Consider the following 110,873-nt stretch of genomic DNA (forward strand, 5'->3'; position numbering starts at 1 on the left):
GAAGGCGAAGGCGAAGGCGAAGGCGAAGGCGAAGGCGAAGGCGAAGGCGAAGGCGAAGGCGAAGGCGAAGGCGAAGGCGAAGGCGAAGGCGAAGGCGAAGGCCGGCGCGAACGCGAAGACGGCCGCCGAGGGCGCTGCGGCGCCGGCCGGTTCGTGGTTCTCCCGGCTGTTCGGCCGGAGCTGAGCGACCCGCGCGGCGGTCAGCCCAGCAGCGGGGCGAGTTCGGCGAGCGAGTGGATCCGGGGGACGGACGCCCGCTCGCCGCTCGGCTCGCGGTCCAGCCAGATGCCCAGCAGTCCGGCGGCGGTGGCGGCCTCGGCGTCCACGTCGAGGCGGTCGCCGACGTACGCGGTGCGTTCGGGGGCGACGCCGAGGGTGCGGCAGGCCAGGTGGAAGATCGCCGGGTCGGGCTTGGCGCAGCCCGCCTCGGCGGAGGCGGTGGTGTGCGGGGCGAGTTCGGCCAGGCCGACGGCGCGCAGTTTGCGGCGCTGGATGTCGCCCTCGCCGTTGGTGATCACGCCGAGCCGCCGCCCGGCGCCCGCCGCCCGGACGGCCTGCGGCGCGTCGGGGTAGGCCCGCCAGGAGCGCTCGTAGCGGCGCAGGAAGCCGGCGAACCAGGCGTCGGCCCGTTCGGCCGACCACTCCCCCAGGCCGAGGTGCACGGCGAGACCGGTCGCCCGGATCCGGCGCTGCTGCTGGACGGTCGACTCGCCCGCCAGGTAGCGGTCGTACTCGCGGCGCTCCAGGCGGCGCCAGACCCGCAGCACCTCGTCCCGGTCGAAGTCGCGGCCGGGCAGTTCCGCCGCAACCCCGGCGAGGACGGCGGCTTCGGCCGCGCCGTCGTGGTCCAGCAGGGTGCCGTCGAGGTCGAACAGCACTGCTTCGATCACTGCCCGCCCCCTCGCCGTTCCCCGCGCCTTCTCCGCGTCGCCCCCGTGTCTTCCCCGGTCACCCTACCGGCCGCCGACTGTCCGTCACCACCCGGCCACCGCGCGCTCGTCCGGCGGTGCGCTGTTCAGGAACCCGCTTCGAGGGCGAGCAGGGCGTCGGTCAGTCGGGCGGGGCCGGCGAAGTGGGCGGGGTGGGCTTCGACGTGGGCGGCGACCGGGCGCCAGCCGTCCTTCCCGGCGGCGAAGGCGAGTGACCAGGTCTCGGCGCCGGTGTCGGCGCGGTGCAGGCGCAGCACGCCCTCGGTGGTGCGGGTCAGCCAGTGCGGGGTGCGCAGGCCGGTGCGGTAACGGTGCCAGTGGTGGTCGGACCAGCGCAGGTCGGGCACCGGGTGCGGGCGGGGCAGCCGCATCGGGGTGAGCGGGCGCGGGGCGGGGCGCAGTGGCGGCGGGAACGCCCAGGCGGGGAGGGGTTCGCGGGCGGCCAGCCAGCGGGCGGGGATGCCGGCGGTGCCGGTGCGGGCGGCGACCACGCCGCCGGTGATCGCGGCGACGGTGTCGACGTCGCCGCCCGCGCCGATCGCGGCCCGTACGGCGCCCGGGTAGTCGTCGAGCCAGTGGGCGGCGCACCACAGGGCGTACGGGACGGTGTCGGTGGCGCTGGTGCGGCTGCCGTTGCCGAGGACGGCGGCGGCCGCGCCGGGGTCGGTGCGGTCGGTGATCCGGGCCGCCTCGGTCAGGCCCCGGCGGACGGCGCCGTGCGGGGTGAGGGCGGCGACGGCCCGCAAGTGGCTTGCGGGCGTGGTGGGTTCGGTGCGGGCGCGGACGGCGAGGGCGGCGGCGACGGCCACCGCGATCGCGCCGTCCACGGCCTGCGGGTGGGTGTGGGTGATCACGGCGGTGTCGGCGGCCGGGCGGACGGCGGCGGCCGGGTCGGCGGCGAGGGCGGCGCCGAGCGGGGCCACCCGCATGGCCGCGCCGTTGCCGAACGAGCCCTGGCCGTCGAAGAGTTCGGCGGCCAGGCGGCGGGCGTCGCCGCCCTCGCGGATCAGGCCCTCTCTTTCGGATCTTGTCGGATCAGCGCGCGGCGTCGGGCGCCCGGCTGGGAGTGCCGGCCCCACGCCCTCGTACTGGACGTACTTGGGTGTGGGGCCGGTGCTTCCAGGCGGGATGCCCGGCGTCGGGCGCCCGGCAAGATCCGAAAGAGAGGGCCTGGACGTAGCAGGCGGTTGGCGGCCGGGCCGTAGCCCCGGTCGAAGTCGTGCCGGCGGGCGAAGGCGTGGGTGAGGTCGAAGGTGTCGACGGCGCCGCGTTCGCGCCAGGCGGCGTGCACCGAGCAGGCCATCTCGGTGTCGTCGGTCCACGGCCAGGGGCCGGGCGGGTCGGTGCGGGCGGCGAGGTGGCGGCGGGCGGTGTCGGGGACGAAGAACTGGGCGCCGAGCGCGTCGCCGACGGACAGGCCCTGGAGGGCGTCGGAGGCGGGGTCGTCAGCGGTGGAGGAGTCGGTCATGTGCGGGCCATCGGAGCGTGTCGGCGGGGTGGTTGTCAACCCCCGTCCGGCGGTGCCGGTCCGCGGCGGCGGGCTGCGATGATCGGGCGGTCCGGTCGTGATGCGCGAGAGGTGGTTCCCCGTGGTCGGTGCGGTGTTGGTCGTCGTCCTGGTGCTGGTGCTGGGCGGCTGCGGCTGCGTGGTGTGGGCCGAGCGCGGCGGGCCGGGCTGGGTGCGGGGCGTCGCCCGGGTGACGCTCGCCGCGGGCGGGATGGCCCGCCGGGTGCACCGCGGCCGGAACCGGCAGTTGCTGCCCGGGGGGAGGAACTCGGTTGACACCGACGGGGACTGACCTCCGTCCGGCGGCTCAGTCGGACAGGCCGAGCGGGTCGGGGGCGTCGGCGAGCAGGTCCGGCCCGTTGGTGGCGACCCGGTTGACGGCGGTCGGGACGGCCCGGACCCGCAGGTCGCCGTCGGCGGGGCGTTCCAGCAGGTGGCGCAGGTCGTCCCGGTCGGTGTGGGCGGGGTCGAGCCAGTCGTCCAGTTCGGCGCGGGGGACGATCAGCGGCATCCGGTCGTGCACCCGGCCGGCCCGGTCGGTGGCGTCGGTGGTCAGGATGGTGGCGGTCGCCAGCCAGGCCGCCGGGTCGTCCTCTGGCAGGTCGGCGTCCCGCCAGAACTCGTACAGCCCGGCCATCAGCATGACGGCGCCGGTGGAGAGGAAGTACGGCTGCTTGTAGGCCTTGCGGCCGTCGGCGGCGGGCACCGGGCGCCACTCGTAGTAGCCGTCGGCGGGGATGACGCAGCGGCGCTTGGCGAACGCCCGGCGGAACGAGGGCTTCTGGTCGACGGTCTCCGAGCGGGCGTTGATCAGCCGGGCCGCGCCGGACCGGTCCTTGGCCCAGGAGGGCACCAACCCCCAGCGCAGCACCCGCAGTTGGCGCCGGACCTCGCCGGTGTCGGCGTCCACCCGGTCCAGCACCGCGGTGATCGGGGCGGTCGGGGCGACGTTCCAGTTCGGTGCCAGGGCCTCGGCCGGGTCCCAGTCGGTGACGCCGAGCAGCGGGACCAGGTCCGCGGGAGGGGTGGTGGAGACGAAACGACCGCACATGCGTCCCACCCTGCCACCCCGTCCCGACAACCGCACCCGCCGACACCCGGCGGCCGGAGGATCAGGAGTAGAAGTTGCGCTCCCAGCGGTGGTCGGCCAGCACCTTCAGCTGCTCCTCGCCCAGCGGGACGCCGTCACCGACCGCCGCGTTGCGTTCGACGTTGCGGACCGTGCGCATGCCGGGAATGACCGTCGACACGGCGGGCGAGCTGAGCACGAACCGCAGGGCGGTCTCGGCGAGCCGGTCGTCGGTGATGCCGAGGTCGGCGGTGAGCGCGGCGACCCGGCGGGCCACCTGGGCGGGCCGGTCGTCGCGGAAGTAGCGGCGCCGGAAGTCGCCCTCCGGGAAGGTGGTGCCGGGGGTGATCCGGCCGGTCAGACCGCCCTCGTCGAGCGCGACCCGGACGATCACCCCGACGCCGTGCTCCTGGCAGGCCGGGAACAGCTCGTCCAGCGGCGACTGGTCGAACACGTTGAAGATCACCTGCACCGCGTCGACCTCGCCGCTGCGCACCAACTCGACGGCGCTGTGCGGCTCGTGGTCGTTGATCGAGACGCCGAACAGGCCGATCAGGCCCTCCCGCCTGAGCTCCCGGACGGTCTCCAGCCAGTCGCCGCGCCCCAGCCACTCGTCGCTCCACACGTGGAACTGCACCAGGTCGAAGCGCTCCAGGCCGCTGGCGGCCAGCGAGGTCTCCAGGCTCCGCCGGATGTGCGCGCCGGGGAAGGTCTCGGCCGGGTTGACCCCGCGCCGGGCCGGCCACTGGCCGTTCAGCGGCGGCACCTTGGTCGCCACCAGCACCCGCTCGCCGTTGGCCGCCCGTTCCCGCACCACCTGCCCGACCAGGCGTTCGCTCTCCCCGTAGCCGCGGGCGGTGTCGACGAAGTTCACCCCGAGGTCGATCGCCCGGTGCAGCGCCGCCAGCGAGTCCTCCTCGCGCGCGCCCACCCAGCTGGACGCCCCGATCCCCCACGCCCCGTAACCGACCTCCGACACCTCGACGCCGCTGCGCCCGAGTTCGCGGTACCGCATCCGTGGTCCTCCCCGCTCCGAGTCGACCGTTCCGGGACGGGACCCTAGGCGGCGCGGCGGCCGGACGCCAGGGGGTTACGGGGGGTGTGACACGTTGCCCGCCGGGTGCGGCCCCGACGGGCCGCCGCTCGGGCTGCAGCGCGTCGGGGCGGCGGGGTCAGCCCGGGAGCTGCCGGGTGCCGTCCCCGGGGGTCGGGGGCAGGGTCTGCTGATGGGTGGTCATGCCGCCGATCCTGCCGACCTGGATGACCATGTTGTTGTACGTGCCGTCGTGGATCTCGTTGTGGACGATGGTGGCGCCCTCCAGTGCCCGCTGGGCCTGGCCGTGCCAGTCCGCCAGCTCGGGGCCGAACTCCGGCTCCAGGGCGGTCCGGACGGCGAGCGCGGTGTTCAGGCGGCCGGCCAGTTCGGTGTTCTGCGGGTCGCGTTCCAGGGCGACGAGTTCGGCCTCCCCGCTGCTGGCCGCCGCCGCGTGCCGGAAGGGCCGCCGGACGAGGGCGGTCAGCGCGTTCCAGCTCTGCTTGCCGAGTTCGCCTCCCGCGCCGCCGGCCAGTGCCGCCAGCAGCGCCAACGAGATCGGTTCCATCCGTCCGCCCCTTCCCCTCCGACCGCCGCCCGGTCCGGGCGGATCGCCACATTACACTCCGTGCTGTGCTCCTCACCCGTGTTTCCCCGGTCCCGGTCCGCCCGTGACGGCCGCCGATCCGTCGGCCGCGCTCGGGCCGTACTTCGCCGTCCGCACCGACCCGTCGCCGCCGCCGGGCTTCCGGCCGCTGGCCGAGCTGTACGGTGCGGGCGGCCCGTTGGCGGGGCGGGTCGCCGAGGTGGCGCGGGTGCTGGGGACGGGCGAGGCGCGGGTGGCGGCGTCGACGGCGCACCTGGGGCTGGCGGCGCGGCTGTGGTCGGTGGCGCTGGGGGCGGCGCTGGTGACCGGGCGGGTGCCGGAGCTGGGCGGGGCGTGGTTCGCGCTGCCGCCGCAGGGGCCGTTCGACCTGTGGGTGCCGGCGGGCGGTGCCGCGGCCGGCCCGGAGGAGCTGGAACGGGTGGTGTGGGAGGGGCAGTTGGTGCCGCTGGCGGCGGCGGTGCGGGCCGTCGTGCCGCTCGCGCCGGGGCTGCTGGCGGGCAACGCGGCGTCGGCGCTGGTGGGCGCGGCCCGGCAGGCGGGGTCCGTGCCGCACCTGCGCGCCCCGGCGGCCGCGCTGGCGCGCGGGCTGCTGGCCCGTCCGGCGCTGGCGGGCACGGGTGCGGTGTCGGCGCCCGGCGGTCCGTTGGCGTTCCGCCGGGCGTCGTGCTGCCTGTACTACCGGGTGCCGTCCGGCGGCCTGTGCGGTGACTGCGTGTTCACCCGGCCGCCGGGCCGGTGACGGGCGGTCAGGCACGGGCGGCCAGGCACGGGCAGCCAGGCGCGGACGGTCAGGCGCGGACGGTCAGGCGCGGGCGGTCAGGTCGAGCGCGATGTCGATGATCATGTCCTCCTGGCCGCCGACCAGGCGCCGGCGGCCGCACTCCATCAGGATGTCGCGGACGTCGACGCCGTACTGCCCGGCGGCCCGTTCGGCGTGCCGCAGGAAGGACGAGTAGACGCCCGCGTAGCCGAGGGTGAGGGTCTCCCGGTCGACCCGGACCGGGCGGTCCTGGAGCGGGCGGACCAGGTCGTCGGCGGCGTCCTGGAGCTTGAACAGGTCGCAGCGGTGCTCCAGCCCGGAGAGGTCGGCGACCGCGACGAACGCCTCCAGCGGGCAGTTGCCCGCGCCCGCGCCGTGGCCGGCCAGCGAGGCGTCGACCCGGACGGCGCCGTGCTCGACGGCGGTGAGCGAGTTGGCGACCGAGAGCGAGAGGTTCTCGTGGGCGTGGATGCCGATCTCGGTGCCGGGGTCGAGGACGTCCCGGTAGGCGCGGACCCGGGCGGCGACGTCGTTCATGGTGAGCCGGCCGCCGGAGTCGGTGACGTAGACGCAGTGCGCGCCGTAGCCCTCCATCAGCTTGGCCTGCCGGGCGAGTTCCTCCGGCGGGGCCAGGTGGGAGAGCATCAGGAAGCCGGAGACGTCCATGCCGATCTCGCGGGCGGCGGCGATGTGCTGCGCGGAGATGTCGGCCTCGGTGCAGTGGGTGGCGACCCGGACCGAGCGCACGCCGAGGTCGTGGGCGCGCCGCAGCTCGTGGATGGTGCCGACGCCGGGCAGCAGCAGGGTGGTCAGCCGGGCCCGCTCCAGGACCGAGGCGGCAGCCTCGATCCACTCCCAGTCGCTGTGCGAGCCGGGCCCGTAGTTGAGCGAGCCGCCGGCCAGGCCGTCACCATGGGCGACCTCGATGGCGTCGACGCCCGCCGCGTCGAGCGCGGCGACGATCCGCCGCACGTCGGCGGGGGTGATCCGGTGGCGGACGGCGTGCATGCCGTCGCGCAGGGTGACGTCCTGGACGAAGATCGGGGTGCTCACGGCTGGGCCGCCTTCCGGGCTGCGATGCGCTCGGCCACCCGCAGGGCGGCGGAGGTCATGATGTCGAGGTTGCCCGCGTACGCCGGCAGGTAGTGGGCGGCGCCCTCGACCTCCAGGAACACCGACACCTGGTGGGTGGGGCGCGGGGCGCCGTCGGCCAGCAGGGTGCGCACGGGCTGTTCGGCGTCGACCGGGGTGATCTGCACCCGCTGCTTGAGCCGGTAGCCGGGCACGTAGCCGGCCACCTCGGCGACCATCCGCTCGACGCTGCGCCGGATCTCCTCGTGCCGTGCCTCGTCGGGGGCGTCGACCAGGGCGAAGACGGTGTCGCGCATGATCAGCGGCGGTTCGGCCGGGTTGAGCACGATGATCGCCTTGCCGCGCTCGGCGCCGCCGACCGTCACGATCGCGGCGGAGGTGGTCTCGGTGAACTCGTCGATGTTGGCGCGGGTGCCGGGCCCGGCGGAGCGGCTGGCGATCGAGGCGACGATCTCGGCGTAGCGCACCGGGGCGACCCGGGCGACGGCGGCGACCACCGGGATGGTGGCCTGGCCGCCGCAGGTGACCATGTTGACGTCGGGCGCGTCGAGGTGGTCGTCCAGGTTGACGGCGGGGACGACGTACGGGCCGGTGGCGGCCGGGGTGAGGTCGACCAGCCGCTTGCCGAGCGGCAGCAGCCGGGCCGCGTGGTGCCGGTGGGCCTTGGCGGAGGTGGCGTCGAAGACGATGCCGATCTCGTCGAACTCCGGGAGGGCGACGAGCCCTTCGACGCCCTCGGCGGTGGTGGCGAAGCCGAGTCGGCGGGCCCGGGCCAGGCCGTCGGAGGCGGGGTCGATGCCGACCACGGCGGCCATCTCCAGGTGCCGCGAGGTCCGCATCACCTTGATCATGAGGTCGGTGCCGATGTTGCCCGAACCGATGATCGCGACCTTCGTCCTGGTCATCGTGCTGCTCCTTGGTCGTCGGGGCCGAGGGTGAACCGGACGGTGCCGAGCGGGGCGACGACCGCCTCCACGGTGCTGCCGGGTTCGACGGCGCGCATCGGGCCGAGCGCGCCGGAGAGCACGACCTGCCCGGCGCGCAGCGGGTCGCCGAGTGCGCGGGCCTGCCGGGCCAGCCAGCGCAGGGCGAGCAGCGGGTCGCCCAGGCAGGCGGCGCCGTCGCCGGTGGAGACCGGCTGCCCGTCGACGCTCATCGTCATCACGGCCTCGCGCGGCTCGAACGCGTCCGGGCCGTCCAGCCGGCGGCGTTCGGTGCCGAGCACGTAGGCGCCGGCCGAGGCGTTGTCGGCGACGGTGTCGGCGAAGCTGATGTCCCAGTCGGCGATCCGGCTGCCGCAGACCTCGATGGCGGCGACGGCGTGGTCGACGGCGGCGCGGACCTGTTCGAGCGAGAGGTCGCCCTCGGCGAGGTCGGTGCCGAGGACGAAGGCGATCTCCGCCTCGGCCCGCGGCTGGAGGACCGAGCCGGCCGGGACGACGTCCCCGTCGGCGTACTGCATGTCGGCGAACAGGACGCCGAAGTCGGGCCGGTCGACGCCCAGTTGGGCCTGGACGGCGGGCGAGGTGAGGCCGATCTTGCGGCCCGCCACCCGGCCGCCGGCGGCGGTGCGGGCCCGGACGAGGCGCTGCTGCACGGCGTAGGCGGCGTGCACGTCGGTGCGGCCGATCAGGTCCCGGACGGGCGGGCACGGGACGCCGGTGGCCCGGGCGTCCAGCAGGCGGTCGGCGGCGGCGCCGACGGCGTCCGGCGGGACCGGGGTGGGGTTGCTCATCTGGTGCTCCGGTGGCCTCAGTGGTGGGTGACGAAGTCGGTCACCAGGCGGTTGAACTCGTCGGCGTGCTCCAGCTGGGCCCAGTGGCCGCAGCGGTTGATCAGGTGCGCGCGGGAGTCCGGGATGTTCGCGGCCAGGAAGAGCGTCGACTCGAAGGAGACCACCCGGTCGTCGCGGCCGTGGATCAGCAGCGCGGGCGCGGTGATGCCGGAGACCTTCGCCAGGTCGAGCCAGATCGGGATCGGCGCCTTCGGGGCGGCGGCGGCGACGATGGCCAGGTGCTCGGGGCGGCGCAGCGCGGCCTCGGAGCGCAGGGCGCACAGTTCGGGGGTGGCGAACCGGGCCTTGTCGTAGACCATGATCTCGACCAGGCGGCGCATGCCCTCCGGGGAGGCGTCCGCGTACGTCTGGTACATGGTCTTCAGGCCCTCGGTGGGGCCGCCGCCCGCGCCGAACAGGAACGGCTTCATCTGGATCGGCGGGCCCATGGTGACCAGGTGCGAGACCCGTTCGGGGCGTTCGACGGCGAGCCGCAGCGCGGTGTGGCCGCCCATCGAGTTGCCGACGAACGCGGCCCGCTCGACGCCCATCGCGTCGAGCAGCTGGCAGACCGCGTCGACGTGGTCGTAGTCGGCGAAGTCGACCGGGTCGGACTCGCCCCAGCCGGGCAGGTCGGGGGCGATCACCCGGAAGTGCCGGGACAGCGCCTCGATGTTGGGCGCGTAGTTGCTCCAGCCGGTGGCGCCGGGTCCGCCGCCGTGCAGCAGCACCAGGGGGTGGCCCTGGCCGGCCTCGTGGACGCGGATGTTCCAGTCCTCGGTGCGGACGAAGGTGGCGATGTCGTGGGGCTCCAGTGCCATCAGTGCTCACTCCCGGGGAGGTGGTTGGTGCGGGGGGCGCGGCCGAGCAGCTCGTGGACGAGCTCGGGCGGGCGGTGGCCCCAGCTGTGCAGGCGGTCGAGGGTGGTGACCTGCCAGGTGGCGTCGTCGACCAGCAGGCCGCCCCAGCCGTACTCGACCGAGAAGCCGGACGGGGTGCGGACGTAGAAGCTGAACATGTGGTCGTTGGGGTGCATGCCGAGCGTCATCTCGAACGGCTGCCCGGCGTCCATGCACCGGTCGTGGGCGAGGCCCACGTCGCGGATGTCGGTGACCTCGACCATGAAGTGGTGGGTGCGCTTCGGGTGCGGCATGTCGCCGAACGCGACGCTGTGGTGGCGCGGGTTGCAGCGCAGGAAGATCAGGTCGGCGAGGACGCCGGGGGCCAGCTCCTCGACGATCCGGTCGCTGATCCGGAACCCGAGCAGGCCCTCGTAGAAGGCCAGGTAGTCGTCGCGCTCGACGCCCCCGGCCAGCAGCACGTGGTGGCCGGCGCCGCCGGTGCCGGTGACGAAGGAGCCGAGCAGGGCGTCCGAGCGGAACGGGGTGGCGGCGTCGGCGAGGCCGGTGACCAGTTCGACCGGGTTGCCCATCGGGTCGGTGACCCGCAGCAGGCGCTCGACCCGGCGGGCCGCGGCCTCGGCGGCGCTGCCCTCGGTGACCGGGACGCCCGCCCCGGCGAGCCGGGCGGCCAGCGCGTCCAGCGCCTCGGCGGACTCGACCTGGTAGCCGCTGGCGACCAGGTCGTCGGCGGGGCCCTCGGTGACGATCCAGCGGTGCGCCTTCTCGTCGGTGCGCAGCGTGAAGCCGTCGGCGGTGCGCTCGCCGAGCTGCATGCCGAGCAGCGTCACGCCGAAGTGCTCCCAGGCGGCGGGGTCGCCGACCTCGTAGACGACGTACGCGAGTTCCTGCACTCCTGTCACGGGTGTCTCCTTGTCCGGTGGCCGCGTCACAGCGCGGGGACGGTCAGGTCGGTGCGGTCGGTGGCGGCGACGAACTTGTCGGGGCGGACGGCGACCGCGCGGGCGCCGTAGCGGGCCAGCCACGGCAGCAGGGCGTCCTCCAGGTCGACCAGTTCGTCGGGGCCCCGGGTGTGGGCGGTGCGGGGGCGGACGGCGAGGTAGCGGGTGCCGAGGGCGTCCCACTGGGCGCGCTGTCCGGGGGTGAGCAGGGTGGCGGGGTCGAGGTCGGCGCCGAGCAGCACGAAGCCGTCGGGCAGCAGGTCGTCCAGGCGGGCCATCCGGCCGACGGGGTCGCAGCAGACGGGCTGCGGGAGCATCCGGCCGACGGCGCTGGCGTCGCCCCGTTCGCCGCGCAGCCAGCCGGCGGCGAGGACGGGCGGGGCGGTCAGCGGGGGCTCCCAGGGGGTGACGGTGTGCTCGGGCACGGTGTTCATCGCCGCGAGTTCCCGCTCTGTGGCCTCCTGCTTGATGACCCGGCCGAGGCCGACGGCGAGGCCGGTGTAGAAGTCGGCGCTGGGGCGGCGCTCGGCCTCGTAGGTGTCGAGCCAGCGCTCGTCGAGGGTGCCGTCGAGGACCCGGGCGAGCTTCCAGCCCAGGTTGTGGGCGTCGCGCATGCCGGTCTGCATGCCGGCGCCGGCCCACGGCGGCATCAGGTGGCAGGCGTCGCCGGCCAGGAAGACCCGGCCCCGGCGCCAGGTCTCGGCGGCGCGCACGTGGTGCCGGTAGAACGCGTACTGGTGGACGTCGACGTCCTCGGTGGTGACGCCGAGCGCTTCGAGCAGCGGCCAGACCTGCGCGGCGGTGGCGAAGTCGGCCTCGGTCTCGTCGGGTTTGAGCGGGATCTCCCAGCGGTGGTTGCCCGCGGAGAGCGCGATGTCGACGACGGGGCGCTCGCGGTCGGTCCAGAAGGTGAGGAAGTCGCGGTCCGGCCACCAGCGCTTGACCTTGCAGTCGATGACGATCCACAGCGTCTCGGCGGTGTCCCCGAGCATCGGGACGCCGAGCAGTTTGCGGGTGGTGCTGGAGCCGCCGTCGGCGGCGATCGCGTACCGGGCGCGGGTGCTGGTCTCGGCGCCGGTGGCCCGGTCGCGGGTGGTGACGGTGACGCCGCGGGCGTCCTGTTCGACGGCGGTGACCTCGGCGCCGTAGCGGACCTCCAGGCCGGGCAGTTCCTCGCCGCAGCGGCGGAGCTCGGCCTCCATGGCGGGCTGGTAGATGTTGTAGAAGCGCGGCCTGGTGTTGCGGGTGCCGAGGGTGGACGGCGGGTGCTCGACCCGCATGACCTCCCGGCCGGCGTAGGTGACCCAGCGCAGGGCGCGCTGCGGCTCGATCACCTTCTCGATCCGCTCGTCGATGCCGAGCTCCTGGAAGATCCGCATCGTCCAGTCGTTGACGGTCACCGCGCGGGCCCGGGCGTGGACGTCCCGGTCCCGTTCGAAGGCGGTGACGCGGGCGCCCTTGGCGGCCAGGGTGAGCGCCCCGACGAGGCCGGTGGGGCCGTAGCCGATGACCGCCACGTCCGTGTCGTAGTCGCACGGTTCGTCCACGTCGCATCTGGCTGGTCTGTCGTTGGTCATGCCGATCTCCAGTGATCGCTGCCGAACTTTTGGACCGATCGTTCCGTCCAGAACTGGAGGCTGACACGCCCCGGGGCGGGCGTCAATAGGTCGGCCACCCGCCGTTCGCCCCGGCGGGGACGCCCGGACACCCCGGCGGGCCCTAAGATCACCGGGTGACGAGTGGGACGAAGGCAGGCGGCGGGGAGACCGGCGGCAACCGGCGCGGACGGCGCTCCAAGGAGGAGATCCTCGACGCGGCCGCCCGCGTGATGGCCCTGCGCGGCTACGCGGGCACCACCATCTCCACCATCACCGCCGAGACCGGACTCCCCCGCAGCGCGATCTACCACCACTTCCGCTCCAAGGGCGGCCTGCTCTCCGCCGTGATGGCGCGCGGCGCCCGCGCGTTCTTCGCCGCCATGCGCACCGCCCACAGCGACCCGCCGGCCGGCGGCACGCACCGCGAACGGATGGCCTGGTACCTGGGCCGGACCGCCGAAGTCTTCACCGCCAACCCGGAGTTCATGCGGCTGCACTTCCTGCTGATGCTCAGCGACGAGGCCGCCGAGGCCGAAGTCGCCGAGATGAACCGGCAGGTGCGCGACGAGGGCCGCGCCTACATGCGGGTGATGATCGCCTCCGCCTACGCCGACCAGGGCCCCGAGGTCGCCGGAGCCGTCGCCGCCGAACTCGACTACTTCACCATCGCCGGCTTCGACGGCGCCTTCATCGCCGCCCAGGCCGACCCCGGACGCACCATCGCCGCCCAGATGGACCTGCTCACCGACGCCATGGTCGCCCTCGGCGAAGCCGCCGTCGCCCGCCACACGTCGCCTGCCGCCCAAGGAAGTTGACCCGGCGTCGACCCCTGGAACCGCCCCGCGCCCGGCGATCCTCCCACCGGAGCGCCCCCGCCTCTGGAAGACCGGACCGCACCCGGCGAACTGACGGCCCGTCAGGCGCCGGGAGTCGACGTCCGGCGGGCGGCCAGTCCGGCCGCGAGGACGGCCGGGGCCTCGGCCAGTGACGGCCCGTACCAGGTGAGGTGGCGGCCGCTCAGCAGGGCGTGCGGGAGGGCGGGGAAGGCGTCCGGGCCGTCGGTGGCGGTGAAGCGGTAGGGCTCGTCCGGAAGGAGGAGCAACTCGGGTTCCAGGGCGTGGAGTTCGGGGAGGGTGAGGCGGGGGTAGCGGTCGGGGCGGGCGGCCGGGAGGAGCGCGACGCCGAGGCGGCGCAGCAGGTCGGCGGCGAAGGTGTCCTGGCCGAGGACCATCCAGGGGCGGCGCCAGATCGGGGCGACCGCGCGGACGGTGCGGGTCGGCGGCGGGAAGTCCCAGGCCGCCCGGGCGGCCACCAGCCAGTCGGGGCACGGGAGTCGGAGGGCCTCGACGAGCAGGCGGCGGAGCGAGACGAGGGCCTGGTCGAGGTCGCGGATCCGGGTGGTCCAGACCGGGACGCCGGCCGCGCGGAGGGCGGCCAGGTCGGGGGCGCGGTTCTCCTCCTCGTTGGCGACGACCAGGTCGGGCCGGAGGGCGCGGACCGCCTCCACCGCCGGGTTCTTGGTGCCGCCGATCCGGGTGACGGCCAGCCCGGCGGGGTGGGTGCACCAGTCGGTGGCGCCGACCAGCAGGCCGGGCGCGGTGACGGCGACGGCCTCGGTCAGGGAGGGCACGAGGGAGACGACGCGCCGCACGGCGGGCGGCAGTCGTACGGGGTTGCCCTCGTCGTCGGTCAGCTGTCGGGCGGCGTCCATGCCCGGAACGCTAACAGCGGTCGACGGCCCGGGGCCGTCGACCGCTGCCGACCCGCGCCGGTGGCGCGGGCCGGTGTCGCCGTTACTTCAGGTACGGGCCGTCGGTGCCGACCTTGCCCGGGGCGGCGTTCTTGCCGCCCAGGTCGAGGACGTAGACCCGCAGGTTGCCCTTGCCGGGGGCGGCGACGGACAGCGTGCCGTTGGTGACGGTGCGGACGTCGCCGGAGACGGCGTCCTTGTAGGTGCCGTTCGGGACGCCGGCGAAGGTGGCCGCGTCCGTGACGGTGACCAGCGCGAAGGAGTCGACGCCGGTGGCGGCGTCGGTGTAGCGGCGCTTGAAGGACATGCCGCCGCTGACGCCCTCGGTGGAGTACTGGCCCATCTGCAGGGCGGGGACCGCCCGGCGGATCTGGTTGAGCCGCTGCACCTGCTTGACCAGCGGCTGCTGCAGCGTGGTGGCGACGGCGCCGTCGGCCGCGGAGACCACCGAGAAGTCACTGGCCGTCACGTTGCCGGCGACCTTGTCGCCGTAGTAGGCGCGGCCGGTGGTGGCGAGCGGGCAGGACGGGCCGCAGTCGATCTGCTTCCCGGCCTGGAACTCGATCTCGGAGCCGTAGTACAGCGTCGGGATGCCGCGGAAGGTCCACATCAGCGCCATGTTCTCGGCCCAGGCGTCCGTCCCGCCGGTGTAGCGCACGCTGGACTTGTTCGGTCCGTAGTCGTGGCTGTCGACGTACACCACGTTGTAGGTGGCGTCGTTGGTGGAGTCGTCGGAGTCCTTGCCGTTGCCGAACGCGTTGTGCGCGTCGCCGAAGTTCATGTGCATCCGCATGTCGATGATGTTCATGCCGGAGAACTTCGAGTGGTCGGGCGCGTGGTAGGTGTTGCCGTCCAGGAAGGCGTTGGTGGACGTCGGCTGGCTGCCGGTGCCCAGCTGTTCCTCGTAGGCGTACTGGTCGAGCGCGGCCTGCACGTCGTCGGCGGTGTAGTCCTTGCGCTCCTTCCAGGTGTAGAACTGCGCGGAGTGGTTGACCGAGCCGCGGTTCCACTTGTCGTTGACGAACGCGGCGACCTCGCCGAAGACGAAGAAGTTCTGCGCCTTGGCCGCGCCCCAGTCCCGGGTGACCCGCTGCTGGATGGCCGGCAGGAAGCGCCGGTTCCAGGTGACCCGCGGGATGTGCACGGCGGTGTCGACCCGGAAGCCGTCCACGCCCATGTCGATGTACTTGTCGTACGCGCCGATCAGGTAGTTCTGGACGTCGGCGTTCTCGGTGTTGAAGTCGGCCAGGTCGTCGGCCAGCCAGCAGGAGCGCGAGTCCTCGCCCTCCCAGTTGCCGATCCAGCAGGCGTGGAAGTACTTCGACGGGAACATGCCGGAAGTCGGGCTCGGCCACTGGCAGTTGTAGATCGTGTAGCCCTCGGGGCTCTTGTACTGGGTCGGGTTGCCCCAGCCGACGCAGGTCTGCCCGGTGGGCTGGGTGGTCGACCACAGGTCGCCGTTGTAGTACGACTTGCCGCTCTTCGGCTCGACGGTCAGGCCGTCGTACTCGAAGCCGGCCTGCTTCTCGTCGTAGTACCAGGACCACTGCGCGTCCCGGACGCCGTACACGGTCGGCACGTACAGGCCCTTGGCGCCCCAGCGGGAGCTGTGGTTGTAGACCACGTCCTGGTAGATCTTGATGCCCTTGGCGTGGGCCGCGTTGATCAGGTCCTGGTACGAGGCGCCGGCCGACTCCAGCCGCGGGTCGACCCGGTAGAAGTCGTAGCCGTGGTAGCCGTGGTAGTCGTAGTCGGAGCGGTTCAGCACCACCGGGGTGATCCAGATCGCCGAGAAGCCGAGGCCCTTGACGTAGTCGAGCTTCTGCACCAGGCCCTTGAAGTCGCCGCGGAACATCGGGTCGCCGTTGGCCGCGTTGCCGGACTTCACGTCCTGGTTGCCGCCCCGGTCGTTGGACGTGTCGCCGTCGTAGAACCGGGCGGTGAGCACGAAGTAGATCGGGTCCTTGCGCGGGTCGGTGCCGATCATCTCCCCGGCCTTGGCGGTCGGCGGCGCGTCCCCGGTGGTGGCGACCGCGGCGGCCGAGGCGGCGGAGACGTTCCCGGCCGCGTCCAGCGCCTTCACGGTGTACGTGTAGACGGTGCGCGGTTCGAGGCCGGTGTCCGCGTACACGGTCGAGCCGACGTTGATCACCGAGCTACCCCTGGTGCCGCCGCTGCGGGTCACCTGGTAGCCCGTCACCCGGGTGTCGTCGGTGGACGGCTCCCAGGTCAGCACGATCGACGTGTCGGTGGCGGAGGCGTTCACCCCGCCCGGCACGCTCGGCGCGGTGGTGTCCGGCACGACCGCCGCGCACGGGTCGGTGGCACCGCCGGTGACCTTGCCGTTCTGCACGGTGCTGACACCGGACGGGACGACGTAGTTGGCGCCGTTGTTGTTGTCCCAGGTGCCGTTGCCGTTGTTGAACGTCGCCGCCATGGTGGCCGCGCCGCCGAGCGACACGGTGCGCTTGTACCAGCCCGGGCAGGCGAGCTCCATCCCGACGCCGGGCACCGCCGTCCACGCCCCGCCCGCCGGGGCGTAGTGCAGGTTGACGATGCTCCATCCGACCACGGCGGTCGAGTAGAACAGGGTGGCGCTGTTCCCGGCCGGCGGCGGCGTGCTGCTGCTGCTCGCGGACGGGCTCGGGTTCGGGCTCGGACTGGCGGAAGCGGACGCGGACGCGCCGGCACTGGCGCTCGGGCTCGAACTCGGGGTGCCGGTGGTGCACGGCGCGGCGCTGCCGACGACGCCGTCCTTGACCGTCACCACGCCCGTCCCGAGGGCGTAGTTCCGGCCGCCGTTGTTGTCCCAGCTGCCGGAGCCGTTGGTGAACGTCGCCTGCAGGCCGGTGGCGCTGCCGAGCGGGACGGTCTTCTTCACCCAGTCCGTGCAGGCGGCCTCCATCGCCACGCCGGGCGACGTCGTCCAGGTGCCGCCGTTGGGGGCGTAGTGCAGGTCGTAGGCCGACCAGTTGCGGGTCTTGGTGTAGTAGTAGACGGTCGCGCTCGCCCCGGCCGACGACGGGCTCGGGCTCGGGGTGGGGCTCGAACTCGGGGTGTCGGTACCGCCGTTGTCCGTGCCGCAGGGGTCGCTGTGGGCGACCACGCCGTCCTTGACCACCACGGTGCCGGTGCCCAGGGCGTAGTTCTTGCCGCCGTTGTTGTCCCAGGTGCCGGAGCCGTTGGTGAACGTCGCCTGCAGGCCGGTGGCGCTGCCCAGGTCGACGGTCTTCTTCACCCAGTCCGTGCAGGCGGCCTGCATGGCGGTGCCCGGCGCGGTGGTCCAACTGCCGCCGTCCGGGGCCCAGTGCAGGTCGTACGCCGACCAGTTCCGGGTCTTGGTGTAGTAGAAGACGGTGGCGGTGTTGCCGCCGGTCGCCGTGGTGTCGGCCGCCGCGCTCGCGGTGACGCCGAATTGAGCCGTGGACAGCAGGCTCGCGGTGAGTGCCGCCGCCGCTGTCAGTACGGCGGCGATGGGGCGCCGCCGGTGCCGTGCTCGTCTGGTCAAGGGAGTGTCCCTCGGTGCTGGGGCCGCGGGCGGTGGGGAACTGCCTCGCGGCAGGGGAATGGGTGGGGGAGCTTGCGCAAATACATGCAAGAACTTCCAGGAGGTTACTGAGGCATGACCGGGCTGTAAAGACTCCTTGACCTCACCCATCAGCGGGCACAGCGGGGCAATTCCCCCCATCTGCCAGAAAGATCTTTCCGCAAGAACCACTGCTGCCGGAGCGGGAGTTGACGTCCCCTCGGCCCGTCACGCGCGCACGTCCCGGCCGTCCCCCGGCCCCGCCCCGGCCGTGATCCGCGGCGGTCAGTCAGTCCAGCGCGGGACGCAGGCCGGCGAGCAGGGTGTCGAGGTAGCGCCGGGCGGTCGCGGCCCGGTCGGCGGCCGTGCCGCCGTGGACGTTCACGGCGTGGGCGATGCCGCACACGAGCGGGACCAGGTCGCGGGCGGCGAGGTCGGGGCGGACGGTTCCGGCGGCGTGGGCCCGGTCGAGGAGCGTGCTGCCCGCCGAGGCGAGCGACTCCTTCAGCTCGGTGGTGCGCGGCAGGGCGTCCGCGGCGGCGGCGAACACCGGGGGCAGGGCGGCGTCGGTGAGCTGCGCCCGCAGGACGCGGGACAGGAAGCCCTCCAGCGCCCGCCGGGGCTCGGCGTCGGCCAGGGCCCGGGCGCCGTGGGCGGCGAGGTCTTCGAGGCAGGGGGCGGCGACGGTCTCCAGCAGCGCCTCGGGGGTGGGGAAGTGCCGGTAGACGGTGGCGACCCCGAGGCCGGCCCGGCGGGCGATGTCGTTGAGCTGCAGGGGGGTGCCCCGGTCGACCAGGTCGCGGGCGACGGCGACGATCCGCCCCCAGTTGCGGGCGGCGTCCTTGCGCAGCGGTGCGGTCGTCATGGGGAGGTGTCCAGGGGGCTCGTCTTGGTTCGCGGTCCGGCCAGGCGATCATATGCGGGTGCCCCCGGGCGGGCGGTGGCCGCGACCCGCACCCCGCACCCCGCACCCCGCGGCAGGGCGGCGCGACCGCCCGTGAGACGGTTTCCGCCATGACGGATGGAACGGTTCCGGAACACGAGGTCGTCCTGGAGACGAGCCGCCTGCTGCTCAGGCCCTGGCGGGTGGCGGAGGCCGTCGTCCAGCGCGAGCTGTGGACCGAACGTGATCCGCGGGTGCCGCCGCACCGCCGGATCGACGCGGACGGCCGCCCGACGCTCGCGGAGCTGGCGGAGTCGATCCGCGCCGACCGGCTGTGGTCGACCGGGTTGCTGGCGGTCGAGCGGAAGGCCTCCGGTGACGTCATCGGCTACTGCGGGCTGGTGGACAGCGGGCGGGGAGCGGCCGGGGAGCCGGAGTTGGCGTTCGAGCTGCTGCGCCGGGTCTGGGGCCAGGGGTACGCGACCGAGGCCTCGTCGGCGGTGCTGGAGTGGGCCAGGTCGTCCGGGCACGAGCGCCTGTGGGCCACGGTCTGGGACTGGAACACCGCCTCCCGCCGGGTCCTGGCCAAGGTCGGGTTCACCGAGACCGGCCGGACCGAGGTGGACCCGGTGCGCGGGACCACCCTGTTCACCGCGGTGCGGCTCTGACCCCGCCGACGACGTCCGGGACGCCGGGAGCGGGGCGTCACGGCGACCGCCGGACCGGCCCCCGGCTCACCCGGGCAGACCCGTCACGGGTGCGTGGGCCCGGCTGAGCCGGCGCACGGCGGCGGCGACCCGGGGGTCGGTCGCGGCCCGGAACGGGGTGACGGGCTCGGCCGAGGGGCCGAGGACGAGACCGGTCCGGCCGGTCAGCGCGGGGTCGGTGGCGGCGGCGATCGAGGAGCGGGCGGCCGAGGCCGCGGAACCGGACGTGGAGCGTTCGAACCGGCGGCGCACCAGCGGCCACAGCAGCCGCAGCGGCGGGGAGACGATCCTCGGGTCGGTCAGGGTGCCGTCGGTCATGCCGGTCGCGGCGCCACCGGGATCGGCGGCGAAGACCGACACGCCCGTCCCCTCCAACCGCGCCGCCAGGTCGAGCGTGTGGGCGAGGTGGGCCAGCTTGGCGCGCCCGTACCAGTGGAAGCCGTAGTAGCCGCCCGGCGGCTCGACGGCGTCGAACACCCGCCTGGCGACGCCGACCGCGGCCGAGGTCACGTTCACGATCCGGCTGGGCGCCCCGGCCGCGAGCGTGGGCAGCAGCAGCTCGGTCAGCAGGTACGGCGACAGGTGGTTGACCACGAACGACGCCTCGACGCCGTCGACGTGCCGCCGGTCGGCGAACATCGCCCCCACGTTGTTGACCAGCACCGTCAGCGGCTCCCCGGAGGCCGCGTGCTCGGCGGCGATCGCCCCGGCCAGCGCGCGGACCCGGTCGAGCGAGGCCAGGTCGGCGGAGCGGAACCGGGCGGGGTGCGCGGGGCGCTGCGCGTTGATCCGCTCGACCGCCCCGGCTCCCCGGTCGGCGTCGCGGCCGACCACGGTGACGGCGAATCCCGCGGCGGCCAGCCCCAGCGCCGTCTCCAGGCCGATGCCGCCCGTACCGGCCGTGACCACGGCTGTCTTCGTCATGACGTCCTCCACCCAGGCGATCGGATAAGTCATCCGCTTCAGCCGGACGATAGCACGAACGGATGACCTATCCGTTTACTGCTCCGGAGCGACGCCGCCCCGCCGGCGCCCGGTGCCGGTCAGGGCCGCCGAAGCGGCGGCGAGGGCGGTCAGCAGGGCGCAGCCGAGCAGGGCGGGCCGGGCGCCGAAGGCGGCGGCGAGCCCGCCCCAGAGCGGGTTGGCCAGGGCCAGGGCGGCACTCTGGGCGAAGGTCAGCAGGGCCTGGACCCGGGCGAGGTGGGAGAGCGGGGCGGCGGCCAGGACGGCCGGGCCCAGGCGGGCGGCGAAGAGGCTCGACCCGGCGCCCACCGCGGCCGCGGCCCCGGCCGCCCAGGACGGGGTGGCGGCAAGGGTGAGGGCGGCGCCACCGAGGGCGGCGGCGAGCAGGCCGAGGGCGGCGCCGGGGCCGGGGCGGGGCGGGGTCCTCCGGCGGGCGACGGCCAGGGCCGCCGCCAGCGTGCCGACGGCCTGGCCAGCGACGACCGCTCCGACCGCCGCCGCGCCCCAGCCGCGCTCGCGGACCAGCAGCGGGGCGAGCAGCGCGACCACCGGCAGCACCCCGGCGGCGGCGACGGCGGCCAGGGCGACCGCGGCGCGCAGTGCCCCGTCCCGGCGCACCACCCGTACGCCGTCGGCCACGGCGGCGAACAGCCCGCCGGGGGCGGAGGCCGGGGCGAGAGCGGGAAGGGGGACGGTGGCGGCCGGACGGGTCCGCAGGGTCACGGCGAGGACGGCCGCGAAGGTCGCCGCGTCGGCCAGCGCGGTGCCGGCCAGGCCGGCGGTGCCGACCAGCAGGGCGCCCAGCGGTGCGCCGAGCAGGACGGCCGCCTGGCCGCCGGCCTGCCGCAGCGCCAGGGCGCGGGGCAGCTGGGCGGGGGTGACCAGGAGGCGCGGCAGGGCGCCGCTCGCCGGGAGCTGGAAGGCGTCGACGGTGCCGATGAGCAGCGCGAAGCCGAGCAGCGTCCAGGGGGTGCCGCCCGCCGTCCGGTCGACGACGGCGAGGGCGAGGACGACCAGCTCCATCGCGGCGTCCCCGGCCAGTGCCGTCCGCCGGGGGCCGATCCGGTCCGCGACCGCTCCGCCCAGCGGCAGCAGGACGGTGCGCGGCAGGGCGATCCCGGTCAGGACCAGCCCGGCCGCCGTCCCGCCGTGGCCGGCGGCGGCCCAGCCGAGGGCGCAGGCGAGCGCGGCGTCGCCGACGGCCGAGAGGCGGGTGCCCGCGAGCCACCACAGGTACGTCGGGGGCAGTCGGCCCGGGGCGGCGGCGGGTGCGGGGGGCGCGGGGGCGGCGGTTCTCATGGCGGCCGACGCTAGGGGCCTCGACCCGGTCGAGGGCAAGGCCGGGGCGGGCGCCCGGTGGCGGGCCGGGCCCGGTGAAGGTGCGGGGTCGGCGTGCCGTCCGGTACGGGGTGGGCGGGGCGTCCAGACTGGCGGGATGTGTCACTACTGCGGGTGCCGCGAGATCCCGCTGATCAAGGACTTCATCCGGGAGCACGAGGCGGCGACCGACCTGACCGGGGAGATCGCCCGGCTGCTGGAGGCGGGCGAGGTCGCGGCGGCGGGGGCGCTGCTGCCGCCGCTGGTGGCGGAGTTGACGTCGCACTGGCGGGGCGAGGAGGGCGGGCTGTTCCGGGTGATGCGCGGGGACCCGGAGTTCGGGGAGTACGTCGCGGGGCTGGAGGCCGAGCACCGCGGGCTGGCCCGGCTGCTGGCCGCCACCGACCTGACCGTCGAGGCCGACCGGGCGGCCCTGCTGGCGGCCTTCGACGAGCTGCGCGCGCACATCGCGAAGGAGGAGGACGGCCTGTTCCCGGCGTCCCTGATCGCCCTGACCGCCGCCGACTGGAACGCCTCGATGGCGGCCTGGCAGGCCGCCCACCCGGGACGGCACCCCTCCGCACCGGGCTGACCGGCGGGAGCGGGGCCGGTTGCGTCGCCGGTCTCCCGCTTCGGCGGCGCGTGGGCGTCCGACGAACCCGCCGACGCCTACCCGGGCGGCTTCTCCTCCCCCGGGGGCGGGCCCCGCCGTTGACGGAAAGCGCGTGCTCGCCGCTTCTATGGTTACTGCCATGCCATTGGATTTGAATCTGCTCAGCGCCCTGGACGCGCTGCTGGAAGAGGGCAGCGTGGCCGGGGCCGCGGAGCGGCTCCACGTCACGGCGCCGGCGATGAGCCGTTCGCTGGGCCGCATCCGCAAGGCCACCGGTGACCAGATCCTGGTGCGCACCGGACGCCACATGACGCCCACGCCCCGCGCGCTGGCCATGCGCACCGAGGTCCACGTCCTGGTGCAGCAGGCCCACCGGCTGCTCTCCTCCCACCAGGACCTCGACCTGGCGGGCCTGGAGCGGGTGTTCACCGTCCGCCTGCACGACGCCCTCACCACCGCCTGCGGGAGCGCCCTCGTCGCCGCGGTGCACCGCCAGGCCCCGAAGGCGAGGATCCGTCTCACGGTCGAGCCCGGCCACGACACCCCCGAGCTGCGCCGCGGCGAGGTCGACGTGGCCTCCAGTGCCGGACCGCCGTCGCAGCCCGACATCCGCCACCGCCTGATCGGCCGGGACAGGATCATCCTCGCGGTCCGGGCGGGTCATCCGCTCACCGAGGGGCCGGTGACCGTGGAGCGGTACGCGGCGGCCGATCACGTGATCGTCTCCCGGCGCGGAAGCCTGCGCGACCGGGTCGACGACGTCGTGGCCGCCCTCGGCCACGAGCGCCGGGTCACCGTCTCCGCCCCCGCGACGGACACCGCCCTGCAACTCGCCCGGGACGCCGACGTGGTGGTCACCCTCCCCGACGCGGTCACCCGCTCCGCCCGCGAGCAGCTGGGGCTGACCACGCTGCCGCTGCCGTTCGAGCTGCCGCCCGTGCCCCTCCACCTGCTCTGGCACCAGCGCTACGACGACGACCCCGCCCACACCTGGCTGCTCGACCTGGCAACCCGGACCCTCCAGGGCCTGTTCACCGCTCCCGACGCCTCCGACCGGTAGCGCTTCGCCAGGACGAGGGGCCCGGCTGCGCGGAACGCCGAACGGTCCACCCCGGCGCGGTCGGGACGCCGCCCGCGGGCGGGACGCCGATCCGTCCGCCGGTGCCCGGCCGCCGCCGGGCACCGGCGAGGAGGCGGCGCATTCACTTGCACGGGAGTCATTCCACTCGTGCGTGACATGCACTTGAGGTTAATCGTCGGCCCCCTTACCTTCGATTCGCAGGCACGAACGGAACGCGGTTCCGCCCGGTCCGCTCGACCACCTCCTCCTCAGACGGGAGCACCACCATGTCCGCATCGACCCGGACCGCCCGAATCGCCGCGCCCCTCGACCCCGCGGCCGACGCCGACCTGCTCGCGCGGACCGCCGACGCCGTACGCGCGGCGGGTTCCGTGCTGCGGGAGCGCTTCGGAGGCGTGGTCCCCCACCGGACCCGCGAAGAGCTGATGGGCGCGCTCGCCGCCAACGACGACGCGGCCCTCGCCGTCCTGCGCCCCCGCCTGGCGGGCCTGCGCCCGGACGCCGGCTGGGTGGAGGACGAACTGGACGGCGGGGCGCTGCCGCCCGGCGAGTGGTGGGTCGTGGATCCGGCCGAGGGCAACGTCAACCACCTGCACGACCTGCCCGAGTGGGCGGTGACCGCCACCCTCGTCCGCGACAACCGGCCCGTGCTCACCGCGGTCCACCTGCCGCTGACCGGCGAGACCTACACCGCGCTCGCCGGCGCCGGCGCCCACCTCGACGGCCGTCCGCTGCACGTGTCCCCGACCGCGGACCTCGGCCTGGGCCTGGTCGCCACCAGCCAGGCCCGGCCCGACGAGGACGAGGAGGTCGTGCGGCGCATCGGCTCCTCGATCACCGCGATGCTCCTCGACGCGCTCGTGGTCCGGGTCGCCGTCCCCGCGACCCTGCACCTGCTGAACGTGGCCGCCGGCCGGCTCGACGCCTTCTGGCAGTTCTCCGGCGCCCGCGCGGACCTGCTGCCCGGCGCGCTCCTCGTCACCGAGGCCGGCGGACGGATCACCGACGCCGAGGGCCGCCCCTGGACCCCGCGGAGCGACAGCTTCCTGGCCGCCGCGCCCGGCGTCCACGCCCGGGCCGTCACCACCCTCTCTCGCTGACCGCCCACCACGACCCGCACCCACCGGAGGAACAGCACCCCATGACCACCATCGCAGTCCTCGGAAACGGCCGCGTCGGCGGCAACCTCGCCCAGGCCCTCACCCGCGCGGGCCACCAGGTGACGGCGGTGGACCGCACGCCGGGCGCCGCCGCCGACGCCGCCGCCGCGGCACGGGTCGTCGTCAACGCCACCCCCGGCGCCGGCTCGCTGGAGCGGCTCGCCGCCCTGCGCGACGAACTGCGGGGCAAGATCCTCGTCGACGTCTCCAACGCCACCCTCGACGGACCGGACGGACTGCCCGCCGACCTGCTCTACCCCGGCTCCAGCCTGGCCGAGCGGCTCCAGGAAGCCCTCCCCGGGACGCACGTCGTCAAGACCCTCAACACGATGCTCTTCTCCGTGATGACCGCGCCCGCCGACCTCGCCCAGCCGCCGACCGCGTTCCTCTCCGGCGACGACCCGCACGCCAAGCGGACCGTCCGCGAACTCCTCGCCGACCTCGGCTGGAAGCAGGAGTGGATCGCCGACCTCGGCGGGATCGAGACCGCCCGCGCCACGGAGGCCGCGGTCCTGTTCGTCCCGCACGTCATCCGAACCGGCGGGTTCGCGCCCTTCGCCGTCTCGATCAGCCGCTGAGCGCCCGGGCGACGCCGCCCGCGCGGCGCGGCCGCGGCACGAGCTCGCCGCCGCAGTTGGGGCACACGTGCCCCATGGCGTCGCCGCAGGCCGGGCAGAAGGTGCACTCGTACGAGCAGATCCGGGCCGGCGCGTCCGGAGGCAGGGCCTCGGTCCCGCACCTCTCGCAGCGGTCGCGCATCTCCAAAGCCATCGTTGCCTCCTGGGGGTCGGGCGTCCGCCGGCGGCCGGACACGCGCCCATCCTGCGCAAGGGGATCCGGCCCGGCAAGCGTCACCGTGGACGGATCCCCGCGAGATCCTGCCAGGGCCCCCTCCACCGGCGGGAGTTCCGGGAGGCGGGGTGCGGCGCCGGGCCGGGCGGGGCCGGTCAGCGGATGTCGTGGCCGGGGTGGGCGAGGTCGTAGGCGTGGCGGGCGTCGGCGATGGCGGTGCGGTGGGCGAGCGACCAGTCGGCGAGTGCCTTGACCAGGTGGGTGAGGCCGGTGCCGGTCTCGGTGAGGCGGTAGTCGACCTGGGCCGGGACGGTCGGGTAGACGGTGCGCCGGACCAGGCCGTCGCGTTCGAGCCGGCGGACGGTGAGGGTGAGCATGCGCTGCGAGATGCCGTCGACCGCGCGCTGGATCTCGCGGAACCGCCGTGGCCCGCCCGCGAGTTCGACGATGACCAGGACGGACCACTTGTCGCCGAGCCGGTCCTGGACGTCGCGGATGCCGCAGTCGGGATGGCCCTGGTGCCCGCAGGGGTCGAGCTCCGCGGGGGTGGTTACCGCGGTGTGCGTGGGTGACATCGAACTGCCTCCTTGTGGGCGGTGCGGGCGCGATCGAGGATCAAGCGTAGTCAGCCCACGGGGACCGCGACGGAGGACGGCGAGCGACATGATCTTGGTGACGGGTGCGAACGGGAACCTCGGCGCGGCGGTGCTGGCCGCCCTGCGGGCGGAGGGCGCGCCGGTGGTCGGCGGCAGCCGGACGCCGGGCGAGGGCGTGCGGCGCCTCGACTTCGACGACCCGGCGGGCCTCGACCTCGCCGGGGTGTCCACCCTGGTGCTGGTCTCGGCCGGCTACGCCGAGGACGACCTGGTGGTCGCCCGGCACGCGGCGGTGCTCGCGGCGGCGGCCCGCGACGGCGTCCGGCACGTGGTCTACACCAGCCTGACCACGGCGGGCGACCACCTCGCCTTCGCCCTGGCGCACCGCGCCACCGAGCGCCTGCTGCGGGAGGGCGGCCCGTCCTGGACGGTCCTGCGCAACGGCCTGTACGCCGAGCTGTTCGGCGGGCTGCTGGCCTGGGAGGACGGCGGCGCGGGCCTGGTCTCCCCGTTCGGCGGCGGCGCGTTGGCGGCGGTCGCCCGGGCCGACCTGGCCGAGGCGGCGGCGCGGGTCGCGGCGGATCCGGCGCGGCACGCCGGGCGGGTGTACGACCTGGTCGGGGCGCCGGTCACGGCGGGCCTGGTGGCCGAGCGGCTCGGGGTGGCGCACCGCACCGTCGGCCTGGGCGAGCACCGGGAGCTGGTCCGCGCGGCGATGCCGGGGCTGCTGCCGTTCCAGCCGGCCATGCTCGCCTCGATCGCCAGCACCGTCCGGCACGGCTTCCTGGCCGGCACCTCCCCCGACCTCGCGGAGCTGCTGGGCCGCCCGCCGCGCGACCCGCTGCCGGTGGCCGCCGCCGCGGCCGCCGCGAACCGGCCGGCGGCGGCGTCCGCCGGGGCCGGCCGGCCGAGGTAGCGGGGTCCCGGGGCCGGGGAAGGCCGCGGGCCCCGGCGGGGGCGCGCTCACTCCAGCGGGTCGCGCACCACCCCGGGCAGGTGCAGGACGGCCTGCAGCGCGATGTACAACTCGGCGGAGTCCAGGCGCCGTTCGAAGGTACGGCCGGAGAGCTGCTCGATCCGGCGCAGCCGGTAGCGGATGGTGTTGGGGTGGCAGTGGAGCAGTTTGGCGGCCTTGTCGGCGGAGCCGTCGACGGCGAACCAGGTGGACATCGTGGTGAGCAGCTGTTCGCGCTGGCCGTCGGGGAGCTCCATCACCGGGCCGAGCACCTGGTTGCCGATCCGGGAGGCGGTGGAGGGGGCGCTGGCCACCAACATCGGCAGCGGGTTGGCGTCGAACAGGGTGACCGTCTCGTCGGGCCGGGCGGAGCTGGCGAGCGCGACCTGGGCCAGGTGCAGGGCCTGCGGGGTCTGGTCGAGCCGGGTGTAGCAGGGGCTGACGCCGGCCCGGCGGACGGTCTGGCTGCGCAGGGTGTCGACCAGTTGGTCGATCGCGGCGGCGGCGCGCATCGAGACGATGCCGATGTGGGCGTCCGGGGTGAGCCGCCAGGCGGAGCCCATGTCGTGTTCGCGCAGGGTGGGTTCGATGTCGGGCAGCGCCTGCCGGGCGAGCCCGGGGGCGTGCGCGACGACCACGGCGAAGGTGCCGTCGTACGGGAGGGTGAGCATGTCGGCGGCCTCCAGGACCGAGCCGGGGTTGCCCATGCCGCCGCGCAGCACCACGTCGACCAGGGCGGAGCGCTCCTGGTCGCGGCGGACCATCAGCAGGGCGGTGGTCCGGTTGAAGGCGTTCATCATGGCGGTGGTCGACTCCTCGTTGAACCGCCAGACGTCGGTGGCCATCTGCACCAGTTCCCCGCTGGTGGCGAGGCCGTGGCGGAGCGACTCGGCGGCCATGGTCTCCCAGAGGTGGGCGAAGCCGATCCGGAACGCGGACTGCACGGTGGCCAGCGGGACGCCCTGTTCGGCGCGCAGCCGCCCGGTGCGGCGGGGGGCCTCCAGGCAGGGGCCCTCCTCGTGGGCGAGCCGGCGCAGGGTGAACTCGATGTTGCTGCGGACGGATTCGGTGAGGTCCCCGGCGGGCAGCGGTCCGGCGCTGCGGTAGACGGTCATGTTGTCGCGGATCCGGCGGACCGTCTCCTCGGTGAGCGCGGTGAGCCGGTCCAGCAGGTGGCCGGCCAGTCGCGCGGCCGAGTCCACCGGCGCCTCGGGGAGTCGGGTGCCCATGCGGTGAGCCTAGGCGGCACGGGACGGCGCGGAGCGGCGCGCGCGGTCGGCGCGGGGGCGCGGGCCGGGGCGGGCACGCCGTGGGGGTGCCGGGACGGGGCGGCGGCCGCACGGGCGTTCCACGGGTGAGGGCGGGGGCGGGTGTTGACGGCGCGTCGGGCCGTTGGAGGGAGGGTTTTGTCGCCGCCCACAGGCCGGGACGGGGTGGCGCTGTTCGTTCGGACAGCGTTGGCGTCCAGGGCGCCCGTGGGTGCGCCGGGCGGCTCTAGTCTCCTGCTCAGACCAGCCCGGACCCGCCGGGCCGGACCGCCTGGAGAAGACACCCGTGATGGAGAGCCCCGCCGAGCTGCGCCTCGACCTGGTGATGGACCTGCTGCTGTCGCCGGAGGAGGCCTTCGCCGTTCCGGCGCGGCTGGTGTACTGCCCCGACGACCCGTACGCGGTGCACGTGGCCTTCCACGTCGACTCGGCGCAGCCGATCGGCTGGTTCTTCGCCCGGGACCTGCTGGTGCAGGGGCTGCTGCGGCCCACCGGCCTCGGGGACGTCCGGGTGTGGCCGGCCTCGGTGGACGGCCGCCGGATGGTGACGCTGATGCTCTGCTCGCCGGAGGGGGACGCCTTCCTGCAGGCCCCGGCGGCGCCGGTGGCGGCCTGGGTGCGGCGAACGCTGTACCTGGTGCCGCCGGGCGGCGCGGCCGAGCGCGCGCGGGTGGACGAGGCGCTGGACGCGCTGTTCGCGGCCACCGGCCCGACGGGGGCGGCCGGGGCGGCGGGCGCGACGGAGCCGGGTTGCTGAGCGGCCCCACCGCCGCGATGGGCAATGTGATATTTTACTGAGCGCGTCCACGGGGGACGCCCCCGGGAGCGCGGGAGCCCGTGCCCCGCTCCCGGAGGTGCCGCGGTCGTTCTCGGGGTACCGCGGCACCTGGTGGACCGCTGGCGGCCGGGCCGTCGACCTTCGGGTCGGCCACCGCCGCCGGCCCCGTCCGGAGGTCGCCCTCCCGCCCGCGCAGGCCGGCCGCGACGGCGCGCAGCGCGGGCAGGGCGGCGACCAGCGCGGCCCGGTCGGGCGCCGGCAGCTCCGCGGCCACCTCGCCGATCAGTTCGGCCCGGCGCGCCCGCCAGGCGGCCAGGCGCTCGACGGCCTCGTCGGTGGCGTACAGCAGCACCGCCCGCCCGTCCGCGGGGTCGCCCTCCCGGCGCAGCAGGCCCTTGCCGACCAGCTGGTTGACCAGGGTGGAGACCGAGTTGCCGGCCAGGAACAGCTCCTCGGCCGCCTCGGAGACCCGCACGCCCGGGCTGTCCAGCACCAGGCTCAGCAGCTCGACCTGGGCGCCGCGCAGCCTGGGGCCGTCCGGCCAGGCCGACAGCAGGCGGCGGCGGATCAGCCGCTGGATGCCGACGAGCAGCCCGGAGAGCTCCTCGGCGGATTGGTACTCCTCCGGCGTTTCGCTCACCCCCCGATTTTAGCTCTGCGTGAGAGGTACCGGTCGAGGGGGATGCGGCGAGGAGTGTGTAACGGTTCCGGGGACGGCCCCGGCGGCGCCGCGCGCGGGAGGATGCGGGAGGGGCGCGGACGGCGGCGGGCCGGCCCGCGCGGCGCGCGGACCGGCCCGGTGGGGCGAGCGGGGGTTCAGCAGTCGGCGAAGGCGCGGCAGAGCGGCTTGGCCAGGGCGTCCAGCGGACCGGCCGCGGCGGGCGCGGACCAGGCGGTCCTCGGGTGGGCGCCCTCGGACAGCTGGGCGTGCAGGGTCAGCTCGGCGACCGAGCCGTCCGGTGCGGCCAGGTACTCGTGCACCTCGGCGGTGCCGCCACCCGCCAGCGGGACGCTCAGGGTGGCGGCCAGCGTCATGCCGTCCTCGGAGTCCACCTTCACCACCGCGCCGGGCACGGTGGCGGCGCAGCCCTTCACCCCCTCCTTCAGGGCGTTGAACACGGCGTACGCGCTCTGGGCGCGGCCGCTGTCCTTCTGCGAGGAGCCGAAGCTCGCGACGGTCTCGTCCGCCGCCCAGTCGTCGGCCGTGCCGCCCAGCGAGGCCGTCTCCACCATCGGCACCTCGGCGAAGGAGTCCTCGCGGGGGATCCGGCAGAGCGTCTCGATCCGGAAGGCGCCCTTCTCGCCGAGGACCTTGACGGCGGAGCCGGGCGCCTTCCAGTGCAGCGCGGAGTTCAGCGACACCGCCTTCGGGTCGATCCACACCCCGCCGGGCAGCCGTCCCGCCTTCCCGGGCGCAGCCTCCCCCGCCGCCGGGCCGCTCGCCGCCGGGCTGCTCGCCGTACCGGGCGAGGCGGTGCCGCCGGCCGGGGCGGAGGCCGCCGGGGTGGCGGTGCCGGGGGCGGGGGTGGTGGCGGCGGTGGTGACGGCGTCACCGCCGCCGGTGCCGTCGGGGTCGCAGGCCGACAGGAGCGCGACGGCGGAGAGGCAGGCCGCCGCGGTGGCGGCGAGGCGGAGCGAACGCACGGGTATCCCTGGGGGGTTCGGTGACGGGGTGACGGGGCGGCGGCAGCGGGCGACCGGCCGCCCCCGCACGGGTGCGGGGGCGGCCGTCGCGGGCCGGCGGCGGACCGGGCGGGTCAGTAGCCCTGCGGCCGGTGGTTCGGGTTGGCCTGCGGCACCTTGGCCGCCAGGTCGTGCCCGTCCGGCGAGACGTGGTACCTGCCGCGGATGTACGTCATGGACGCCGCGACGTTGGCCACCGGGTCGTAGATGTCGGTGGAGGTGCCCTTGACGTGGTTGGCCGCGAAGGTGGTCGGGATGCACTGCCAGCCGCCGCGCGAGCAGTTCGCGGGGTGGCCGTCGCCGACCGTGGCGCCGTGCGCGTTGACGTCCGACAGGTTGATCTGCGAGGTGGGCGCGTTGTAGGTGGACTCGCGCTTGGCGATGGTCAGCATGCCCTCGGTCCACGCCTCGCGGGCCTTCGGGTCGGTGACGCCCATCGCGTCCAGCGCCTGGGCGATGTACTCCCGGCAGGCCGCCTCGCCGCTCTTGTACTTGCCCTTGCCGCCGTAGGTGACCTCGCCGACCTTGATCGCGCCCTCGTGCGACACGGTGGGCGCGGGGTCGTTGCCGTGGTCGCCGCCGTGACCGGGCTTGTTCGGGTGGGACGGCTGCCCGGGGTGGCCCGGCCGGTGGCCGGGCTGACCGGGCTTGCCCGGCCGGTGGCCCGGCTTGTTCGGGTGGGACGGCTGCCCGGGGTGGCGGCCCTGGCCGGGCTTCTCGACGGCCTCGTGGGCGCGCCGCTCGGCCTCCGCGTACCGCTTGGCGACGGTGGCGAGCTTGGCGACGTCGTCGCCGAGGTTCCTGGTGAGCTCGTTCTTGGTCCGCTCCAGGGCGGCCATCTGCTTCTGGATCGCCTCGACCCGGTCGCGGACCTGGGCGACCACCGCGCCGAAGCCGATGACGCCGCCGAGGGCGCCCGCGGCCAGGTCGGTGGTGACGGCCTTGGTCATCACCGCCTTGATGTGACCGGTCTGCTTGGACAGTTCACCCATTCGCTGCTGGATCGTCTGGAACTCCCGCTGGATCTTCGCCAGCTCGCCCAGTTCGTAGCCGAAACCCGCTGCCATCCCGTGTCCCCCCGTAGGACTTGACGTGCGCTCAGGTCGTTTATCCCACCACACCGCGTCGCGGCGCAATCACCGGGCCCCCCGGTCCGGGGCGTCCCGTTACCCTTTGCCGAGGCTTTGCAAACCCGCAGGTCCGGGTGGTTGCCGAGATGCCCGGACGGCCGGGGCGCGCGATCATGGCAGGTGCGGACCCGCCCGTCGGCGGGCCCGTGCACGGTTCACCGCCGTCCGGTCACCGCTGTCCCACCGGCCGGCACCCGACCGGTCGGCACCGACCGGAAAGGCCCCGACCGGAAAGGCTGGGTTTCGATGTTCCAACTCCTCTGGATTCTGCTGATCGGTTTCATCCTGGGCGTGCTCGCCAAGCTGATCCTGCGCGGCCCACAGTCCATCCCGTGGTGGCTGACCATGCTGCTCGGCGCGGCCGGCGCGCTGCTCGGGAACCTGGTGGCCGGCTGGATCGGCGTCCGGCACACCGGGGGCATCGACTGGATCCGGCACCTGTTGCAGATCGGCTTCGCGGTCGCCCTGGTCGCCCTCGTCGCCCCGGCCTGGAGCAGGTCCCGCCCCGGCAGGTAGCCCCACCCGCAGCACGCACCCGCCCGCGCCCGCCGGACCCCCTCGGTCCAGCGGGCGCGGGCGGGTCCGCGACCGCCCGGGTCAGTCGAAGCGGGAGCTGCGGACCGGGCCGGCCGAGCGGATCCGGTCCCGGGGGCCGGTCGCCCAGGTGGCGGCGGCCCGGGCGGCGAACCGCTCCAGCTCCTCCTGCGGGTCCGGCGGGGCGCTGCCGTCGCCCGGGTCGGGCTCGGCGGAGGCGGCCAGGATCTCCCGGGCCAGTTCCTCGGCGGGGCGGCCGTCGGCCGGGACCTCGGAGACCCGGCCCTCCTCGCCCACCTCCATCCGGGGCTCCCAGGGCGCGACGATCCGCTGCACCAGCAGGCCGCAGACGTCGGCCGACACCGCCGGGGTGTCCGTCCAGCAGGTGGCGTGCTCGTACAGCACCTCGCCGGGGGCCCGCTCGTGCAGCTGCTCCAGCAGCTCCGGGTCGACCTCGTTCAGGTCGTACGCCACCACCAGCGCGTCGGGCGTGCCGGGCCGGTAGGGGGCGGCGGGCAGGCCGAGCAGTTCGGCGGCGGCCAGGCCGAGCACCCGGCTGCCCCGGTCGGGCAGCAGGGCGACGGCGGTGGGGTGGCGGTCGGTGGCGGCCAGGACGGCGCCCAGCCGCTCCAGGCCGAGCCGGCAGTCGTCCCAGCCGCCCTGCAGGTAGGCCCAGCGGCCGGTCATCCCGGCGTCGTAACCGAACGGGGAGCGGGTGGCGAGCAGGCCGCCGGTGAGGACGTGGTGCCAGCCGCGCAGGTCGGTCGGGCCGGCGGGCGGGGTGGCGGCGGCCCGGGCCAGCGTGCGGCGGATCCGGTCGGCGGCGGGCTGCCAGGTCTCGTCGGGGGCGGCGAGCCCGTCGAAGACCTCCCGGGCCCGGTCGAGCCGGCCGGCCATCAGCGCGTTGTGCACCAGCAGGTAGCGGTCGGGCCAGTCGTCGGTGATCGCGTGGTGCTCGTCGAGCAGCTCGACGGCCTCGGCGTGCCGCTCGCCGTCCTCCAGCGCGACGGCCAGCTCCAGCAGCACCTGGCGCGGGACGACCTCGGCCCCGGCCCGGCGGGAACGGCCGAACAGCCGCCGCCTGCCCTCGGGCGCGCCCTCGCCGCGCAGCGCGCCGGCCAGCGCCTGGCGCAGCGCGGGGACCGCGAACTCGGACAGGCCGTGCTCGATGCAGGCGTACCCGTACGCGTAGAGCGGGCCGGGGGCGGTGGGCCCGTCGGCCAGTGCGGCGGCGGCCCGGGCCAGGTCGTCGATCCCGGCCAGTTCGGCCAACCTGGCGACCGCCGGGGCAAGTTCGGCTGCCGTCAGGTCTCCCGCGACGCTGCGCAGCTCCCGGACGGCACCCTGCGGGTCGTCGGCGTCGAGCAGTTCGCTGGCCTTGGCGAGGTCGGGATGCACGCGGTGTCCTCCTGGCGTGGTGCGGGTGGTCGGCGCGCCCGGTCCGTGCGGGCACACCCGTCCGCATCATCGCGGTGCCGGGGCGCCGCGCCAAAACGGTTTTCCCGTCCGCGGACCGGACCGTCCCCGCCCGGCGCGGGACGGGAGGGAGACGGGAGGGGACGGGAGGGGGTGACGTGTCACCGTCCGGTCCCGATGCGGTCCGGAAACGGCGTCTTCGGCTCCGGGCCGGGGCCGGCACCGATAGCGTCCTGCCTCGTCACGCACCCCGGGTCCGGCAGCCCGGGCGCAGCACCTCACCACGCACCCTGGGGGAACCCGCCATGACCGCACGTCAACCGCTCGCCGCCCGCGCCCTGTTCGCCGCCGCGGCGCTGGCCGCGACGCTCACCCTCGCCGCCTGCGACCCCGAGGGGACGGACGGCGACGCGGCCGCCCCGGCCGCGAGCAGCCCGGCGGCGGCCGCGTCGGGCACCGCGCAGCCCGCGACCGGCTCGGCGCGCCCGACGCCGGTCGCGACGCCGCCCGCCTCCTCCGCCGCGCCCGCCGCGCCCGACGGCAAGCGGAAGCTGACCGAGGCGCAGACGGCCGGCGGGCTGCTCCGGGGCACCGGCGAGTCCCAGCTGAGCGACGTGCCGGTGGACCCGGGCGAGATGCGCGCGGGGATGACCCTGGTGGAGACCAACTACCAGCGGCAGAAGGGCCGTCCGGTGCTGTTCGCGGGCGTCGACAACGTGCCCGAGGAGCCCAGCAAGCGCCGCGAGCACCTGTGGCGCGGCCTGGTCGACTACGCGGTCGGCCAGGGCACCGCCGGCAGCCCGGGCACCTCGGTGGCGTACCCGGCCGGCCCGCTCGGCGGCAACCTGGAGTGCTTCCCGCTCGGCAACGACGCGCTGTGCGGCTGGGTCGACGCGTCGACGGCCGCGGTGGCGCTGTTCCCCGCGACCGCGCCGGCCGACGCCGCCAAGCTGTTCGCGGCGATGCGCGCCGACCTGGAGCACTGACGCCCCGTCGGTGACTGACGGTATTTCAGTTCCCTTTCCCGTCAGTAGGGTTGACGCGCCATCGACTGTTCGGAAAGCTTCCTGACCGTTCCCGCGGCGGCCTGGCCGCGGCCGGCCGCGAAGGACCGCGATGCGCTTCTCGGGAGTTGCCTGGACCGCCGTCGGCTTCGAGGTCGCCGTCCTGGACGCGGCGGGCCGCCCGGTCGCGCCCACGGTCCGCTTCGCGGCCGGGGAGGTCGGCGCGGTCACCGCGCACCTGCTCGGCCTGCGGCGCGCGTGCGCGGCGGCGGGCGAGGAGTTGGCGACGGTCATCGACTCCACCAACGGGATGCTGGACGGCGGCCTGCTGGCCGCCGGTCTGGACGTCTACCGGGCCGACCCGTGGCTGCTGCCGCCGCGCCGCGGGTTCGGCTCCGTCCCGGCGGAGGAGCTGGCGGGGGCGGCCGCCCGCGACCCGGCGGCGGTCGTCCGGCTGGGCCCGGGCACCGGGACGCTGGGCGGGCGCTCCGCCGAGATGGTCGCCGACATCGGGACCAGCGCCGCCGAGCTGGAGCGGATGGTCCGCGCCGGACACTGCCTGTGGGGCAACACCGGCGGCCGGCCGGTGGTCGCGCTCACCTTCGACGACGGCCCCAACCCCCCGTACACCGGCCGGATCCTGGACGTGCTGGACCGGTACGCGGTGCCCGCCACCTTCTTCTGCGTCGGCCTGCACGCGCTCGCCCACCGCGCCGAGCTGCGCCGGATGGCCGCCGCCGGGGCACCAGCTCGCCAACCACACCTGGTCCCACCCGTACCTGCCCGAGCTGTCCCGGCCCGAGCTGCTCGCCCAACTCGCCCGCACCGACCGGGCGATCGCGGCGGCCGTCGGCGGCGACGGCGCACCGCTGATGTTCCGGCCGCCCTACGGCGGGCGGACGCCCGACGTGCTGCGCTGGATCGGCGAGTCGGGCGCCACCGTGGTGCTCTGGGACGTCGAGCCGTCCGACTGGTCGATGCCGGGCCCGGACGCCATCGCCCGCGCCGTCCTCGACCAGGCCCGTCCCGGCGCGCTGATCCTGCTGCACGACGGCGGCGGCGACCGCTCGCAGACCGTCGAGGCGCTGCCCGCCGTCATCGAGGGCCTGGCCGAACGCGGCTACGGCTTCGTCCGGGTCGACGGGCTGCCGGTGGTGCCGGTCGACGGCCGGGCCTGAGGGCGGGAGGGAACGGGAGGAGGGGGGACCGGCGCGCTGCCGGTCCCCCCTCCTCCGCGTCGTGCGCCGTACGGCGTGCGGCATGCGGCATGCGGCGTGCGGCGTATGACGTGCGGTCAGGAGCCGGACTGGCTGCTCTTCACCAGTTCGGCGAAGTCCACCGTGTCGAGCGCGCTCGGCTCGGTGGCCGTGACCTTGGCGCCGTAGTCGGAGTAGGAGGCGGTGGAGACGGCATCGCCGGCCGTGGTCGAGAACTTCTCGACCTTCTTGACCAGCAGGTTGTCGCTGCTGATCCACAGCTCGATGTGGTCGGTGGTGATGCCGGCGTCGGTGAACTGCTTCTGCAGCGCCTCGGCCTGGTCGGCGGTGAGGCCCTGCGAGGTGGCCTTGGCGATGTCCGCCGCGGCGAGGTCACCGGTGTACTTGGTGGCCTTGACGCCGTTCACGGTCTCCTGGCCAGCCTTGGTGACCTGGCCGGAGGCGATCATCGCGCGCACCGAGGAGATCGGGTCGGCGTTCTTCAGCTGGTTCTTCATGCTGTCGCCGGCCGCGCCCATCAGCTTGGCCAGGTCGGTGTAGCCGTACTTGATCCAGTGCTTGCCGCCGAGCTGGGAGGCCATGCCGTCGCCCATGTTGACGTACATCGCCTCGCTCAGGTAGCGGACGGTGAAGGTGCCGTCGCCGCCCGCCTTGGTGAGGGCCTCGGCCATCGCGCCGCCCATGGTGCCGGTGGTCTCGCCCTGGAGGCCGTGCTCCCAGGAGATGGCGCCCTTCATGGTGCTCTTGGAGGCGGTGCCGATCTCGTTGCTGATCTCGACCTTGGCGGACTTGGCGGCGCTGGTCTTCTCGCCGACCAGCTTGAGCAGCGCGGCCGGGTCGAGGTCCGAGACGGAGGCCGCGGAGTTCGTGCCGCTCGGGGCGGGCTGGGCGGCGCCGCCGTTGCCGCCGGTGCCGCCGTCGCCCTTGCTGCCGCAGGCCGTCGCGGTCAGGGCGAGCACCACCGCGGTGGCGGCGAGGTACGTGCGTCCGGTCTTGAACATCTGGAGTCTCTCCCCCTGAGACGGCCCGGGCGCGGTGTCTCCGTGCCCGGCGGTAGCCGTCTCGCTCGTTTCCGTAGCGGACTCTAGTCGACGGGCACGACAACCCGGCAACGGCTTTGTGCCTGTTCGGCACCAAAGCTCCGACCCCCGGGAACGCCCCCTCGGGCCCCGCCGCGCGGCGCCGGAGCGGCCGGGGGCGGGCGCCGGGGGCGGGTGACTCGTCCGGCCACTCGTCCGGTCATTCGTCCGGTCGCTCGTCCGGCGGGGTCCAGGCGGCGACGAGGGCGAGCAGGCCGGGGAAGCGGGCTTCGAGGTCGGCGACCCGGACCTGACTGCGGCGCTCCAGGCCGTACTGGCGCTGGCGGGTGACCCCGGCCTCGCGCAGGGCCTTGAAGTGGTGGGTGAGGGAGGACTTCGGGCGGTCGAGGCCGAACCAGTGGCAGGAGTGGTCGAAGTCCTCGGACTCCAGCAGGAGCCTGCGGACGATGGACAGCCGCAGCGGCGAGCTGAGCGCGGCCAGCACGTCCTCCAGGCGCAGCTCCCCGACGGCGGGTTCGGGCAGCGGCTCGGGCAGGTCGGGCGGCTCCGGCAGCACCTTGAAGGCGGGGGCGGGGCTGGCGGTCGCGGTCATAGGCGGTTCCTCCGTTCGTCCATAACTCGGCTCCTATGCAGTACGACTCGAATCGTACTGCATGCTAAGTTCGACTTGACTCGTACTGATGGAGAGCCCACAGTCGGATCGGGAGGAGTCGCCATGCCCAAGACCGGAACCGCAGCCGACCAGGCCGTCGAGGAGGTGCCGAACCACTCCGCCGGGGCCGCTGCCGCCGCAGGCCGGGTCGCCCCGCTGGCGTGGGTGTGGCTGGCCGCCTGGCCGATCACCGCCGTGTTCGTGCTGTCGAACGCGGCCACGCCGCTGTACGTGCTGTGGCAGCACGACATCGGCTTCTCCAAGGGCACCCTGACCGTGGTGTTCGCGTTCTACATCGTGGGCCTGATCGGCTCCCTGCTGGTGTCCGGCGTGGTCTCCGACCGGATCGGGCGCAAGCAGGTGCTGCTCCCGGCGCTGGCGCTCGCCCTGGCCGCCTGCCTGATCTTCGGGACGGCGGGCAGCGTGTTCGCGCTGCTGGTGGCCCGGCTGTTCACCGGCATCGCGGTCGGCGCGGTCGTCTCGGCCGGCATGGCCGCGGTCACCGACGTGGCCGGCCCGGACCGCAAGCGGATCGCCGCCCTGCTCGCCTCCTGCGCGATGGTCTTCGGCGCGGGCCTCGGCCCGCTGCTCGCGGGCGCGCTCTCCGAACTGGCCCCCGGGCCGACGGTGACGGTGTTCGTGGTCGAGGCCGTGGTCCTGGCGAGCGCCGTGCTGGTGGTGCTGCGGATGCCGGTGCGCCGCCCCGAGCGGCGCGGCAAGGGCGCCTGGATCCGGGTGCCCGGCGTCCCGGCCGGACGGGGCCGCCAACTCGCCCTCGGCATCGCGGTGTTCGCGCCCGGCATCACCGCGACCTCGTTCGTGCTCTCGCTCGGCCCGTCGCTGCTCTCCGGGCTGCTCGGCACCACCAACCGGATCGTGGCCGGCGCGATGGCCTTCGCGATGTTCCTCACCGCGACGGGCGTGCAGTTCGCCGTCCAGCGGCTGCGCCGCCGCACCATCCTGCTCACCGGCGCGGTGAGCACCGTCCTGAGCATGGTGGTGCTGATCGTCGCGGTGCACGCCGGAACGGTCGCCGCCCTGATCGCCGCCGCCCTGCTGGCCGGCGCCGGCCAGGGCCTCGGCCAGCTCGGCGGCCTGTCCCTGCTCAACTCGACCATCGCCCCGCAGCGCCTCGCCGAGGCCAACGCCGCCCTGAACGTGGGCGGCTACATCCCCGCCGGCGTCCTCCCGGTCTCGGCCGGCTACCTCAGCGACGCGGTCGGCCTGACCAGCGGCGCCACCGTCTTCGCCGCCGCCCTGACCGCCCTCGCGGTGATCGGCGGCCTGGTGGTCCTCGGCACCGGGCGCCAGATCACCGACCCGTCCTGAGCTCACCCGCCCTGAGAGCACCCGTCCGGGAGCCGGCCTCCCCCGACCGACTCCCGGACGGGCCCGGGCCGAGCCGGACCTCCCCGGACGGCGCGCCCGGGTCCGGCGCCGCCCCGCCCGTCCGGGGGCGGCGCCGGTCTCATCCCGTGCGCATCGCGCGGAACAGCAGCTCGCTCAGGTCGCGCCAGCGCTCCACCACGTCGGCCCGCCCGCTGAGGACGTCGGAGACGTGCTGCGAGCCGAAGAACGCGGACACCAGGGCGCGCGCCGCCCGACCCGGCACGACGTCGGCCCGCAGCTCGCCGTCGACCTGTGCGGAGACCAGCAGGGACTCCAGCAGGGCGATCCAGTCGACGTACGGGGTGGGCAGCTCGGCGTCGATCTGCGGCCGTTCGATCTGCAGCCGGGCGCCGGCCTGGACCACCACGTCCTCCTGGAAGGCGGCGGCGGCCCGTTCCAGCATCCGGGCGGCGGTGGCCAGCGGGCCGAGGCCCTCCCGGACCACCTCGTCGAGCAGGCGCGGCCAGCGCGCGTAGTGCTCCTCGACGATCGCGACGGCCAGCGCCTCCTTGGTCGGGTAGTGGAAGTAGACGGCGCCCTTGGTCATCTCGACCCGGTCGGCGACGTCCTTGACCGAGGTTTGCAGGAAGCCGCGCTCGGTGAAGAGTTCGGCGGCGCCCACCAGGACCCGCTGCCGGGTCCGGGCGGATCGCTCCTGCTTGGGGTCGGCCGCCTTCCGGGCCGGGGGTCGGGACTGGCGGAGGGTGGTCTGCGGCTCTGACATGGGTCTCTCCGTGCTCGTACGGCTTCGCTCTGGGTGGCAGGTGCCGGCTCCGGGGCGGCTCTCCGGTGCCGGCTGGTGCGGTCGGTGCTGTTCGGTGCCGTTCGGCGACTGTTGGCGGGAACGCCCCCCACAGATTCCTCCCCGAAGGTATATTTTTCGAGTCGCCACGTGCCGTGCCGGGACCATACCGGCGCATGGGCTGCCGTGGCGAGGGAGGAGGGGATCTTGTTCATGCACAACATTCCTGGACCCGAGACGACGACCGGCCCCACCGGGCCGCGCGAACACCGCCCGAACGCCGAACCGCACCGCCCGGAGAACGGGCCGCACCGCCCGAACGCCGAACCGCTCGGATCGAACGCCGAGCCGCACCGCCCGGAGAACGGGCCGCCCCGACCGGAGGGCGAACGGCACCGGCCCGCCCTGGAGTTCGGCGGACGCGTCCCCCGGGCCTCCGTCCACAAGACGGCCGACGCGGAGGTGCTGCTCACCGACTCGCGGCAGCTGGCCGCCGACCGGTTCGCGGTCGCCGCCCGCTGGGAACGCGACCACTACCTCGCCCACCTCGGCGCGCCCGCCGCCGACCCGGTCCTGGTGCTGGAGACCACCCGCCAGACCGCCATCCACCTGTCCCACCGCTTCCTGGACGTCCCGTACGACATGCCGTTCATCCTGAACGAGGCCGCGGTCGACCTGTCCGAACCGCTGCCCCCGGTGCCGCCGGGCGGTCTCGCCGTCACGCTCGACGTGCGCTGCCACCGGGCGCCCGCCCGCGGCCGGAACATCCCGCTCGCGCTGGAGGCCGACGTCCTGCTGGGCGGCCGCGCCGTCGGCCGGACCAGGCTGGCCTGGATGCCGATGGCACCCGACAGCTACGCCGCGGTGCGCCGGCGCGGCGGCGGCCCCGCCGCGGCGGACCAGCCCGAACCGCCCCGGATCCCGCTCTCGCCCGGCGCCGTCGGCCAACTCGCCGAACAGGACGTGCTGGTGGCCGCCGACCCGATGCGGACGAACGCCTGGTGGCTGCAGCTCGACCCGGCCCACCCCGTGCTGTTCGACCACGACTCCGACCACATACCGGGCATGGCGCTGGTCGAGGCGTTCCGCCAGGCCGGCCGGGCCGCGACCGGCTGCCGGGGCGCGGCGGTCGGCCGGGCCGCGGCGGGACGGGTCGCGACCGGCTGCCGGGGCGCGGCGGGCGGACACCGGCCGGGCACGGACGCCGTGACGCTGCTCTCGGTCGGGTTCACCGCCTTCGGCGAGCTGAACGCACCGGTGGCCATCACCGCCGAACCGACCGCCCCCGACGGCGTCCTGACCCTCCGCGCCCACCAGGGCGGACGGGAGCTGGCTCGCGCCGCCCTGCGCGGCGGCGACAGTGTGACGGCGGTCGAACCGTTCCGGATACTGCCGGGGGTGACGTGCTGAACCCCGGAGCGCTCGCCGCCGCCCCCCTGACGGCCCGCCGCTCGGTCCCCGGACCCGCCGAACCCGCCACCGAACCCACCGCCGAGCCGACCGGCCTCACCGATCTGGCCGAACTGGCCGAACTGGCCCGGCGGGACGCGCCGCTCGCCGAGGAGCGCCGCCGGCTCACCGGGCGGGTCGCCGACGCCCTGGCCGGGGCCGGTTTCGCCCGCCGCTTCGTCCCCGCCCGTTGGGGCGGCACCGCCGGGAGCTTCGCCCGCTTGGTCGCCGACGCCGCCGACCTGGCGCAGGCCTGCGCCGCCGCCGGCTGGTGCGCCACCCTGTTCGCGGCGCACGGCCGACTCGCCGCCTACCTGCCCGAACGGGGACAGCGCGACCTGTGGGAGCACGGCCCGGACGCCCGGATCGCCGCCTCCGTCGTCCCGCCGCAGGGCCGCGCCGCCGAGGCGCCCGGCGGGTGGCGGCTGGACGGCGAGTGGCGCACGGCCAGCGGTGTCGACCACGCCGAGTGGGTGCTGCTGGCCTCCTGGACACCGGGGCCGGACGGCCGTCCCCAGCACCGGATCTTCGCGGTGCCGCGCGCCGAACTGACCGTGTGCGACGACTGGGACCCGGTCGGCCTGCGCGGCACCGGCAGCAACGGCGTGACGGGTGAGCGGATCCTCGTCCCCGCGCACCGCTCGTTCACCCTGGACGCGCTGCTCCGGCCGCTGCCCGACGCGGCCCGCTGCCACCGGGTCCCGTACCCGATGGTGGCCGGGCTGCTCTTCGCGGCCCCGCTGCTGGGCACGGCCCGGGCCGCCCTGCGCGCCTGCGGCGCGCCGGCCGGGGACGAGTCCGCGAACGGAGGACGGGCGGCGGGCGAGGGCCGGGCGGCGGGTGGGGACGTCCCCGCCGGGGACGCGGTGGACGGTTGGGCGGAGCCCGGCCGGAGTGCCGTCCTCGCCTCGGCCGCGGCCCGGATCCACGCGGCGGGCCTGCTGCTGGCGCACGCCGCCGACCGCGCGGACCGTGCGGAGCCCACCGCGCTCGCGGTCGCCGAGAACCGGCGCGACGCCGCCTTCGCCGCCGCGGGCTGCCGGGAGGCGGTCGACGACCTCTTCCGCGCGGCCGGCCTGCGCGGACAGCACCCCGGCAGCCCGCTGCAACGCGCCTGGCGCGACGTCACCACCGGCACCGGACACGGCGCCCTCCGCTTCGAACCCGCCGCGGCGGCCTACGCCGCCGCGGCCCTGCCGGACGGGGGCGCCCGGTGACCCGCCACTCCCCGGTCCCGCCCCGGCGACTCCCCTGCGACGCACCGCCGCCACCCCCGTCACCGTGGCCACCCCTGTCACCACGGCCACCGCGCTGCCGCCCCGGGGGCGCCCGGTGACCGCGCTCCCCCGGGCGCGGCCCGGGCTGGCATTCTTCGACGTCGACGAAACCGTGCTCGCGGGCAAGAGCCTGGTGCTGTTCTGGCGCTACTGGCAGGAGCGCCACCCGGACCGGGCGCCGGCGGGGCTTCCGGACCCGGCGGCCGAGGCCTCGGCGGCGCCCGACCGCGAGGCGTTGAACCGGCGGTACTTCCGGCGCTACGCGGGGGTGCCGCTGGCGGAGCTGGAGGCGGCGGGGCGGGAGTGGTACCGGGCGTACCGGCGGAGCGGGAGGGCGTTCGTCCCGGCCGCGCTGGCCGCCGCCGTCCGGCACCGGGCCGAGGGGCGGGGGCTGGTGCTGGTCTCGGGTTCGATGCGTCCGCTCCTGGCCGCGCTGGCCGGGGAGTTGGGCGCGACCCTGGTCTGCACCGAGCTGCTGGTGGACCGGGCGGGGACGGTGACCGGCGAGGTGCGGGAGTCGATGATCGGGGCGGCCAAGGCCCGGGCCGCGGTCCGGCTGATGCGCGAGCACGGCGCGGACCCGGCGGACTGCTTCGGGTACGGCGACCACGAGAGCGACCTCGCGCTGCTCGACGCGGTGGGCCGCCCGACGGTGGTGGGCGGCACCCCGGTGCTGCTGGAGCGGGCCCGGCGGTCCGGCTGGCCGGTGCTCCCGGCCGAACCGGGCGACTGGAACGACCTGAGCGGCATGAGCGACCCGAGCGGCCGGGACGACCGGAACGACCCGAGCGGCCGGGACGACTTGGACGGCCGGGACGACCGGAGCAACTGGGAAGGCGGACAGGGCCGTTAGGACCGGAAGGTCCGGGATGGTTCGCACCGGGTGGTATGTATGTGCTCTCGCTCACAAGGAGGGTATCGAGAACATGGCGAAGCAGGAACGGGCCCAACGGACGCTGGAGAAGGTGCTGACGGCGGCGGCCGAGCTGTTCGCGGCGCAGGGCTACCGCAGCACCACGCTGAACGCGGTGGCCGAGCGGACGGGGATGACCAAGGGCGCGCTGTACGGTCACTTCCCGTCGAAGCGGTCGCTGGCGTGGGCGTTGATCGAGGAGTCCCGGCGCACCTGGGCGGTCCTGCGGGCCGAGCACGACGTGCCGGACGCCGAGCCGGCCGTGGTGCTGGAGCACGTGGTGGTCGGTTTCGTCGGCCGGATGCGGTCGGACGTGCGGCTGCGGGCGGCGCTCCGGCTGGCGTCGGACTGTCCGGTGCTGGCGCAGTCGGTCTCCGGCGTGCTGGTCGAGGTGCACGGCTCGCTGACCGAGCTGGTCCGCCGCACCCAGGGCGAGGCCGGCTCCGCCCGGCACTCGCCGCCGCTGGTCGCCGCCGCCCTGCTGATCGCCGTGTACGGGCTGTTGAACGCCCCCGCCTGGTGCGTCGAGATCGTGGGCGCACCGGGCGGGGAGCCGCTGTGGCGGCTGCTGTTCGCGGCGCTGGCCGAGGGCGGAGCGGCCGTCGACGGGACGCCGGGCGTCGGCGCGGTGCTCTCCGGCGGCTCCGGGGCGGGCTGCTCGACAGGTCTGTCGGCGGGCTGCTCGACGGGTCTGTCGGCGGGCTGCGCTGTCGGTCCTGTTCCAGGCGTGTAAAAAATACCTTCTGGAACGAATTTTGTGCCATGCTGCAACAGGACCCCCGCGACAGCGGGGTGCCAGTGAGCGCACCAGCCCTGCCGACACCTGCTTGGTACGACGCTTTGGAGGAAGCGGATGAGCGTGCTGGACGAGTGGACGGGCCGACGCACCCCCGTCCACCCGGGCTTCGACGAACCCCGGCCGGATCCGGCCGACGAACTCCTGCTCCGGGCGATGGCGGACGCCCGGGAGGTCGACGACTTCGACATGCGGCACCTCCGGTACTTCCTGACCGTGGTCCGGGCCGGCACGGTTTCCGCCGCCGCACAGGAACTCCGCATTTCCCAGCCGAGTCTCAGCCAGCAAATCCGCCGACTGGAGCAGCGGATCGGTTCCGAACTTTTCACCCGGAGTTCCCGTGGCGTTGAACTGACCGCCGGCGGCCGGGCATTCCTGCGCGAGATCCAGGGAATTCCCGGGCAGCTCAGATCGGCCATCGCGGCGGTCGCCCCCGCCCCCCAGCTGTGGTCCGTCGGCGTGTGCGGCGGGGTCTCGGCCGAGGTGCTGATCGAGGTCCAGAACGGACTGCAGAACGGGTTGCAGCACGGCCCCCAGAAGGGCGCGGCCAAGGGCCCCCGCGCGCACGGCGGCCACGGCGGCCACCAGAACCACCACGGCCACCAGGCCGGCGCGCGGCTGCGGATGCGCGCGGTGGACGCGGCCGACCAGGGCGAGCTGCTGCGCTCCGGCCGGATCGCCTTCGGCATCGTCCGGCTGCCCCTCCCCGTCCCGTACGTGGTGCACGCGGTGGTGCGGGACGAGCCGCTGGGCGTCGTGATGGCCCGCGAGCACCCGCTGGCCGCCCACGACGGGCTGACCCTGCGGGACCTCTCCCGGCAGCGGCTGCTCTGGTACGACGAGGGCTGCGCGCCCGGGTTCGCCCAGTCGGTGCCCGCCCACCTCGCCAGTCTCGGCTGGCACTCGGTGCTGCACCCGGCCGACCAGGACCAGCCCGCGCTGTTCCTGCACGCGCTGCGGACCACGCCGGACCTGGTCGCGCTGCGCCCCCGGCGGTCGGTGGAGCGCGAGCCGCACCTGACCTGGCGGCCGCTGCCGACCACCCGTCCGCCGCGCGAGCAGCTCGCCGTCACCGCGGTGCGCGACGGCCACCCCGCCCGCGTCCTGCAGGAGGTGGCCGCCGCCCACGGCTGGGCGCTGCCCGCCGACTGACGCACCGTCGACTGACACCCCGTCGATCCGACGGCACCCCCAAGACCGCCCGACACCCCCAAGCCGGCGTGCGACCCGGGAACTCCCCCTCCCCGGGTCGCACGCCTTTCGCATGCCCGGACCGCCCCGGCACCCCGGCCGCCCCGGCGTCCAGTCGGTATAACACCGCCCAATAGGGGTCACGCGGTTTACGTCTTGGACGCTGTTCGAATCCGCTCGCTAATGTCTTCCCCAGGGCCGGCGCCGGAAAGCGCGGGAACGCTCCGCGCGGAATCTGATCCGCAGCGCCGCCCGTCCCGCGGAATTCCCCGTCGGATTCCACCGCGCCACCCCCTTCCCGCCCCGGGCCCCGTCCTGCCCGGGCCCCGTCCTGCCCGCGCACCGGAACACCCGTGCACATCGATCCAAGGGAGCATCATGATCTCGACCCAGCTGACCGACCTGCTCGGCATCGAGCACCCGGTCGTCTGCGCCCCGATGGGCGGCGTGACCGGCGGCCGGCTCGCCGGGGCGGTGACGGCGGCGGGCGGTCTCGGCCTCGTCGGCGTCAGCTACGGCGACCCGGCGTTCATCGACGAGCACCTGCCGCAGGCCGCCGAGGCCGGCGGGGTGTGGGGCGTCGGGTGCGTCATGTTCACCTTCGACGAGCGGCCGGGGCTGTGGGAGAAGGTCCTCGGCTACGCGCCGCCGGTGGTCGCGCTGTCCTTCGGCAGCGCCGCCCAGGTCCGCACGTACGTGGCGTCGGCGGCCGAGGCCGGTTCCCGGGTAGTCGTGCAGGTGCACGACCCGGACCAGGCCGGGGTGGCGCTGCGCGCCGGGGCGGACGTGATCGTCGCCCAGGGTGCCGAGGCCGGCGGCCACCACGCCTCCCGGGCCACCCTGCCGCTGGTCCCGGCCGTGCTGGACGTGGTGCGGGGCCGGGTGCCGGTGGTCGCGGCCGGCGGGTTCGCGGACGGCCGCGGCCTGGCGGCGGCGCTCGCGCTCGGCGCGGACGGCGTGATGATGGGCACCCGCTTCGCGGCCACCGCGGAGTCGACCGCCTCCGCCGGGTTCAAGGCCCACCTGGTGTCGGCGGGCACCGCCGACACCGTCAACACCCGCTCCTTCGACGTGCTCCGCGGCATCCCGTGGGACGAGGTCTACACCGCCCGCTCGGTGGGCAACGACTTCACCCGCACCTGGACCGGCCGGGACGCCGAACTGGCTTCCCGTCGGGGCGAGTTGGAGCCCGCCTGGAACGCCGCCGTGGCCCGCGACGACACCACCCAGCGCGCCATGTTCGCGGGCGAGAACCTCGACCTGGTCCAGGACGTCCGGTCCGCCGCCGAGGTCGTCCGCGGCGTGGTCGCCGACGCCGAGCGGATCCTCACCGGCCTCTCCCGCCGCCTGGGCGTCCCCGCCGCCTGAGCCCCGCCCGACCCCCGCTCCCCCACGCACTCCCCCACGCACTCCCCGTCCGTCCCGCCCGACCCGGAGGTTCCGTTGATCCACGTCCTGACCCTCACCTACCTCGTCCCGCGCGAGACCGTCCTGGCCCACATGGCCGAGCACAAGGCCTGGCTGCGCGAGCACTCCGACCTGGGGCGGGTGCTGCTCAGCGGGCCCCGTCCGGAGGGGGGCGCGGTCGTCGTCACCGCCGACCTCGACGAGGACGGGGTGCGCGAGCTGGTCGAGAGCGACCCCTGGCACAAGCTGGGCATCGCCGCCTACGAGCGGCTCTCCTTCGAGGGCCGCAACGCGAGCCCCGGTGTGGTCACCTCGCCCGTGCCGGACGGGGGTGTGCTGCTGATCAACGTGGCCACCACCGAGGACGCGGCGGCCAGCGTGGACGCGCTCGCCTCGGCCGTCGACCACGTCGCCGCCACCGCCGCCGGGTTCCGCGGCTCGCGCCTGCTGACCAGCGTCGACGGCGACGCGATGGTGAACTTCGCGGCCTGGTCCAGCCAGGACGAGTTCGACGCGATCTTCCAGGACGAGGAGTTCATGCGCCGCTACCGGGCCTTCGCCGAGACCACCACCGGCGCCAAGTTCCGGCTCTACCGCACCAGTCGGGTCATCACCCCCAACCGCTGACCCCGCACCCGTACCCCCACCACCCCGTACCGAGGAGAAGCACATGTCCGACGCGCACACCCAGACCCCGTACGACCTGGTCGTGGTCGGCTTCGGCGCCGCCGGCCTGTCCGCCGCGCTGTCCTACGCCGAGGCCACCGAGGGCCGGGCCGAACCGGTCCGGATCGCGGTCCTGGAGCGTTCCGCCGAGGAGGACCGGGGCGGGGCGACCCGCTGGACCGGCGCGTTCCTGCGGATCGACCGGGAGCGGCAGCTGGACACCGACTGGGCCGACCACGTCGGCCGGGTCTCCGGCGGCCTGGCCGACCTGGAGTACTGCCGCACGGTCGAACGGGAGACCGAACCGGTGCTGGAGTTCATCGAGAAGCACGGCGTCGAGATCGCCTTCGAGCCGTTCCCGCTGCCGCACAGCTTCGCGGCCGGCCAGCCCTCGATGGCGCACCCGGCCAGCCCGCGCGGCGGCGGCGCCTCGATCGTCGAGCACCTGGGCGCCGCCCTGGACGACGACCCGCGGGTGGACGTCCTCTACCGCACCGAGGCGCTGCGGCTGACCACCGCCGAGGACGGCACCGTCGACGGCGTGCTGGTGCGCGGCGCGGACGGCCGCACCCGGCGGATCGCCGGCCGGGCCGTGGTGCTGGCCAGCGGCGGGTTCCAGGGCAACCCCGAGATGCTCACCCGCTACCTGGGCGAGCGGGCCTGCGACCTGCCGCTGATCGCCCCCGGCATCGCCAACAACCGCGGCGACGCCCTGCGGATGGCCCTGGAGCTGGGGGCCGACACGGCCGGCCAGTTCGACGGCATCCACGCCGAGCCGGTCGACACCCGCACCGGCAAGGCCGACTCGGTGCTGTACGGCTTCGCCACCGGCATCTTCGTCAACGGCGAGGTGCGGCGGTTCTTCGACGAGGGCCGCGACACCTGGGACAACACCTTCGAGCACGCGGGCCACGAGATCTGGAAGAACCAGCGGCAGGAGGCGTACTGGATCGCCGACGCCAAGACCCTCGCCATCCCGGGCTTCCGCGACTCGCTGCTCAGCGACGTCGACCCGGAGCAGGCCGACTCGCTGGAGGAGCTGGCGGCCAAGCTCGGCATCGACGGCGCGGCGCTGGCGGCGACCGTCGCCGAGTTCAACGCGGCGGTCGGCCCCGGCGAGTTCGACCCGACCCGGCTGGACGGCAAGTCGACGGTCGGCCTCACCCCGGAGAAGTCCAACTGGGCGACCCCGCTGGACACAGCCCCGTTCGTCGGCGTCCCGCTGACCGCCGCGATCTGCTTCACCTACGGCGGTGTCCGCACCGACCTGGACGGCCGGGTGGTCACCCCGTCCGGCGCGGCGATACCGGGCCTGTACGCAGCGGGCGAGGCCACCGGCCTCTTCTACCACGCGTACCCGCCGGCCACCTCGGTGCTGCGCTCGCTGGTCTTCGGCCGGCTGGCCGGACGCCACGCCGCGGCCACCACCGCCACCACCGCCACCGCCACCGCCACCACCGCACAGCACGCCTGACCCCCTTTCACCCCTCGTACCACTGCACCTGGAGGAACCGTGAGTATCGTCAACATCGACGTCACCCTCCGTGACGGCGGTTACCGGAACGGCTTCAACTTCCCGCTGGAGTACGCGCTGCGGCACGCCCGGCTGAGCGTCGACGCGGGCTTCGACTGGGTCGAGATCGCCTACCGCAAGGGCTCGCTGCTGCCGATCCCGAACCTCGGTCTGACCGGGCGCGGCGACGACGAGTTCATCTCGGCCGTCGCCCAGGAGGTCGGGCCGCAGCGGGTCGCGATGATCCTGCACCCGAAGAACATCACCGAGCACGACCTGCCCGCGATGTACGCGGCCGGTGCCCGGCTGGTGCGGATCATCCTGCCCTCGGAGGGCTACCAGCGGGGCCTGGAGTTCATCGCCCAGGCCCGTGAGATCGGCTACGCGGTGGGCGTCAACTTCGCCCGGATCAGCCAGTGGTCGGGCCGCAGCATCGTCGAGGTGGCGACCGCCGCGACCGACGCGGGCGCGCAGTTCGTCTACCTGGCGGACTCCAACGGCAGCCTCTCGCCGGTGGACACCACCGACCTGACCACCCTGACCAAGTCGGTCACCGGCGGGCCGGTCGGCCTGCACGCGCACAACAACCTGGGGCTGGCGCTGTCCAACGCGATCAGCGCGGTCGCCGCCGGGGCGACCTGGATGGACTCCTCGATCCAGGGCATGGGCAAGGGCCCGGGCAACCTGATCGCCGAGCAGTGGCTGGCCCACCTCGACCGCACCGACGCCGGGGCCTCCGCCCACCTGCACCTGGGCCACGCCCTGGAGCTGGCCGAACTGCTGCTCGCCACCGTCCCCGAGGGCACCCCCTCGCTGCCGCTGCCCGACCTGGTGCTGGGCCGCTACGACCTGCCGGTCGAGCACCGCAAGGTGGTGGCGGGCGGCAGCCACCACGAGGGGATCGCCACCGCGCGCACCCTCGCCACCGTCCGGTGACCACCCTCGGACGGACCGTGCCGGCGGCGGTCTTCGGACCCGGGGCCGCCGCCGGCCCGGCCCACCCCACGACCTCGGGCCGCGCCCGCGCCTCGGCCCCGGCCGGCGCCCCGGCGCACGCCCTGGTCCTCGCCCCGGTCACCCCGCGCTGGGACGGCGGCGCCTTCTTCACCCCCGTCACCCGGGTGCTGGCCGCCGCCGGCCTGCGGGTGACCGTCGTCGACACCCTGGCCCTGCTCGACCCGGGCACCGGCACCCTGGCCGACCTGGCCGAACGCTGGCACGAGCTGCTGCCCCGCTACGGCCGGACCGACCTGATCTGCGGGAACGCCCTCGGCGGGGCGGTGGCCCAGGCGCTGCTGCCCGGCCTCGGTCCGGACACCGCCGCGCTGCTGGTCTCCGGCCCGGCCCGCGCCGACGGCGTCCTGGCGGCCCGGCTCGCCGAGATCGCCGACCTGGCCGCCGCCGGACGCTCCGGCGAGGCGCTGGCCCTGCTCGACCGGCGGATCCGCCCGGAGGGCCCCGGCGCCCCGGGGGCCGTCCCGGCGCCGCGCGACCCGGCGGACGACGCGCGGCGACCGTCGCTGCGGCTGCTGCCGCACGACCCGGAGGCCGGGCGCCGACTGGCCGACGGGCTGCGGCTGCTGCTCGACCTCGACCTGTCGGACGCGGTGCGCGCCCACCCGGGCCCGCTGCTGCAGGTCGTCGGCGGCCGCTCCCAACTGGTCGGCCACCAGCACACGGCGGCGGCCCCGCACCACCGCGTGCACACCGTCCCCGGCGCCGGCATGCGCCCCCACTACGAACGCGCCGCGGAGGTCGCCGCCCTGGTCGGCGGCTTCCTGCGGGAGAAGGGACTCACCCGATGAGCGACCAGCCGCCGCACGACCGGCCGACGAACGACCGGCTGCCGCACGACCATCCGACGAACGACCGGCCGACGCACGACCGGCCGAAGAGCGTCGCGGTCCTGCCCGGCGACGGGATCGGGCCGGAGGTCACCTCCGCCGCCCTGGACGTCGTGGACCTGCTCGGCCTCCCGCTCGACCTGCGCTTCGGCGAGATCGGCTGGGAGTGCTGGCGCCAGGAGGGCGACCCCGTCCCCGCCCGCACCTGGAAGCTGCTGGAGGAGACCGACACCTGCCTGCTCGGCGCGATCACCAGCAAGCCGCTGCGCGAGGCCGAGGCCGAGCTCCCGGACGGGCTGCGCGGCACCGGCCGGACCTTCGTCTCCCCGGTCATCCAGCTGCGCCAGCGGCTCAACCTGTACGCCAACGTCCGCCCGGTGACCGACCTGTTCGACGAGCGCTTCGACTTCGCGGTGATCCGCGAGAACACCGAGGGCCTGTACGCGGGGTACGACTTCCACGGCCTGGACGGCGCCCTGTGGGACCTGGTCGGCGACCACCCGAACGCGCTGGCGTCCGGGCCGGAGGGCAGCAGCGTCACCCTGCGGCTGCAGACCCGGGCCGGCATCGACCGGCTGCTGCGGCACGGCTTCGAGTACGCCCGGGCGCACGGCCACGAGCGGCTCACCCTGGTCGACAAGCCCAACGTGCTGCGGCACAGCGGCAACCACCTGCGCGAGCGGCTGGAGCTGATGGCCGGGCAGTACCCGGAGATCGGGACGGAGATCCTGAACGTCGACGCGGTCGCCCTGTGGCTGGTGCGCCGGCCCGAGCGCTTCGGCGTGCTGGTCGCCGAGAACATGTTCGGCGACATCCTGTCCGACCTGGGCGCGGGCGTGATGGGCGGTCTCGGCCTCGCGCCCAGCGGCAACATCGGCGACCACGGCAGCTACTTCGAGCCGGTGCACGGCAGCGCGCCCGGCATGGCCGGCCAGGACCGGGCCAACCCGATGGCGATGGTGCTGACGGTCGCCCAGATGCTCGACCACCTGGGCCTGCCGCTGCCCGGCGCCGAGCTGCGGGAGGCCGTCCGCGCGGTGGCCCGCCGCCGCACCACCGTCACGTACGACCTGGGCGGCACCAGCGGCACCGGCGAGGTGGCCCGGGCGGTGGGCGAGCGGCTGCACGCGGCCCGCGGCCCGGAGGACGTGGTGGACCGGCTCGCCCGGCTGGACACCGCCTCGGTCTCCGACGCGCTGGACAGCCTCGGCGCCGACGCGGGCGGCGGCATGCTGGCGGGCGTCGCGGCCCGGGTGCCCGGCGCCCGCGCCGCCGGGCGCGCCTTCACCGTCACCTACCGGCCGGTCGACCCGGACGCGGCGGGCTTCCGCAACGCCGCGAACTACCTGGACGACGTGCCCGCCGGGTCCTTCGTGGTGGTCGACAACGCGGGCAGCACCGCCTGCACCAACTGGGGCTCGCTGCTGACCGGGCTGGCCCGGCGGCGCGGGGTGCGCGGCACCGCGCTGCACGGTTCGGCCCGCGACCTCGCCGAGATCCGCGCCGACGGCTACCCGCTGTTCAGCACCGGCGTCGCCATGGTCAGCGGCAAGAACCGGGTGGAGCTGGCCGCCACCGGCCGGGACGTCACCGTCGGCGGGGTCACCGTCCGGCCCGGCGACGTGCTGGTCGCCGACGACAACGGCGTGCTGGTGGTCCCCGCCGAGCACGCCGCCGAGGTCGCCGACCGGGCCGAACGGGTCGAGCGCACCGAGGCCGCGATCGCCGACGCCGTCCGCTCCGGCCTGCGGCTGGACGAGGCCCGCCGACGGCACGGGTACGCCCGGCCCTGGGACGGCGGCGCCCCGCACGACCGTGCCTGACCTGGCGGGGAGCGTGGTGGTGGACCTCCACCACCACGCCGGCCCCGACCTCTACCGGCGCCGCCGCACCTCGTTCGGCGCGGGCCGCGCCTACCGGGACGTCGACGGCTGGGTGGTCCTCAAGAGCCACCTCTCCTCGACCGCCGCCCGCGCCTGGGAGGCCCGCCAGGAGGGCCTGCCGGTCTCCGGCACGCTGGTCCTGAACGAGCTCTCCGGCGGCGTCCGCCCGCCCGCCGTCGAACAGGCGGTGTACGCGCACGGCCCGGACAGCCCGGCCCGGCTGGTCGTCCACCTGCCGACCCTGGTCGGCCACGCCCACCCCACGGCGCTGCGCCGCACCCCGTTCCACCCCCGCCTCGACCCGGACCGCTGGGGCGCCCGCCCCGTCCTCGGCCCGGACGGCCGGCTCCGCCGGGAGGTCCGCGAGGTGCTCCGGGCGGCCCGCGACCTGCCGGTGGCCGTCGCCACCGGCCACAGCGACCGGGAGGCGTCGCTGCGGGTCGTGGACGAGGCCGTCCGGCTCGGCCTGCCCCGGGTGCTGCTCACCCACGCGACCCACCCGATGTCCGGCTTCACCCCCGACGGCCTGCGCGACCTCGCCGGCGTCCCCGGCCTGTACGTGGAACTCACCGCGCTGACCCTGCTGCTCGGCCACCGCGACGCCGCCCACCTGGGCGAGCTGGTCCGCGCCCACCCCCGGGTGCTGTTCAGCTCCGACCTGGGCCAGCCCGACCAGCCGGACGTCCGGGAGTGGCTGGAGCTGAGCGCCCGCTGGTTCGAGACCGCCGGGCTGACGGACCGGCAGGTCGCCGCCGTCACCCGGACCAACCCCGTCGCCCTGCTGACGCCGTGAACGGACCTTCACCACTCCCCCGGTTCTCCCCCGATCAGGAGCAGTCATGAACGCCCGTACCGAGCACCTCATCCGCACCGAGACCGCCCGCACCCCCATCGCCCACGCCCCCGCTCCCCCCGCGCACGCCGCGCACGCCGCCCCCGCGCACGCCGACGACGCCCTGCACGCGGACCTGCGCCGGCTGACCGACCTGCTCGACGAGACGCTGCGCCGCCAGGAGGGCCCCGAGCTGTTCGCCCTGGTCGAGCGGGTGCGGCTGCTCAGCCGGACCGACCCGGAGGCCGGCGCCGAGCTGCTGCGCGGCATCGAGCCGGCCACCGCGGCGACCCTGGTGCGCGCCCTGGCCACCTACTTCCACCTGGCCAACGTCGCCGAGCAGGTGCACCGCGGCCGCGAGCTGCGGGCCGCCCGGGAGCGGGCCAGCACCACCCTGGGGCACGTGGTGCGGCAGGCCGCCGGGGAGGCCCCGGAGGCGCTGGCCCGGGCGGTCGGGCAGTTGAACGTCCGCCCGGTGTTCACCGCGCACCCCACCGAGGCGGCCCGCCGCTCGGTCCTCACCAAGCTGCGCCGGATCGCCGAACTGCTGGAGGCCCCGGCCGGCGGCCGGGACGGCGAGCGCCGCAGCGCGCGACTGGCCGAGACCGTCGACCTGCTGTGGCAGACCGACGAGCTGCGGGTGGTCCGCCCGGAGCCCACCGACGAGGCCCGCAACGCCGTCTACTACCTGGACGGGCTGTACGGCGACGCCGTGCCCGAGGTGCTGGAGGAGCTGCACGAGGAGCTGGCCCGGGTCGGCCTGGCGGTACCCGGGGGCGTCCGCCCGCTGACCTTCGGCACCTGGATCGGCGGCGACCGCGACGGCAACCCGAACGTCACCCCGGAGGTCACCCGGGAGGTGCTGCTGCTCCAGCACGAGCACGGCATCGACGACGCCCTCGCGCTGGTCGAGGAGCTGCGCCGGCTGCTCTCCCAGTCGCTGCGCTACACCGGCGCCTCCGAGGAACTGCTCGCCTCGCTGGACGCCGACCTGGCCCGGCTGCCCGAGCTCAGCCCGCGCTACAAGCGGCTCAACTCGGAGGAGCCGTACCGGCTGAAGGTGTCCGCGATCGGCCAGAAGCTCGTCAACACCCGCCGCCGCCTCGCCGAGGGCGGCCCGCACCAGGAGGGCCGCGACTACCTCGGCACCGCCGGGCTGCTGGCCGACCTGCGGCTGGTCCAGGACTCGCTGCGGGCGCACCGGGGCGGCCTGGTCGCCGACGGCCGCCTGGCCCGGACGATCCGCACCATCGAGGCGTTCGGCCTCCAGCTGGCCACCATGGACGTCCGCGAGCACGCCGAGGCCCACCACCACGCGCTCGGCCAGCTCTTCGACCGGCTCGGCGAGGAGTCCTGGCGCTACGCGGACATGCCGCGCGACTACCGGCAGCGCCTGCTCGCCAAGGAGCTCACCTCCCGCCGCCTGCTCGGCCCCGCCCCGCTGGACCCCGCCGGGGAGAAGACCCTCGGCGTCTTCCACGCCGTCCGCGAGGGCTTCGAGCGCTTCGGCGACGAGATCGTCGAGTCGTACGTCATCTCGATGTGCCAGGGCGCGGACGACGTGTTCGCGGTCGCCGTGCTGGCCCGCGAGGCCGGGCTGGTCGACCTGCACGCGGGCGTCGCCAGGATCGGCATCGTGCCGCTGCTGGAGACCACCGACGAGTTGCAGCAGGCCGACCGGATCCTGGAGGACCTGCTCTCCGACCCGTCCTACCGGCTGCTGGTGTCGCTGCGCGGCGACGTCCAGGAGGTGATGCTCGGCTACTCGGACTCCTCCAAGTTCGGCGGCATCACCACCTCGCAGTGGGAGATCTACCGGGCGCAGCGCCGGCTGCGCGACGTGGCGCACCGGTACGGGGTGCGGCTGCGGCTGTTCCACGGGCGCGGCGGCACCGTCGGCCGCGGCGGCGGGCCCTCGCACGAGGCGATCCTGGCGCAGCCGTGGGGGACGCTGGAGGGCGAGATCAAGGTCACCGAGCAGGGCGAGGTGATCAGCGACAAGTACCTGGTGCCGTCGCTGGCCCGGGAGAACCTGGAGCTGACCATCGCGGCCACCCTGCGGGCCTCGGCGCTGCACACCGCGCCCCGCCAGTCGGACGCGGAACGGCTGCGCTGGGACGCCGCGATGGACCGGGTCTCGGACGCCGCGCACGCCGCCTACCGGGCGCTGGTCGAGGATCCGGACCTGCCCGCGTACTTCCTGGCGTCCACCCCGGTCGACCAGCTGGCCTCGCTGCACCTGGGCTCGCGCCCGTCCCGCCGCCCCGACAGCGGTGCCGGACTGGACGGCCTGCGGGCCATCCCGTGGGTGTTCGGCTGGACCCAGTCCCGGCAGATCGTCCCCGGCTGGTACGGCGTCGGCTCCGGCCTGGCCGCCGCCCGCGAGGCCGGCCTGGGCGACGTCCTCGACGAGATGCACGGCAACTGGCACTTCTTCCGCAACTTCCTGTCCAACGTCGCCATGACGCTGGCCAAGACCGACCTGCGGATCGCCCGCCACTACGTCGAGCAGCTCGCCCCGGCCGGACTGCACCACGTCTTCGACCGGATCGTCGCCGAGCACGACCTCACCCTGCGCGAGGTGCTGCGCCTCACCGGCGAGCACGAACTGCTGGACGCCCAGCCGGGGTTGAAGCAGACCTTCGCCGTCCGCGACGCCTACCTCGACCCGATCTCGCACCTGCAGGCCGCGCTACTCAAGCGCCAGCGGGACGCGGTCTCGGCGGGCGAGACCCCGGACCGGGCGCTCTGCCGGGCGCTGCTGCTCACGGTGAACGGCATCGCGGCCGGTCTGCGCAACACCGGCTGAACCCGGCGCACCGCTTCCGTCCACTCGGCCCCTCGTCCACCGTCTCGAACGCCTCGAACGCCTCGAAAGGGAAGTCCCGTCATGACAGAGCAGCCCGAGCAGCGCGACGCACCCTCCCGGCGCGGCGTCCTGCGCACCGCCGCCGTCGCCACCGGCGCGGCGCTGGCCGTGCCGCTGGCCGGCGGCCCGGCCCGGGCGGCGACGCCCGACGCCGCGCCCCGGACCGGCTCGCTCGGCGAGCAGTCGGCCGTCCGCACCTTCGTGCTGGGCGACGTCCGGCTGACGTACGTGGTCGACGCGGGCATGGAGCTGGACCGGGCCGGTTTCCTGCCCGCCGTGCCCGCGTCCTACTGGGCCGAGCACCCCGAACAGCTCGCCCCGTCCGGGCGGATCGCCGCCTCGGCCGGCGGGGTGCTGGTCGAGCGGGGCGGCCGCCGGCTGCTGATCGACGTCGGCCTGGGCGCGAACGTGCTGCCGCCCGCGCTCGGTGTCTCGCACGGCGGGGCGCTGCTGCACACCCTGCGGCGGCTCGGTGTGGGGCCGGAGAGCGTCGACACCGTCGCCTTCACCCACCTGCACACCGACCACACCGGCCTGGGGTTCGTCAGCAACGTGCCCGCCGATCCCGGCTCGGCCGCCCGGCCGCCCCGCAAGGCGTTCCCGCGCGCCGACTACCTGGTCGCCTCGGCGGAGTGGGAGCCGTTCTGGGAGCGGCGGGTCGAGGTCGGCGCGCCGTCCTGGGAGAACTTCATGCTGCCGATGTCGAAGGTGCTGCACCGCTTCGACGACGGTGCCGAGGTGTGGCCCGGCGTCACCGCGCTGATCACGCCCGGCCACAGCCCCGGCCACACCACCTACGTCGTCTCGGCCGGCGGCGGACGGCGGATCCTGGTCTTCGGCGACGCCTTCCACACCCCCGCCCAGGTCGCCCACCCCGAGTGGCCCTCCGGTCCGGACACCGCCGTCGGCCAGGTCCTCGCGGCCCGCCGCACCCTGCTCGCCGAACTGCGCCGCCCGCGCACCTACGGCTTCGCCTTCCACTTCGGCGACCAGGCCTTCGGACGCGTCACCGAGGACGGCCGCTGGCACCCCGTCCCCGCCCGGGCCCTCCTCCCGGCCCCGATCCACCTCTCCTGACCGCGCCCGCCATCGCCGCGCCCGCCCGTACCCCGCCGTCCCGGGTGGCCCCGCGGGTGCTAGAAATCCCTGGTGGACGAACCCCCCGTGCCCGACGCGCTGCGCGTCTTCGTCGCCTTGGCCCCGCCCGACGAGGCGAAGGACGAGCTCGCCCGGGCCCTGCGGCCCGCGTACGAGGCGCATCCCCGGCTGCGCTGGAACCGGATCGAGGACTGGCACCTCACGCTGGCCTTCCTGGGCGAGGTCCGCTCCGACGCCGTCCCGCCGTTGCGGGCCGCGCTGGCCGGGGTCGCCGCCGGGCAGCCCGCGTTGCGGCTGGCGCTGCGCGGCGGGGGGCACTTCGACGGGCGGCTGCTGTGGAGCGGGGTCACCGGCGACCTGGACGGCCTGCACCGGCTCGCCGCCGAGGTGCGCGCCCTGGTCCGCGCGCAGGGCCTCGACCACCGCGACCGTCCGCTGCACCCGCACCTCACGCTGGCCCGGGCCCGCCGCGACGACCCCGCCGGCGTCCCGGCGGGCGCCGCCGTGCTCGCCGGTTTCACCGGCCGCCCCTGGTGGACGCCCCGGCTGCACCTGGTCGGCAGCAACCCCGTCCACGACCCGGCCCCGCGCCGCTACCGCGACCTGGTCTCCTGGCCGCTGACCGCCCCGCCGGATCCCGAGTGACCGTTTCGACCGTAACGGCGCGGGTCAGGCCTTCGTTCCGGCGGCGTCGATCTCGGCGACGAGTTCCTCGACCCGGGCGCGGACGGCGTCGCGGATCGGGCGGACGGCGTCGACGCCCTGGCCGGCCGGGTCGTCGAGGGGCCAGTCGCGGTAGTGCCTGCCGGGGTAGTAGGGGCAGGCGTCGCCGCAGCCCATGGTGATCACGTAGTCGGAGGCCCGGACGGCGTCGGCGGTGAGGATCTTCGGCTGCTGGTCGGAGATGTCGACGCCGACCTCGGCCATCGCGGCGACGGCCGCCGGGTTGACCTCGTTGCCGGGGGCGGAGCCGGCCGAGCGGACCTCGACCCGGTCGCCGGCCAGGTGGGTCAGGAAACCGGCGGCCATCTGGGAGCGGCCGGCGTTGTGGACGCAGACGAACAGCACGGAGGCGAGCGGCGCGGCGGTCATCGGTGGGCGGGTCCTTCGTCCGGGTCGGGCGCGTGGGCGGGTGCGGCGGGGCACCTCGGCCGCCGCTGACATCAGTCTCGACCGATGTGAAAGTATCAGCCCATGGTGATGTCAGTCGACGCTGAACTGTTGCGGGTGCTGTCCGATCCGCTCAGGCTGCGGATCGTGACCCTGCTGGCCCGCGAGACCCTGTGCACCACGCACCTGGTGGCGGAGACCGGCGCCCGCCAGACCAACCTCTCCAACCACCTGAAGGTGCTGCGGGACGCGGGCGTGGTGGACACCGAGCCGTGCGGCCGCTTCACCTACTACCGGCTGCGGCCCGAGGTGCTGGAGTCGCTGTCCGGCGGGTTCGCCGACCTCGCCGCGACCGCCCGCGCCCACGCCGGCACGAAGAGGTCCTGCTGATGCCCCGCACCGCACCCGCCCCCGAGGCCGGACCCGCCGAGGCGGCAGCGGCGTCGGTCGCCGGGAAGCTGTCGTTCGTCGACCGCTACCTCGCGGTGTGGATCCTCGTCGCGATGGCCCTCGGCCTCGGACTGGGCCGCCTGGTCCCCGGCCTGAACGACGCCCTCGCCGGGGTCGAGGTCGGCGGGATCTCGCTGCCGATCGCGCTCGGCCTGCTGGTCATGATGTACCCGGTGCTGGCGAAGGTCCGCTACGACCGGCTCGACACCGTCACCGGCGACCGCCGGCTCATGGCCTCCTCCCTGGTGGTCAACTGGCTCGTCGGACCGGCGGTGATGTTCGCCCTCGCCTGGATCTTCCTGGCCGACCTCCCGGAGTACCGCACCGGGCTGATCGTCGTCGGGCTGGCCCGCTGCATCGCCATGGTGATCATCTGGAACGACCTCGCCTGCGGCGACCGCGAGGCCGCCGCCGTCCTGGTCGCGCTCAACAGCGTCTTCCAGGTCGTCATGTTCGGCGTCCTCGGCTGGTTCTACCTCGACCTGCTCCCGCACTGGCTCGGCCTGGGCGAGGGCGAGCACCTCGACGTGTCGATGGGGAAGATCGCCCTCAACGTCGTCGTCTTCCTCGGCATCCCCCTGGTCGCCGGCTTCCTCACCCGCCGCCTCGGCGAGAAGAGGCTCGGCCGCGAACGCTACGAGGCGAAGGTGCTGCCGAGGATCGGCCCGTGGGCGCTGCACGGACTGCTGTTCACCATCGTGGTCCTGTTCGCCCTCCAAGGGCGGACGATCACCTCGCAGCCCCTGGACGTCGCCCGGATCGCCCTGCCCCTGCTCGTCTACTTCGCGCTGATGTGGTTCGGCGCCTTCGCCCTCGGCAAGGGCCTGGGCCTGACCTACGACCGCACCGCCACCCTCGCCTTCACCGCCGCGGGCAACAACTTCGAGCTCGCCATCGCGGTGGCCATCGGCACCTTCGGCGTCACCTCCGGCCAGGCCCTGGCGGGCGTGGTCGGCCCGCTGATCGAGGTGCCGGTGCTGATCGCCCTGGTGTACGTCTCGCTCGCCCGGCGCGGGACGTTCCGCGCCGTCGGGCCGCGCCGGTGACCGGACCGGGCCCGGTTCAGTCGACCCGGGGGCTGCGGCGTTCGATCAGGACGGTGTCGCGCCAGATGCCGTGCCGGCGGGCGACGCGTTCGCGGGTGCCGACGGTGCGGAAACCGGCGTGGGCGTGCAGGGCGAGGCTGGCGGTGTTCTCCGGGAAGACGGCGGACTGGATCGTCCAGATCCCGGCCGCCTCGGTGGAGTCGATCAGTTCCGCGAGCAGCACGCTCGCGACGCCCCGGCCCCGGTGGTCGGGGTGGACGTAGACGGAGTGCTCGACCACCCCGGCGTAGGCGGGGCGGGCGGAGACCGGACTCACCGCGATCCAGCCCGTCACCTCCCCGTCCACGCCGAGCGCGACGTACCGGTGCCCGGCCAGCCGGGCCGCGTCGAAGGCCGCCCACCCGGGAGCCTCGGTCTCGAAGGTGGCGTTGCCCTCCTCGATGCCCGCCCGGTAGATCGCCAGCACCTGCCCGGCGTGCTCGGGCAGCATCGGAACGGGCCGGGGAACCACGACGGGCACGGGGACTCCTTGGCGATGGCGGGGCCGCGGGGGCTGCGGAGCGGGTCCGTCGGCGCGCCGCCCCACGGAGAACGTACTCACCCGGACAGGGCCCAGTCCACCAGGAGCGGGGCGAGGAGCGGGAGGGCCAGGACCCCGAGCGGGAACAGCAGCAGGCCGCAGCCGGCCGCGCAGCCCTTGCCCGCCCGCTTGAGCGGGGAGCCGGAGGCGAGGAGGGCGAGGGCCGCCGAGAGCAGCAGGCCGGCCAGCAGGACGGCGCCGGCCAGGACGATCACTCCGGCCGCCATGCGCCGCACCCCCCTGCCCGTCGATCGTCCGTTCGTGTGCCGACAGATCATAGCCGCCCCGGCGGGCTCGAACGTTTCAGCGGACGGATGGGGCGTCCGACCGCTCCGACCTCGGTGTTCCCGGGGCGTCACGGGGTGGGGCGATTGACACCTCCGGGGCTCCTTCCCACCATGGGAGCGCTCCCAAGAGCTGTCGGGCGCACCCGGTGCGCCCCACCCGCGCAGTTCCCCGTCCACCGTCCGGCCCGAGGCGCACCACCCGGCCCGGGTCGGCCGCCCCACCCGGGAGGAACGACCCCCATGCTGTTCCGCTTCCGCGCCCGCCCGCGCAGGAGGACGGCCGTGACCGCCTCGGCCCTGCTCGCCCTGGCAGCCGCCGCGCTACCGCTGACCGCCGCACCCGCCGCCGTCGCCGACACCGCGCCCACCGGGCCCGCCGCACCCGACACCACCGTCACGGTCAACGCCGCCGCGGGCCTGGGCACCGTCGACCCGGCCGCGCTCGGCGTCAACACCGCGATCTGGGACGCGTACATGAACGACCCGCAGGTGGTGTCGCTGTACAAGGCCGCCGGGGTCGGCGCGCTGCGCTACCCGGGCGGCTCGTACGCGGACATCTACCACTGGGCCGACCACACCGCGCCGGGCGGCTACGTCGCCCCGGGCACCGGCTTCGACGCGTTCATGGGGACGGTGAAGGCGTCCGGCGCGACGCCGATCCTGATCGCCAACTACGGTTCCGGGACGCCCCAGGAGGCCGCGGACTGGGTCCGGTACGCCAACGTCACCAAGGGCTACGGGGCGAAGTACTGGGAGATCGGCAACGAGATCTACGGCAACGGCGTGTACGGCAACGGCTGGGAGAACGACGTCCACGCCGACAAGTCGCCCGGCCAGTACGCCCGGGAGGTCAAGGCGTACGCGGCGGCGATGAAGGCCGTCGACCCGACCGTGAAGATCGGCGCGGTGCTGACCATGCCCGGCAACTGGCCGGACGGCATCGTCGCGGCCGGCGACAGCGGCGACTGGAACCACACCGTGCTGGCGGCCGTCGCGCACGACGTCGACTTCGTCAGCGTGCACTGGTACCCGAACGCGGGCGGCGGCGACCGGTCGCTCGCCGCGGTACGCCAACTGCCCGGCGAACTGCGCGAGGTGCGCAACCTGCTGGACCGGTACGCGGGCGCCGACTCGGCCCGGATCGGCATCGCGATGACCGAGGTCAACTCCGAGTCCGGCAACGGCGCGCTGACCAGCCGTCCGAACGGCCTGTTCGCGGCCGAAGCGATGAGCACCGCGCTGGAGAACGGCGTCTTCACCGTCGACTGGTGGGACACCCACAACGGCGCCGGACCGATCACCACCGTGAACGGCGAGACCGACTACGGCGACATGGGCCTGCTGTCGAACGGCTCCTGCACCGGCGACGTGTGCGAGCCGGCCGTGAACACCCCGTTCGCGCCCTACTACGGCATCGAGGCGCTCGGCGCGCTCGGCGACCCGGGCGACACCATGCTCGCCTCCGCCTCCTCCACCCCGGACGTCTCCTCGCACGCGGTGCTGCGCGCCGACGGCGGACTCAACGTCCTGCTGTTGAACCAGAGTTCCACCACCGCGCGCACCGTCGGCCTGACCTACCGGGGCTTCACGGCGGACGGCGCCGCCCCGGCCGTGCGGCGCTGGGCGCCCGGTGACGACGGCCTGGTCGACGCGACCGGCACCGCGAGCGCCTCGTCGGTGACCCTGCCCCCGTACTCGATCACCGTGCTGACCGTGCGTCCCAAGTCCGGCACCGGTCCGTCCGCCGCCACCGTCGGCGCCCCCGGCGCCCCGCGCAGCACCGCCGTGGGCGCCGGCACCGCGGCCCTGAGCTGGCCGGCCGCGAGCGGCGCGGTGGACCGCTACGAGGTGTACGAGCAGCTCGGCACCACCGTGCAGTTGCTCGGCTCCTCCACCGGCACCTCCGCCACCCTGTACAACCTGCCGCCCGGCTCCCGGCACACCGTCAACGTGCTGGCCCGCGACCAGGCCGGGCACCTGTCCCGCCCGTCCGTCCCGCTGACCTTCACCGTCGGCACCCCGGACGACAGCACCTGCACCGTCTCGTACCAGCTCACCGCCGGCTGGGGCAACGGCTTCGTCGCCGCCGTCACCGTCACCAACCTCGGCCCCGCCGACCTCGACGGCTGGACCCTGGACTTCGACTGGCCCTCCGCCGGGCAGTCCGTCGGCTCGTGGTGGAACGCGGACGTCCACGCCACCGGGCAGCACGTCCGGGTCACCAACGGCACCTACAACGCGCACCTCGCCCCGCACGGCGGCACCACCGCGGACTTCGGCTTCGTCGGCGCCAACAACGGCGCCAACCCGAACCCGACGGTCTTCCGCCTCAACGGGACGGTCTGCCGCACCATCGGCTGAGCCCGCACCGGTACGCGGGCCCGGCCGGGGGGACGCCCTCCGGCCGGGCCCGCGTACCGGGCCCGCGTTCCGCGCGGTCGCGGTCAGGCGGTACCGTCTGCCCCGAACGACACCGTTCGCATGCGTCGGGCCATCGGGGCCCGGCCACCGGGGAGGGGACCCACCGTGAAGCGCGCCAACCTCGTCTGGATCGGCACCGCCGCCGCGACCGCCGTCATCGCCGGCACCGTCGCGGCCGTCACCGCCGGCGCCGACTCCGCCGACACCGCGTACTCCACCGCTCCCGGCTCGGCCGGCAGCGGCGAGGTCCTCCCCCACCCCGGCCCCGACGGCCTGCTCTGGATCCCCGACTGGATCGGCAACGGCGGCGCGGTCAGTGGCGGCGCCACCCCCTCCGGCCGCCCCGTCACCATCACCCTCGCCTGCCAGGGCGCCACCGGCCCCGCCAAGGCCCTGGTCACCTTCACCACCGCCTCCGGCGAGTCGGCCTCCCCCACCGAGTTCACCGTCCCCTGCCCCGCCGGCACCACCGGCACCGGCACCGCCACCGTCCCCGCCGCGCTGGCCGCCTCCTTCCAGGTCGGCGTCAGGACCACCGACCCGGACGTCCACTGGGGCCTCGCCCTCACCCAGCCCGACTCCTGAGCCCGGCTCCCGGGCCCCGGGCTCGGGACCCGGCCTCGGCTCCCGGCCTCGGGACCCGGCCTGCCGGAGGGGAGTTCAGGCCTGCGGCAGGCGGTCGAGCAGGGCGGTGAGGTCGGTGGCGGGGGCGAGGGTGCCGAAGGCGAGGCCGTGGTCGCCGGCCAGGCGGGAGGCGCAGAAGGCGTCGGCGACGGGGGCGGGGGCGTGCCGGACGAGGAGGGCGGCCTGCAGGACCAGGGCGGTGCGTTCGATGACGCGGCGGGCGCGGAGCGGGGCGTCCTCGGTGGGGCGCAGTTCGGCGCGCAGGGCGTGCCAGGCGGCGTCGAGGCGGCGGTCGGTGCCCGCGGCGAGGTCGATTTCGGCGGCGAGGGCGTCGAGGGTCCCGGGTTCCCGGGCGAGGGCGCGCTGCAGGTCGAGGGCGGTGACGTTGCCGGAGCCCTCCCAGATGCTGTTGAGGGGGGCTTCCCGGTAGAGCCGGGGCAGGCCGGAGGCCTCGTCGTAGCCGTTGCCGCCCAGGCACTCCAACGCCTCGGCGACGGCGGCGGGTTGGCGCTTGCAGACCCAGTACTTGGCGACCGCGGTGGCGATCCGCAGGAAGGCCTTCTCGCCGGTGTCGCCGCGCTGGGCGCGGTCGGCGGCGCCGGCCAGCCGGAGGGCGAGGGTGGTGGCGGCCTCGGATTCGAGCGCGAGGTCGGCGAGGACGTTGCGCATCAGCGGCTGGTCGATCAGCAGCGCGCCGAACGCGGCGCGGTGGCGGGCGTGGTGGGCGGCCTGGGCGAGGGCGGCGCGGGTGCCGGCGGCGGAGCCGAGGACGCAGTCGAGCCGGGTCATGGTGACCATCTCGATGATGGTGCGCACGCCCTTGCCCTCGGGGCCGACCAGCCAGGCGACGGTGTCGTCGAACTCGGGTTCGCTGCTGGCGTTGGAGCGGTTGCCGAGCTTGTCCTTGAGGCGCTGGATCCGGAAGGTGTTGCGGGCGCCGTCGGGCAGTACGCGCGGCACCAGGAAGCAGGACAGGCCGCCGGGGGCCTGGGCGAGGACCAGGAACAGGTCGTTCATCGGCGCGCTGGTGAACCACTTGTGGCCGCGCAACCGCCAGCTCCCGTCGGCCTGTTCGACGGCGGTGGTGGTGTTGGCGCGGACGTCGCTGCCGCCCTGCTTCTCGGTCATCCCCATGCCGGCCAGCAGTCCGCGCTTGCCGGCGGGGGCGCGCAGCCCGGGGTCGTACGTCCGGCTGGTGAGCAACGGCTCGTAGACGGCGGCGAGTTCGGGCGCGTGGCGGAGCGCCGGGACGACGGCGTACGTCATGGAGACCGGGCAGAGGTGGCCGGGTTCGAGGGTGGTGGCGACCATGAAGCCGGCCGCGCGGGCGACGTGCGCGCCGGGGCGGGGGTCGGCCCAGGCGGCGCCGGCCAGGCCGGCGCCGACCGAGAGGTCCATCAGGTGGTGGTAGGCGGGGTGGAACTCGACCTCGTCGACGCGGTTGCCGTAGCGGTCGTGGGTGCGCAGCTCGGGTTCGTGCCGGTTGGCCTGGTCGGCCCACCGCTGGGCCTGCTCGCCGCCGGCCAGCCGGCCGAGGCGGTGGAGTTCCACGCGGTGCCAGCCGGCGCCCTCGCGGTCCAGCCCCTCCAGCAGGACGGGGTCGGCGGCGACGTCGTGTCCGGTCAACGGCGGTGCCTGGTTGGTGACGTGGTGGGTGGTGGCGGTGGGCCGGCTGGCGGTCACGGGGGCTCCGGAGGGTGTGGGGGCGCGGGCGGGGCGGTGGGTTCAGGCGGGTGGAGCACCGGCGCAGCGCAGGGCGAGGGCGGTGAGGTCGGCGAGCAGGGCGTCGACGTCGGCGGCGGCGGGGGTGCCGAGCGGGTCGACCAGGACTTCGCCGATCGCGCCGGTGAGCGCGGCGGCGGTGACCTCGCCGTTCTGGGCGGGGAGTCGACCGGTGGCGACGCCTTCGCGGACGACTTCGGCGAACAGGGCGCGGTAGCGGCGGCGGAAGGCGAGGCGTTCGGCGCCGACGGCGGGTTCGGCGGGGGCGGCGAGCAGGGCGTAGGCGAGGCCGCGGTTCTCCAGCGCGCGGCGGGCGAACACCCGGACGCCGCGGGCGAGCCGTTCGAGCGGGTCGCCGGGGCCGCGCAGCACCTCGCCGAGCACCTCGACCTCGCGTCCGGCGGCGCGCCGGAAGACCTCGACGGCGAGCGCCGCCTTGGAGGGGAAGTGCTGGTAGACGGAGCCGGCGGCGATCCCGGCGGCGTCGGCGACGGCCGTGACGGAGGCCTGCGCCCAGCCCACTTCGGCGACGACCTCGGTGGCCCGGGCGACCAGGCGTTCCTTCGCGGTGTCGAGCCGGCGGATCTCGGCCGGGGTCTTGCGGTAGGCCATGGAAGAAGTGAAGCACCATTCACACCTTCCCGCCAGGGACCGTCCCGGATCCACCGGCCTCCCCTCCCGGTGCGGTCGGCGGCAGTCCCGATCGCGCCACCGCCGCGCCGACGCCGGGCCCGGCCCGCCCTCCCGGGCCCGCCGCCCCGACGAGCGGATACGCCGGCCGCGCGGGACCGGCAGACGTGATCACTGTGACGAGCGGGGAAGAACGGAACCTAACCATCCATTTGTGCAGGCCCTTCACATCGGCTTGATCCACCGCTGTGGCCGCCCCGCCCAGGTCGTTAGCGTCAGTGCTCCAACCCGCTTGAGAGGACGAGGACTTGACCAACGACCCGACCCGGCGTCCGCAGCTCGCCGAGGCCACCGACGCCTACGTCTTCGGCTACGCGCCGGTCATGATGGAGCTGACCCGTCGGCTGCAGACCAACACCGAGCAGCCCAACGCGACCCAGGCCCCGGTCAACCAGTTCTGCCAGCACACCACGCTGCCCACGCCCGAGACGAAGGACGTGGTCCGACCCAACCTGGACACCCTCTACACCCAGGCCTGGATCGACCTCTCCGCCGGGCCGCTCGTGCTGGAGGTCCCGGTCATGGACGAGGGCCGCTACTGGCTGATGCAGCTGATGGACGCCTGGTCCAACACCAGCGAGCAGTCCCCCAGCAGCATCGCCCCGCTCACCGCCCCGGCCATCGACTCCACCCAGGACGTCCAGGTCTACTCGTACGCGCTGACCGGCCCCGACTGGCAGGGCGAACTCCCGGACGGCCTGCTGCGGGTGGCGTTCCCGACGGACACCGTCTGGCTGATCGGCCGCATCGAACTGCACGACACCAGCGACGCCGAGGTGCAGACCGTCACCGGCTATCAGGACCAGATGCGCCTGCTCCCGCTGGACGTCTGGACCGACGGCGGCGCCTACACGCCCCCCGGCGGCAGCTACGACCCCAACCTGCCCACCACCCCGCCGTCCGAGGAGATCACCCGGCTCACCGGCCCCGAGTTCTTCGAGGAGCTCGCCGCCCTGCTGGAGCACACCCCCCTCGACCCGCCGGACGAGCGCACCTCCGCGCTGCTCGCCGAACTCGGCCTCCACCCGTACGACGCCGACCGGCTCCCCGACGCCGAGACCCTCGACCTCGCCAAGGCCGCCGGCCTCGACGCCATCGCGCACCACCAGGGCCCAGCCCCGGTCAACGGCTGGACCTTCATGACCACCGGCATCGGCACCTACGGCACCGACTACCTGCAGCGCGCCTACGTCGCCGACATCGGCCTCGGCGCCAACCTCCCGCAGGACGCCCTCTACCCGATGGCCGGCAACGCCGCCACCGACGCCGACGGCGCCCCCCTCGCCTACACCCTCACCTTCCCGGCCGGGCAGCTTCCCCCGGTGAACGCCTTCTGGTCACTCACCGCCTACGACTCCGCCAGCTTCCTGGTCGACAACCCCGAGGACATCTACGCCATCGGCCACTTCGCCACCCCCCTCACCGACCCCGACGGCGCCACCACCCTCCACGTCCAGGCCGATCCCCCCGCCGACCCCTCCACGCGGACCGCCAACTGGCTCCCCATCCCCACCTCCGGCACCTTCACCGTCACCCTCCGCCTCTACGCCCCGCAGACGGCGGACCTCCTCCCCGACTGGCCCCCGGCCCTCACCCCCGTCACCCCGGGCACTCCGGGCGCTCCGCAGGACTGATCCCCCGGTCCCGCTGCCGAGCCATCGACCCGGCCGTCCGAGGCTTCGGCCAGGGTCGATGGCTCACGGGGCGGGCGCGGAGGAACGATTGACCGAGCTGACGGGCGATGACCAGTACGAACGACTCGGCGAGAAGCCCTTCCAACGACTCTGCGGCGCGCTCCTCGCCCATGACCTGCCCGAAATCCGCTGCCTCCCCGTCGGCCACGGCGACGGCGGCCGCGACGCCGTGCTCCCCGGCCCGGGCGGCACGTTCACGGTCTACCGGGTGAAGTGGACCGGCAAGCCGATCCAGGCCCCGGTGCGCCGGCTGACCGCGGCCGTCCACGAGGAACACGCGAACATCACCCGCCTGATCACGGAGGGTGCGACCGCCTACCACCTCCTCACCTCGGTCTCCGGCACCGCCGTCCCGGGCCGCGGCACGATCGACCGCCTCGACCGCCCTGATCACCGTCCCGGGTCCGCCCCTGCCGGACGAGCTGGTCGACCCACTCGATCGAATCATCACCCCCCTCCCCACCCCCGAGCTCCAAACCCTGCTCACGACGTCATCCGCCGTGACCATCGCCCTGGGTGGGCAACGATCGCCGTCCCGGAAGACGTCGGCGATGCTCGACAGGACGAGCCCGACCACGGCCCTGCCGCTCGAACGGTTGACCGCGCTGGAGCAGTTCGGCGTCCTGGGCGATTCGGCTCTCGGCACGCTGTTCACCCGGATCAGCCACCTGGCACCGGACCGAGTGCGCGCCGCGATCCGCCCTCTCGTCGAAAGGAGCCGGCGCTGGCGGCCAGGTGGCCTTCCCCCGGAGTACATCCATCGGCTTGATGGCCGGCAACCTGCTTCTCGTGTATCACCCCCGCCCCTGCACCTCGCCCAAGTCGCGGATGCCGAGCAGCGGTTCGACTTCGACTGAGCGTTCCGTGGGGCACGATCCCGTTACACCGTCACAGTCCGGGAACGGCCCGGCGCGTTCCCCTGTCGCGGCCCGGGCCGGGCCTGCCAGAGTGGGCCGGACGCCGGCCGCGGGGGCCGGGCGGGAACGGGGTAGGGCTGATGAGGACACGTCTGGCGGGGGCGCTGCTGGCGCTGGCGCTGGTGGGTGGCGGCGCGACGCTGGCCACCGGTACGGCGGCGGCCGCGCCGCGGGCGGCTGTCGCGGCGGCCGCGGTCGCGGGCGGGCCGCAGGCGCCGGCGGTCGGCGGGCCGGCGCAGGGGCAGGTGCGGGCGTCGGTCGGGCTGCGGGCGGAGCAGCACGCACAGTTGGCGAAGAGCAAGGCGAAGAAGAAGAAGAAGTCGAAGGGCGGCCTGATCGGCTTCCTGATCGTGCTGGTGCTGGTGGTCGTGGTGGTGGGCGTGGTGGTGTGGCTGGTCGTCCGGAAGCTCCGGCGTTCCTGACCGTCGACGCACGGCCGCGCGCGGTGGGCGGCGGGCCGCTCCGGCGCGGCCGTGCCGGGGCGGCCGTGTCGGAGCGGTCCGCCGGGCGGATCGGCTGGTGGACTGTCCGGCGTGTCCGCTCGTGGCGGCAGGGCCGCAGGAGAACCAGGGAGTACGCCCGTCGACGACCGCCCCGGGGGCGGTGCCGGGGATCCGGCGCCGGTGACCCGCGCGGTGGCGCTGCTGGGTGCCGTCGCGCTGTACGCGCTGGTGGTGGGCCTGCAGTACGGGACGGAGCGCTGGCACCTGCCGTCGGTGCTGGTGGCGGTGCCGGCGATGGTGGCACTGGCGTTCGGGCCGCTCGCGATCGTCGCGGCGGCGCTGGTCGCGGCGGCCACCCGCTGGGTGTTCGTGCTCTCCGATCCGGGGCCCGCCGGGGCGGCGGTCGGGACCACCCTGGTGATCGCCGGGATCGCGGCGCTGGCCTGCTTCGTGGTGCGGCGCGGCGAGCGCGCGGCGGCCCGGCTGGTGAGCGTGGCGACGGTGGCGGAGGCGGCGCAGCGGGCGGTGCTGCGTCCGGTGCCGGCGGCGGTCGGACCGTACGCGATCGCCGCGGCCTACCGGGCGGCGGCCCGGCACGCCCGGATCGGCGGGGACCTGTACGCGGTGGCAGATACCCCCTCGGGGTTGCGGACGCTGATCGGTGACGTGCGCGGCAAGGGCCTGGACGCGGTGGCGACGGCGGCGGTCGTGCTCGGGGCCTTCCACGAGGCGGTGCTGGACGCGCCCTCGCTGGAGGCGCTCGCCGAGCGGCTGGACACCAGTCTGCGCCGGTACCTCACCGACCCGGAGTCCTTCGTCACGGCGCTGCTGCTGGAGGCGGGGGCGGACGGGCGGGTCCGCGGCCTGTCCTGCGGGCATCCGGCACCGCTGCTGCTGCGCGGGGCGGACGTCTCCGAGCTGCCGGTCCGGCCGGGGCTCCCGCTGGGACTGCACGCCCCCGGCGCGCGGCAGCGGGAGGTCGTCCGCCTGGAGCCGGGCGACACGCTGCTGCTGTACACCGACGGCCTGTCCGAGGCCCGCGACGGCTCCGGCGCCTTCTACCCGCTGTCGGCCCGCCTGGCCGCCTGCGCGGGCCTGCCGCCGCAGGAGCTGGTGGACCGCCTCCAGCGGGACGCCCGCGCCTTCGCGGGCGGCACCGACGACGACGCGGCGGTGCTCGCCCTGGCCTGGCACCTGGCCGCGGACCCGGCCGACTGAACCCGCGGACAGCACCGGGCCGCCCGCCCCGGGCCGGTGAGCGGGCCGGTGCCCGGGCACGGCGGCGCTTGACCTTACCCTCAGGGGCAAGGTTTAGGGTTCTTCGAGGTGAGCGGCGTGCGGATCGGTGAGGTGGCCCGGCGAGCGGGTGTGACGACCAAGGCGGTGCGCTACTACGAGTCGCTGGGACTGCTCGCACCGGCCCGGCTGGCCAACGGCTACCGGGACTACGACGAGCAGGACGTACGGCTCGCGCGGGAGATCCGGACGCTGGGTCGCCTCGGCATCCCCGCCGAGGCGACCCGGCCGTTCCTGGAGTGCCTGGCCCTGGGCCACCCGCACGCGGACGACTGCCCGGCCGCGCTGGCCGGGTACCGGGGCGCCATCGACGAGCTGACGCAGCGGATCGAGGGCCTCACCGCCCGCCGGGCGGTGCTGGTGGCGCACCTGCGCGAGGCCGCCCACCGCACCAGCCGCTTCGCACCGGCCCACGGAGGGGAACCGATGACCGACCGCATCACCGACCGCACGCCCGACCGACCGCACGACCGCACGACCGACCCCGGCACCGGCCCCGGCCCAGGCACCGACCGGACGAACGGCCTGATCGCCGACCACGCGGTCCTGCCCGCCGGGCTGCCCGTCCCCGCGGACGACGGCGCCGCCGACCACCTGCCCGGGGCGCGGATGCCGCGGCTGGAGCTCCCCGCCACCGACGGCACCACCGTCGACCTCGCCGCGCTGGGCCCCGGACGCACGGTGCTCTACGTCTACCCGCTGACCGGCCGCCCGGACACCGACCTGCCCGAGGGCTGGAACTCGATCCCCGGCGCCCGGGGCTGCACCGCCGAGTCGTGCGGCTTCCGCGACCACCACCAGGACCTCCTCGCGGCCGGCGCGGCCCGGGTGTACGGCCTCTCCGGCCAGGACGGCGACTACCAGCGCGAGGTGGCCGAACGGCTCCGCCTCCCGTTCCGGATGCTGTCCGACCCCGCCCGCCGCCTGGCCGGGGCGCTGGACCTCCCCACCTTCACCACCGGCGGGCTGACGCTCTACCGGCGGCTGACCCTGGTCGTCCTGGACGGCGTGGTCGAGCACGTCTTCCACCCGGTCTTCCCGCCGGACCGGCACGCCGGCCAGGTCCTGGCCTGGCTCCGCGACCACGCCCGCCGGTCCTGAAGCGCGGTCCCCGCAGCGGCCCGCCCCCGGGGCCCGCGCCGGTCCCGGGCCGTCACCCGGCGGACGGCGGGCGCGGTGCGGCGCGGGCCGGGCGCGGTGAGGGTGGGGGCATGCGAATCACCGTGTGCACCAAGCGCGACCTGCCGGGCTGCGTGGCGTTGAACCACCTGCTGCCCGGGCTGGCCGGGCACCGGGTGCAGGTGCTGATGTCCGAGGTGGCGCGCGCCGACGAGCACGGCGTGCCGGAGCTGGCCCGGCTGCGGCGCTTCGAGCGCGACCTGCCCAACCGGCTGCTGTTCCCGGCCCTGGACGGGCTGGAGCGCCCGCCGGGCCGGCTGCTGAGCTTCGGCCACCTGGCCCGCCGCCACGGCCTGGAGTGCCGCCCGGTGCGGGAGGTCAACGGCGGGGACGGGCTGCGCGCGCTGTCCGCGTTCGCCCCGGACCTGGTGGTCTCGGTCCGGTTCAGCCTGATCTTCCACGAGGAGTCGCTGGCCGTGCCCCGGCTCGGCGTCCTCAACGTGCACCCGGGTGAACTCCCGCGCTACGCGGGCCTGTTCTCGCCGTTCTGGACGATGCTGGAGGGCCGGGACTCGATCGGCTGCACGGTCCACTGGATCGACCGGGGCGTGGACACCGGCCCGGTCCTCGGCATCGGCCGGCTCCCGGTCGACCCGGCGCGCTCGCTCGCCTGGCACGTCGCGCACGCCTACCCGGAGGGCGTCCGGGTGCTGCTGGACGTGCTGCCCCGGGTGCTGGCCGGGCGGCCGGTGCCCGCGCTGCGGCAGGACCGGTCGCTGCGCCGCTACCGTTCGCTGCCCGGCCCGGCGGAGTTCGCCGCGTTCCGGGACCGCGGCCTGCGCCTGGTCGACCCGGGCGACCACCGGGCGCTGCTCGGCCCGTTCACCTCCGGCGCGGACCCGGCGACGGCGGCGGGGGCACCGTCCGCTGCGGTGGAGGCGGCCGTCACCCGCCAGTGACCGGGTCGTCGGCGGCGGCCGCCACCGTCACCGCGCCGTCCAGTGCCGCGTACGCGGGCGGCGCCCCGGCGACGGACCAGGCGACGGAGGGGCGGCCGCGCTGCCGGGGGTCGGCGGCCTGCACGACCGCGTGGAACGGCCGGGCGGGCCCGTCGCCGTACGTCCCGAGACCGGTCAGCACGGCCCAGTCGCGGCCGGCCCGCAGGCTGCCCGCGCCGGTGGCGGTGAAGGTCCGCCCGTCCGGGTCGCGCAGCCGTACCGGGCCGGTCGCCGGGCCGCCGCGCGCGCCGCCGGTCAGGTCGAGTGCGCAGCCGGGTCCGCGGGCCGTGACCCGGACGCCGGTGCCGGTCCGGCCGGCGTCCGGGTCGCTGACCGCGTACGGGGGCCGGCGCAGCACCCGGCCGGCCCGCAGGCCGGTGGGGCGGCCGTCGCGCAGCGCGAAGGCCCCGGCGAGCAGGACGTGCCGGACGCCCTCGGCGTACTGCCGGGGCCGCTCGTAGGTGGCCAGGTCGCGGACGGCGTCGGGGTCGAACAGGACCAGGTCGGCGACGGCGCCGGGGGCGAGCACGCCGCGGTCGGGCAGGCCGAGGATCGCGGCGGGCAGCGCGGTCATCCGGCGGACGGCCTGCGGGAGGGTGAGCAGGTGCCGGTCGCGGACGTAGCGGGCCAGCACCCGGGGCTGGGTGCCGTAGTGGCGGGGGTGGGTGCGTTCGTCGCGGCAGGCGCCGCCGTCGGAAGCGATCGCGACGTAGGGCTGGCGGAGGATCCGTTCCAGGTCGCTCTCGTGGCCGAAGTCGTAGACCGCCATCGCCTGCGGGTCCCGTTCGAGCAGCCGGATGACGGCCTCGCCCGCGCCGACGGCGTGTTCCGCGCAGTACGCGCCGAGGGTGCCGCCGGTGCCCTCCAGGTGGACGCCGCGCGCGTCGGCGACCCGCTCGCCGAGCATCCGCCGGATCCCGGCGGCGACCTGCCGCCGCTTCGCCGGGTCGGCGAAGCCCGCGAGCATCGCGGCCTCGCCGCCGGAGCGGTGCTCGGGCGGGACGAGGACGGCCAGGCCGGTGCGGCTGGACAGGTACGGGTAGACCTCCCCGGCGGCGGGCACGCCCCGGGCGCGGGCGGCGGCGAGCGCGGCGAGGGTGTCGGTGGTGGCGCCCCAGTTGTCGGGGCCCATCGCCTTGAGGTGGGCGATGACCGGGACGAGTCCGGCCCGTTCGGCGATCAGCAGGCTCTCCGCGGTGGCCTCCCGGACCCGCGGGCCCTCGTTGCGGATGTGGTTGGCGAACGCCATCCGCCAGGGCGCGGCGGCCGACACCACCGCGACGGCCTCGTCGGTGGTGGCGTACGCGCTGGGCGGGTAGTAGAGGCCGGCCGAGACGCCCCAGGCGCCGGCCCCGGCGGCCCGCCGCACCAGGGCGCGCATCCGCTCCAGCGCGTCCGGCGCGGGGCGGCGGTCCTCCCAGCCGGCGCCGGCCGCCCAGACCGCGCCGAGGCCGACGTACGCGCCGACGTTGATCGCCGGGCCGGGGGGTTCGGCGGCGAAGGCCAGGGTCCGTTCGATGTCGGGGGTGGCCATGGTGTCGGTCCAGGGGGCGCCCTCGGTGCCGAAGCCGTCCGGGTTGAGGATCTCGGTGGTGACGCCCTGGCGCAGCGAACTCTCGGCGTCGCGCAGCGCCACCGGGTCGCCGTGGCTGTGCAGTTCGACGAAGCCGGGGGCGAGCACCAGGCCGCGGGCGTCCAGCGTCCCGGCGGCGGGCCGGTCGAGCCGCGGGCCGACGGCGACCACGTGGCCGTCGCGGATGCCGACCTCGACGGCGCGCAGGTCGCGTCCGGTGCCGTCGGCGACGTCCGCGCCGGTGATCAGCAGGTCCAGCGGGCGGTCGGTCGGTTCGTTCACGCGGCGGCTCCGGAGCGGGTGCGGGCGGGCTCCCCGACGCTAGGAGACCGTCCGGACCGGGCCGTCGCCGACCCGCTGGCCGCCACCCGGACGGCGCAGCGGCCCGGCGTGTTCCGCGCCCGGGCCCGGGTGCGGGGCCTAGCTTGGCCCGGGCACGGTGACCGGCACGGTGGCCAGGCGGCGGAGGTGGCGATGACCGGGACGGCCGGGGAGAACCGGGTGCTGGAGCGGAAGATCGACGTGTGCTTCGGCTTCGCCGACCAGAACCGCGACGGGGTGGTCGACGCGGCGGACGTGCTGACCCTGACGGCCCGGCTGATCGCCGCCGCCGGGGTGCCGTTCGACTCGCCGAAGTCGGTCGCGATGCTCCGGGTCGGCGCCGCCTGGTGGGAGGCGCTGCGCACCGAGCTGGACGTCGACGGCGACGGCCGGATCGACCCGGACGAGTACCGGGCCGGGCTGCTCCGCCTCTCCGGTGCCCAGGCCGGTCCGCCCGGCCCCGGCGCGCTGGCCGCCGCCGGGGCGATCTGGGCGCTGTGCGACCGCGACGACGACGGGCGGGTCACCGCCGAGGAGTTCACCCGTTTCCACCGCGCCCTCGGCCTGCCGCCGGGCACCGCCGACCAGGCCTTCGAACGGCTCGACCTGGACGGCGACGGCACCCTGTCGGTCGGTGAACTGGCCGCCGCGCTCTGGGAGTTCTGGACCAGCGACGACGCCGGGGCGCTCGGCAACTGGCTGTTCGGCGACGCGTTCCTGACCGCCGCCGACTAGGTGTACTGATCACGAGCGCCGGCCACGAGCGCCGGCCACGGGCGCTGCCGGCGGCCGCCGCCGGGCCCGGCCGGGGCGGGGGCTGCGGCGGCGCCGTGGGGCCGTGGCGGTGGCGGTGGCGGCGGCGGGGTGTCAGGCGGGTGCGAGGAGACGGCGGACGGCGCGGCGGGCGCGGGTGGCGGCCTGCGGGTCCTGCCAGAGCTGGATGCCCTGGTCGGCGGCCAGCGCGATGCCGCGCAGTTCGAAGAGCAGCTGTGCCGTGTCGGTGCCGGGGGGCAGCTCGCCGGCGGCGAGGCCCGCGTCCAGTTCGCCGAGGACGAAGGCGTCCCAGCGCGCGAGCGCCGCGCGGACCCGGTCGCGGACCGGGCCGGGGCGGGCGTCGAACTCGGCGGCGACGGCGGTGAGGAGGCAGCCCGCGTGCCCGTCGGCGGTCATGTAGGCGAACCAGGCGTCGTGGGCCCGGACCAGCCGTCCGGCGCCGGGGTCGGCGCCGGACAGCGGGGCGAGGACCGTCTCCCGGAAGCGGGCCACCGCCTCGTCCACGGCCGCGAGGTGGAGTTCCTCCTTGGTGCCGAACGGGCCGATCACCCCGGCCTTGCTCATGTCCAGGTCGTCGGCGAGCGCTCCGATGGTGACGCCCTCCAGTCCGGTGACGACGGCCAGGGCGAGGGTGCGGTCGAGGATCCGGGCGCGGGTGGCGGTGGCTTCGGCGGCGGACTTGCGCGGGCTCATGGAGCGAGCATAACCTGACGACCGTTCGCTATTAACGATCGGTCGTTCGCTATTCTCCGTGGCGGACGACCCCTGCCCCCAGGGGGGGACATGCGGATCCACCACCTCAACTGCGGTTCACTGCGCACCGTCGAGCACCGGGGCGAGCGCCGTCCGGCGGTCTGCCACTGCCTGCTGCTGGAGACCGACCGGGACGGCCTCGTCCTGGTCGACACCGGACTCGGCACCGCCGACGTCGCCGACCCCGACCGGACCCTGGGGCCGGAGTTCCGCGGGCGCGCCCAACCCGTGCTCGACCTCGCGGAGACGGCCCTGCACCGGGTCCGCGCGCTCGGCCACGACCCGCGCGACGTCCGGCACGTCCTGCTCACCCACCTCGACCTCGACCACGCCGGGGGCCTGCCGGACTTCCCCGACGCCGAGGTCCACCTGCTGGAGGCCGAACGGCGCGCCGCCCTCGGCGCCCCCGGACCGCACCCCGAGGACCGGATCCGCTACCGCCCCGCCCACTGGGCGCACCGCCCCAGGTGGGCGGCCCACCGATCCACCGCCACGGAGCCGTGGTTCGGGTTCGACGCCGTCCGCCCGCTCCCCCGCCTCGCCGAAGACCTGGCGCTCGTCCCGCTCGGCGGACACACCGCCGGCCACGCCGCCGTCGCGGTCCGGGACCGCGACGCCGGACACTGGCTGCTCCACTGCGGGGACGCCTACTACTTCCACCGCGAGATCGACCCGGACCGGCCCGAAGGCCACCCCGGCACGGACGTCCTGCAGCAGCTCACCGAGGTCGACCGGCCGCTACGGCTGGGCAACCGGGCCCGGCTGCGCGAGCTGGTCCGCGAACAGGCCGGACGGGTCGTGCCCTTCAGCGCCCACGACCCCTGGGAGTACGCCCGGCTGGCGGGCGAGTAGTCCCCCGGCCCGGGCCCGGGCCGTCAGTGGGTGTGCGGCTCCTCGCGGTGGACGGCGCCGTGCGGTTCGGCGCAGTGGCCGTCGGGGCGGGGCGGGGCGCCGACGGTGAGGAGTTCGGCGGCCGCGTGGTCGACCTGCAGGGTGGTGTGGGTGATGCCGTCGCGGTGGGCGAGTTCGCGCTCCAGGTCCTCGCGCACCGCGTGGCAGTCCCGGTCGGGGTCGACCAGGACGTGCGCGGACAGCGCGGTCTGGCCGGAGGTGATCTGCCACACGTGCAGGTCGTGCACCTCGACGACGCCGGGCCGGGCCACCATCGCGTCGCCGATCGCGTCCGGGTCGACCCCGGCCGGCGCGGCCTCCAGGAAGACCCGGCCGGACTCCTTCAGCAGCCCGTACCCGGCCTTCACCATCAGCACCACCACGACCAGCGAGACGATCGCGTCGGCCCGGGCGAACCCGGTGGTCATCACCACCAGGCCGGCCGCCGCGGTCGCGACGAACCCGAACAGGTCGTTCAGGACGTGCTGGTAGGCGCCCTCGACGTTCAGCGAGGTGCGGTTCGCCCTCGACAGGCACCAGGCGGCGACCACGTTCACCGCGATGCCCGCCAGCGCCGTCCACAGCACCAGCGAACCGGTCACCTCCGGCGGGCTGACCAGCCGCTCCACCGCCTCGTACGTCAGCCAGGCGGCCAGCAGGATCAGCGACAGGCCGTTCGCCTGGGCGGACAGGATCTCGGCCCGCTTCAGCCCGAAGGTGAACCCGCCCCGGGCCGGCCGGGCCGCCAGCCGCATCGCCACCAGCGCCAGCACGATCGACGCGGCGTCGGTCAGCATGTGCGCCGCGTCCGACAGCAGCGCGAGCGAGCCGGCGGCCAGGCCGACGACGACCTCGACCGCCATGAAGCCGCAGATCAGCGCGAGCGCGATGGCCAGCCAGCGCCGGTCCGCGTCGGCCGACACGCCGTGCGCGTGCCCGTCGGGACCGTGCCCGTGGCCGTGCTCGTGGTCGTGCCCGTGGCCGTGTCCCGCACCCATCCGCGCCCCCGTCTCGTTGCACCCGGCCGTTCGGCCGTTCGACGCGGGGAAGTGAAGCGCACCGTCCCGCACCTTGGCAAAGGCTGCACCGATGACGGTTTTCAAAGGCGATAAGACCGCGCTGACCTGCGCGAACGCCCACCGCCCGGGCCCGCCCGGGCCGCCGGTCGGCCGACCCGCCCCCGGACGGGCGAATGCGGGGGCGGTCGCGCGGCCCGGCCCCGATCGGACCAGCGGCGGCCGGGAACCTCGCCGGGGCGCGGCGGCCCGCCGGCGCGGGGTGGCGGGCGCCGTTCGACGGGCCGACCGGTCCGGGTTCCGGTGGCGGGCGCGGCGGCGGTGGACACGATGGGTGGCAGTCCCCTTACCCGTTGTGAAGGAACGTGATGGTCATGCGTGTTCACTCCGTCCTCGCCGCCGCCACCCTGGGCGCGGCCGTGCTCGTCCCGGTCGCCTCGGCCACCTCCGCGCAGGCGCTGGCGCCCGCCGCGGACGTGAAGAACTGCTCCGACTTCCAGACCCAGCCGGAGGCACAGGCGGTGCTGGAGGCGGACCGCTCCGACCCGAACAACCTCGACGCCGACAACGACGGGATCGCCTGCGAGGACCTGCCCGCGGGCGTCGCGGCCTCCGCGAGCGCCTCGCCCTCCGCCGCGGCCGCGGCCTCGGCTTCGGCTTCGACCTCCGCCTCGGCCGCCGCTTCCGCTTCGGCCTCCGCTTCGGCCTCGGCAGGCGCCTCCGTCGCCGCGTCCGCCTCCGCCTCGACCTCGGCCTCGGCCTCGACGGCCGCGGTGCCGCGCGGTGCGGTCGCGGCCGGCTACGGGCCGTCCGACCACGGCCGGGCCGTGGCGGTGCTGGGCGCGCTGGCGGTGGCGGCGGGCGGGTCCGCGCTGGTGGTCCGGCGTCGCACCCGCGCCGGCGGGCGCTGAGCCCGGGCCCGCGGAGGGGCGGCGTGGGCAGCACGGCGGTCGGCACGCCCGACAGCGGTCGGGGCCGGGCGGACCGGAACGGGAACGGCCTGGTCGCGGCGCTGGTCGCGGCGGCGGTCGCGCTCGCCGGGGCCGCCACCGCGTTCGCCACCGCCGGCGCTCCCGCCCCTCCCCCGCCCGCGCCCGTACCGGCGCGGGCGAGCGCCGTCCCGGCCGCCGCCGACGCCCCGGCGCTGGCGCGGTCGGTGCCGACCCGGCTGCGGATCCCCTCGCTGGGAGTCGACGCCGGGCTGCTGCCGCTCACGCTCGGGCCGGACGGGGCGCTGCGGCCCCCGCCGATGGATCGGGGCGGCAGCGCGGGCTGGTACGCGGCGGGGACCAGTCCGGGCGAGCGGGGCACCGCGGTGCTGGCCGGGCACGTGGACACTCCGGCCGGTCCGGGTGTCTTCTACCTGCTCTCCCGGCTCGGGCCCGGCGCGACCGTGACCGTCGACCGGGCGGACGGCGCCGCCGCCGTCTTCACCGTGGACCGGGTCGTCGCCTATCCGAAGAGCGGCGTCCCGGACGAGGTGTACGCGCCCGCGTCCCGGGCCGAGGTGCGGCTGATCACCTGTGGCGGCGCGTTCGACCGCGCCCGTGGCGGCTACCAGGACAACACCGTGGTCTACGCCCACCTGACCGCGGGTTGAGGCGGATCAGCCCCGGCGCGGGCAGGTGGCGCAGGGGCTGGCCGGGTCGACGGCGTAGTAGAGGCAGCAGCCCTGCCGGGTGCGGGTCCAGGCGCCGTTCTCGTGGCGGAAGTCGGCGGTGCCGGTCCAGGGGGCGGCGCCCGCGGGGAGCAGGGCGGCGGCGGTGGCGACGGCGTGGTCCTCCCGGTCGAGCATCCGGCCGAGGTACCAGATGCCGGAGACCAGGTCGTCGGTGGCCATGCCCCACAGGGCGCGGGGGCCCCGGCGGACGTGGGGCTGGAAGGCGGCGAGGACCGGTCCGAGGTGGGCGGCGACGGTGTCGCGCAGGGCGGTCTCGTCGCCGGGGACCCAGTCGCCGGGGCGGAGGGCGAAGTCGCCGGTGGCGGCGTCGGTCCAGAGCCGGTCGGCGGGGAGCCGCGGGATCCGCCCTTCGAGGTACCAGATGCCGGTGATCAGCAGCGAGGTGGTCCACAGGTGGTGGTGCAGCAGCCGGGAGGCGGCGACGTGCGGGCGCGGGGTGGTGCCGTGGCGGTCGCGGATCCGGGCGGCCTCGGCCTCGACGAGGCGTTCGGCGGCGGAGGCGAGCCGGTCGGCGGGGACCCAGTCCCGCCCGGGTGCTGACGCTCCGTCGTCCCCCGGCGCGGTGTCGACCAGAGTGAGCGTCAGGGCCGGGCAGGCGGCGGCGAGTTGACGGTAGGTCCGGGCGAGGTGTCCGGCGGTCGGCGCGGGCCGGGCGGGCAGGTCGAGCATGGCGGCTTCCTTCCGCAGTGAGGCGCGGGTCACGTCCCGTGCCCCCACCGGGCACTTGACTTATTTAGGTTAGCCTAACCAAAATCTCTTTCTGTGCTCAGAACAGAACCATCCGTGTCCACGGCTCCGGCGCCCCGGCCCGCGGTCCTGCGGCAGTCCCTGCTGCTCGCCGCCGGCCTCGGGGCGCTCGCGCTGTGCGCGGCCCTCAGCCTGGTCCTCGGTTCGCGGTCGATCCCGCTCCCGACCGTGCTCGACGCCCTGTCAGGCCGGTTGCACGGACCGGACGCCGACGTGGTGGTCGGCCTGCGGGTGCCGCGCACCGTCATCGGGATCGCGGTGGGCGCGGCGCTCGGCGCGGCCGGGGCGGTCGCCCAGGGCGTGACGCGCAACCCGCTGGCGTCGCCGACCACGCTGGGCATCAACGCGGGGGCCGGGTTCGCCGTGGTGACCGCGATCTTCGCGCTGGGCCTGTCGCACCCCCTGCAGTACGTCTGGTTCGCGGTGGCGGGCGCGACCGGCGCCGCGCTGCTGGCCTACGGGATGGCGCGCCGCTCGGGCGACCTGGACCCGGTGCGCCTGGCGCTCGGCGGGACCGTGCTGTCGGCGGTGCTGGTGTCCTGGACGTCGGCGCTGATGCTGGCGAGCCGGCGGACGCTGGACGAGGCCCGGTTCTGGCTGGCCGGTTCGATCGGCGGGCGGAGCCTGGACGGGCTGTACCAGGTGCTGCCGCTGCTCGCGGTCGGCGTCGTGCTGGCGCTGCTGATCGCCCCCGCGCTGAACGCGCTGGCGCTCGGCGACGAGACCGCGCAGGCGCTGGGCGTGCCGGTGGCGCGGATCCGGGTGGCGGGCGGCCTGGCGGTGGTGCTGCTGGCGGCCGGTTCGGTCGCGGTGGCCGGACCGGTGGCGTTCGTCGGACTGGCGGCGCCGCACCTGGTGCGTCCGCTGCTGGGCAACGACCACCGGGCGCTGGTGCCGGGCTGCCTGATCGCCGGTCCGGTGCTGCTGCTGCTCGCGGACGTGCTGGGCCGGCTGGTGGTGCGGCCGTCCGAGATCGAGGTCGGGATCGTCACCGCGTTCCTCGGCGCGCCGCTGCTCGCGGTGCTGGCCCGGAAGGCGGCGGCGGCCCGATGAGCCCGGACACCCTGACCCCTGCCCGCACCGCCCCCGCCCCGGTCGGGACGAAGCCCGGCGCGCTGGCCCGGGCCCGGCGGCGGACCCTGCTGCTGATCGCGGCCGCCGCCGTGCTGCTGGTGCTGATGACCGGGGTGGCGCTGTCCACCGGCCAGGTGTCGATCCCGCTGCCGGACGCGCTGCGCGCGCTGTTCGGTTCCGGCGCGGCCGGCGACGTCCTGGTGGTGCGGGAGTTCCGGGCGCCCCGGGTGCTGTCCGCGCTGGTCGCGGGCGCCGGCCTGGCGGTGGCGGGCGCGCTGCTGCAGCGGCTGTTCCGCAACCCGCTGGCCTCGCCGGACGTGATCGGCGTGACCGGCGGCGCCTCGTTCGGCGCGGTGCTGCTGCTGGCCACCGGCGCCTCGCAGACGCTGACCCCGCTGGCGGCGCTCGGCGGCGGCCTGCTGGCGGCCGCGCTGCTCGGCGCGTTCGCCTGGGGCTCGCGGATGGCGGTGACCCGGCTGGTGCTGGTCGGCCTGGCCGTGCAGGCGGGCCTGGCCGCGGCCGTCAACCTGATGATCGTCCGGTTCCCGGCCGAGTTGGCCGGGCAGGCGCTGCAGTGGACCACCGGTTCGCTGTACGGGCGGACCTGGCCCGAACTGTGGGGCGCCGGCGGGGCGATCGCCGCCGTGACCGCCGCGGTGTTCCTGCTGGACCGCCGGGTCGCGGTGCTCGACCTGGGCGACGACTCGGCCGGCGGCCTGGGCCTCGACCCGCACCGCACCCGCCTCGGCCTGCTGCTGCTCGCCGTGGTGCTGGCCTCGCTGGCCGCCGCGCTGGCCGGACCGGTCGGGTTCGTGGCGCTCGCCGTCCCGCACCTGGTGCGGCTGCTGGCCGGCCCGCCGACCCCGCTCACCCTGGCGCTGACCGCGCTGACCGGCGCGCTGCTGCTGACCGCCGCCGACCACCTCGTCCTGCACGTGCTGCCGGTGCACGGCCTGCCGGTCGGCGCCGTCACCGCGACGCTCGGTGCCCCCTGGCTGCTGGCGCTGATGATCCGCCAGGGCCGACCGCCGCAGAGGAGCTCCCGATGACCACGACCGCCCCCTCCCCCGACCGGCTGGCCGCGCGGGCCCTGCACCTGCGCTACGGCGACCGCGCGGTCGTCCGGGGCCTGGACCTGGAACTGCCCGGCGGGGCGGTCACCGCGATCGTCGGACCGAACGCCTGCGGCAAGTCCACCCTGCTGCGCGGCCTGGTGCGGCTGCTCGCCCCGGCGGCCGGCACCGTCACCCTGGACGGCGCCGACATCCACCGGATGCCCGCCCGGGCGCTGGCCCGCCGGATGGGCCTGCTGCCGCAGCAGCCGGTCACCCCGGAGGCGGTCACCGTCGAGGCGCTGGTCCGGCTCGGCCGCTACCCGCACCAGCGGATGCTCACCCCCTGGTCGGCCGCCGACCAGGCCGCCGTCGAGGAGGCGCTGCGCCGCACCGGCACCGACGCGCTGCGCGACCGCCCGGTCGACCAGCTCTCCGGCGGCCAGCGGCAGCGCGCCTGGATCGCGCTCGCCCTCGCCCAGGACACCGACCTGCTGCTGCTCGACGAACCCACCACCTTCCTCGACCTGCGCCACCAGCTGGACGTCCTCGACCTGGTCACCGACCTGCACCGGGACGCCGGCCGGACCGTCGTCATGGTGCTGCACGACCTCGGCCAGGCCGCCCGCTACGCCGACCACCTGGTCGTCCTGCACGACGGCGAGCTGGCCGCGGCCGGCCCGCCCGGCGAGGTGCTGACCGCCGAACTGGTCGAACGGGTCTTCCAGGTGCCCTGCCGGATCGTCCCCGACCCCGAGACCGGCACCCCGCTGGTGGTCCCGCTGGCCCGCCGCTGACCCACCCCCCGAACTTCCGGTGGCGCCCGCGCGCCCACCGGCGATCCCCCCTGCCCGCGCGCCGACTCCCCGGCCTCCGAACCGCCCCGCACTCCCCCGAACTCCCCCGCGAGGAACCGAAGATGACCAACCGCAAGCTCTCCGCCGCCGTGCTGGCCGCCCTGCTCTCCACCGCCCTGCTGACCGCCTGCGGCAGCGAGGACTCCGCCGACGCCAAGCCCGCCGCGAGCCAGGCCGCCGGGGACAGCGCCGCCGCGTTCCCGCGCAGCGTCAAGCACGCGCTGGGCACCGCCGAGATCAAGTCCCAGCCCAAGCGCGTCGTGGTGCTGGACTCCGGCGAGCTGGACGACGTCACCCTGCTCGGCATCACCCCGGTCGGCGCGGTCGCCCCGCACCTGAAGACCGAGGGCGGGTTCCCCGCCTACCTCAAGGGCAAGATCGACGGCACCAAGGACGTCGGCCCGATGAACGAGCCGAACCTCGAACTGATCGCCTCGCTCAAGCCGGACCTGATCCTCACCTCCAAGGTCCGCCACGAGAAGGTGTACGACAAGCTCAACGCGATCGCCCCGACCGTGATGGCCGAGACCACCGGCGAGCCGTGGAAGGCCAACCTCAAGCTGTACGCGCAGGCCCTCGGCAAGGAGACCGAGGCCGCGAAGGCGCTCGGCGACTACGAGGCCCGCGCCGCCAAGCTCGGCGAGGCGGTCAAGACCAAGTACAACGGCACCGCCCCGACCGTCTCGGTGGTCCGCTTCGTGGCCGGCCCGACCCGCCTCTACCAGAACGCCTCGTTCAGCGGCGTGGTGCTCAAGGACGTCGGCATGGCCCGCGCGATCAAGGCCCCCGACGTCGACAAGTCGATGCTGGAGGTCAGCCCCGAGCTGATCAACCAGGCCGACGCCGACCTGGTGTTCGTCACCACCTCCGACGACCCGTCCAAGACCAAGCAGGCCGAGGTCCAGCAGACCGCCGTCTGGCAGGGCCTGAACGCGGTCAAGAACGGCAAGGTCTTCACCGTCCCGGACGAGACCTGGATGTCCGGCATCGGCGTCCAGGCCGCCGACCAGATGCTCGGCGACATCGCCCGGGCCGCCGGCGTCGACGCCCCCAAGTAGCCCCTCCCCGCCCGCCGTTCCGGGCGCCCCCGATTCCCCGGGGCGCCCGGGGCACCCGCTGCCTCCCCTCTCGAACGGAGACCGATCGCCTTGCGGCTCTACCTGCTCGCCCTGAACCCCACCGACTCGGTGACCGACGGCTTCCTGCCCGCCGCGGCCGGACTCGGGCTCGACGTCACCGTCCTGACGGACCACGCCGAACCCCACCACCGGGCCTACGCGGAACGCGAGTTCAGACCGCGACTGGTCGAGTGCGACGTCCGTGACTTCCGCGCGGTGATCAGCACCATCTCGCAACTCGACGCCCCCGACGCGGTGTTCAGCAACAGCGACCACCTGCAGACCCAGACCGCGCTGGCCGCCGAGTACTTCGGCCTGCCCGCCAAGGACTGGAAGGCCGCGCTGCGCGCCAAGGACAAGGGCCAGCTGCGCCGCCACCTGGCGCTGGCCGGCCTGGACGCCGTCCGCTCCGTCGAACTGCCGCCCGGCGCCGACCCGGCCGAACTGGACGTGCCCTTCCCGTGCGTGCTGAAGCCGCGCGAGGGCGTGGCCAGCGAGGACGTCTCGCTGGTCGCCGACCCGGCCGAACTCGCCGCGCGCCGCGCGGAGATCGCCGCCCGGCGCGGCGACGCCGTGCTGGTCGCCGAGGAGTTCCTGGCCGGCGAGCTGCACACCCTGGAGACTTTGGGCGACACCCGCACCCGGCACGTCCTCGGCGGGTTCCGCACCCGGCTCTCCCCGCCGCCGGACTTCATCGAGGAGGCGCTGGTCTTCGTGCCCGCCCACCCGGCGGACGTCACCGCGCAGGTGCTCGCCCAGCTCGACGCGCTCGGCGTCGGACTCGGCGCCTGCCACACCGAGTTCGTCGTCCAGCCGGACGGCCGGGCCCGGATCATCGAGGTCAACTACCGCGCCATCGGCGACCAGTGCGACCTGATGCTGGCCCGGATCCTCGACATCCCGCTGTTCGAGCTCGTGCTGCGCGCCCACCTCGGCGAGCGGCTGCCCGCCGACCTCGGACTGCGCACCGACCGGCGCGCCCTCAACGAGGCCGTGCTCGCCGACCGGCCCGGCACCCTGACCGCCGCCCCCGGCCCGTACGACGCCGAGACCGACGGCGTCACCCTCTCCTACCGGCCGACCCGGGTGATCGGCGAGCGGCACGGGCTGTACCGCACCAACCGCGACTACCTCGGGGTGGTCTGGGCGGTCGGCTCGGACCAGCGGCAGGTCGACGACGCGGTGGCCGGGTTCATCAAGTCCAGGCGTTGGGAGATCACCTCATGAGCGCCCCGGGCCCCGCCGACCAGCTGACCCTCCGCGTCCTGAGCGCCCTGCTGCGCGAGGACGTGCTCGGACTGCGCGGCGGCGCGGTGCTCGAACAGCGCGCCGACGGGCCGTGGCTGCGCGGCGGCCGATTCGCCCTGCCGGTGACCCCCGAGGGCTTCCAGTGCGAGTACGCCGCCCGGCTGCCGCTGCTCGCCGTCGACGGCGTGGAGGTGCGCGGACTCGACGCGATCCTCGCCGAGTTGGCCGCCGCCGCCGACCCGCTCGACCGGCCCGGGCACCTGGCCTTCGCCGAGGAGTGCCGGCAGACGCTGGCCACCATGGAGCTGCACGCCGCCGTCCGCCCCGGGGTGCACCGGCTGCTGGCCGAGGCGTACGGCACCGACCCGGCCCACTGGACCGGCCCCGCCGCCTCGCTCGCCTTCGACACCCTCGCCGCCTACCTGGACCACCCGGTCTACCCGACCGCGCGCGGCCGCTCCGGCCTCACCGACGACCAACTCCGGCAGTACGCGCCCGAGTTCCACCCGTCCTTCGAACTGCGCTGGCTGGCGGTGCCGGTCGGCGAGACCGACGCGCAGCAGTGGGACGACCTGCCCGCGTGGTGGCCGAGCGCCCGGCGACTCGGCGTGGACGGCCGGTACCTGACCGTCCCGGTGCACCCGCTGACCGTCGAGCACCTGCCCGACCTGCCGGGCGCGGTCCTCGCCGAGGAGCCGTACCTGGAGGTCGTCCCGACCCTGTCGATGCGCACCGTCGCGGTCGTCCGCGACCCGTCGGTCCACCTCAAGCTCCCGCTCGCCACCGCCACCCTGGGCCGGCGCAACCGGCGCACCATCAAGCCCGGCACGCTCGCCGACGGCGCCGCCGGGGAGAGCCTGCTGCGGGCCGTCCTGGAGCGCGAACCCCGGTTCGCCGGCCGGATCCTGCACGCCGACGAGCAGAGCTACGCGCAGGTCGCCGGAGACGAACTGCTCGCCGTCCTGATCCGCCGCCAACCCGCGCTGGGGGAAGGCGCGTTGACGGTTCCGCTGGCCACCCTGCTGGCCGACGCACCCGGCGGCCGCCTGGTGGTCGACCACCTCGCCGACCGCTTCTACGACGGCTCCCCGCTGGAGCTGTACCGGGCACTGCTGGACCTGCTGATCGACTGGCAGACCACCCTCTTCGGCCACGGCATCGCCCTGGAGTCGCACCAGCAGAACACCTCGCTGGTCCTGGACGAACACGCCGGACGGACCAGGCTGCGGCTGCTCCTCAAGGACAACGACGGCCCCCGGATCAACCACACCCGGCTCGGCGAACTCGCCCACCACCGCAAGCAGTTCGACGACGCCCGGATCTTCGGCGACCAGGACCGGCCGCTGACCGACCTGTTCACCACGATCACCGGCCACCTCTGCACCGCCTCGCTCGCCTTCGGCCTCGCCGCCCACGGCCGCGCCCCGCTCCCCCGCACCCTCGGCCTGCTCCGCGACACCCTCGCCACCGCGCTCGACCGCCTCGGCCCGGTCGGCGCCCCGCTGCGCACCGACCTGCTGGAGGCCCGCCGCCTGCCGGTCAAGGCCATGGTCAGCGCCGGCACCCTGCTCAGCAAGGAGCGCTCCGGCGCGGCGGACATCAACAAGCACTACACGGACGGACCCAACTACCTTCTGGACCAACGGATTCCGGGCGGCAACCCGCTCGGCGCGGCGCAGTCGGAGCGGTCGTGAGCACCGGTGCGCTGGAGCGTCCGGGCCGGGTCGGGGAACGGCCCGGGGGCGAGGGGTTGCAGCGGCGGCAGGTGCACGCGGTGGCGGCCTGCTACTTCGTCGCCTCGTTCGCGGCGCTCGGGCTGCCGCCGTACCTGACGCAGATCCTGCCCGCGCTAGGCGACCGCGAGGGGCGGTGGGCGGGGTTGCTGTACATCGTGCCGACCGTGTTCAGCGCGCTCGGCGCGCCGCTGTGGGGGCGGCTCGCGGACCGGTTCGGGCGCAAGCGGCTGCTGCTGCGGGCCCAGCTCGGGCTGACCGTCTCCTTCCTGCTGGCGGGCGCGGCCGACTCGCTGCCCGCGTTCACCGCCGCGCTGGTGCTGCAGGGCTTCCTCGGCGGGACCTTCGCCGCCACCAACGGCTACCTCGGGGCGGCGCTGCGCGGCTCGGCGCTGTCCCGGGCGCTCACCCTGATGCAGGGCAGCGCCCGCGCCGCGCTGGTGGCCGCGCCGGTGCTGGTCGGCGCGCTCTCGCCGTGGGTGACCCCGCACCGGCAGTACCTGCTGATGGCGGTGCTGCCGCTGGCGGCCGCGGTGCTGCTGGCGTTCCTGCCCGAGCCGGAGCAGCCGACCCGGGCCGGGGCGGGCGACGGGCGGACGGGGGCCGGGCAGCCGGCCGGGCTGCTGCGGCTGCTCTACGTGTTCGAGTTCGCGTTCGTCTTCGCCACCATCGTCTCCTTCCCCTACCTGATCGCGCTGGTCGAGCGGCGCCTGCCCGGCGTCTCCGGGACGGTGGCGGGCGTGCTGTTCGCGCTGCCGCACCTGGTGTACCTGCTGACCGCGGGCCGGGTGCACCACCTGTTCCACCACCGGCCGCGCACCGGCCTGTTCGCCGCCTTCGTGCTGGTCGGCCTCGGCCTGGCCGGGCACGGCGCCGCCCAGGCGCTGCCGGGCCTGGTGCTGGCCCGGACGGTGCTGGGGGCCGGCATGACGCTCGGCCTGGTCTGCCTGTCCGTGCTGGCCGCGGCCGCCGCCGAAGGGCGGCCCCCGGGGCGGATGTTCGGCACCCTGGAGCTGGTCTCCAAGGGCGGTGCGGTCGCCGCGGGCGGGGTGGCCGCCGTGGTCAACGGCGCCTTCGGCCCGACCGCCCCCGTGCTCGCCGGCACCGCCGCGGCCGCGTTCGCCGCCGCCCTCGTCCTCCTGACCCGCTGGAGCCCCCGATGACCACGAAGACCGATCCCCGTCCGTCGACGGCGGCCCCGGACGTGCTGCCCGGTGCCGACGAGGCCGTCGCCCACACCCTGCTCAACTGCCTGCTGCGCGAGGTCTCCGGACCCGAGCACCAGACCGCCGTCGACGACGGCACCCTGCTGCTGCGCCTGCCCCGTCGCGGCGCGCTGCTGCGGGTCGCGCTGCGCCGCACCTCGCTGCTCGGCGCGCACCGCTTCACCGGCCCGGTCAGCGAGGAAGTGGCGGGCGGCTGGCGCGAGTTGGGCTGGCGCGAGCTGGCCGAGCACGTCCGGGCGGAGCTGACCCTGCGGACCGGGGTCGGCAACGAGGAGTTCCTGGACCAGGTCGCCTCCAGCCACCGGGGGGTGGCCGCCGCGCTCGCCGGGCGACCGGCCGCCGGGGCGGACCGGTACCTGGAGTCCGAGCAGGCGCTGCTCTTCGGCCACCGCTTCCACCCGGCGCCCAAGTCCCGTTCCGCCCAGCGCGGTTCGTGGGAGGACTACGCGCCGGAGGCCAGGGCCGCGTTCCGGCTGCGGTACCTCGCGGTGCGCACCGGCCTGATCGCGCAGGACTCCGCCGACCCGGCCGCGCTGGCCCGGCTGGACGCGCTGCGCCCGGTGCCGGACGGCTACACCCTGCTGCCGGTCCACCCGTGGCAGTACCAACTGCTGTCCGACCAGCCGCTGTTGGCCGCCGCACTGGCCCGCGGCGACGTGCTCGACCTCGGCGAGGGCGGCGCCCCGTTCGCGGCCACCGCCTCGGTGCGGACGCTGTACGGCGAGGGCGTGTTCCTGAAGTTCAGCCTGAACGTGCGGATCACCAACTGCCTGCGCAAGAACTCCGCGTACGAGCTGGCGGGCGCGGTCACGCTGACCCGGCTGCTCGCCGAGCCGCTCGCCGACCTGGCCGGGCGCTTCCCCGACGCGGCGGTGCTGCGCGAACCGGCGTTCCGCACCCTGGCGCTGCCCGGCCCGGACGGGGAGCCCGACCTCGGCCTGTACGAGGGCTTCGGGCTGATCGTCCGCGAGGGCCTGGCCGGGGTGGTCCGCCCCGGGCTGACCCCGCTGCTGGCCGGGGCGGTCGCCGACGAGTACCCGACCAGCGGCGCGCAGATCGGCGCGCTGACGGCCGGCTCGGATGCCGCGGACGCCCGCGGCTGGTGGTCCGCCTACCTGCGGCTGGTCGTCCCGCCGGTGCTCGCCGCGTACTTCGACCACGGCGTGGTGCTCGAACCGCACCTGCAGAACGTGCTGGTCTGCGTGGACGGGCGGGGCCGGCCCGCGCAGGTGCTGTTCCGCGACCTGGAGGGCACCAAGCTGCTGCCCGAGCACAACGCGGCCCGGCTCGCCGCGCTCCCGGCCGGCACCGCCGGACCGATGACGTACGACGCCCAGCGGGGCTGGGACCGCGTCGTGTACTGCCTGGTCGTCAACCACCTGGCCGAGCTGCTGGCCGCCCTCGCCGACCGGCACCCCGGGCTGGAGGCCGCGCTGTGGGCGGACGTCCGGACGGTGCTGGCCGAGTACGCCGCCGCGCACGGCTGCCCGCCCCGGCTGGCCGCGCTGCTGGCCGGCGTCCCGCTGCCGGCGAAGGCCAACCTGCTGACCCGGTGGAGCCGCCGCCCGGACCGCGAGGCCGGCTACGTGCCGCTGGCCTCCCCGCTGTCGATCCCGGCGCAGGCCGCCGCCGGGCTGAAGGAGTACGTGTGAACATCCGCACCACCGCCGCCGGGCTGACCGAACTCCCGGCCTACCTGTACGACTTGGCGGCGCTGCGGGCGCACGCCCGGCGGGTCCGGGCGGCGCTGCCCGGGCGGGTCGAGCTCTACTACGCCGCGAAGGCCAACCCGGACGCCCCGCTGCTGACCGCGCTGCACGGCCTGGTCGACGGCTACGAGGTCTCCTCCGGCGGCGAGTTGGCGCACGTGCACGCCGCCGTGCCGGACGCGCCGCTGGCCTTCGGGGGCCCCGGCAAGTCCGCCGAGGAGATCGCCGCCGCGCTCCGGCTGCCCGCCGTCCGGCGCTGGCACGTGGAGAGCGAGCGGGAACTGCACGCCCTCGCCGCGGCCGCCGACCGCCCGGTCGACGTGCTGCTGCGGGTCAACCTGCCGGTGGGGGACGGCGCCCTGGACGGCGTCGCCCTCGCGATGGGCGGGCGCCCCACCCCGTTCGGCCTGGACCCCGAGCAGGTCGGCCGCTGCCTGGCGCTGCTGGCCACCCCCGGCTTCGCCCACCTGCGGCTGCGCGGCATCCACGCCCACCTGGCCAGCGGCCTGCCGGCCGCCGAGCAACTCCGGCTCGCCGAGCGGATCGTGGACTGGTCCGCCGACCTCGCCGCCCGGCACGGCCTGTCGTTCGACGAGGTGAACGTCGGCGGCGGCATGGCCGTCGACTACGCCGACCCGGACGCCCGCTTCGACTGGTCCGCCTTCGGCCGCGGGCTGGCCGAACTCCTGGACCGCCACCCGGGGTTGACCGTCCGGCTGGAACCCGGCCGGGCCCTCACCGCCTACTGCGGCTGGTACGCCACCGAGGTCCTGGACGTCAAGCACAGCCACGGCGAGGACTTCGCCGTGGTCCGCGGCGGCACCCACCACCTGCGCACCCCGGCCACCCGCGGCCACTCCCAGCCCTTCACCGTCCTGCCCGTCCCGCACTGGCCGCACCCCTGGCCCCGCCCCGGCGTCACCGACACCCCCGTCACCGTCTCCGGCCAACTCTGCACCCCCAAGGACGTGTTGGCCTCCCGCACCCCCGTCGGCGCGCTGCGCGCCGGCGACCGGCTGCTGTTCGCGATGGCCGGCGCGTACGCCTGGAACATCTCCCACCACGAGTTCCTGATGCACCCCCGCCCGGCCTTCCACTACCTCTACCACCTCACCGAACCGGCCTCCTGACCCCGGGCGAGAAGCGCTCCGGCCTTCCGCGGCCCGCCGCGGGAGGCCGGAGTGCCGTGAGGGGCGGGGGGCGCGGCGGTGCCGGGCCGGCGGATCCGGACGGCACCCCTCCGCCCTTACAGTCGTGGTCAGTTGGTCGGACCCGCCGCAGTCGGGCCGACCGGGTTCCCAGTAAGGAGTTCCACCATGACCGTGCGCGTCCTCGCCCTCGTCGGCAGCCTCCGGGCCGGCTCGTACAACCTGCAGCTGGCGGAGGCCGCCGTCCGGCACGCCCCCGAGGGGATCGAGGTCGAGATCCACCAGGGCCTCGCGGACGTCCCGTTCTACAACGAGGACATCGACGTCCCGGACGCCGCCCCGGCCCCGGCGGCGCTGCTGCGCGCGGCGGCCGGCCGGGCGGACGCGCTGCTGCTGGTCTCGCCCGAGTACAACGGGACGATCCCCGCCGTGCTGAAGAACGCCATCGACTGGCTGTCCCGCCCGTACGGCGCCGGTGCGATCAGCGGGAAGCCGGTCGCCGTGGTCGGCACCGCCTTCGGCGGCTACGGGGGCGTCTGGGCCCAGGACGAGGCCCGCAAGTCCGCGGGCATCGCCGGCGGCGCCGTCCTGGACGGGGCCCGGCTCTCGGTGCCCTCCGCCGGCACCCGCTTCGCCACCACCCACCCCGCCGACGACGCCGAGGTCGTCACCGGCCTGCGCGAGGTGCTCGACCAGCTGGCCGCGAAGGCCGCCGAGGCCGCCGAAGGCGCAGCGGGCGCCGAGGCCGTCGCCGCCACCGTCTGACGTCCGGGCTCGGCCGCGGCGCGCCCGGTCTCCGGGTGCGCCGCACCGGACGGGGCCCGCGGGTGTCGGCCCTTCCCGACCGGCGCTGAACTGCGGTTTGTTAAAAGCTTGTTGCGAGATGTGCGGGCGGCTCCGCGCCGGGCGCGGTGGCGCGTGCACCGGCTACGCACAAATGACTATCACTTGATCACTTTTTCATCACGCTTCCCCCTCCCGAGGTTTGAAACTACACCGAAGTAGAGGGACGAAAGCATGACCAAGACGGGCATATCCCAGTCCTTGTGGGCCGTTTGTCGGCTGATGACCGATTTGCTGGCGTGATCACAGGGCCTCCATCCTTCAGGGATTCCCCGGTGCCAGCCGTGCTGTCCTCCTGGCCCACGAATCTTGGAAGAACCTTGTCCACAGTTGCCCTGTCACGCCCGTCCGTCCCCTCCCGCTCCACCTCCGCTTCCCCCTCCGTCTCCGCCTCCGCCTCCACCGGGACCGTCGCCGTCGTCGGTCTCGGCTACGTCGGCCTGCCCACCGCCCTCGCCCTGCTGGGCGCCGGGCGGTCGGTGATCGGGCTCGACGTCAGCACCTCCCGGCTCGACGCCATCCGCCGCCAGGACGTCGACCTGCTGCCCAGCGACCGGGACCGGCTCGCGGCCGCCGTCGACGACCCGCGGTTCGCCCTCACCGACGACCCGGCGCTGCTCGCGGACGCCTCGGTCGTGATCGTCTGCGTGCCGACCCCCGTCGACGCGCACCTGGTGCCCGACCTCGACGCGCTGGCCGCCGCGTGCGCCACCGCGGTGGCGCACGCCGTGCCGGGCCAGCTGCTGATGCTCACCTCGACCACCTACGTCGGCTGCACCCGCGACCTGGTGCTCCGCCCGCTGCTGGCCCGCGGCTTCACGCCCGGCGAGGACGTCCACGTGGCGTTCTCGCCGGAGCGGATCGACCCCGGCAACGCGCACCACGCCCAGGACACCACCCCCCGGGTCGTCGGCGGCGTCACCCCCCGCTGCACCGAACTCGCCGCCGAGGCCCTGCTGTTGACCGCGCCGTCGGTGCACCGGGTCAGCTCGCCGGAGACGGCCGAGATGAGCAAGCTGTACGAGAACACCTTCCGGGCCGTCAACATCGCGCTGGCCAACGAGTTCGCGGACAACTGCCGCGGCCTCGGGCTCGACCCGATGGAGGTGATCGAGGCCGCCGCCACCAAGCCGTACGGCTTCATGCCGTTCTACCCGGGGCCGGGCGTGGGCGGGCACTGCATCCCCTGCGACCCGCACTACCTGCTGTGGCAGCTGCGCCGGCTGCGGATCGCCTCCCCGCTGATCGACACCGCGATGACCGCCATCGCCGGCCGGCCGCGCCAGGTCGTCCAGCGGGTGCGGGAGCTGCTCGGCGACCGCGGCCGGCCGCTGGCCGGGGCCCGGGTGCTGCTGGTCGGCGTGAGCTACAAGCCCGGGGTCGCCGACCTGCGCGAGTCCCCGGCGCTGGAGATCCTGGAGGAGCTGCACGAGCTGGGTGCCGCGGTCTCCTTCCACGACCCGCTGGTGCCGACCGCCCGGCTGCACGGCACGGTGGTGCACGGCGTCGCCGACCCGGGCGCCGAGACCTGGGACCTGGTGGTCGTGCACACCGTCCAGCCCGGCGCCGACCTGACCTGGCTGACCCGCCAGGAGTCGGTGCTGGACGCCACCTACCGGCTGCCCGGCGTCCCCGCGAAGGCGGTCCTGTGATCCTCGACCAGTCGCCGCGCACCGAGACGGTGCCGGCCACCTGGCCGCACGGTCCGGAGCGGTTGCTCCCCCCGCTGCCGGCCGGGGTCCGGGCTCCGGCCCGCCGCCCGGGGCCGCTCGGCCGCGCGATGGACCGGGTGGACCCGGCCGTCCGCGCCGGGGTGCGCCGGGTGCTGACCCTGCTGTGCATCCTGCCGCTGCTGCTGATCCTGGCCCGCGAGGCGCCCCGGCTGCCGCAGAGCCCGCTGATCCTCGGCTACGGCTTCGTGGTGCTGGCCGGCACCATCGCGATGCTCTACATCTCCTACAGCAAGTACGACGACCCGGCGGTGCGCGAGCTGCGCAAGCGCCCGCGCCGGCTGGACGACTTCCCGCAGCTGCCCGCCGTCCCGCGGGTCAGCTTCCTGCTGGCGGTCAAGGACGAGGAGGAGTGCATCGAGGACTGCGTCCGCTCGATGGCCTCCTCCGACTACCCCGACCTGCAGATCGTCGTCGTCGACGACCTCTCGGAGGACGGCACGCGTGCCGTGCTGCGCCGCCTGGAGGCCGAACTCGGGATCACCGTCCTGTACCTGGAGAAGAACCTGGGCAAGAAGCACGCCCTGGTCCGGGCCTGCGAGATCGCCGACGGCGACGTCATCGCCTTCACCGACTCCGACTGCATCCTCGCCCCGGACGCCCTGCGGCGCTGCGTCGACGCCCTGGTCCGGCACCCGGAGCTGGGCGCCGTCAGCGGGCACTGCCGGGCACTGAACGCGCCGGTCAGCGTGTTCACCCGGGCCCAGGACGTCTGGTACGAGGGCCAGTTCCGGGTCGCCAAGGCCGCGGAGGCGGTCTTCGGGTCGGTGGCGTGCGTCTCCGGGCCGCTCGCCGTCTTCCGCCGCGACGCGATCTACAACTACCTCCCGGCCTGGGCCGGCGACCGGTTCATGGGCGCACCGTTCCGCTTCGCCACCGACCGGCAGCTGACCGGCTACGTGCTCGGCCAGAAGTGGAAGGGCCGCGCGCTGAAGCGGCAGTACGCCGACTCGCCGTTCGTCACCGCCGCGGACTACCCGGAGCGCAAGTGGCGGATCGGCTACGTCCAGTCCGCCCGGGTGTGGACCAACGTGCCGGCCCGGTTCCGGCCGTTCATGAAGCAGCAGATCCGCTGGAAGAAGAGCTTCATCCGCAACATGTGCTTCACCGGCACCTTCATGTGGCGCCGGGGCCTCGGCCCGGCCGCGCTCTACTACGGCCACGCGCTGTGGGTGGTCGCCGCCCCCGTGATGGCGTTCCGGCACCTGCTGTGGGCGCCGCTGCACGGCGCCGCCTTCCTGACCCTGCTCTACCTGGGCGGCGTCGTCCTCAAGGGGCTGGTCTGGGGGCTCGCCTTCAAGATCGACAACCCGGGTGACACCCGGTGGCGCTACCGGCCGGTGATGAGCCTGCTCTCCTCGGTGCTGCTGGCCTGGCTGCTGCCGTACTCGATCGCCACCATCCGGCGCGGCGTCTGGTCGAGGAGCGCGACGTGAGGCCGCTGCGCGCCGTCGCGCGCTTCGTCGCCGCCGTCCTGTCCACCGCCGTCGTCGTGGGCGTCTACGCTCTCGTGCTCTCCCGAGGGAGTCTGCTGTGACCGCCCGCCCCGACCGCCGCCGCCGCCGGCAGGGCCGTTCCGGCCGACGCGGCGTCACGCACTGGCTCGCCCGGTTCTCGCTGGTCGTGCTGGCGCTCTCGGTGCTCGCCATGCCGTTCTACGCCGGCTGGAAGTACTACGTCTTCCGGCGGGACGTCACCCCGCAGAGCACCGTCGGCCCGGCCCACCTGGACCGCGCCACCCAGGCCTCCTGGCGGGACGAGTCCGGGAAGCTGCCCGAGGCCGCGCCGCCCGTCGTGCTCACCTACCACGACATCAGCCCGACCAACCGCAGCGAGTACGTCGTCACCCCCGAGCGGTTCGACCAGCAGCTCACCGCGCTGGAGGCGGCCGGCTACCGCACCCTCACCACCGACGAGTTCGTCGACTACCTCAAGGGCGGCCCGGCGCCGCCCCGCTCGGTGTACATCACCTTCGACGACGGCACCAACGGCCTCTGGGTGTACGGGGACCGCATCCTCGCCAAGCACCACATGCACGCCGCCTCCTACCTGATCACCGGGAAGGTCGACCACAACCGGCCCTACTACCTCTCCTGGGCCGAGGTCTCCCGGATGTCGGCCTCCGGCCGCTGGGACTTCCAGGACCACACCCACGACCTGCACCAGCGCGGCCAGGTCGACGCCGCCGGCACCATGGCCTCCGCGCTGTCGAACCGGCTGTGGCTGCCGGCGCAGCAGCGCATCGAGAGCGTCGAGGAGTACCAGCAGCGGCTCGACGCCGACATCGCGCAGAGCCTGGTGGACTTCGAGGAGCACGGACTGCCGCGCCCGCAGCTGTTCGCGTATCCGTTCTCCGAGATGAGCGAGCGGATCAACGTGCCCATCCCAGGGCCCTCGCTGCAGGGCGTCCTGGAGCGGACGTTCACCGCCACCCTGACCGACCTGGTCCACCGCCCGCTCCCGGCGGGCCGGCGGGCCGCGGCGGCCCGGCAGATCCAGCGCCTGGAGGTCTTCCAGACCACCACCGCCGCCCAGCTGCTGGACCAGGTCAAGCAGTGGACCCTCGTCCCGCCGTCGCTGGACGCCCCGCTGCGGGACCCGGCCTCCTGGACCCGCACCGACGCCAGCGGCGCCGAGGACATCGGCGCCCTCACCGGCGCGGGCCCCTACCCGGGGAAGACCGGGTACGTGTCGGCGGACCTGCTGCCGATGGCGTCCGCCGACTGGACCGACTACACGGTCGGCGCCACCGTGGCGGACCTCGCCGACAGCACCAACAACGTCAACGTCACCACCCGCAACGACAGCCTGGAGCCGATCACGGTCGGCCTCAGCCGCTCGACCGTCACCCTGCTGCGCGGCAGCGGCGACAGGCGCGAGCAGATCACCGCCAAGCCGCTGGTCGCCGCCGCGAGCCACCAGCTGCAGGTCACGGTGACCGGGAAGACCGTCAAGGTGCTGGTCGACGGCCGGACCGAGCTCAGCACGGAGACCGCGCAGAGCGGCGGCAACGCCACCGGCGGCATCGGCCTGTCCGTACGCAACGGCTCCGACAAGACGCCGTGGCCCAAGTTCACCGCGCTCGACGTGAAGCCCGTCCCGGTCGGCGCCGCCGCGGCCGCGCCGACCACCCTGACCGTGGCCAAGGCCGTGCTGCTCGACCCGGGGGCCAGCTGGACCTCCGCGCCCGGCGTCCCGTCCGGCATGAAGGTGGGCGGCGACGGGCTCTCGCCGACCGGCCTGGCGCTGTCCGACTACGCGGCCTTCGAGCGGGACCGCACCGAGGGGTGGACCAGGTACACGGTGCGCGGCACCGTCCGGCGGCTGAACACCCCGGGCGTCTCCGCCGCCGTCTGGGCCCGGGTCGGCAGCCCGTCCGCCGTCAGCGTCCAGGTCAGCCGGCGCGGGGTGAAGGTGCTGTCCGGCGACGCCGACAACCGCAAACTGGTCGCCAGCAAGGCCCTGACCGACGCCGACCACCACGACGTGGTGATCACGGTCGGCACCGACACCACCTGGATCACCGTCGACGGCAACGTCGGCTTCACCGTCCCCGCCGTCGGCGGCGGCACCGGCGGCGTCGCCTTCTCCGCCTACCGGGACGTCACCAAGGCCTCCTGGCCGACCGTCCGCCAACTGAAGGTCACCGAGGCGCAGGTCAAGTGAGCGACCCCCGACCGAGGCCGAGCCGCCGAGCACTCCTGCTCGGCGGCTCCGCCCTCACCGCCGGCACCGCCGCCGGCGCCTGGTACCTGTGGCCCGGCGCCGGCGGCCGCGACGGCGCCTTCCGGCCCGACCTGTCCGGCGACGGGCTGCTCACCAACGAGTACGCCTTCCGCGAGGAGCACGCGCCGGACGCCCGCACCAGCCCCGACTGGGTGGTCACCAGCGGCTCGCTGTTCGCCCACGACGGCACCGGCTCCACCGGCGCGCCCGACGGCGACTCCCCCGGACCGGACTCCGCCCGGCACACCGGCTCCGCGGTCTTCCGCCTGGTCACCCGCCGCCGGGACTTCACCGGCTGCGCCGTCACCGTCCGGGTCCGCCTCCAACCCCCGCTGACCACCGGCCGGACCCCCGCCCAGGACTGGGACGGCGCCCACCTGTGGCTGCGCTACCACAGCCCGCAGGAGCTGTACGCGCTCAGCTTCCGGCGGCGCGACGGGCACCTGGAGATCAAGCGCAAGACCCCCGGCGCCGGGGACGACCCCGCCGACCAGGGCGACTACCGGACCCTGGCCGAAGGGCGGCACGCCCTCCCCTACGACGAGTGGCACACCGTCGCCGCGACCGTCCGCGACACCGCCGACGGCAAGGTCCGCCTCACCCTCGCGATCGACGGCACCACCGTCCTGGACGCCCTCGACGACGACCCCCGCCGGATCACCGGCCCCGGCGGCGTGGGCCTGCGGGCCGACAACACCGCACTGGAGTTCCGCGACTACACCGTCACCCGGGCCTGACCGGCGGACCGCCCACCTCCCGGCCCTCCTCCCCGCCCGCCCCTGCCGCGCCCCGGCCCCACCGCCGCCACCGCCGCCTCCGTCGACGAGCGCGGCGGCGCGGCCGTTCGCGCTACCGGCGGCCGGCGGTCAGGGCGAGGGGGACGAGGAGGAGGGCGGTGAGCGCTCCCGCGGTGGCGAGGGCCGGGTAGCCGGCGAGGGCGACGACCGCTCCGGAGGTGAGGCCGCCGGTGCTGCCGGCCACGGCGAGGCCGACGTCGGCCAGGCCCTGGACGGCGGCCCGGCGTTCGAGGGGGGCGGCGGCCGTGACGACGGCCGTCCCGCTGACCAGGCCGAGGTTCCAGCCGAAGCCGAGCAGCACCATGGCCGCGGCGAGGACGGCGACGGAGTGCGGCGGCGCGAGCGCGGCCGTGAGGCCCGCCGCGGCGAGGGTGAGGCCGGCGGCGGTGGCGACGGGCAGCGGGCCGAACCGGTCGACCAGTCGGCCGCTGACCGGGGAGGGCAGGAACATCGCGCCGACGTGCAGGGCGATGACCAGGCCGGCGGCGCCGGTGCCGTGGCCGTGGCGGTCCAGGTGGACGGGGGTCATCGTCATGACGGCGACCATCACCAGCTGGCCGAGCAGCATGATCCACAGCCCGGTCGCCACCCCGGGCCCGCGGCGCGTGGCGGTCGCGGACGGGGACGCGGTCACTGTAGCCGTCGCGGTCGCGGTCGTGGTCGCCGTCGCGCCGGCCGCCGGGGCCGTCGCGTCCGCGGGCGGCTCGGCGGCTGCCAGGCGGCGGGCGAGCAGCAGCGGGTCCGGTCGCAGCAGCGTCCCGATCAGCGCGGCCGCCGCCCCGTAGGCGGCGGCCGCGAGCAGGAACGGCCCGGCGAGCGCGGGGACGCCCCAGCGTTCGGCGGCGTCGCCGGAGACGGTGACCAGGTTGGGGCCGACGACCGCGCCGAGCGTGGTGGCGAGCAGGACGGTGCTGACCGCCCGGCCGCGCCGGTGCGGCGGCGCGAGGTCGGCCCCGGCGTAGCGGGCCTGGAGGTTGGTGGCGGTGCCGGCGCCGTAGACGAGCAGGGAGAGCAGCAGCAGCGGCACGTGGTGGGCGGCCACGGCGGCGACCACCCCGAGGCTGCCCAGGGCGCCGGCCGCGTAGCCGGCGGCGAGGCCGGGCCGGCGGCCGTGGCGCTGGCTGAGCCGGCCGATGGCGAGGGCGCCGAGGACGGCCCCGCCGGTGTACAGGGCGCTCGGGATCCCGGCCAGGCCGGTGGAGCCGAGCAGGTCGTCGGCGAGGAGGGCGCCGACGGTGATGCCCGCGGCGAGTCCGGTGCCGCTGAGGACCTGGGCGGCGGTCAGGACGGCGAGGGTGCGCCGCTGTTCGGGCGGGGCGGCGGCCGGTCCGGTGGCCGGGGCGGCGGCGGTCGGCGCGCTCACCCGGCGGCGAGCGGCTGGAGCCGGGAGATCTCCGCCAGGGACATGTCGAGGTGCTGGTGGAGGTAGCGGACGATGGTCCAGTGGGCCATCGCCTCCTCGTCGAAGGGCCCGAACTCCCGGCAGTAGAGCGGGATCCAGCGCAGCGCCTCCTCCGCCGCGCGCTCCCGGCCGGGCTCCTGCTGGTAGGCCTCGTAGCGGATGCTGCGGTGGTGGACGAAGAAGCCGCCGGGCAGGCGCTCGCAGAGGGCGGCGTACTCGCGGGTCTGCAGGATCAGGAAGTGCCACACCTCGTCGATGTGCTGCTCCACGGGGAGGAACAGGCCGGCCAGGGTGTCGCGGTGGCCGGAGACCAGGTGGAGGTAGCGCAGGCACTCGAGGACCTGGCGCTCGGCGTCCCGCGGGTCGGCGCCGGTGGTGGCGGCGGCGTGGGCGACGGCCTCGGCGTGCAGCTCCTCGCCGAGCAGGGCGCGGAGTTCGGCGGCGGTGACGCGGACGCCGGGCGCGTCGGGCGCGTCGGAGGCGGCGGTGTCGGGCGCGGCGTCGGAGGCGGCGGCGGTGTCGGGCAGTCGGCTGGTCATCGGGCTCCGTCCGCGGGTCGGCCGTCGGCCGCGAGCCAGGCGTACTTGCCGGACGCGCCGATCGGCAGGTGCTGGTGGTGGGCGACGCGGGCGGGCCGTCCGGTGAGCAGGTGGACGGCGCGGCCGAGCGCCTCGGTCTCGGCGGGGCCGGGCGGCGCCCCGTCGAAGGTGGTGCAGTGCAGCACGGCCTCGCCGTCGGCGGGGTCGGGTCCGCGGTCCGTGACGGCCAGGTGCTGGACGAAGACCCGCGGGGCGGTGCCGCTGACCAGGTCGTCGAGGTCGCCCTGGGCGACGGGGCCGTGCGGGGTGGCGAGCAGTTCCTTCTCGCGCCCGCAGAAGCGGGTGATCCGCGCGGGGTCGGCGGAGCCGTCCGAGGTGCGCACGCAGTCGCCGGAGCGGTAGCGGACGAGCGGCATCCAGGGGTTGCGCACGCTGGTGACGATCAGGCTGTGGATGTGGCTGCCGGGGGCGACCGGGAGGAGTTCGACGCTCATGCCGTGCAGGTAGGGCCGGTAGTCGCCGCCGCTGTCGGCGTAGTAGAGGTAGCCGAGTTCGGTGCTGCCGAAGAGGTCGACGACCGGGCAGTCGAAGTGTTCGCGGAGGTACCGGGAGACGTTGCGCGGGGTGTACTCGTACGCGTGGACGATGGCGGCGGGCGGGGGGAACCGGTCCCAGAGGTTCCAGCGGTCGGTCTTCCGCACCAGGTGGGCGAGGTGGTACGAGGAGCAGTCCAGCAGGTAGCGCCCCTGCGGGTGGGCGGCCGCGGCCGCGCGGATCTCGGCGAGCATCCGTTCGACCTCGTCGCGGGTCCAACCGGCGGGATCCAGCCGGAGGTTGAGGTAGGCGGTGCGGTCGTCGAGCCGCCGGTCGTCGGGGCCCGGTTCGGCGGGGGCGGTGGTGCCGCGCTTGCGGGCGTTGACCCGCGCGACGTGCTCGGTGGCGAGGACGGTGGTCAGCGAGACCCGCCGGCAGCCCTCGCGCCAGGTCGCGGCGAGGTCGGGGTGTTCGCTCCACAGCCGGTAGTAGGAGTGCAGCAGGAAGTACGGCGGCCGGATGATCCGCATCCGGGCGTGGTTGGTGCCGGTGGAGAGCACGTACTCGGCCTCGCCCGCGGCGAGGGCGTCGGCGAGGGCGGGCGTCATCCAGTTGTCGGGGAAGCCGCGGGCGATCTCGGGTTTCTCCAGGACGGGGAAGTGGCCCCGTGCGATCGAACCGCGGTAGATCGGGATGTCCTTGATCCGGTCGACCACGTCGGCGGTCGGCTGGCCGTTCACTGTCACCCCCGGGTGGGTGCGGGCGGCTGGGTGGGTCCGCGCGCGGCCGGCCGGGCCGGGGGCACCGGCCCGGCCGCCCGCTCACGGGTGGCGCGTCAGGAGATACAGCCGGACTTCGCGACGCTGATGCAGCCGTCCTTGGCCACGCTGATGCAGCCGTCCTTCGCGGTGGACGCCGAGTTGGCGGCGACCCAGCCCTTCCACTTGTCGTCCTGGGTCATCTTCGCGATGAGCTCTTCCACGGGTGCCTCCGGGATCAGGAGTGGACTCGCGACCCTCTTGAAGTCGCCACGCCAAGCTAAACTTCGGGTCAAGAAAGTGTCAACGGACGGCAATGTGACGAACATTGGCCCCGCCCCGGGTTTGGAGGGCCCGGTGATCGACCGGTACCTGACGGGCCGTCAGGATCGGCCCCGTCGCACGCGGCGCGGATCAGAGGCCGACGGCCGCCGCGGTGTCGTGGAGCTCCCGTGCGTCCATCTCGGCGACGCGGGTGGCGAAGAACCAGGAGTGGCCGAAGGGGTCTTCGAGTTCGGTCTGGAGGTCGCCGTGGAACTGCATCTCGACCGGTCGGACGACGTGCGCGCCCGCGGCCGCGGCCCGCTCGGCGAGGACTTCGACGTCCGGGACGAAGACCATGAGGTTGACCGGGGTTCCGCCGATCGTCCGCGGGCTGCGGAAGTTGTACTCCGGGTACTCGTCGCGCAGCATGAAGACGGCGCCGCCGATCCGCAGTTCGGCGTGGGCGATCCTGTCGCCCTGGCGCGGGATCTCGATCAGGACCTCCGCCCCGAAGGCGTTCCGGTAGAAGTCGATCGCCGCCCGGGCGTCGTGGACGTTGAGGTACGGGACGCCGCCCCTGTACTCGTCGGGCACCGGGTTCGTCATGGTGTTTCCTCTCGCCGTTGCTGTGTCTCGATCCTCGGCGACCGGTCCACCCGCGACAACGACGGGATCCGAAAGGAACGTCAACCCTGGAGTTAGCGATCGGGGGCGGCCGAGCGCGGCGACCTCCGTTGCGGTCCGCGGCCGGGGGCCGCCCGGAGGAGGTCGGTGAACTCGCGGACCCGGGCCGTCAGACCGGCGACGGGCCAGACCGGTCCGTACGCGAGCGGGGGGAGGTCGGCGAGAGGGACGTACGCGATGTCGGGGCGGCTGTGGTACCGGGCGGCCCGGCGGCCCACGATCGCCGTGCCGGCGCCGGCGCCGACCAGGGTCAGCAGTTCCTGGCGGGAGGTGAGCGCGTGCACCCGCTGGACGGGGAGCCCGGCCGGGGTCCGCGGCGGCACGAGGGCGTCGAGCAGGTAGGCGGGCGCGCCCGCGGGCACCAGGACGGTGTCCCTCGCGAGGTCCTCCGCGGTCAGGTGGGCCCTGCGCGCGAACGGGTGCCGGGCGGGCACGGCCAGCACGCGTTCGTCGCGCAGCAGCGCGGGCCCGGTGGCGAGGTCCGGCTCGTCCACCGGGAACTCGGTGACCTGGAGGTCGAGTTCCCCGGCGCGCAGGGCACCGAAGGCGTCCGACAGGTGCACTTCGCGGATGCGGACCTCGCACTCGGGGTGGCGGGTGCGGAACGCCGCGGCGGCGGCCATCACGGCCTCGCCGACCAGCGGGCTGGAGAAGCCCACCCGCAGGACGCCGGCGAAGCCCCGCCCGGCGGCGACCGCCTTGGCGATGCCCTCCTGGATCCGCTGGTGGCCCGCCCGGACGTCGTCGCGGAGCGCGCTGCCGACGGGGGTGAGCGCGACGTGCCGACTGCTCCGCTCGAACAGCGCCACCCCGAACCGGCGCTCCAACTGCTTGATGCTCTGGCTGACCCGGGCGCCGCTCACCCCCAGCCGCTCGGCCGTGCGCCCGAAGTGCAGTTCCTCGGCCAGGGTCAGGAAGATCTCGATGTCACGCCGCTCCATGCCCCGAAGGCTAGCGACCGCCGCCCCCGTGCCGTGCCGGCCGCCGCAAGCCGACGTGCCCGGGGGCACCAGGCGTTCGGGGAACGGTGCCCGTGCCGCTCTCGGTGGCCCCGGGTGCCGCCAGGCCGGTGACACGCCCGCCCTGGCGGGGTGCCGTCGCGGGGGTGGGGGATCATGGCGCGACGCATGTTCCGGCTGGTGAGAGAGATGGTGCGCGGGATGAAGGTCGGGTTCGGGTGGAAGCTGCACGGGGACGGGCGGGCGCCGCGGCCCGGGGCGGTGGTGCGGCCGGACGAGCGGCTGTCGTGGGGGCGGACGGTCGGCCTCGGCGCGCAGCACGTGGTGGCGATGTTCGGGGCGACGTTCGTGGCGCCCGTGCTGATGGGGCTGGACCCCAACCTCGCGGTGATGGTGTCGGGCGTGGCGACGGTGTTCTTCCTGCTGGTGACGCAGGGCCGGATCCCGTCCTACCTGGGCTCCAGCCTGTCGTTCGTCGGCGTGGCGGCGGTGATCAAGTCGCAGGGCGGGGACGCGGCGACGCTGACGGGTGCGCTGCTGGTGGTGGGCGCGGTGCTGGCGGCGTGCGGGGCGGTGGTGCAGGGCTTCGGGGCGAAGGTGATCCACGCGGTGCTGCCGCCGGTGGTGACCGGGGCCGTGGTGATGCTGATCGGGTTCAACCTGGCGCCGGTGGCGGCGGGGACGTACTGGCCGCAGGACCAGTGGACGGCGCTGCTGGTGATGGCGTTCACGGCGCTGGCACTGGTGGTGCTGCGGGGGTTCTGGTCGCGGATCGCGATCTTCCTGGGGCTGCTGTTCGGGTACGCGGTGTCGTGGCTGTTCGACCGGGTCTTCGGGAGGATCGACTCGCCGGTGGGCGGCGGCGCGTCGGCCGAGCACTGGCGCCTGGACCTGTCGGGCGTCGGGAAGGCGGACTGGATCGGCCTGCCGTCCCTGCACGCGCCGAGCTTCTCGGCCTCGGCGGTGCTGGTCGCGCTGCCGGTGGTGGTGGCGCTGATCGCGGAGAACGCGGGCCACGTGAAGGCGGTCTCCGAGATGACGGGCGACCCGCTGGACGACCGGATGGGCACGGCGATCATGGCGGACGGCGCGGCGACGGTGCTGTCGACGGCGGTGGGCGGTCCGGCGACGACGACGTACGCGGAGAACATCGGCGTGATGGCAGCGACCCGGGTGTACTCGACGGCGGCGTACTGGTGCGCGGCCGGTTTCGCGATCCTGTTCGGCCTGTGCCCGAAGTTCGGCGCGGTCGTCGCGGCGATCCCGGGCGGCGTGCTCGGCGGCATCACCGTCGTCCTCTACGGCATGATCGGCCTGCTGGGCGCGCAGATCTGGATCCACAACAAGGTGGACCTGACCAACCCGTTGAACCTGGTGCCGGTCGCGGCCGGCGTCATCGTCGGCATCGGCAACGTCACGCTGAGGTTCACCGACACCTTCGAGCTCGGCGGCATCGCGCTGGGCACCCTGATCGCGCTGCTCGGCTACCACGGCCTGCGCGCCCTGGCCCCCGCCCACCTCAAGCACCCGCGGTCCGCCGCGGACGGCCCGCTGCTGGACGAGGGCACCAGCGCCTACGACGACGACCGCCGGCAGGGCTGAGCGCGGCTCAGTCCGGCTGCCCGTCCAGGTAGTCCTCGTACACCGCGACCTTGTGCCGGACGATGTCCAGCGAGCGGCCCAGTTCGGCGAGCCGGTCGAGGACGCGCCGCTCGTGGGCGCGCAGCAGGGCGAGGCGGTCGGGTTCGGTGCCGGCGCCGGCGCGGGCGAGTTCGGTGTAGCGGCGGATCTCCGGGATCGGCATGCCGGAGGCGCGCAGGACGGTGCACAGCCGCAGCCACTCCACGTCGCCCTCGGTGTAGCGGCGCCGTCCGCCGCTCGCCCGCCGGACGGGGTCGGCGAGGATCCCCTCGCGCTCGTAGAACCGCAGGGCGTGCACGCTCAGGCCGGTGCGGGCGGCGACCTGGCCGATGCTCAGGGTCGGCGCCGACCCGTCGGGTGAGGACATCCGGTCAGCATAGGAGGCCGCCGGTCCGGGCCGTCCCGGGGAGTTGATCTAGAGCCCACTCGAGCTCCTAGAGTGGCCGGCGGCCCGCCTGGGCGGCCACGGACGGAAGGGGACTGACCATGCGTTACCGGACTCTCGGCGGCACCGGCATCGAGGTGAGCGCGCACTGCCTGGGCACGATGATGCTCGGCTCGGTGGGCAACCCGGACCACGGCGAGGGCGTGCGGCTGGTGCACCGCGCGCTGGACGCCGGGATCAACTTCGTCGACACCGCCGACATGTACTCGGCGGGCGAGTCGGAGGAGATCGTCGGCAAGGCGCTGCAGGGGCGGCGCGACGACGTGGTGCTGGCCACCAAGGTGCACTTCCCGATGGGCGCGGGGCCGAACCGGGGCGGCAACTCGCGGCGGTGGATCCTGCGCGCGGTGGAGGACAGCCTGCGGCGGCTGCGCACCGACTGGATCGACCTGTACCAGGTGCACCGGCCCGACCACCGCACGGACGTCGAGGAGACCCTGTCGGTGCTCGACGACCTCGTCCGGCAGGGCAAGGTCCGGGCGTTCGGCTGCTCGACCTTCCCCCCCGCGGAGCTCGTCGAGGCGCACTGGACGGCCGAGCGCCGCGCGCTGCCCCGGTTCCGGACCGAGCAGCCGCCGTACTCGCTGCTGGCCCGGGGCGTGGAGGCCACGGTGCTGCCGGTCGCCCGCCGGTACGGGATGGGCGTGCTGACCTGGGCGCCGCTCGCCTCCGGCTTCCTGTCCGGCCGCTACCGCCGGGGCGGGGCGGTCGACCTGGGCAGCGGCCGGGCCGCGCTGACCCCGCACCGCTTCGACCCGGCGCTGCCCGAGAACGTCCGCAAGCTCGACGCCGTCGAGCAGCTGGTCGCGCTGGCCGACGAGATCGGCTGCACGCTGCCCGAACTCGCCGTCGCCTTCCCGCTCGCCCACCCGGCGGTCACCTCGGTGATCCTCGGCCCCCGGACGGTCGAGCAGCTCGACGGCCTGCTCGGGGGCGCGACGCTCACCCTGGACGACGACGTCCTGGACCGGATCGACGCGATCGTCCCGCCCGGCACCGACCTCTACCCGCCGGACGGCGCCTGGCGCTCCCCCGCCCTCGCCCCGGCCGCCCTGCGCCGGCCCCGCCACGACCGGGCGGCGGCGGACCCCGAGGAGCGGGCCGGGTCCTGATCCGTGCCCCGGCCCTTGCCCCGCGGCCGGGTCGCGCTAGGCTATTTGAGCCTTTGTCACGACAACGAGCCCGCGGGGGGACTGGACTGTGGCGATCGAGCTGCCCGACGAGCTGGTCTGGGTGATGGACCTGCTCGGCTTCAACTGGCCACAGGTCAACGAGGACAGTGTCCGCGAGTTCGCCGGCCACGTCCGCAAGTTCGCCGCCGACATCGACGGCACCCACGAGACCGCCTCGGCGATCATCCGGCAGATGGCCGAGCACTACCAGGCCGACTCCTACGGGCAGTTGGTCGAGCGCTGGAACACGATGTCGAACGACCACATGGACGAGATCGTCCAGATCTGCGGTGTGGTCGCCACCGTCCTCGACGTCGCGGCGGACGCCATCGTCGCCGCGAAGCTGGCGGTCATCACGCAGTTGGGGATCGCCGCCGCCGAGCTGGCGGCCGCCGCGGCCACGGCGGTGGTCACCCTCGGCGCCTCGGCGGCCGCCGAGGCCGCGCTGATCGAGGTCACCAAGCGGGTCGTCAACGCGATCCTGCAGGAGGTCGAGCAGCAGATCATCGGCGAGCTGGTCTCCCGGGCCGTCGAACCGCTGGAGGGCGTCGTCGAGCGGGCGCTGAGCGGGCTGGTCTTCAAGGGCGTCCAGGCCGCGCTCGACGGCATCGCGCCCAGCGGCGGCGGCAGCGGCGGCGGCAGCGGCAACTTCCAGATCAACCCCGACGAGCTGCTGCGACTGTCCGCCGCCCTGCACGACCACTCGGAACGGGTCGTCGGCCACGTCAACTCGTTCGCCACCGCGACCTCGGGAGTGTCGTTCAGTTGAGCCATCCCATCGCCAAGGCCCTGGAAGAGGCCGCCGAGAAGATCGGCATGAAGCTGAGCAAGGAGGCCGGCCGCGCCGTCGCCGACATGTACAAGCAGGCCGGCCACGGCACCGAGAAGGTCGTCAAGCACATCGTCGACGCGGACCTGGCGCACCAGCGCGAGATCATCAAGCTCGCCCAGCAGATCGGCAAGAACGAGGGCACGGTCGGCCGGGGCGCGCGGGCCCGGATCAAGCGGCAGGCGGAGGCCCGGACCAGGATCGCCGGCCACTTCGGCGTCAAGGGCGAGTACGACGCGGAGATGCTGGTCCCCCGCTCCCGGTTCCCCGAGTCGGCCAAGCACATCGAGGAGGCCCAGAGCGGGACGGTCTGGCGCGGCGGGGCCTCCCGTCGGCGCCAGGCGCCGAAGCCCTCGGTGCTGACCATCGACCGGACCGCGGAGAAGACCAACCGGGAGAACTCGCTGCGCGGCATCGCCACCCGGCCGCCGGACGACCGCGACGAGTACCCGCCCGCCATGTACAAGGAGGGCGGCACGGGCGCGAGCGTGAAGTACATCCCGCTCAGCGACAACCGGGGGTCCGGCTCCAGCATGGGCAGCGCGGTGGGCGGACTACCGAACGGGGCCAGGGTCAGAATAAGAATCATCTAGGCCGCCGGGGACCGTCCGGCGGGTTCCTAGGACCGTTCAGCGCACGCAAGGAGTGGCACCAGGTGAATTCCGCCGAGCAGCTCGTCTCGCGGGCCCGTCAGGGCCGCTTCCGGGAGGTCCTGCCCGACCTGGTCGGGCTGGCGACCGGTCCGGACGGCTCCCGCGAGCAGGCGTGGGAGGCGGCGGCGGCCGCGATCCAGGTCCTGTTCTGGCAGGACCGCTTCGCCGAGGCCGCCGAGCTGGCCGCCGACCTGATCTCCCGGGACGGGCCGCTCGGCGGCGGCCTGTGCGACCAGGACATGCCGTTCGACGAGGCCTTCCTCGCGGCCGAGGCGCACGCCGGCCTGCCCGCCGCCCCCCGGCTGCGGGCGGCGGCGGAGCGGGTGCCGGACGGGCGGGTGCTGCACGGGCAGCTGCTCTGGCTGGCGGACGCCGTCGGGCAGCACCCCCCGGTCGAGATGCTGCCCGGCTTCGCCGACTGGGACGGCCCGGTGCTGCCGGCGGAGGGCGAGGCCGGCGCCGAGCTGCTCGACCGCCCGTACGGTTCGCTGGACGCCAAGGAGAAGCACCGGTTCTGGCAGCTGCTGATGCAGACCAACGACGCCCCCCGGGCCCGGGCCGCCGCCACGGCCTCCGGCGAGGCACCGGACGACTTCGCCGTGACCACCTGGCTGGCCGGCTGCTACGCCGTCGAGGGCGACCTCGCGGCAGGTGAGAGAATGCTGCTCGCGGCGCACCGCCAGTGGTGGCCGTACATGGGCTGGGACGCCGTCCCGACCGCGGCGGTCCTGCAGCCGACCCTCCGCCTGGTCACCACCGACCGGGTGCGAGAGCACTACCTGACCCGGCCGATCGGCCCTGAAGCGGAGAAGAACGCATGACGCAGAGCGCCCTCGACCAGCTGCTCGGCCGCGCCCGGGGCCCGATGGGACCGAACATCGAGCTCGACTTCGGCGTCCCCGGCGGCCCGCTGGTGGAGCTCGGCCGGCTCATCACGCGCATGAACGGCTTCTTCCTGTTCAACGGCGGCGTGCAGGTCTTCCGGGTCGGCGAGGAGGGCCTGGGCCCGGACATGCTGTCCTGGAACACCGACGAGGTCTGGAAGTCCACCTACGGCGACCTGGCCGACGACCTGTTCTGCTTCGGCCAGGACCTGTTCGGCACCCAGTTCGGCATCGTCGGCGGCGAGGAGGTGGTGACCTTCGAGCCGGAGACCGCCGACCTGGTCTCGCTCGGCACCAGCCTGGAGGAGTGGGCCGCCTGGCTGCTGGCCGACCCGGACGTCAACGGCATCAACTCCTTCGCGCACGCCTACCAGAAGGCGAACGGCCCGCTGGAACCGGACGAGCGGCTGCTGCCGCTCCAGTTCTTCGTCATGGGCGGCAGCTACGACTTCGACAACCTGGTCGCCCGGGACGCGGCCGCCGCCATGCGCATCCGCGGCCCGATCGCGCAGAAGGTCTTCGACCTGCCGGACGGCGCCGAGATCCACCTCGGCACCGACTGAGCCCCACCGCCCGCACGCGGCGGGCCGCCCCCGCGCGGGGGTTCAGGACGGCAGGCGGCCCTGTAGCACCCGGGACAGTTCCGCGACGCAGTCGGCCAGCTGCCGGTCGCTCAGCTGCGCCGGGTCGCCGCCGCAGCCGGCGGCCGGCGGGCCGGAGGGTCGGGGCGCGGGTGCCGGGGGCTGCTGGGCGCCGGGCGGGGTGATCGGGCCCTTCAGCGAGACCAGGTTGGGGGTGACGGTGGCGTCGCCGGAGAGGTCGATGTAGTCCTGGGTCTGCCCGTTGAAGTCGACGAAGCCGCGCCACATGTCGTGGCCGAACGGGACGATCTCCTGGAGCGCGCCGCCCTGGCCGACGCTGATCGTGACGGAGGTCTGCTGGGCCATGTAGGAGACCATCCGGCTGGCCAGCACGTCCAGGTTGACGGACGGGGCGTCGTCGGCGCGGACGTACACGTGCAGGTCGTTGAGGCCGTCGCCGACCCGGTCGGCCTGCAGGACGGCGAAGGCGACCACCAGTTGCGAGGAGCTCTCCCGGGGGACCAGCGGGGTGACGTAGTAGAGGTGGCCGTCGGCCTTGGAGCGGAGCAGGAACTCGCCGGGGTTGGTGGCGTTGGCGGCGGCCGAGGTGTGGTCGTAGCCGAAGCCCCGGTCGTCCTTGGCGCCGCGGCCGCCGAGCCACTGGACCTCGTGGATCTGCGCGCGGACCACCGAGGCGGGGTAGACCGCGCCGGGCAGGTCGCCGGGGGCGAGGACCGGCCGGTAGGTGACGTCGGGGCGGCCGTCGGCGGAGCCCTTGAGGACGAGGACGCCGGCCGGGGCGAGGACGGTGCGCTGCTTCCAGGCGGTCTGCCGGGCGACCGAGATCACGACGACGGGCCGCGCGGTGCGCGGGTCGGGGCCGTCGCAGTAGCCCCAGACGTCCTGGTCGCTGTAGACCAGGTCGGGGAAGCGCTGGGCGAGCAGGTTGCGCAGGCTGACCGCGCCGGTGCCGCCGAACGCCCGCCCGAAGGCGTGGTCGCCGCGGAAGG

Annotated in this window: 107 protein-coding genes and 2 pseudogenes (1 of these 109 only partly in view); 65 read left to right on the forward strand and 44 right to left on the reverse strand. The window is 75.2% G+C overall.

Translation table 11 applies throughout. From position 1 onward, the window contains the following. Positions 1-184, forward strand: a 184-nt coding sequence (locus ACZ3J7_RS05950) for a hypothetical protein (protein WP_465617285.1), incomplete at its 5' end; no start/stop codon positions are given. A 16-nt stretch (positions 185-200) separates the two neighbouring features. Here the strand turns inward: ACZ3J7_RS05950 and ACZ3J7_RS05955 are convergent. From ACZ3J7_RS05955 to ACZ3J7_RS05965, 3 genes are all read right to left on the reverse strand, one after another. Further along, on the reverse strand, positions 201-890 hold the full coding sequence (locus ACZ3J7_RS05955) for an HAD family hydrolase (protein ID WP_465617287.1): 690 nt from the start codon (positions 888-890) through the stop codon (positions 201-203). A 125-nt stretch (positions 891-1,015) separates the two neighbouring features. Continuing rightward, a complete protein-coding gene (locus ACZ3J7_RS05960; protein WP_465617289.1) occupies positions 1,016-2,008 on the reverse strand; it encodes an ADP-ribosylglycohydrolase family protein in 993 nt (330 codons plus the stop codon). Next, positions 1,936-2,397 (reverse strand): ADP-ribosylglycohydrolase family protein, encoded by a 462-nt coding sequence (locus tag ACZ3J7_RS05965; RefSeq protein WP_465617291.1) that lies wholly within the window; start codon positions 2,395-2,397, stop codon positions 1,936-1,938. Before ACZ3J7_RS05965 ends, ACZ3J7_RS05960 begins: the two co-directional genes overlap by 73 nt. Positions 2,398-2,518: 121 nt before the next feature. Between ACZ3J7_RS05965 and ACZ3J7_RS05970 the strand changes: the two genes are divergently transcribed. Further along, a complete protein-coding gene (locus ACZ3J7_RS05970; RefSeq protein ID WP_465617293.1) occupies positions 2,519-2,728 on the forward strand; it encodes a hypothetical protein in 210 nt (69 codons plus the stop codon). A 15-nt stretch (positions 2,729-2,743) separates the two neighbouring features. On the opposite strand, the gene ACZ3J7_RS05975 is transcribed toward ACZ3J7_RS05970, so the two are convergent. The 3 genes from ACZ3J7_RS05975 to ACZ3J7_RS05985 all read right to left on the reverse strand — a co-directional run bounded on the left by ACZ3J7_RS05975 (position 2,744) and on the right by ACZ3J7_RS05985 (position 5,106). Next, positions 2,744-3,487 (reverse strand): SOS response-associated peptidase, encoded by a 744-nt coding sequence (locus ACZ3J7_RS05975; protein WP_465617295.1) that lies wholly within the window; start codon positions 3,485-3,487, stop codon positions 2,744-2,746. 61 nt (positions 3,488-3,548) lie between these two features. Next, complete coding sequence (locus ACZ3J7_RS05980; protein WP_465617297.1) at positions 3,549-4,520, reverse strand: aldo/keto reductase; 972 nt, start codon at positions 4,518-4,520, stop codon at positions 3,549-3,551. A gap of 157 nt (positions 4,521-4,677) precedes the next feature. Continuing rightward, positions 4,678-5,106: a hypothetical protein gene (locus ACZ3J7_RS05985; protein ID WP_465617299.1), complete on the reverse strand. Its 429-nt coding sequence runs from the start codon at positions 5,104-5,106 to the stop codon at positions 4,678-4,680. Positions 5,107-5,209: 103 nt separating this feature from the next. On the opposite strand from ACZ3J7_RS05985, the gene ACZ3J7_RS05990 reads away from it, so the two are divergent. Beyond that, positions 5,210-5,884 carry a (2Fe-2S)-binding protein gene (locus ACZ3J7_RS05990; protein ID WP_465617301.1) on the forward strand — a complete coding sequence of 225 codons (675 nt, stop codon included), beginning with the start codon at positions 5,210-5,212 and terminating at the stop codon, positions 5,882-5,884. Positions 5,885-5,947: 63 nt separating this feature from the next. Here the strand turns inward: ACZ3J7_RS05990 and dmpG are convergent, their stop codons facing one another. Genes dmpG through ACZ3J7_RS06020 form a run of 6 tightly spaced genes read right to left on the reverse strand, consistent with a single transcriptional unit; the run spans position 5,948 to position 12,149 of the window. Beyond that, positions 5,948-6,958, reverse strand: a complete 1,011-nt coding sequence (dmpG, locus tag ACZ3J7_RS05995) for a 4-hydroxy-2-oxovalerate aldolase (RefSeq protein ID WP_465617303.1) — start codon at positions 6,956-6,958, stop codon at positions 5,948-5,950. Then, positions 6,955-7,902, reverse strand: coding sequence for an acetaldehyde dehydrogenase (acetylating) (locus tag ACZ3J7_RS06000; RefSeq protein WP_465617305.1), 948 nt, complete (start codon positions 7,900-7,902; stop codon positions 6,955-6,957). Before ACZ3J7_RS06000 ends, dmpG begins: the two co-directional genes overlap by 4 nt. Then, the gene (locus ACZ3J7_RS06005) at positions 7,899-8,732 is read right to left on the reverse strand and encodes a 2-keto-4-pentenoate hydratase (protein WP_465617307.1); all 834 of its coding nucleotides are present in this window, start codon (positions 8,730-8,732) and stop codon (positions 7,899-7,901) included. The genes ACZ3J7_RS06000 and ACZ3J7_RS06005 overlap by 4 nt, the downstream gene beginning before the upstream one ends. Before the next feature lie 17 nt (positions 8,733-8,749). Then, positions 8,750-9,592, reverse strand: coding sequence for an alpha/beta fold hydrolase (locus tag ACZ3J7_RS06010; RefSeq protein ID WP_465617309.1), 843 nt, complete (start codon positions 9,590-9,592; stop codon positions 8,750-8,752). Next, positions 9,592-10,533, reverse strand: a complete 942-nt coding sequence (locus ACZ3J7_RS06015; RefSeq protein WP_465617311.1) for a VOC family protein — start codon at positions 10,531-10,533, stop codon at positions 9,592-9,594. The genes ACZ3J7_RS06010 and ACZ3J7_RS06015 overlap by 1 nt, the downstream gene beginning before the upstream one ends. Positions 10,534-10,559: 26 nt before the next feature. Beyond that, positions 10,560-12,149, reverse strand: a complete 1,590-nt coding sequence (locus tag ACZ3J7_RS06020) for a bifunctional 3-(3-hydroxy-phenyl)propionate/3-hydroxycinnamic acid hydroxylase (protein ID WP_465617312.1) — start codon at positions 12,147-12,149, stop codon at positions 10,560-10,562. 155 nt (positions 12,150-12,304) lie between these two features. On the opposite strand from ACZ3J7_RS06020, the gene ACZ3J7_RS06025 reads away from it, so the two are divergent. After that, on the forward strand, positions 12,305-12,985 hold the full coding sequence (locus ACZ3J7_RS06025; RefSeq protein ID WP_465617314.1) for a TetR/AcrR family transcriptional regulator: 681 nt from the start codon (positions 12,305-12,307) through the stop codon (positions 12,983-12,985). 101 nt (positions 12,986-13,086) lie between these two features. Here ACZ3J7_RS06025 and ACZ3J7_RS06030 read toward each other — a convergent pair whose 3' ends face one another. The 3 genes from ACZ3J7_RS06030 to ACZ3J7_RS06040 all read right to left on the reverse strand — a co-directional run bounded on the left by ACZ3J7_RS06030 (position 13,087) and on the right by ACZ3J7_RS06040 (position 18,311). Continuing rightward, positions 13,087-13,881, reverse strand: coding sequence for a helical backbone metal receptor (locus ACZ3J7_RS06030; protein WP_465617316.1), 795 nt, complete (start codon positions 13,879-13,881; stop codon positions 13,087-13,089). Between the two features lie 82 nt (positions 13,882-13,963). Then, positions 13,964-17,428, reverse strand: a complete 3,465-nt coding sequence (locus ACZ3J7_RS06035; RefSeq protein ID WP_465617318.1) for a carbohydrate binding domain-containing protein — start codon at positions 17,426-17,428, stop codon at positions 13,964-13,966. 307 nt (positions 17,429-17,735) lie between these two features. Further along, on the reverse strand, positions 17,736-18,311 hold the full coding sequence (locus tag ACZ3J7_RS06040) for a TetR/AcrR family transcriptional regulator (RefSeq protein ID WP_465617320.1): 576 nt from the start codon (positions 18,309-18,311) through the stop codon (positions 17,736-17,738). Positions 18,312-18,460: 149 nt separating this feature from the next. Between ACZ3J7_RS06040 and ACZ3J7_RS06045 the strand changes: the two genes are divergently transcribed. Next, entirely contained in the window at positions 18,461-18,997 is a 537-nt protein-coding gene (locus ACZ3J7_RS06045; RefSeq protein WP_465617322.1) for a GNAT family N-acetyltransferase, read from the forward strand. A gap of 66 nt (positions 18,998-19,063) precedes the next feature. On the opposite strand, the gene ACZ3J7_RS06050 is transcribed toward ACZ3J7_RS06045, so the two are convergent. Continuing rightward, positions 19,064-19,960, reverse strand: coding sequence for an SDR family NAD(P)-dependent oxidoreductase (locus ACZ3J7_RS06050; protein WP_465617324.1), 897 nt, complete (start codon positions 19,958-19,960; stop codon positions 19,064-19,066). Positions 19,961-20,035: 75 nt separating this feature from the next. Continuing rightward, positions 20,036-21,298 carry an MFS transporter gene (locus tag ACZ3J7_RS06055; RefSeq protein WP_465617326.1) on the reverse strand — a complete coding sequence of 421 codons (1,263 nt, stop codon included), beginning with the start codon at positions 21,296-21,298 and terminating at the stop codon, positions 20,036-20,038. Between the two features lie 136 nt (positions 21,299-21,434). Here ACZ3J7_RS06055 and ACZ3J7_RS06060 point away from each other — a divergent pair, with 136 nt between their 5' ends. The 4 genes from ACZ3J7_RS06060 to ACZ3J7_RS06075 all read left to right on the forward strand — a co-directional run bounded on the left by ACZ3J7_RS06060 (position 21,435) and on the right by ACZ3J7_RS06075 (position 24,748). Then, entirely contained in the window at positions 21,435-21,908 is a 474-nt protein-coding gene (locus ACZ3J7_RS06060; RefSeq protein WP_465617328.1) for a hemerythrin domain-containing protein, read from the forward strand. A gap of 160 nt (positions 21,909-22,068) precedes the next feature. After that, the gene (locus ACZ3J7_RS06065) at positions 22,069-22,989 is read left to right on the forward strand and encodes a LysR family transcriptional regulator (protein ID WP_465617330.1); all 921 of its coding nucleotides are present in this window, start codon (positions 22,069-22,071) and stop codon (positions 22,987-22,989) included. Positions 22,990-23,276: 287 nt separating this feature from the next. Continuing rightward, complete coding sequence (locus ACZ3J7_RS06070; RefSeq protein ID WP_465617332.1) at positions 23,277-24,110, forward strand: inositol monophosphatase family protein; 834 nt, start codon at positions 23,277-23,279, stop codon at positions 24,108-24,110. 41 nt (positions 24,111-24,151) lie between these two features. Continuing rightward, a complete protein-coding gene (locus tag ACZ3J7_RS06075; protein WP_465617334.1) occupies positions 24,152-24,748 on the forward strand; it encodes an NADPH-dependent F420 reductase in 597 nt (198 codons plus the stop codon). On the opposite strand, the gene ACZ3J7_RS06080 is transcribed toward ACZ3J7_RS06075, so the two are convergent. Further along, a complete protein-coding gene (locus ACZ3J7_RS06080) occupies positions 24,738-24,941 on the reverse strand; it encodes a DUF1272 domain-containing protein (RefSeq protein WP_465617336.1) in 204 nt (67 codons plus the stop codon). The two genes, ACZ3J7_RS06075 and ACZ3J7_RS06080, sit on opposite strands and share 11 nt — an antisense overlap. A 176-nt stretch (positions 24,942-25,117) precedes the next feature. After that, positions 25,118-25,537: a winged helix-turn-helix transcriptional regulator gene (locus ACZ3J7_RS06085; RefSeq protein ID WP_465617338.1), complete on the reverse strand. Its 420-nt coding sequence runs from the start codon at positions 25,535-25,537 to the stop codon at positions 25,118-25,120. Between the two features lie 88 nt (positions 25,538-25,625). Here ACZ3J7_RS06085 and ACZ3J7_RS06090 point away from each other — a divergent pair, with 88 nt between their 5' ends. Further along, positions 25,626-26,474, forward strand: coding sequence for a Rossmann-fold NAD(P)-binding domain-containing protein (locus ACZ3J7_RS06090; protein WP_465617340.1), 849 nt, complete (start codon positions 25,626-25,628; stop codon positions 26,472-26,474). 47 nt (positions 26,475-26,521) lie between these two features. Here the strand turns inward: ACZ3J7_RS06090 and ACZ3J7_RS06095 are convergent, their stop codons facing one another. Continuing rightward, positions 26,522-27,742, reverse strand: coding sequence for a PucR family transcriptional regulator (locus ACZ3J7_RS06095; protein WP_465617342.1), 1,221 nt, complete (start codon positions 27,740-27,742; stop codon positions 26,522-26,524). 328 nt (positions 27,743-28,070) lie between these two features. On the opposite strand from ACZ3J7_RS06095, the gene ACZ3J7_RS06100 reads away from it, so the two are divergent. Next, positions 28,071-28,538: an SsgA family sporulation/cell division regulator gene (locus ACZ3J7_RS06100; protein WP_465618000.1), complete on the forward strand. Its 468-nt coding sequence runs from the start codon at positions 28,071-28,073 to the stop codon at positions 28,536-28,538. 214 nt (positions 28,539-28,752) lie between these two features. Here ACZ3J7_RS06100 and ACZ3J7_RS06105 read toward each other — a convergent pair. From ACZ3J7_RS06105 to ACZ3J7_RS06115, 3 genes and pseudogenes are all read right to left on the reverse strand, one after another. After that, positions 28,753-29,199: pseudogene (locus tag ACZ3J7_RS06105) on the reverse strand (MarR family winged helix-turn-helix transcriptional regulator); the annotation flags it as partial. Between the two features lie 176 nt (positions 29,200-29,375). Beyond that, the gene (locus ACZ3J7_RS06110; protein ID WP_465617344.1) at positions 29,376-30,203 is read right to left on the reverse strand and encodes a hypothetical protein; all 828 of its coding nucleotides are present in this window, start codon (positions 30,201-30,203) and stop codon (positions 29,376-29,378) included. Positions 30,204-30,316: 113 nt separating this feature from the next. After that, a complete protein-coding gene (locus tag ACZ3J7_RS06115) occupies positions 30,317-31,309 on the reverse strand; it encodes a transglycosylase SLT domain-containing protein (RefSeq protein ID WP_465617346.1) in 993 nt (330 codons plus the stop codon). Positions 31,310-31,618: 309 nt separating this feature from the next. Here ACZ3J7_RS06115 and ACZ3J7_RS06120 point away from each other — a divergent pair, with 309 nt between their 5' ends. Next, positions 31,619-31,888, forward strand: a complete 270-nt coding sequence (locus ACZ3J7_RS06120) for a GlsB/YeaQ/YmgE family stress response membrane protein (RefSeq protein WP_465617348.1) — start codon at positions 31,619-31,621, stop codon at positions 31,886-31,888. An 81-nt stretch (positions 31,889-31,969) separates the two neighbouring features. Here ACZ3J7_RS06120 and ACZ3J7_RS06125 read toward each other — a convergent pair whose 3' ends face one another. After that, positions 31,970-33,304 (reverse strand): hypothetical protein, encoded by a 1,335-nt coding sequence (locus ACZ3J7_RS06125; RefSeq protein ID WP_465617350.1) that lies wholly within the window; start codon positions 33,302-33,304, stop codon positions 31,970-31,972. A 323-nt stretch (positions 33,305-33,627) separates the two neighbouring features. Between ACZ3J7_RS06125 and ACZ3J7_RS06130 the strand changes: the two genes are divergently transcribed. The 3 genes and pseudogenes from ACZ3J7_RS06130 (at position 33,628) to ACZ3J7_RS06140 (ending at position 35,504) form a co-directional block, all read left to right on the forward strand. Continuing rightward, complete coding sequence (locus tag ACZ3J7_RS06130; RefSeq protein WP_465617352.1) at positions 33,628-34,308, forward strand: hypothetical protein; 681 nt, start codon at positions 33,628-33,630, stop codon at positions 34,306-34,308. 556 nt (positions 34,309-34,864) lie between these two features. Beyond that, positions 34,865-35,005: pseudogene (locus tag ACZ3J7_RS06135) on the forward strand (polysaccharide deacetylase family protein); the annotation flags it as partial. Positions 35,006-35,114: 109 nt separating this feature from the next. After that, entirely contained in the window at positions 35,115-35,504 is a 390-nt protein-coding gene (locus ACZ3J7_RS06140) for a polysaccharide deacetylase family protein (protein ID WP_465618002.1), read from the forward strand. 116 nt (positions 35,505-35,620) lie between these two features. Here ACZ3J7_RS06140 and ACZ3J7_RS06145 read toward each other — a convergent pair whose 3' ends face one another. Together ACZ3J7_RS06145 and ACZ3J7_RS06150 are read right to left on the reverse strand one after the other, a co-directional pair. Beyond that, on the reverse strand, positions 35,621-36,544 hold the full coding sequence (locus ACZ3J7_RS06145; protein WP_465617354.1) for an SCO4651 family lipoprotein: 924 nt from the start codon (positions 36,542-36,544) through the stop codon (positions 35,621-35,623). Between the two features lie 238 nt (positions 36,545-36,782). Next, positions 36,783-37,175, reverse strand: coding sequence for an ArsR/SmtB family transcription factor (locus ACZ3J7_RS06150; protein WP_465617356.1), 393 nt, complete (start codon positions 37,173-37,175; stop codon positions 36,783-36,785). 165 nt (positions 37,176-37,340) lie between these two features. On the opposite strand from ACZ3J7_RS06150, the gene ACZ3J7_RS06155 reads away from it, so the two are divergent. Then, positions 37,341-38,564: an MFS transporter gene (locus ACZ3J7_RS06155; protein ID WP_465618004.1), complete on the forward strand. Its 1,224-nt coding sequence runs from the start codon at positions 37,341-37,343 to the stop codon at positions 38,562-38,564. Between the two features lie 139 nt (positions 38,565-38,703). Here the strand turns inward: ACZ3J7_RS06155 and ACZ3J7_RS06160 are convergent, their stop codons facing one another. Next, on the reverse strand, positions 38,704-39,348 hold the full coding sequence (locus tag ACZ3J7_RS06160) for a ScbR family autoregulator-binding transcription factor (RefSeq protein ID WP_465617358.1): 645 nt from the start codon (positions 39,346-39,348) through the stop codon (positions 38,704-38,706). A 231-nt stretch (positions 39,349-39,579) separates the two neighbouring features. Here ACZ3J7_RS06160 and ACZ3J7_RS06165 point away from each other — a divergent pair, with 231 nt between their 5' ends. The 15 genes from ACZ3J7_RS06165 to thpR all read left to right on the forward strand — a co-directional run bounded on the left by ACZ3J7_RS06165 (position 39,580) and on the right by thpR (position 57,749). Beyond that, positions 39,580-40,776: a ScbA/BarX family gamma-butyrolactone biosynthesis protein gene (locus ACZ3J7_RS06165; RefSeq protein ID WP_465617360.1), complete on the forward strand. Its 1,197-nt coding sequence runs from the start codon at positions 39,580-39,582 to the stop codon at positions 40,774-40,776. Further along, positions 40,770-42,032, forward strand: a complete 1,263-nt coding sequence (locus ACZ3J7_RS06170; RefSeq protein WP_465617362.1) for an acyl-CoA dehydrogenase family protein — start codon at positions 40,770-40,772, stop codon at positions 42,030-42,032. The genes ACZ3J7_RS06165 and ACZ3J7_RS06170 overlap by 7 nt, the downstream gene beginning before the upstream one ends. Positions 42,033-42,096: 64 nt before the next feature. Continuing rightward, complete coding sequence (locus ACZ3J7_RS06175) at positions 42,097-42,945, forward strand: HAD family hydrolase (protein ID WP_465617364.1); 849 nt, start codon at positions 42,097-42,099, stop codon at positions 42,943-42,945. 73 nt (positions 42,946-43,018) lie between these two features. Continuing rightward, positions 43,019-43,738 (forward strand): TetR family transcriptional regulator, encoded by a 720-nt coding sequence (locus tag ACZ3J7_RS06180; RefSeq protein WP_465617366.1) that lies wholly within the window; start codon positions 43,019-43,021, stop codon positions 43,736-43,738. 120 nt (positions 43,739-43,858) lie between these two features. Continuing rightward, the gene (locus ACZ3J7_RS06185) at positions 43,859-44,953 is read left to right on the forward strand and encodes a LysR family transcriptional regulator (protein ID WP_465617368.1); all 1,095 of its coding nucleotides are present in this window, start codon (positions 43,859-43,861) and stop codon (positions 44,951-44,953) included. Positions 44,954-45,370: 417 nt separating this feature from the next. Continuing rightward, the gene (locus ACZ3J7_RS06190; protein ID WP_465617370.1) at positions 45,371-46,360 is read left to right on the forward strand and encodes an NAD(P)H-dependent flavin oxidoreductase; all 990 of its coding nucleotides are present in this window, start codon (positions 45,371-45,373) and stop codon (positions 46,358-46,360) included. Between the two features lie 75 nt (positions 46,361-46,435). Beyond that, positions 46,436-47,026, forward strand: coding sequence for a YciI family protein (locus ACZ3J7_RS06195; RefSeq protein ID WP_465617372.1), 591 nt, complete (start codon positions 46,436-46,438; stop codon positions 47,024-47,026). Positions 47,027-47,069: 43 nt separating this feature from the next. Next, a complete protein-coding gene (locus ACZ3J7_RS06200; RefSeq protein WP_465617374.1) occupies positions 47,070-48,539 on the forward strand; it encodes an FAD-binding protein in 1,470 nt (489 codons plus the stop codon). A gap of 39 nt (positions 48,540-48,578) precedes the next feature. Then, positions 48,579-49,514, forward strand: a complete 936-nt coding sequence (locus tag ACZ3J7_RS06205) for a beta/alpha barrel domain-containing protein (RefSeq protein ID WP_465617376.1) — start codon at positions 48,579-48,581, stop codon at positions 49,512-49,514. Next, on the forward strand, positions 49,511-50,383 hold the full coding sequence (locus ACZ3J7_RS06210) for an alpha/beta fold hydrolase (RefSeq protein WP_465617378.1): 873 nt from the start codon (positions 49,511-49,513) through the stop codon (positions 50,381-50,383). Before ACZ3J7_RS06205 ends, ACZ3J7_RS06210 begins: the two co-directional genes overlap by 4 nt. After that, positions 50,380-52,245 (forward strand): isocitrate/isopropylmalate family dehydrogenase, encoded by a 1,866-nt coding sequence (locus tag ACZ3J7_RS06215; protein WP_465617380.1) that lies wholly within the window; start codon positions 50,380-50,382, stop codon positions 52,243-52,245. Before ACZ3J7_RS06210 ends, ACZ3J7_RS06215 begins: the two co-directional genes overlap by 4 nt. A gap of 19 nt (positions 52,246-52,264) precedes the next feature. Then, positions 52,265-53,098, forward strand: coding sequence for a DUF6282 family protein (locus tag ACZ3J7_RS06220; RefSeq protein WP_465617382.1), 834 nt, complete (start codon positions 52,265-52,267; stop codon positions 53,096-53,098). Positions 53,099-53,261: 163 nt separating this feature from the next. Continuing rightward, positions 53,262-55,946, forward strand: a complete 2,685-nt coding sequence (ppc, locus tag ACZ3J7_RS06225) for a phosphoenolpyruvate carboxylase (RefSeq protein WP_465618006.1) — start codon at positions 53,262-53,264, stop codon at positions 55,944-55,946. Between the two features lie 81 nt (positions 55,947-56,027). Next, positions 56,028-57,083, forward strand: a complete 1,056-nt coding sequence (locus ACZ3J7_RS06230) for an MBL fold metallo-hydrolase (protein ID WP_465617384.1) — start codon at positions 56,028-56,030, stop codon at positions 57,081-57,083. A gap of 72 nt (positions 57,084-57,155) precedes the next feature. Further along, on the forward strand, positions 57,156-57,749 hold the full coding sequence (gene thpR, locus ACZ3J7_RS06235) for an RNA 2',3'-cyclic phosphodiesterase (RefSeq protein ID WP_465617386.1): 594 nt from the start codon (positions 57,156-57,158) through the stop codon (positions 57,747-57,749). A gap of 24 nt (positions 57,750-57,773) precedes the next feature. On the opposite strand, the gene ACZ3J7_RS06240 is transcribed toward thpR, so the two are convergent. Then, the gene (locus ACZ3J7_RS06240; protein WP_465617388.1) at positions 57,774-58,196 is read right to left on the reverse strand and encodes an arsenate reductase ArsC; all 423 of its coding nucleotides are present in this window, start codon (positions 58,194-58,196) and stop codon (positions 57,774-57,776) included. A 102-nt stretch (positions 58,197-58,298) separates the two neighbouring features. Here ACZ3J7_RS06240 and ACZ3J7_RS06245 point away from each other — a divergent pair, with 102 nt between their 5' ends. Then, entirely contained in the window at positions 58,299-58,604 is a 306-nt protein-coding gene (locus ACZ3J7_RS06245; protein ID WP_465617390.1) for an ArsR/SmtB family transcription factor, read from the forward strand. Continuing rightward, positions 58,604-59,710 (forward strand): ACR3 family arsenite efflux transporter, encoded by a 1,107-nt coding sequence (gene arsB, locus ACZ3J7_RS06250; RefSeq protein WP_465617392.1) that lies wholly within the window; start codon positions 58,604-58,606, stop codon positions 59,708-59,710. The genes ACZ3J7_RS06245 and arsB overlap by 1 nt, the downstream gene beginning before the upstream one ends. A gap of 16 nt (positions 59,711-59,726) precedes the next feature. Here arsB and ACZ3J7_RS06255 read toward each other — a convergent pair whose 3' ends face one another. Continuing rightward, entirely contained in the window at positions 59,727-60,200 is a 474-nt protein-coding gene (locus tag ACZ3J7_RS06255) for a GNAT family N-acetyltransferase (RefSeq protein WP_465618008.1), read from the reverse strand. 107 nt (positions 60,201-60,307) lie between these two features. Beyond that, the gene (locus ACZ3J7_RS06260; RefSeq protein WP_465617394.1) at positions 60,308-60,517 is read right to left on the reverse strand and encodes a hypothetical protein; all 210 of its coding nucleotides are present in this window, start codon (positions 60,515-60,517) and stop codon (positions 60,308-60,310) included. Between the two features lie 300 nt (positions 60,518-60,817). Here ACZ3J7_RS06260 and ACZ3J7_RS06265 point away from each other — a divergent pair, with 300 nt between their 5' ends. Both ACZ3J7_RS06265 and ACZ3J7_RS06270 read left to right on the forward strand, forming a co-directional pair. Beyond that, positions 60,818-62,938, forward strand: coding sequence for a cellulose binding domain-containing protein (locus ACZ3J7_RS06265; RefSeq protein ID WP_465617396.1), 2,121 nt, complete (start codon positions 60,818-60,820; stop codon positions 62,936-62,938). A 165-nt stretch (positions 62,939-63,103) separates the two neighbouring features. Then, a complete protein-coding gene (locus ACZ3J7_RS06270) occupies positions 63,104-63,583 on the forward strand; it encodes a hypothetical protein (RefSeq protein ID WP_465617398.1) in 480 nt (159 codons plus the stop codon). Positions 63,584-63,658: 75 nt separating this feature from the next. Here ACZ3J7_RS06270 and ACZ3J7_RS06275 read toward each other — a convergent pair whose 3' ends face one another. Together ACZ3J7_RS06275 and ACZ3J7_RS06280 are read right to left on the reverse strand one after the other, a co-directional pair. Then, positions 63,659-65,305, reverse strand: a complete 1,647-nt coding sequence (locus ACZ3J7_RS06275) for an acyl-CoA dehydrogenase family protein (RefSeq protein ID WP_465617400.1) — start codon at positions 65,303-65,305, stop codon at positions 63,659-63,661. 42 nt (positions 65,306-65,347) lie between these two features. Further along, positions 65,348-65,956 carry a TetR/AcrR family transcriptional regulator gene (locus tag ACZ3J7_RS06280; protein WP_465617402.1) on the reverse strand — a complete coding sequence of 203 codons (609 nt, stop codon included), beginning with the start codon at positions 65,954-65,956 and terminating at the stop codon, positions 65,348-65,350. A gap of 326 nt (positions 65,957-66,282) precedes the next feature. On the opposite strand from ACZ3J7_RS06280, the gene ACZ3J7_RS06285 reads away from it, so the two are divergent. The 6 genes from ACZ3J7_RS06285 to ACZ3J7_RS06310 all read left to right on the forward strand — a co-directional run bounded on the left by ACZ3J7_RS06285 (position 66,283) and on the right by ACZ3J7_RS06310 (position 72,462). Continuing rightward, complete coding sequence (locus ACZ3J7_RS06285; protein ID WP_465617404.1) at positions 66,283-67,668, forward strand: DUF1254 domain-containing protein; 1,386 nt, start codon at positions 66,283-66,285, stop codon at positions 67,666-67,668. A 560-nt stretch (positions 67,669-68,228) separates the two neighbouring features. After that, positions 68,229-68,585: a hypothetical protein gene (locus ACZ3J7_RS06290; RefSeq protein ID WP_465617406.1), complete on the forward strand. Its 357-nt coding sequence runs from the start codon at positions 68,229-68,231 to the stop codon at positions 68,583-68,585. Between the two features lie 140 nt (positions 68,586-68,725). Further along, a complete protein-coding gene (locus ACZ3J7_RS06295; protein ID WP_465617408.1) occupies positions 68,726-69,067 on the forward strand; it encodes a hypothetical protein in 342 nt (113 codons plus the stop codon). 201 nt (positions 69,068-69,268) lie between these two features. Further along, positions 69,269-70,306 carry a PP2C family protein-serine/threonine phosphatase gene (locus ACZ3J7_RS06300; protein ID WP_465617410.1) on the forward strand — a complete coding sequence of 346 codons (1,038 nt, stop codon included), beginning with the start codon at positions 69,269-69,271 and terminating at the stop codon, positions 70,304-70,306. 117 nt (positions 70,307-70,423) lie between these two features. After that, complete coding sequence (locus tag ACZ3J7_RS06305; RefSeq protein WP_465617412.1) at positions 70,424-71,485, forward strand: MerR family transcriptional regulator; 1,062 nt, start codon at positions 70,424-70,426, stop codon at positions 71,483-71,485. Positions 71,486-71,595: 110 nt separating this feature from the next. Further along, on the forward strand, positions 71,596-72,462 hold the full coding sequence (locus tag ACZ3J7_RS06310; protein ID WP_465617414.1) for a formyl transferase: 867 nt from the start codon (positions 71,596-71,598) through the stop codon (positions 72,460-72,462). On the opposite strand, the gene ACZ3J7_RS06315 is transcribed toward ACZ3J7_RS06310, so the two are convergent. Then, positions 72,449-74,356, reverse strand: coding sequence for an N-acyl-D-amino-acid deacylase family protein (locus ACZ3J7_RS06315; protein WP_465617416.1), 1,908 nt, complete (start codon positions 74,354-74,356; stop codon positions 72,449-72,451). The two genes, ACZ3J7_RS06310 and ACZ3J7_RS06315, sit on opposite strands and share 14 nt — an antisense overlap. A gap of 192 nt (positions 74,357-74,548) precedes the next feature. Between ACZ3J7_RS06315 and ACZ3J7_RS06320 the strand changes: the two genes are divergently transcribed. Continuing rightward, on the forward strand, positions 74,549-75,130 hold the full coding sequence (locus ACZ3J7_RS06320; protein ID WP_465617417.1) for an EF-hand domain-containing protein: 582 nt from the start codon (positions 74,549-74,551) through the stop codon (positions 75,128-75,130). Positions 75,131-75,262: 132 nt separating this feature from the next. Here the strand turns inward: ACZ3J7_RS06320 and ACZ3J7_RS06325 are convergent, their stop codons facing one another. Continuing rightward, a complete protein-coding gene (locus ACZ3J7_RS06325) occupies positions 75,263-75,862 on the reverse strand; it encodes a TetR/AcrR family transcriptional regulator (RefSeq protein WP_465617419.1) in 600 nt (199 codons plus the stop codon). A gap of 90 nt (positions 75,863-75,952) precedes the next feature. Between ACZ3J7_RS06325 and ACZ3J7_RS06330 the strand changes: the two genes are divergently transcribed. Then, entirely contained in the window at positions 75,953-76,774 is an 822-nt protein-coding gene (locus tag ACZ3J7_RS06330) for an MBL fold metallo-hydrolase (RefSeq protein ID WP_465617420.1), read from the forward strand. Between the two features lie 23 nt (positions 76,775-76,797). On the opposite strand, the gene ACZ3J7_RS06335 is transcribed toward ACZ3J7_RS06330, so the two are convergent. Next, positions 76,798-77,811 carry a cation diffusion facilitator family transporter gene (locus ACZ3J7_RS06335; RefSeq protein WP_465617422.1) on the reverse strand — a complete coding sequence of 338 codons (1,014 nt, stop codon included), beginning with the start codon at positions 77,809-77,811 and terminating at the stop codon, positions 76,798-76,800. Between the two features lie 392 nt (positions 77,812-78,203). Between ACZ3J7_RS06335 and ACZ3J7_RS06340 the strand changes: the two genes are divergently transcribed. Together ACZ3J7_RS06340 and ACZ3J7_RS06345 are read left to right on the forward strand one after the other, a co-directional pair. Beyond that, positions 78,204-78,740 carry an excalibur calcium-binding domain-containing protein gene (locus ACZ3J7_RS06340; protein ID WP_465617424.1) on the forward strand — a complete coding sequence of 179 codons (537 nt, stop codon included), beginning with the start codon at positions 78,204-78,206 and terminating at the stop codon, positions 78,738-78,740. A 23-nt stretch (positions 78,741-78,763) separates the two neighbouring features. Then, positions 78,764-79,429: a class F sortase gene (locus ACZ3J7_RS06345; protein ID WP_465617426.1), complete on the forward strand. Its 666-nt coding sequence runs from the start codon at positions 78,764-78,766 to the stop codon at positions 79,427-79,429. A gap of 6 nt (positions 79,430-79,435) precedes the next feature. Here the strand turns inward: ACZ3J7_RS06345 and ACZ3J7_RS06350 are convergent, their stop codons facing one another. After that, positions 79,436-80,179: a (2Fe-2S)-binding protein gene (locus ACZ3J7_RS06350; protein WP_465617428.1), complete on the reverse strand. Its 744-nt coding sequence runs from the start codon at positions 80,177-80,179 to the stop codon at positions 79,436-79,438. A gap of 114 nt (positions 80,180-80,293) precedes the next feature. Between ACZ3J7_RS06350 and ACZ3J7_RS06355 the strand changes: the two genes are divergently transcribed. The 14 genes from ACZ3J7_RS06355 to ACZ3J7_RS06420 all read left to right on the forward strand — a co-directional run bounded on the left by ACZ3J7_RS06355 (position 80,294) and on the right by ACZ3J7_RS06420 (position 98,458). Beyond that, positions 80,294-81,310, forward strand: coding sequence for a FecCD family ABC transporter permease (locus tag ACZ3J7_RS06355; protein ID WP_465617430.1), 1,017 nt, complete (start codon positions 80,294-80,296; stop codon positions 81,308-81,310). Continuing rightward, the gene (locus ACZ3J7_RS06360; protein WP_465617432.1) at positions 81,307-82,380 is read left to right on the forward strand and encodes a FecCD family ABC transporter permease; all 1,074 of its coding nucleotides are present in this window, start codon (positions 81,307-81,309) and stop codon (positions 82,378-82,380) included. The genes ACZ3J7_RS06355 and ACZ3J7_RS06360 overlap by 4 nt, the downstream gene beginning before the upstream one ends. Further along, positions 82,377-83,180, forward strand: a complete 804-nt coding sequence (locus ACZ3J7_RS06365; protein WP_465617434.1) for an ABC transporter ATP-binding protein — start codon at positions 82,377-82,379, stop codon at positions 83,178-83,180. Before ACZ3J7_RS06360 ends, ACZ3J7_RS06365 begins: the two co-directional genes overlap by 4 nt. 122 nt (positions 83,181-83,302) lie before the next feature. Continuing rightward, entirely contained in the window at positions 83,303-84,298 is a 996-nt protein-coding gene (locus tag ACZ3J7_RS06370; RefSeq protein WP_465617435.1) for an ABC transporter substrate-binding protein, read from the forward strand. 90 nt (positions 84,299-84,388) lie between these two features. Beyond that, on the forward strand, positions 84,389-85,585 hold the full coding sequence (locus tag ACZ3J7_RS06375) for an ATP-grasp domain-containing protein (protein WP_465617437.1): 1,197 nt from the start codon (positions 84,389-84,391) through the stop codon (positions 85,583-85,585). Further along, positions 85,582-87,300 carry an IucA/IucC family protein gene (locus ACZ3J7_RS06380; protein WP_465617438.1) on the forward strand — a complete coding sequence of 573 codons (1,719 nt, stop codon included), beginning with the start codon at positions 85,582-85,584 and terminating at the stop codon, positions 87,298-87,300. Before ACZ3J7_RS06375 ends, ACZ3J7_RS06380 begins: the two co-directional genes overlap by 4 nt. Further along, positions 87,297-88,502, forward strand: a complete 1,206-nt coding sequence (locus ACZ3J7_RS06385; RefSeq protein WP_465617440.1) for an MFS transporter — start codon at positions 87,297-87,299, stop codon at positions 88,500-88,502. Before ACZ3J7_RS06380 ends, ACZ3J7_RS06385 begins: the two co-directional genes overlap by 4 nt. Next, positions 88,499-90,217: an IucA/IucC family protein gene (locus ACZ3J7_RS06390; RefSeq protein WP_465617442.1), complete on the forward strand. Its 1,719-nt coding sequence runs from the start codon at positions 88,499-88,501 to the stop codon at positions 90,215-90,217. The genes ACZ3J7_RS06385 and ACZ3J7_RS06390 overlap by 4 nt, the downstream gene beginning before the upstream one ends. Continuing rightward, positions 90,214-91,404 carry a type III PLP-dependent enzyme gene (locus ACZ3J7_RS06395; protein ID WP_465617444.1) on the forward strand — a complete coding sequence of 397 codons (1,191 nt, stop codon included), beginning with the start codon at positions 90,214-90,216 and terminating at the stop codon, positions 91,402-91,404. Before ACZ3J7_RS06390 ends, ACZ3J7_RS06395 begins: the two co-directional genes overlap by 4 nt. Before the next feature lie 186 nt (positions 91,405-91,590). Continuing rightward, on the forward strand, positions 91,591-92,187 hold the full coding sequence (locus tag ACZ3J7_RS06400; RefSeq protein WP_465617445.1) for an NAD(P)H-dependent oxidoreductase: 597 nt from the start codon (positions 91,591-91,593) through the stop codon (positions 92,185-92,187). A 398-nt stretch (positions 92,188-92,585) separates the two neighbouring features. Beyond that, entirely contained in the window at positions 92,586-93,917 is a 1,332-nt protein-coding gene (locus tag ACZ3J7_RS06405) for a nucleotide sugar dehydrogenase (protein ID WP_465617447.1), read from the forward strand. Beyond that, positions 93,914-95,431, forward strand: coding sequence for a glycosyltransferase family 2 protein (locus tag ACZ3J7_RS06410; RefSeq protein ID WP_465617449.1), 1,518 nt, complete (start codon positions 93,914-93,916; stop codon positions 95,429-95,431). The genes ACZ3J7_RS06405 and ACZ3J7_RS06410 overlap by 4 nt, the downstream gene beginning before the upstream one ends. A 97-nt stretch (positions 95,432-95,528) precedes the next feature. Further along, positions 95,529-97,661: a polysaccharide deacetylase family protein gene (locus ACZ3J7_RS06415; protein WP_465617451.1), complete on the forward strand. Its 2,133-nt coding sequence runs from the start codon at positions 95,529-95,531 to the stop codon at positions 97,659-97,661. Then, positions 97,658-98,458 carry a hypothetical protein gene (locus ACZ3J7_RS06420; RefSeq protein ID WP_465617453.1) on the forward strand — a complete coding sequence of 267 codons (801 nt, stop codon included), beginning with the start codon at positions 97,658-97,660 and terminating at the stop codon, positions 98,456-98,458. Before ACZ3J7_RS06415 ends, ACZ3J7_RS06420 begins: the two co-directional genes overlap by 4 nt. Before the next feature lie 112 nt (positions 98,459-98,570). Here the strand turns inward: ACZ3J7_RS06420 and ACZ3J7_RS06425 are convergent, their stop codons facing one another. From ACZ3J7_RS06425 to ACZ3J7_RS06450, 6 genes are all read right to left on the reverse strand, one after another. Continuing rightward, on the reverse strand, positions 98,571-99,881 hold the full coding sequence (locus ACZ3J7_RS06425) for an MFS transporter (protein WP_465617454.1): 1,311 nt from the start codon (positions 99,879-99,881) through the stop codon (positions 98,571-98,573). Next, complete coding sequence (locus tag ACZ3J7_RS06430) at positions 99,878-100,459, reverse strand: glycine-rich domain-containing protein (RefSeq protein WP_465617456.1); 582 nt, start codon at positions 100,457-100,459, stop codon at positions 99,878-99,880. Before ACZ3J7_RS06430 ends, ACZ3J7_RS06425 begins: the two co-directional genes overlap by 4 nt. Then, on the reverse strand, positions 100,456-101,733 hold the full coding sequence (locus tag ACZ3J7_RS06435; protein ID WP_465618010.1) for an acyl-CoA synthetase family protein: 1,278 nt from the start codon (positions 101,731-101,733) through the stop codon (positions 100,456-100,458). The genes ACZ3J7_RS06430 and ACZ3J7_RS06435 overlap by 4 nt, the downstream gene beginning before the upstream one ends. A 95-nt stretch (positions 101,734-101,828) precedes the next feature. Continuing rightward, positions 101,829-101,975 (reverse strand): hypothetical protein, encoded by a 147-nt coding sequence (locus ACZ3J7_RS06440; RefSeq protein ID WP_465617458.1) that lies wholly within the window; start codon positions 101,973-101,975, stop codon positions 101,829-101,831. Positions 101,976-102,165: 190 nt separating this feature from the next. Next, positions 102,166-102,621, reverse strand: coding sequence for a VOC family protein (locus ACZ3J7_RS06445; RefSeq protein ID WP_465617460.1), 456 nt, complete (start codon positions 102,619-102,621; stop codon positions 102,166-102,168). Positions 102,622-102,713: 92 nt separating this feature from the next. Next, positions 102,714-103,640 (reverse strand): LysR family transcriptional regulator, encoded by a 927-nt coding sequence (locus ACZ3J7_RS06450; RefSeq protein WP_465617461.1) that lies wholly within the window; start codon positions 103,638-103,640, stop codon positions 102,714-102,716. A gap of 219 nt (positions 103,641-103,859) precedes the next feature. On the opposite strand from ACZ3J7_RS06450, the gene ACZ3J7_RS06455 reads away from it, so the two are divergent. Beyond that, positions 103,860-105,260, forward strand: a complete 1,401-nt coding sequence (locus ACZ3J7_RS06455; RefSeq protein WP_465618012.1) for a uracil-xanthine permease family protein — start codon at positions 103,860-103,862, stop codon at positions 105,258-105,260. A gap of 7 nt (positions 105,261-105,267) precedes the next feature. Here ACZ3J7_RS06455 and ACZ3J7_RS06460 read toward each other — a convergent pair whose 3' ends face one another. Continuing rightward, complete coding sequence (locus tag ACZ3J7_RS06460) at positions 105,268-105,666, reverse strand: MerR family transcriptional regulator (protein ID WP_465617463.1); 399 nt, start codon at positions 105,664-105,666, stop codon at positions 105,268-105,270. A 119-nt stretch (positions 105,667-105,785) separates the two neighbouring features. Here ACZ3J7_RS06460 and ACZ3J7_RS06465 point away from each other — a divergent pair, with 119 nt between their 5' ends. The 5 genes from ACZ3J7_RS06465 to ACZ3J7_RS06485 all read left to right on the forward strand — a co-directional run bounded on the left by ACZ3J7_RS06465 (position 105,786) and on the right by ACZ3J7_RS06485 (position 109,845). Continuing rightward, positions 105,786-106,856: an aldo/keto reductase gene (locus tag ACZ3J7_RS06465; protein WP_465617465.1), complete on the forward strand. Its 1,071-nt coding sequence runs from the start codon at positions 105,786-105,788 to the stop codon at positions 106,854-106,856. A gap of 88 nt (positions 106,857-106,944) precedes the next feature. After that, positions 106,945-107,685, forward strand: a complete 741-nt coding sequence (locus ACZ3J7_RS06470) for a WXG100-like domain-containing protein (RefSeq protein WP_465617467.1) — start codon at positions 106,945-106,947, stop codon at positions 107,683-107,685. Further along, positions 107,682-108,338, forward strand: a complete 657-nt coding sequence (locus tag ACZ3J7_RS06475) for a NucA/NucB deoxyribonuclease domain-containing protein (RefSeq protein WP_465617469.1) — start codon at positions 107,682-107,684, stop codon at positions 108,336-108,338. Before ACZ3J7_RS06470 ends, ACZ3J7_RS06475 begins: the two co-directional genes overlap by 4 nt. A gap of 62 nt (positions 108,339-108,400) precedes the next feature. After that, on the forward strand, positions 108,401-109,219 hold the full coding sequence (locus ACZ3J7_RS06480; protein WP_465617471.1) for a hypothetical protein: 819 nt from the start codon (positions 108,401-108,403) through the stop codon (positions 109,217-109,219). Then, a complete protein-coding gene (locus tag ACZ3J7_RS06485; RefSeq protein ID WP_465617473.1) occupies positions 109,216-109,845 on the forward strand; it encodes an SMI1/KNR4 family protein in 630 nt (209 codons plus the stop codon). The genes ACZ3J7_RS06480 and ACZ3J7_RS06485 overlap by 4 nt, the downstream gene beginning before the upstream one ends. A 42-nt stretch (positions 109,846-109,887) precedes the next feature. Here ACZ3J7_RS06485 and ACZ3J7_RS06490 read toward each other — a convergent pair whose 3' ends face one another. Beyond that, positions 109,888-110,873, reverse strand: the 3' portion of a protein-coding gene (locus ACZ3J7_RS06490) for a hypothetical protein (protein WP_465617475.1). The gene runs 787 nt beyond the window's last position; only the last 986 of its 1,773 coding nucleotides appear in the window; the start codon falls outside the window, past its right edge; its stop codon occupies positions 109,888-109,890.

The organism is Kitasatospora sp. NPDC015121 (genome assembly GCF_055562955.1).

Bases quoted from the DNA above. Each gene is read 5' to 3' on its own strand.
- ACZ3J7_RS06365 (WP_465617434.1), top strand. From the start codon at position 82,377: ATGACCACGACCGCCCCCTCCCCCGACCGGCTGGCCGCGCGGGCCCTG.
- ACZ3J7_RS06130 (WP_465617352.1), top strand. From the start codon at position 33,628: ATGACCGCACGTCAACCGCTCGCCGCCCGCGCCCTGTTCGCCGCCGCG.
- ACZ3J7_RS06075 (WP_465617334.1), top strand. From the start codon at position 24,152: ATGACCACCATCGCAGTCCTCGGAAACGGCCGCGTCGGCGGCAACCTC.
- ACZ3J7_RS06430 (WP_465617456.1), bottom strand. From the start codon at position 100,459: ATGACCAGCCGACTGCCCGACACCGCCGCCGCCTCCGACGCCGCGCCC.
- ACZ3J7_RS06160 (WP_465617358.1), bottom strand. From the start codon at position 39,348: ATGTCAGAGCCGCAGACCACCCTCCGCCAGTCCCGACCCCCGGCCCGG.
- ACZ3J7_RS06455 (WP_465618012.1), top strand. From the start codon at position 103,860: ATGAAGGTCGGGTTCGGGTGGAAGCTGCACGGGGACGGGCGGGCGCCG.
- ACZ3J7_RS06255 (WP_465618008.1), bottom strand. From the start codon at position 60,200: ATGCTGCCCGAGCACGCCGGGCAGGTGCTGGCGATCTACCGGGCGGGC.
- ACZ3J7_RS06360 (WP_465617432.1), top strand. From the start codon at position 81,307: ATGAGCCCGGACACCCTGACCCCTGCCCGCACCGCCCCCGCCCCGGTC.
- ACZ3J7_RS06080 (WP_465617336.1), bottom strand. From the start codon at position 24,941: ATGGCTTTGGAGATGCGCGACCGCTGCGAGAGGTGCGGGACCGAGGCC.
- ACZ3J7_RS06320 (WP_465617417.1), top strand. From the start codon at position 74,549: ATGACCGGGACGGCCGGGGAGAACCGGGTGCTGGAGCGGAAGATCGAC.
- ACZ3J7_RS06050 (WP_465617324.1), bottom strand. From the start codon at position 19,960: ATGACGAAGACAGCCGTGGTCACGGCCGGTACGGGCGGCATCGGCCTG.
- ACZ3J7_RS06380 (WP_465617438.1), top strand. From the start codon at position 85,582: ATGAGCGCCCCGGGCCCCGCCGACCAGCTGACCCTCCGCGTCCTGAGC.
- ACZ3J7_RS06450 (WP_465617461.1), bottom strand. From the start codon at position 103,640: ATGGAGCGGCGTGACATCGAGATCTTCCTGACCCTGGCCGAGGAACTG.
- ACZ3J7_RS06010 (WP_465617309.1), bottom strand. From the start codon at position 9,592: ATGGCACTGGAGCCCCACGACATCGCCACCTTCGTCCGCACCGAGGAC.
- ACZ3J7_RS06340 (WP_465617424.1), top strand. From the start codon at position 78,204: ATGCGTGTTCACTCCGTCCTCGCCGCCGCCACCCTGGGCGCGGCCGTG.
- ACZ3J7_RS06060 (WP_465617328.1), top strand. From the start codon at position 21,435: ATGTGTCACTACTGCGGGTGCCGCGAGATCCCGCTGATCAAGGACTTC.
- ACZ3J7_RS06370 (WP_465617435.1), top strand. From the start codon at position 83,303: ATGACCAACCGCAAGCTCTCCGCCGCCGTGCTGGCCGCCCTGCTCTCC.
- ACZ3J7_RS05965 (WP_465617291.1), bottom strand. From the start codon at position 2,397: ATGACCGACTCCTCCACCGCTGACGACCCCGCCTCCGACGCCCTCCAG.
- ACZ3J7_RS06115 (WP_465617346.1), bottom strand. From the start codon at position 31,309: ATGGCAGCGGGTTTCGGCTACGAACTGGGCGAGCTGGCGAAGATCCAG.
- ACZ3J7_RS06055 (WP_465617326.1), bottom strand. From the start codon at position 21,298: ATGAGAACCGCCGCCCCCGCGCCCCCCGCACCCGCCGCCGCCCCGGGC.
- ACZ3J7_RS06325 (WP_465617419.1), bottom strand. From the start codon at position 75,862: ATGAGCCCGCGCAAGTCCGCCGCCGAAGCCACCGCCACCCGCGCCCGG.
- ACZ3J7_RS05980 (WP_465617297.1), bottom strand. From the start codon at position 4,520: ATGCGGTACCGCGAACTCGGGCGCAGCGGCGTCGAGGTGTCGGAGGTC.
- ACZ3J7_RS05975 (WP_465617295.1), bottom strand. From the start codon at position 3,487: ATGTGCGGTCGTTTCGTCTCCACCACCCCTCCCGCGGACCTGGTCCCG.
- ACZ3J7_RS06265 (WP_465617396.1), top strand. From the start codon at position 60,818: ATGCTGTTCCGCTTCCGCGCCCGCCCGCGCAGGAGGACGGCCGTGACC.
- ACZ3J7_RS06335 (WP_465617422.1), bottom strand. From the start codon at position 77,811: ATGGGTGCGGGACACGGCCACGGGCACGACCACGAGCACGGCCACGGG.
- ACZ3J7_RS06230 (WP_465617384.1), top strand. From the start codon at position 56,028: ATGACAGAGCAGCCCGAGCAGCGCGACGCACCCTCCCGGCGCGGCGTC.
- ACZ3J7_RS06095 (WP_465617342.1), bottom strand. From the start codon at position 27,742: ATGGGCACCCGACTCCCCGAGGCGCCGGTGGACTCGGCCGCGCGACTG.
- ACZ3J7_RS06350 (WP_465617428.1), bottom strand. From the start codon at position 80,179: ATGCTCGACCTGCCCGCCCGGCCCGCGCCGACCGCCGGACACCTCGCC.
- ACZ3J7_RS06085 (WP_465617338.1), bottom strand. From the start codon at position 25,537: ATGTCACCCACGCACACCGCGGTAACCACCCCCGCGGAGCTCGACCCC.
- ACZ3J7_RS06040 (WP_465617320.1), bottom strand. From the start codon at position 18,311: ATGACGACCGCACCGCTGCGCAAGGACGCCGCCCGCAACTGGGGGCGG.
- ACZ3J7_RS06280 (WP_465617402.1), bottom strand. From the start codon at position 65,956: ATGGCCTACCGCAAGACCCCGGCCGAGATCCGCCGGCTCGACACCGCG.
- ACZ3J7_RS06310 (WP_465617414.1), top strand. From the start codon at position 71,596: ATGCGAATCACCGTGTGCACCAAGCGCGACCTGCCGGGCTGCGTGGCG.
- ACZ3J7_RS06045 (WP_465617322.1), top strand. From the start codon at position 18,461: ATGACGGATGGAACGGTTCCGGAACACGAGGTCGTCCTGGAGACGAGC.
- arsB (WP_465617392.1), top strand. From the start codon at position 58,604: ATGCCCCGCACCGCACCCGCCCCCGAGGCCGGACCCGCCGAGGCGGCA.
- ACZ3J7_RS06295 (WP_465617408.1), top strand. From the start codon at position 68,726: ATGAGGACACGTCTGGCGGGGGCGCTGCTGGCGCTGGCGCTGGTGGGT.
- ACZ3J7_RS06120 (WP_465617348.1), top strand. From the start codon at position 31,619: ATGTTCCAACTCCTCTGGATTCTGCTGATCGGTTTCATCCTGGGCGTG.
- ACZ3J7_RS06020 (WP_465617312.1), bottom strand. From the start codon at position 12,149: ATGACCAACGACAGACCAGCCAGATGCGACGTGGACGAACCGTGCGAC.
- ACZ3J7_RS06190 (WP_465617370.1), top strand. From the start codon at position 45,371: ATGATCTCGACCCAGCTGACCGACCTGCTCGGCATCGAGCACCCGGTC.
- ACZ3J7_RS06330 (WP_465617420.1), top strand. From the start codon at position 75,953: ATGCGGATCCACCACCTCAACTGCGGTTCACTGCGCACCGTCGAGCAC.
- ACZ3J7_RS06390 (WP_465617442.1), top strand. From the start codon at position 88,499: ATGACCACGAAGACCGATCCCCGTCCGTCGACGGCGGCCCCGGACGTG.
- ACZ3J7_RS06185 (WP_465617368.1), top strand. From the start codon at position 43,859: ATGAGCGTGCTGGACGAGTGGACGGGCCGACGCACCCCCGTCCACCCG.
- ACZ3J7_RS06090 (WP_465617340.1), top strand. From the start codon at position 25,626: ATGATCTTGGTGACGGGTGCGAACGGGAACCTCGGCGCGGCGGTGCTG.
- ACZ3J7_RS06240 (WP_465617388.1), bottom strand. From the start codon at position 58,196: ATGACCGCCGCGCCGCTCGCCTCCGTGCTGTTCGTCTGCGTCCACAAC.
- ACZ3J7_RS06200 (WP_465617374.1), top strand. From the start codon at position 47,070: ATGTCCGACGCGCACACCCAGACCCCGTACGACCTGGTCGTGGTCGGC.
- ACZ3J7_RS06030 (WP_465617316.1), bottom strand. From the start codon at position 13,881: ATGGACGCCGCCCGACAGCTGACCGACGACGAGGGCAACCCCGTACGA.
- ACZ3J7_RS06000 (WP_465617305.1), bottom strand. From the start codon at position 7,902: ATGACCAGGACGAAGGTCGCGATCATCGGTTCGGGCAACATCGGCACC.
- ACZ3J7_RS05985 (WP_465617299.1), bottom strand. From the start codon at position 5,106: ATGGAACCGATCTCGTTGGCGCTGCTGGCGGCACTGGCCGGCGGCGCG.
- ACZ3J7_RS06245 (WP_465617390.1), top strand. From the start codon at position 58,299: ATGGTGATGTCAGTCGACGCTGAACTGTTGCGGGTGCTGTCCGATCCG.
- ACZ3J7_RS06150 (WP_465617356.1), bottom strand. From the start codon at position 37,175: ATGACCGCGACCGCCAGCCCCGCCCCCGCCTTCAAGGTGCTGCCGGAG.
- ACZ3J7_RS06465 (WP_465617465.1), top strand. From the start codon at position 105,786: ATGCGTTACCGGACTCTCGGCGGCACCGGCATCGAGGTGAGCGCGCAC.
- ACZ3J7_RS06100 (WP_465618000.1), top strand. From the start codon at position 28,071: ATGGAGAGCCCCGCCGAGCTGCGCCTCGACCTGGTGATGGACCTGCTG.
- ACZ3J7_RS06180 (WP_465617366.1), top strand. From the start codon at position 43,019: ATGGCGAAGCAGGAACGGGCCCAACGGACGCTGGAGAAGGTGCTGACG.
- ACZ3J7_RS06165 (WP_465617360.1), top strand. From the start codon at position 39,580: ATGCACAACATTCCTGGACCCGAGACGACGACCGGCCCCACCGGGCCG.
- ACZ3J7_RS06070 (WP_465617332.1), top strand. From the start codon at position 23,277: ATGTCCGCATCGACCCGGACCGCCCGAATCGCCGCGCCCCTCGACCCC.
- ACZ3J7_RS06005 (WP_465617307.1), bottom strand. From the start codon at position 8,732: ATGAGCAACCCCACCCCGGTCCCGCCGGACGCCGTCGGCGCCGCCGCC.
- ACZ3J7_RS06485 (WP_465617473.1), top strand. From the start codon at position 109,216: ATGACGCAGAGCGCCCTCGACCAGCTGCTCGGCCGCGCCCGGGGCCCG.
- ACZ3J7_RS06445 (WP_465617460.1), bottom strand. From the start codon at position 102,621: ATGACGAACCCGGTGCCCGACGAGTACAGGGGCGGCGTCCCGTACCTC.
- ACZ3J7_RS06215 (WP_465617380.1), top strand. From the start codon at position 50,380: ATGAGCGACCAGCCGCCGCACGACCGGCCGACGAACGACCGGCTGCCG.
- ACZ3J7_RS06460 (WP_465617463.1), bottom strand. From the start codon at position 105,666: ATGTCCTCACCCGACGGGTCGGCGCCGACCCTGAGCATCGGCCAGGTC.
- ACZ3J7_RS06260 (WP_465617394.1), bottom strand. From the start codon at position 60,517: ATGGCGGCCGGAGTGATCGTCCTGGCCGGCGCCGTCCTGCTGGCCGGC.
- ACZ3J7_RS06400 (WP_465617445.1), top strand. From the start codon at position 91,591: ATGACCGTGCGCGTCCTCGCCCTCGTCGGCAGCCTCCGGGCCGGCTCG.
- ACZ3J7_RS06145 (WP_465617354.1), bottom strand. From the start codon at position 36,544: ATGTTCAAGACCGGACGCACGTACCTCGCCGCCACCGCGGTGGTGCTC.
- ACZ3J7_RS06065 (WP_465617330.1), top strand. From the start codon at position 22,069: ATGCCATTGGATTTGAATCTGCTCAGCGCCCTGGACGCGCTGCTGGAA.